Below are 110849 nucleotides of genomic sequence, written 5' to 3'. Positions count from 1 at the left end.
GGCCGCGCGCCGCCCGGGACGACGGGGAGGGCGCGGCGGCTCCGGCCGGGCCGCGCGGCTCCTCCGCGGCCCGTACCCGTAACGGCCTGGTCAAGCGGGCCCGGCGCAGCGCCATCCGGTCCGCGGTGGACGAGGCGGTGGCGCCGCGCTGGCAGCAGGAGGCCGCGCCGACGCCGGAGCGCTCGCCGGACGAGGTCTCCGGGATGCTCGCCGGGCTGCGCAGCGCCCATATGCGCGGCGCCATCAGCGTCGAGAAGGAGAAGGAGCGGCAGGCGCAGCGGGAGCGGAACGAGGAGCGGGCGCGCGAGCGGGCGGCCCGGGACGCGGAGTCCGCCGCACCCGGGACGGACGCGTCCCCCGGGTCGCAGCCCGGGTCGCGGTCCGAGTCGCAGCCGAAGGAGCCGGAGCCGACGGCCACCGTCGAGAAGGGTGACCACGCGTGAGCGTCGACCTGCACCACGATTCCCAGACGTTCAATTGGCTGCTGGCCAATTTCGTCCGCCGCACCGACGGGGTCCGCGATGCCGTCGCGGTCTCCTCGGACGGTCTGCTGATCGCCGTCTCCGACGGGCTGGGCCGCACCGACGCGGACCATCTCGCGGCGGTCGTCTCGGGCCTGTCCAGCCTGGCGCGGAGCGCCTCGCGCCGCTACGAGTTCGACGGCGTCAAGCTCATCATGATCGAGATGGGCCGCGGCTTCCTGCTGGTCTCCGCGATCCGCGACGGCAGCTGTCTGGGCGTGCTCGCCGACAGCAGTGGCGAACTCGGGCTGGTCGGCTACGAGATGGCGGTGCTCGCCGAGCGCGCCGGTGATCTGCTGACCCCGGCGCTCATCGCCGATCTGCGGCAGGTTCTGCCCCGATGAGCGAGGAGCTGGAGGACGCGCTGTTCGTCCGGCCGTTCATCATGACCGGCGGGCGCGTCGAGCCGACCCATGCCGATCTGCGGCTGGAGACGCTGGTCGTGGCGGTGCCCGAGGCGTCGCCGGGCTCGTTGGAGTTCGAGCGGCGCCGGATCGTGGCGCTCTGTGCGCAGCCGACGATGGTCGCCGAGGTGGCCGAGAAGATCGGTGTGCCGCTGGGGGTGGCCAAGGTGCTCATCTCCGATCTGGTCGTCGGTGGCCTGCTGGTCTGTCAACAACCCACGGAGCTGCCGCTCCATGTCCTGGAGAGGATCAGGGACCATGTCCGGGCGCTCTGACAAAGCCGCACCGCTCGCCGTGAAGATCGTGATCAGCGGGGGGCTGGGGGTGGGCAAGACGACGTTCATCGGCGCGGTCTCGGAGATCGAACCGCTGGACACCGAAGCCGCGATCACCCAGGTCTCGGTCGGGGTGGACTCGCTGGTCGGAGTGGAGAACAAGACCACCACGACCGTGGCGCTGGACTTCGGCCGGATCACCCTCGACCCGTCGATCGTGCTCTATCTCTTCGGCACGCCGGGCCAGGACCGGTTCTCGTTCCTCTGGGACGACCTGGTGGAGGGCGCGCTGGGCTCGATCGTGCTGGTGGACACCCGGCGGATCGAGGACTCCTTCCCCGCGCTCGACTACTTCGAGGAGCGCGGCACACCGTTCGTCCTGGCGGTCAACCGCTTCGACGGGGCGCAGCTCTTCGCGCTGGACGAGGTCCGCGAGGCGCTGGGCATCGGGCCGGAGGTGCCGGTCCTCACCTGCGACGCCCGTGACCGGTCCTCGGTCCGCGATGTGCTGGCCGCGCTGATGGACCGGGTCGTGCACCAGCACGTCACCGGCGGACCGGCGAAGGCGGGTGCGGCGGCGCGGTAGGCGGCGGCGCACCCGGTGCGGGGCGCGGGCGGTCCGGGAGGGCGGCCCGTGCCCCGCAGCCGTGTCAGCGGATCTCCGGGGGGCTGATCCGCGAGGTGGTGAGCGCCGAGTCGGCGGTGCCCCACTTCTTGAGGATCTTGTGGTAACTCCCGTTCTCGATCAGATGGTTGACGGCGGCCCGGAAGGCGGGGGCCAGCGGGCTGTGCTTCTTGAGGGCGAAGCCGACGTCCAGCCGTTTGTAGGCGTTGAGGAAGCGCAGCCCGGGCTGGCGGTCGACGGCGTAGCGCAGCCCGTTGACGGTGCTCATCACCACATCGGTGCGGCCCTGCTGGAGCGAGGCGTAGAGCGCGGAGATCTCGGCGTACGTCTTGACGTCGTACGGCTTCTTCCCGGCGGCGGCGCAGCGGGGGCGTTCCTGCTCCAGCGTCGCCTCGAAGGTGGTTCCGGCGCCGGTGGCGACGGTCAGTCCGCACAGCTGCGTCAGCGTGGTGACCTTCTTCAGCGTGCTGTCCTCGCGGACGGCGAAGCCCTGGCCGTCGTTGACGTAGGTGACGAAGTCGAGGGTTTTGCGGCGGGCGTCGGTGACGCCGAAGTTGCCGGTGCCGACGTCGTACCGGCCGCTGCCGAGGGCGGGGAGGATCGCCTCGAAGCTCGCCGGTTCCCGTTTCAGCCGCAGGCCCAGGGCCTTGCCGACGGCGTCCGCGAGGTCGATGTCCTCACCGGCGACGGTCCTGCCGTCCGGCAGATAGACCGCGCCGGGCAGCGAGCTGATGCTGGCGGCGAGGGCGAGCGTGCCGCGGGCGCGGACGTCGGCGGGCAGCAGCGCGGCGGCGGCCGGGTCCTCGGCGATACCGGAGACGACATCGGCGGTGGGGACGGCGGTGGCGCCGCCGCCCGGCGCGTCCGCACCGGTGGCCGCCGGTTCCGCGCACCCGGCGAGGGGCAGCGCGGCGGCGGCGAGGAGGGCGGCGGTGCGCACCGCGGCGGTGCGGGCGGTCCGTCTCGGGGAGCGGGGGCGGGTCATGGGCGGCGGGTCTCCAGGGGTTTCTCGAACGGCAGCGGGCCGATCGACTCCGGCGGTGCGGTCAGGTCGAAGAGCGGGCGGTAGCCCGCCGCGAGGTACAGGCCCCGGGCCTCCGGCTGCCGGGGTCCGGTCGTCAGGTAGAGACGGGTGTAGCCGTGGGCGGTGGCCTCCCGCTCCAGCGCCCGGAGCACCCGGCGGGCCAGTCCGCGGCGGCGGTGGGCGGAGTGCGTCCAGATGCGTTTCAGCTCGGCGGTGCGGGCGTCGCGGCGGCGGTAGGCGCCCCCGGCGACCGGTTCGCCGCCCTCCAGGAGCAGCAGGAACGCGCCGTGCGGCGGGGCGAACGCGGACGGCGGGTACTCCCGGTCGAGGTCGACGGGTGCGCCGTAGCGCGCGGTGTACTCGTGGGTGAGTTCGTCGAGGAGCGGGCGGGCGAGCGGGTCGGTGACGGTGGTGTGCAGCACGGTGGGGCCGTCGGCGCGGCGGACGGCGGTCACCGGACCGGCTCCGCGGCGGGCGCCGCGTCCGCGTCCGGCGCCGTCGGGTCCGGCCAGGTCAGCGGGTCGGGCAGGGCGTGGCGGAGCTGCGGCAGCACCTCGGCGGCGGTCAGGTGCAGCACCTCGGCGCGGTGGGCGTAGGGCAGTCCGGCGGTGTCGACGGAGAAGAACTGGAGGGCGTGGCCGTACGCCCGGTGCTGGGCGGCGATCTTGTCGGCGATCCGGGCGGGGGAGCCGATGAACGCCGGTCCCAGATCGGCGGCTTCGTCGACGGTACGGAACGGCGTGTTGTTGCCGGGCACGTTCCGGGCGGCGACGGCCGACTCGTAGTACGGCGCGAACCGCCGGCGGGCGGTGCGGTCGTCGGGCGCGGCGAAGAGGGTGCCGCCGGAGCCGACGAGGGCGGCGGCCGGATCGTGGCCGTACGCCGCCCAGCGGGTGCGGTAGCGGTCGACGAGGGCGGCGTAATCGGCCACCGGTTGGATGGCGTTGGCGGCGAAGAGGGGGTCGCCCCAGAGGGCGGCCAGCTCCACGGAGCGGGTGCTGGTGGCGCTGCCGTGCCAGACGGTGGGCGGCTGCCGGTATGGGCGCGGCAGGGTGGTCGCCCCGGTCAGCGGCGGGCGGTAGGAGCCGGACCAGGTGACCTTCTCCTCGCGCCACAGCCGCCGCAGCAGTTCGTAGTTCTCCTCCTGGAGGGCGTACTGCGCCCGGCTGTCGCGGCCGAAGAGCGCCCAGGGTTCGGGGGCGTTGCCCTTGCCGATGGTGAGTTCCAGACGGCCGCCGGAGAGCTGGTCGACGGTGGCGTAGTCCTCGGCGACGCGGACCGGGTCGAGGGTGGAGAGCACGGTGACGGTGGTGAAGAGCCGGATGCGGTGGGTGCGGGCGGCGATCGCGCCGAGCACCGCGGGCGGGGAGCTGGAGAGGAACGGCGGGCCGTGCCGTTCGCCCACCCCGAAGGCATCGAAGCCCAACTCTTCGGCCAGTACCGCGAGGTCGACGACTTCGCGGAACCGTTCGGTGGGGGAGACGAGGTGTCCGGAGCGGGCGTCCGGGACGTGGTCGATGAGTGTCATGACGCCGAAGCGCATATCGGCCCTTCTTCGCGCGTGCCGAAGGAACGGGAGGTCGGAGCGGGTGCACCGGGCGGGCCCGGGCACGCCGGAAGGCGGCGCGCACGGGCGGGCACGGGCGACGGGTGGAGCGGCGGAGCCGGGGCGGCGGGCGCCCGGGATCCGGGAGACGCGAGGGGGAGGTGTGCCGCCGGGCGGCACGGTGTGAAGGCGCGGTGGCAAGAAGGCGGAACCGCGGATCGGCCCGTCCGGCGAAGGCGGCGGGCCTCAGGGCAGGGCGTCAGCTCAACAGGACGCCGACCACACACGACCGAAGTCGATGTGGTCGCGGGTGACCAGCCGCTGCCATGCGTTCATGCGGCCCAGTGGAACAGGCATCCGGTGGCGCGTCAACCGCGTCCTGCCGCACCGCTCACAGTGTGGACAGCCTTGACAGCACGCCGTGTTGACCCCATAGCCTCGCTCCACGGCCGTGCTGAGGGGCGCGACCGTTCTGCCTGTGAAGGCGCATCTCCCGTGTTCGATCACCGCATCCACGGAGCCTTCGCATGCCCTCCGGCACCCTCCGCACCCCCGCCGTCCCCTCGTCCGCCCCACCGCCCGCCGACGGGCCTCCCACGGGTGCGGCGCCGCCCCGTGTCGTCGCCCGCCGCCCGCTCGGCCAGTGGGCGGCCGCCGCCGTCGTCCTCGTCCTGCTGGGGCTCGTCCTCCGCTCCGTCGCCGGGAACGACGCCTTCCGGTGGGACCTCGTCGCCGCCTACTTCCTCACCACCCCGGTCCTGAACGGGCTGCTGCTCACGCTCGGGCTGACCGCCGCCGTGCTGGTCCTCGGCTTCGCGCTGGGTACCCTGCTCGCCACCATGCGGCTCGCCGCCAACCCCGTGCTGCGCGGCGTCAGCGCGGGCTACATCTGGCTCTTCCGGTCGGTGCCGATCCTGGTCCAGCTGCTGTTCTGGTTCAACATCGGCGCGCTCTACCCGACGCTCCTCGGCGTCCGGACGGTCCATCTGCTGGCGCCGCCCGTCATCGCCGTCCTCGGTCTGACGCTCCACGAGGCCGCCTACGCCGCCGAGGTGGTGCGGGCCGGGATCCTCTCCGTGGACCGGGGGCAGACGGAGGCGGCCCAGTCGCTGGGGCTCGGCCGGTGGCGCCGACTGCGCCGGATCGTGCTGCCGCAGGCCATGCGGTCGATCGTGCCGCCCGCCGGGAACATGCTGATCGGCACCCTCAAGGGCACCTCCGTCGTCTCCATGATCGCCGTCAACGACCTGCTCTACTCGGTGCAGTTGATCTACCACCGCACCTACCAGGTCATCCCGATGCTGATGGTCGCCACCGTCTGGTACGTGATCATCACCTCGCTGCTCTCCGTCGGCCAGCACTACGTCGAGCGGCGCTACGCCCGCGGAACGGCCGGTGCCCGGTGAGCGCCGCGCGGCGCCGGACCGGGCGCCCCGCCGTGGTGATCGTCGGCGCCGGACCCCGCGCCACCGGCATCGTCGAACGGATCGCCGCCAACGCCCCCGAGCTGTACGGCGACGCCCCGCTCGACCTGCACCTCGTCGACCCGTACCCGCCGGGCGGCGGCCGGATCTGGCGCCGGGACCAGTCGCCGCTGCTCTGGATGAACTCGCTGCCCGACGACTCCACCCTCTTCACCGACGACACCGTGGAGATGGCCGGTCCGGTGCGCCCGGGGCCGTCGCTCGCCCGGTGGTGCGCCGCGGTCCGCTCCGGCGGCATCCGCGTCACCCCGGACGTCGCCGCCGCCGTCGCCGCCCTCGGCCCGCGCGACTTCCCCGGCCGCCGCCTCCAGAGCGCCTATCTGACCTGGGCGTACGAGCGTGCGGTGGCCGCGCTGCCGCCGCATGTCGCCGTCCATGAGCACCGCCGCCGCGCGGTCCGCCTCGCCGGGCCCGCCGACGGCCGCCAGCAGGTGTGGCTGGAGGGCTGCCCGGCGCCGCTCACCGCCGACGCCGTGGTGCTCGCCCTCGGGCACCTGGACGCCGAACCGGACGCGGAGCAGCGGGAGTTGACGGACTTCGCGGCGCGGCACGGGCTGACGTACCTGCCGCCGGGCTTCACCGCCGACGCCGCTCTCGACGGGCTGCGGCCCGGCGAGCCGGTACTGGTCCGCGGGTTCGGCCTCGCCTTCGTCGATCTGATGGTGCTGGTCACCGAGGGCCGCGGCGGCCGGTACACCGAGGGGTCCGACGGGCGGCTGACGTACCACCCGTCGGGCCGCGAACCGGTGCTGCACGTCGGCTCGCGCCGCGGCGTCCCCTACCGCTCCAAGATCGGCTACGAACCGGACGCGCCCCGCCCGCCGCTGCCGCGCTTCCTCGGCCCCGCCGAGGTCGACGCGGTGCTCGCCCGGCCCGGCGGCTTCTCCTTCGACGCCGACATCCGCCCGCTGATCGAGGCGGAGCTGGGCTTCGCCCACTACCACCGCCTCTTCACCGCCCACCCCGAACGCACCCGGCTGCCCTGGTCCGCCTTCGAGCGCCGGTACGCCGCCGGGGACGCCGCCGCCCGCCGCGCACTGGCCGAGGAGGCGGTGCCCGATCCGGCCGACCGCCTCGACCTCACCGCCCTCGACCACCCGCTGGCCGGGCTGCGCCTCCCGGACACCGACACCCTCCAGGACACCCTGCGCGCCCACATCGAGGCCGATCTGACCCGCCGCCACGACCCGGCGTACAGCCCCGACCAGGCCGTCTTCCTGGCGCTGCTCTCCGTCTACGGGCAGTTGGTGCGGATCGGCGACCGCGGCCCCTGGTGGCACGGGTTCTTCAGCTACCTCGCCTCCGGGCCGCCCGGCCCCCGGCTGCGGCAGCTGCTCGCCCTCTCCCGCGCCGGACTGGTCCGCTTCCTCGGCGCCGGTACCACCGTCACCGCCGACCCGGCCACCGGACGGTTCACCGCCCGGTCGGCGACCGTGCCCGGCGCCGCGACCGACGCCCGCGCGCTGGTCGAGGCGCGGCTGCCGGAGCCGACCGTGGTCCGCTCCGCCGACGCGCTGCTGCGCGCCCTGCACGCCGACGGCGCCGCCGCCACGCCCACCGGACTGCTCGCCGTGGACCCCGCCGACGGCCGCGTCCTGGACCGCGCGGGCCGCCCGCATCCCCGCCGCTTCGCCCTCGGCCCGCACACCGACGCCCGCTCCGGCGGCGCCTTCACCCGGCCCCGTACCAACGCGCCCGCCTTCCGGCAGAACGACGCGAGCGCGCGGGCGCTGCTCACCTTCCTGACGGAGCGCGCGGCGCCGCCCGCCGCGCGGCCCCGCACCGCCCGTACCGCCACCCGCGAGGACCGCCGTGCCGCTGACCGCTGAACCCCCCGCCGCCACCTCGGCACCGCCCGGCGCGGACGGCCCGGAGACGCTACGGGTGGTGCCCGTGCGCCACCCCTGGCGCTGGGCCGCCGTCGCGGTGACCGCCGTACTCCTCGCCCAGTTCGTCCACGGTCTGGCCACCAACCCGGCCTGGGAATGGGCGGTGTTCGCGCAGTACGTCACCGCGCCCGCGGTACTGCACGCCGTCGGCACCACCCTCCGGCTCACCGCCTACGGCACCGCGCTCGGCTTCGCCCTCGGCATCGTGCTGGCCTTCCTGCGGCTGTCCGCCAGCCCCTTCCTGCGCGCCGTCGCCCACGGCTACGTCTGGGTCTTCCGCTCCGTCCCGCTCATCGTCCAGCTGCTGTTCTGGTTCAACCTCGCCTACCTCTACCGCCGTATCGACCTCGGCGTCCCCTTCGGCCCCGGCTTCTTCTCCTTCCCCACGACGGACCTGGTCGGCGCCATGGGCGCGGCGGTCCTCGGCCTCGCCCTGCACCAGGCCGCGTACGCCGCCGAGATCGTCCGCGGCGGTGTCCTCGCCGTCGACGCCGGGCAGCGGGAGGCGGCCGCCGCCCTCGGCATCCCGCGCCTGCGCCAACTGCGCCGCATCGTGCTGCCGCAGGCCATGCGCGCCATCGCGCCGAACGCCGCCAACGAGGTCATCTCGCTCTTCAAGGGCACCTCGATCGTCTCCGTCATGGCGATCGGCGAACTCTTCTACCAGGTCCAGGTCATCTACGGCCGCACCGGCCGCGTCGTCCCGCTGCTGATGGTCGCCACCGTCTGGTACCTGCTGCTGACCGGCGCGCTCTCCGTCCTCCAGCACCACGTCGAACGTCACTTCGCCAAGGGAGCCACCCGATGAGTCCACAGCCCGCGATGGTCGAGGTCCGCGCCGTCCACAAGAGCTTCGGCCCGCTCGACGTCCTCAAGGGGGTGGATCTGCGGGTCGCCGCCGGTGAGGTCACCGTCGTCATCGGCCCGTCCGGCTCCGGCAAGTCCACGCTGCTGCGCACCCTCAACCACCTGGAGAAGGTCGACAGCGGCACGGTCGCCGTCGACGGCACGCTCATCGGCTACCGCCGCTCCGGCGACAGGCTGTACGAGCTGCGCGAACGGGAGATCCTGCGGCAGCGCACCCGGATCGGCTTCGTCTTCCAGGACTTCCACCTCTTCCCGCATCTGACGGTGGTGGAGAACCTCACCGAGGCGCCCGTGTCGGCGCTGGGCCGCTCCCGCAAGGCGGCCACCGCCACCGCGCTCGCACTGCTCGACCGCGTCGGGCTCGCCGACAAGGCGGACGCCTACCCGCGTCAGCTCTCCGGCGGCCAGCAACAGCGCGTCGCTATCGCCCGCGCCCTCGCCCTGGAGCCGAAACTCCTCCTCTTCGACGAGCCGACCTCCGCGCTCGACCCGGAGCTGGTGGGGGAGGTCCTCGACGTCATCAAGGACCTGGCCCGCCGGGGCACCACGATGATCGTCGTCACCCATGAGATCGGCTTCGCGCGGGAGGTCGCCGACACCGTCGTCTTCATGGCGGACGGCCGGATCGTCGAACAGGGCCCGCCCGGCCAGCTGCTCGACGCACCCCGCGAGGCCCGCACCCGCGCCTTCCTCGCCAAGGTCCTCTGACATGCCCGGACCCCGCGCGACCGCCCCGAGGAGCCCCGCCGTGAACCGCCGCCGCGCCCTGACCGCCGCCCTCGCCCTCGCCGCCGGACCGGCGCTGGCCGCCTGCGGCTCCGGCGCCGCCGTGGAGCCCGCCGTACCCGTCGGCGCGGCGGGCGGCCCGAAGATCGACATCGGGCCGGACCAGCACCGCGTCCGCGCCGCGAAGAACGCCCGCGCGGCGGCGCTGGTCCCGGCGCGCGTCCGCGCCACCGGCGAACTGCGGGTCGGCGTCGCCGCCGAGAGCTCCCCGCCGCTGACCTTCTACGCCACCGACGACCGCACCCTCATCGGTGTGGAGACCGACCTCGCCACCCTGGTCGCCGACGCCCTCGGGCTGCGGCTGCGCCTGGAACCGCTCTCCTGGGAGAACCTCTTCGTCGGTCTGGACAGCGGCAAGCTCGACGCCGTCTTCTCCAACGTCACGGTGACCGAGGAGCGCAAGGAGAAGTACGACTTCGCCACCTACCGCCGCGACGAACTGGCGGTGGAGGCGCGCAAGGGCACCCGCTGGCGGGTCCGTGGCCCCGCGGACGTCGCCGGGCGGACCCTCGCCGTCGGCACCGCCACCAACCAGGAGAAGATCCTCCTGGAGTGGAGCGAGCAGAACGTGCGGGCGGGCCGGAAACCCGTCGACATCCGCTACTACCCGAAGACCTCCGACACCTATCTGGCCCTCCAATCGGGCCGGATCGACGGCTACTTCGGCCCCAACCCGTCCGTCGCGTACCACGTGAACACGGCGGGGCAGACGGAGAGCGTCGGGCGGTTCTCCGGGGGCGGCGACGCCGTCCAGGGGAAGATCGCCGCCACCACGAAGAAGGGCGGCGGACTGGTCGGCGCGTACGCCGCCGCGCTGCGCGCCGTCATCGCCGACGGCAGCTACCGCACGGTCCTCGACCGCTGGGGACTGGGCGCCGAAGCCCTCACCACCTCGCAGATCAACCCGCCCGGCCTGCCCCGGACGCCCTGACCACCCCCTCCCGGAAGGCACCCCCCATGGCCTCACCCGCACCGCGCCCGATCCCGCTGGCCGTCGCCCTCGACGGGCCCCCGGCCGCCCCGCGGCGCTTCGACGCCGCCGGCCACCTCCGGCTGGTCCGCCTCGCCGAGCGCGGCACCCTCGACTTCGTCACCCTCGGCGACACCTTCGGCCGCCCGGGGCCCGACGCCCTCGCCGTGCTGTCCCGGGTCGCCCCGGCCACCACCCGTATCGGCCTGGTCCCCACCGTCACCACCACCCACACCGAGCCCTTCCACGTCGCCACCTCGATCGCCACCCTCGACTGGGTCAGCGGCGGCCGGGCGGGCTGGCAGCCGGACGTCTCGCTCACCGCCGCCGAGGCGGCGCTCTTCGGCCGCCGCCCGGCGCCCGCGCCCGAGGCGGCGTGGCGGGAGGCGGGCGAGGTCGCGGAGGTCGCCGCCCGGCTCTGGGACAGCTGGGAGGACGACGCCGAGATCCGCGACCGGGCGAGCGGCCGCTTCATCGACCGCGACAAGCTCCACTACGCCGACTACTCCGGGGAGTTCTTCGCGGTCCGCGGCCCCTCCACCGTGCCCCGGCCCCCGCAGGGCCGCCCGCCCGTCGTCCTCGACGCCACCGGCACCGGGCCCGGCGGCGCGACCGTACGGCAGGTGGCCGCCGCACACGCCGATGTCGCACTCGTCCGCGCCCAGGACCCGGCCACCGCCTCCGCCGCCCGCGACGACCTGCGCGCCCGCGCCCGCGCACTGGGCCGCGACCCGGACCGGTTGCTGGTCCTCGCCTCGGTGGCGATCGAGCTGTACGCCTCCGGGGACGCCGTCGCCCTCGCCGAGCTGATCGGCGACTGGTACACGGACGGCGCGGCCGACGGCTTCCATCTGCGGCCCGCCGACCCCGCCCGTGACCTGGGGCTGCTGGTCGACGGCACCGTCCCGGTCCTCCAGCACCGCTGCCTGCTCCGCCGCTTCTACCCGGGCGCCACGCTCCGCGAGCACCTGGGCCTGCCCCGCCCCGCCAACCGCCACGCCCGCGCCCGAGAGGTCCAGCGATGACCGCCGCCCCGCACCCGTCCGACCCGTCCACGCCCCGGCAGCTCCATCTGGCCGCGCACTTCCCGGGCGTCAACAACACCACCGTCTGGGACGGTGCCCCGCCCGCCACCGGCCGGGGCGCGGGCCGCCGTCCCTCGCTCGGCAGCCAGATCCGGTTCGACTCCTTCGTCCACCTCGCCCGGACCGCCGAACGCGGACTCTTCGACTTCTTCTTCCTCGCCGAAGGGCTGCGGCTGCGCGAGCACAAGGGCCGCATCCACGATCTCGACGTCGTCGGGCGCCCGGAGTCGCTGACCGTGCTGACCGCGCTCGCCGCCGTCACCGACCGGCTGGGCCTGGCCGCCACCGTCAACGCGACCTTCAACGAACCGTACGAACTGGCCCGCCGCCTCTCCTCGCTCGACCACCTCAGCGACGGCCGGGCCGCCTGGAACGTCGTCACCACCTCCGACGCCTTCACCGGCGAGAACTTCCGCCGCGGCGGCTACCTCGACCGCGCCGACCGCTACACCCGCGCCGCCGAATTCGTCGCCGCGGCCCGGCGGTTGTGGGACTCCTGGGACGGCCCGGCGCCCGATCCGGTCCGCCACCGCGGCCCCCACTTCGACCTCGCCGGGCCGTTCACCCTGCCGCGCTCCCCGCAGGGCCACCCGGTGATCATCCAGGCGGGGGACTCGCCCGAGGGCCGGGACTTCGCCGCCGCCACCGCCGATGTGATCTTCACCCGGCACAGCGGACTCGCGGCGGGCCAGGCGTTCTACGCCGACGTCAAGGGACGGCTCGCGGCCCACGGGCGGCGGCCCGACGACCTCAAGATCATGCCGGGGGTGACCTTCGTCCTCGGCGACACCGCCGCCGAGGCCCAGGAACACGCCGCCGAGATCCGCCGCCGCCAGATCTCCCCGCAGAACGCCCTGCTCGCCGCCGAACAGATCTGGGGCGTCGACCTCTCCTCCTACGACCCGGACGGCCCGCTGCCGGACATCGACCCGGACCCGCACGCGGAGCTGGCGCAGGGCCGGGTCAGGATCGCCGACCCGGCGGCGGTGGTCGCCGGGTGGCGGGAGGTGTCGCGGGCCAAGGGGTTGTCGCTGCGCGAGACGGTGATCGAGACCACCGGTCGGCAGTCGTTCGTCGGCACCCCGCAGGCGGTCGCCGCCGAGATGGCCGCGTTCGTCCGCGCCCGGGCGGCCGACGGTTTCATCCTCGTCCCGCATCTGACGCCCGACGGGCTCGACCCGTTCGTCGACCGGGTCGTCCCGCTGCTCCAGGAGCGCGGCGTCTTCCGCACCGAGTACACCGGCAGCACCCTCCGTTCCCACCTCGGTCTTCCGGAAGCAGTGACTCCGGTATGGCAGGGTGAGGCGTCATGAGCACCGGTACGGACGCCCGCGCGGCGTGGCGGGCCTGGCGTGAGCGCCGCACCGCCGACCTCTCCCGCCCCTACGGGCCACTGGCCCTGACCGGCACCTTCTGGCTCGCCGACCACGCCGACGGCCGGATCCCGGGGCTGGTGGGCCGCTGGACGGAGGACGGCGACGCGGTCGTGCTGCACGCCACCGCGGCCGACGGCCTCACCGCCGACGGCGCCCCGCTCGACGGGGAGATCCGCCTCGCGCCGGACGCCGGACCGGAGACCGCCCGGATCGCCCACGGCGCGCGACGGCTGCCGGTGCTGCGCCGCGAGGGCCTCTGGGTGGTCCGCGACTTCGACCCCGCCGCCCCCGCCCGCCGCGACTTCACCGGTATCGACGCCTACGACCACGACCCGCGCTGGACGGTGCCGGGCCGCTTCCGCCCGTACGGCGCGAGCCGCGCGGTGCGGGTGCCCAACGCCGACGGCGTCCACCGGGAGCTGGGGCTCGCCGGGGAGCTGGCGTTCACCGTGGCGGGCGCCGAGCGGACGCTCCAGGTCGCGGTCGAGGACGACGGTTCGCTCTGGGCGGTCCTCGCGGACGCCACCAGCGGCACCGAGAGCTACCGCTTCCGCTTCCTGCGGACCCCGGCGCCCGCCGCGGACGGCACCGTCACCGTCGACCTCAACCGGACGCTGCTGCCGCCGTGCGCCCTCGTCGACCACTTCATCTGTCCGTTCCCGCCGCCCGGCAACACCCTCCCGTTCGCCCTGCGGGCGGGGGAGCGGAACCGTTCCGGCACCTGATCCGTCCCACCCCCGACCGAGGGGGTCAACCGCCGTCCCGGCGCACCCGAGAGGGTCTGCTGGGGCGGCGAACTCCGCGCTGCCCGGAGGCGGTTGACCCCGGTCCGTCACCCACTGCCGCCGCGCGGCCCCCTTGCGCGACGGCTGGATCCGTCCGAGACTCCGGTCAGCGCTTGTCAGGGGCACGCAAAAACGATCGTGCGGAAGATGCGGATCTCCGTGTGCGGAATCCGCGGCGCGCCCCTCGACTGCGCCTCACGGGCCGCCACGGGCGGCCCACCGATCCCCTCGGAGGAATCACGTGAGGAACGAGCGCACCATTCCCCGCAGCGGCGTCGCGAGACGCACCCGACTGCTCGCCGTGGCCACCGGACTGCTGGCCGTGGGGGCCATCGCGGTCCCGACCGCCACCGCACAGAACTCCGCGGCCGCCCCGAAGTACAGCGCCGCCCAGCTCTCCGCGGCCAGTTCCGCCGTCCGCTCCGCCGATGTCGCGGGCACTGCCTGGGCGGTCGACCCGGCCACCAACGAGGTGGTCGTCACCGCCGACAGCACCGTCTCCCGCGCCGACCTCGCCAAGGTCGAGCGCGCGGCGGGCAGCAACGCCGGTGCGGTACGCGTCGAGCGGACGCCCGGCACCCTGCGCAAGCTGATCTCCGGCGGCGACGCCATCTACGCGCCGAGCTGGCGCTGCTCGCTCGGCTTCAACGTCCGCAGCGGCAGCACGTACTACTTCCTGACGGCCGGTCACTGCACCGACGGCAACCCGCCCTGGTACAGCAACTCCTCGGGCTCCACCAGCATCGGGCCGACCGCCGGGTCCAGCTTCCCCGGCAACGACTACGGCATCGTGAAGTACACCGGGTCGGTCAGTCACGAGGGCACCGTCGGCAGCCAGGACATCACCAGCGCCGGTACCCCGACGGTCGGCCAGACCGTCACCCGCCGCGGCTCCACCACCGGCGTCCACAGCGGCAAGGTCACCGGCCTGAACGCGACGGTGAACTACGGCAACGGCGAGATCGTCTCCGGTCTCATCCAGACCACCGTCTGCGCCGAGCCCGGCGACAGCGGTGGCCCGCTCTACTCCGGGACCACGGCCCTCGGCCTGACCTCCGGCGGCAGCGGCGACTGCACCTCGGGCGGTACGACGTTCTTCCAGCCCGTCACCGAGGCGCTCAGCGCCTACGGCGTGAGCGTCTACTGATCCCCTCGGGGCGGCCTTGCTCCCCGCCCCCGATCTTCCTGATCCGCTGATATCGGCGTACGGCCGGACGACGGTCCGGTCCGGGCCGGGCCCCCGCCTGCCGGCGGGCGGGGGCCCGGCCTCCCGTGTTCCCCGGCCCCTGGTGCCGGGCCCTGCCCACCGATCCGGGCATACCATGGTAAAGAACGCAAACCGGTCGGAGCGGCAGAGGCCAGTCAGGGGGCCGTGATGCTGGAAGAGCTGGTGACCGGCGGGGTCGCCCTCGCCTCGGCGGGCGTCGTCTATCTCCTCGCGGCGGCGCGCGTGGTCAAGCAGTACGAACGCGGCGTGGTCCTGCGGCTGGGTCGGCTGAAGTCCGCGGTCCGCGGCCCCGGCTTCACCATGATCGTCCCGGGTGTGGACCGGATGCGTAAGGTCAACATGCAGATCGTGACGATGCCGGTGCCCGCGCAGGAGGGCATCACCCGCGACAACGTCACGGTCCGCGTCGACGCCGTCGTCTACTTCAAGGTCGTGGACGCCGCCGACGCCGTCATCGCCGTCGAGGACTACCGCTTCGCGGTCTCCCAGGTCGCCCAGACCTCGCTCCGCTCGATCATCGGCAAGAGCGATCTCGACGATCTGCTCTCCAACCGCGAGAAGCTCAACCAGGGCCTCGCCGTGATGATCGACAGCCCCGCGCTGGGCTGGGGCGTCCAGATCGACCGGGTGGAGATCAAGGACGTGTCGCTGCCGGAGACCATGAAACGGTCGATGGCCCGCCAGGCGGAGGCCACCCGTGACCGCCGCGCCCGCGTCATCAACGCCGACGCGGAACTCCAGGCGTCGAAGAAGCTGGCCGAGGCCGCCCAGGCGATGTCCGACCAGCCCGCCGCCCTCCAACTGCGGCTGCTGCAGACCGTGGTGGCCGTCGCCGCCGAGAAGAACTCCACGCTGGTGCTGCCCTTCCCCGTGGAGCTGCTGCGCTTCCTGGAGCGCTCCGGCCTCCAGGCCCAGGCCGAAACGGCCCGCGCGGAGGCCGAGACCGGTACGTCCGGCCAGCCGCACCCGTCCGGCGCGAGCGCCGACGGCTCCCCGCCGGACCTCGGCCCGGACCCGGCGCACCGGCCCGGTCACTACCTGGACGCGGCGGGGGAGCCGGAGCCCGTCGCCCCCGTCGAGGACGTGGGCGGCATCGAGGACGTGGACGGTGTCATCGAGGACATCGGACGGCTCCACGACGACGAGGCCGACGGCGGCAGCCGGGGCGCCGGAGCCTGAGCGGTCCGACCGGAACACTCCGGCCACGGTGGCCGGAGCGGCGGAATACGCCCCCTCCCCGGCGCGCCCGGCGGCGGATCCGACCGGCCCCGCCGGACCACGGGACCGGCCCACCGGGAATACCGGACCGTCCCGCCGGTAACACCGAACCGGCCCACCGGACCGCCGTCGCGGGCCGGACCGTTCACCGCCCCCACGGATGACACCCCCTCACGCGGGCCCCGCGGCACATCCGCCGCGGGGCCCGCGCGGGTGTCGGTGCGCGGGCGGCTCCGGCGGTGTCGGGAGGGTGCGGGGCGAAGATTTTCGGCCAGGGGGCGGCGCGCTCCGGCCGGGGACGCGCCGGGGGCGTGGGGCGGGCGGCAGTGTCCGTACTCGGGACGGACGTGCGCGGATATCGGTGTGACCGACGGATGGGGAAGCGGTGAACTCCCGGCGGCGAGACCGGAACTCGGTCTTGTGCACGGGTGAGACAGGTGGGAATACTCGGCGGCGCACGTTGGCATGGACGCGACTTCCCGGGTGTGTTGCGGGGAGCCGTCCGTCCGTGACCTGTTCCCCCACACTCTCGGGTCCGTGTCCCCCCTCGCGGGCCCTTCCCCCCACGGGAGGTACCGAGTTGAAGCACCGTCGCATACCCCAGCGCCGCGCGGTCCTGGCCGGCGCGGGAGCCCTGGCTCTCGCCGCCACCGCCACGCTCACTCTGAACAGCGCCAACGCAGCATCCGTCCCGCAGCCGACGAAGCTCTCCCCGGCCGCGGCGACCACCCTCGCCTCGCAGGTCAACTCGGCGGGCACCGCCGGTTCGTACTACGACGCCCAGGCCAAGAAGCTCGTGGTCAACGTCGTGAACGACGCGGCGGCCAAGACCGTACGGGCCAAGGGTGCCGAGGCCAGAATGGTCAAGTACTCGATGGCCCAGCTGGACTCGGCCCGTCGGACGCTGAAGGCCGACGCCACCATCCCCGGTACCTCCTGGGGCGTGGACCCGCGGACCAACAAGGTCGTCGTGTCCGCCGACCGCACGGTCAAGGGTGACGCCCTCGCCAAGATCACCAAGGTCACCAAGGGCCTCGGCGACAAGGTGACGTTCCGTCGGACGCAGGGCGAGCTGAAGCCGCTGATCGCCGGTGGCGACGCGATCTGGGGCAGCAGCGCCCGCTGCTCGCTCGGCTTCAACGTCGTCAAGGGCGGCCAGCCGTACTTCCTGACCGCCGGTCACTGCGGCAACGCGGTCAAGAGCTGGTCCGACCAGCAGGGCGGCCAGGAGATCGCCACCACCGAGGACTCGACCTTCCCGGGCAACGACTTCGCGATCGTCAAGTACACGGGCGACACCGAGCACCCCAGCGAGGTGGACCTCTACAGCGGCAGCCCGCAGAAGATCACCAAGGCCGCGGACGCGACCGTCGGTGAGAAGGTCAAGCGCAGTGGCAGCACCACCCAGGTGCACGACGGCACGGTCAAGGCGCTCAACGCGACCGTCAACTACCAGGAGGGCTCGGTCGAGGGGCTGATCCAGACCGACGTCTGCGCCGAGCCCGGCGACAGCGGCGGCGCCCTCTTCGACGGTGAGTCCGCCCTCGGCCTCACCTCCGGCGGCAGCGGCGACTGCTCGCAGGGCGGTGAGACCTTCTTCCAGCCGGTCCCCGCGGCCCTGCAGAAGTTCGGCGCCGAGATCGGCTGACGCTCCACCGGACCGTACGCCCGCCGGATCCCCGGCGCGGTGGGACGGTGACCCCGGCCCCCGGACGTGTACGGCGTCCGGGGGCCGGGGCGTGTCCGGGCCCGGTCAGAAGGCGAAGACGGTGTTCGCCGCGGAGCGCAGCTCACAGGAGTTGGCGAAGGTGTGCGTGTACGCGATGCGCCTGCCCTGCCAGACCCCGTCCGCCGTGACCACGACCGGGTTCCACTCGCGGGTGCACACCTTGGTGTCGTCGGTGCGGGTCACCCGCTCGAACTCGCCGTCGACCGCGCGCAGCCGGGTGCAGGCCGTGCCGGGCAGCGGGTGGGTGCCGGACGCCGTCGGCGCACAGCTCAGGGTCACGGCGCGCTGCACCGCGGCGTCCGCGCGGTCCTCCCCCTGGCCGACCGTCAGCACGAGGGCGGTCGGTGCGTAGAGCCCGGCGGACCGGGCCTGGGCGTGGTCGGCGGCCGGGGCGACGACCGCGGCCGGGGCGGCGGTGGTGACCGGCGGGGTGGTGGCCTGCGCGGTGGTGGCGAGCGAGCCGGTGACCACAGCCGTGCCGAGCGCGACGACCCCAACGATGTACCGCATTGCGAACACTCCTTTGCCCGTAGGTTCAGATACCGGACGGGAGTCTGGCCCAGCCGCCGGGCGTCCGCATCTCCGTCGCTCACTTCGAGTCGATGGATGAAAGCCGTGGGTAGTGGCGCGAAGGATGTGGTGGAGATGTGGAGATCCGGCGGCGGAGCGGTGCCTTCGCTGCTGGCACGGGGTGCCCGCCCGGAGCCGGTCCGCCCCGGCCGTGCGGATCCGGCCGCGGCCCCCGGCGGCGGGCGCCGCCCGACGCTCCCCGAATGGCCCGAAGGCGGTGCGTACAGGGAGGTGAGGCGGCCCGGACGCGGTGCTTCCGGGGCCGTGCGGCCGCCGCGTCCGGTCAGGTACGCGGGGCCACCGGCGCCAGCGAGTTGTTCCGGCGGTCCCGGTCACGGAGTGCCGCGAGGACGACGCTGAGCAGCACCCCGCCCACGGCCCAGGCGCCGAGGATCCACAGCGCCGAGGTCATGCCGTTGCCGCCGAAGTACGCGATCGAGCGCGATGCCCAGGTGCCCGCGCCCGGCGGCAGCGCGGGACCGATCGCCCGCCAGAACGGCGGCAGCAGCGGATACGGATACGCACCGCCCGCGCTCGGGTTGCCGAACACCACGATCACCAGGATCGCCAGCCCGATGCCGATGACCCCCAGCAGCGTCTGGAACGCCAGCGTGGTCGCCCCCACCGCGAAGACGACCAGCGCGCCCAGCCCCCACAGCCCGAACAGGCTGCCGGGCAGCGCGTTCAGCACCGGTCCGATCACCACCGCCCCGGCCAGCCCGGCGACGATCGAGTAGACCGCGAGGGCGCCCAGCCGGATCACCGCACGATGGGTGTTGGCCGGGCGCGCGCCCGCACTGATCGCCAGGATTGCGGCACAGAGATACCCGCCCACACACCACCCGACGACCAGGTAGAACGACGACAGGCTGCGCGAGTCGCCGTCCGCCGCGGGCCGTACGTCCTCGGTCCGCACGGTGCGCCCCTCGGCCTTCAGCGCCGCCCCGACGACCGCCTCCGTCGCCTGCGACAGCGCCGCCCCGCCGCCGCTCGCGACCAGCAACCGGTCGGTGGTCGAGCGGGGGTCGACGACCAGCACCGCATCGATCTTCCGGTCCCGCAACTGCTGGAGCGCCGCCGCCCGGGACGGCACCGCACGCGGATCCAGGGGCGAGCCGGGCAGCCCGTCGAGTTTGGTCACCAGCTGACCGCGGGCCTGCTCGGGCGCGACCACACCGAGCGCGACATCGGTCGGCTTCGGCGAGTGGAAGGCACCGGCGTAGGAGGTGATGAACGCGACCATCAGCCCCAGTACGCCGATGACCAGCAGCGCGGCCCGGGCGCTCACCGCGCTCCGCACCTCCTGGAGGAAGGTCGTCCGGGTGGGGTCGTCGGTCGTGGCCATGGGCCGCTCCTCGCCGTGTCGCGCCGGTGCCCGTCCCCGGCGGTGCTCCCACATCCTCCGGTCGGAGCAGCGATCGCGCAGAGCGGACAGGGCCGAATGACGGAGCGACGGGCCCCGGGCGGGTCGGACGGCGACAGCCGGGCCCGGGCCCCGCCCCGCTCAGGACCGCGACCGGCGCACCGTCAGGAAGAGGAACGACGCCACCGCCAGGGCCAGCGGCAGGAGCAGCAGCGCACCGGAGAACGCCAGCACCCCCAGGGTGAGAACGGCGGAGCCGAGGACGCCCCACCACAGCCAGGTGCGCCGCTCCAGCAGCACCAGCGCCGCGCCGAGCCCGGCCAGCGTCACCGCCGCCAGACAGGTGGCGGTCGCCCGCATCAGCAGATCCAGATCGGCGCCGCCGAACCCGGCGGCCACGCCCAGCAGCACACAGGCGCCGCCCAGCACCGCCAGCGACCGGCGCGGCACCTCGCCCGGCCCGCAGCCCTTGGCCAGCGCCCGCGGCGCCGCCCCGTCCCGGCCGAGCGCCGCACCGAGCCGGGAGGCGCCCGCCAGATACGAGTTGACCGCCCCGAAGGTGAGGAAGAGCGCCGCCACCGCGGCGACCGGCCGCGCCGCGGTGCCCACGCTCCGCGTGAGCAGCACCGTCAGCGGGGTGTCGGTCTCCGCCGCCGCCGGGCCCAGCACGCCGAGGGTGACGACCGCGAGGCCCAGGTAGAGCACGGTGATGGTCAGCAGGGTGTTACGGGTGACCTTCGGCAGGTCGCGGGCCGGGTCGGCGAACTCCCCGGACAGATGGCTCGCCGCCTCCCACCCGGCGAACGCGAAGAACAGCACCGACGCCGCCGACCCCACCGACGACCAGCCGCCCGGCAGGAACGGGGTGAAGTGCGCGGCGCTCACCCGCGGCGCCGACACCAGCACCGTGCCCAGCAGCACCGCGGCGAGCCCCGCGCCGAGCAGCAGCTGCACCCGGCCCGACATCCGCAGCCCGACCGCGTTGGAGGCCAGCGCCCCGGCGACGACCAGCCCGCCGACGACGGCGGCGCCCGTCTGGCCCCAGCCCGCCGCGTCCGCCACGTACTTGCCGCCGATCCAGGCGGCCGAGACCACCCCGATCGGTACCGCGCCGTAGAACCACCAGCCCACCGTGGCCGCGGCGCGCGGCCCCATCGCGCGGTGCACATAGGTGGCGACCCCGCCGCCGTCCGGATGGCGCGCGCCGAGCGCCGCGAAGGACGCGGCCACCGGTACGCACAGGGCGAGCAGCAGGATCCAGGCGAGGAGCGAGGCGGGCCCGGCGGCCGCCGCGGCCAGCGACGGCAGGGTCAGCACCCCGGGCCCGAGCACGGCACCGGCGCACAGCGCGGTGCCGCCACCGACGCCCAGCCGCCGTACAGGCGACGGTCGGACGGCGGAAAGCGATGTCTGTTGTACGGTCACGGACGGGGAAGCTATCCGGCTGAATGATCCAAAGAAGGGCCGACCGAAGGAAATTCGGTACAGGGCCCATCATGGGGTGCCATGGACGACATTGATTCGGCGATTGTCCGGGAACTGCAGCGCGATGCGCGGCAGACCAACCGCGACCTCGCCCGCACCCTGCGCATCGCCCCCTCCACCTGCCTGGAGCGGGTCCGCGCGCTCCGCGCCCGCGGCGTGATCACCGGCTACCGCGCCACCGTCGACCTGCGCGCCCTGGGCCGCCCCGTCCAGGCGCTGCTGACGGTCCGTATCCGGCCGATGAACCGCGAGGTCATCGAGCGGTTCAAGGCGTTCCTGACCGGGCTGCCCGAGGTCTTGAGCGTCTATGTGGTCGCGGGCGGCGACGACTTCCTGGTGCATGTGGCGGTCCCGGACGTCGACCGGCTGCACGCCCTCCTGATGGACCAGGTCTTCAAGCGCCGCGAGGTCGTCGACTGCCGCAGCTCGGTGATCTACCAGCACGTCACCAACGGCGTCGTCGAGGCGCTGCCACCCGCCGCACCCTGACCCGTACGGGCCCGGGCAGGACGCCCGGGCCCCGCGCCTCACACGGTCAGGACGATCTTCCCCGCGGTGCGGCCGGTCTCGCCCAGCTCATGGGCCTTGGCGGCGTCCGCGAGCGGGAACGTCGCGGCGATCTCCGCGCGCAGCCGCCCGGCCGCCGCCAGCTCGGCGAGCGCCCGCATGCCCTGCTGATCGTGCTCGACGACCATGCCCGCCGCCCGGACACCCAGCCGATCGGCCTCGGCGCGCACCGTGTCGTCGGTGCCCAGGATGCTCACGTACACCCCGCCGGGGCGCAGCGTGCGCAGCGACCGCGGACCGTACTCCCCGGCGATCGTGTCCAGGACGACGTCCACGTCCCGCACCGCCTCGGCGAAGTCTTCCGTGCGGTAGTCGATCATCTCGTCGGCGCCCAGCCCGCGGACGAAGGCATGCTTCGGCGCGCTCGCGGTGCCGATCACATACGCCCCGCGCGCCTTGGCGAGCTGCACCGCCAGATGCCCGACACCGCCCGCCGCCGCATGGATCAGCACCCGCTGCCCCTCGCGGAGACCGGCGGTGTCCACCAGCGCCTGCCAGGCGGTGAGCGCCGCCAGCGGCAGCGCACCGGCCTGGACGTGGTCGATCTCCGTCGGCTTGGTCACCAGCGCCCGCGCGGGGGCGAGCACGTACTCGGCGAAGGCGCCGACGCCGTCCGGGTAGGGCAGCATCCCGAACACCTCGTCGCCCACCTCGTGCAGCGCCACGCCCCAGCCGACCTGCTCGACCACGCCGGACACGTCCCAGCCGAGCACCAGCGGCAGCGGCCGGGAGACGGTGGTCCGGCGTTGCCGGTTCTTCCAGTCGGTCGGGTTCACCCCGGCGGCGCGCACCCGCACCAGCACCTGGCCGACGCCCGGCACCGGCCGCTCCCGTTCGGTCTCCGTCAGCACCTCGGGGCCGCCGAAGGTGTCCTGGCTGATCACTCGCATCGTCTTCGTCATGGCTCCACGGTGCCCGCCGGGGCGGATCAGGAAAATGGCAGGATTGCCATCCTCCGCTAGGATCGTGCCATGTCCGTTTCCGAGCCCGCCCCGGTCGCCGCCCCGCACCGCGTCGTCGTCCTCGCGCTCGACGGCGTCTACCCCTTCGAACTCGGCATCCCCGCCCGGATCTTCGGCTCCCTCCCCGCCCGGTACACCGTCGTGACCTGTAGCGCGGACGGCCGCCCGGTCCGCACCCGCGCCGATTTCACGATCACCGCGGACCACGGACCCGAGGCCCTCGAATCCGCCGATACGGTGATCATTCCGCCGTCCGCGGTCACCGAGGCGCCGGACGCGCTGGCCCGGGTCCGCCCCGGCGCCCGCCTCGTCTCCATCTGCACCGGCGCCCACGTCCTGGCCGCCGCCGGACTGCTCGACGGCCGCCCGGCCACCACCCACTGGTTCGACGCGGCGGAGTTCGCCCGCCGCCACCCGCGCGTCCGCGTCGACCCGGACGTGCTCTTCGTCGACGACGGCGACGTGCTGACCTCGGCGGGCGCCGCCTCCGGGGTCGATCTCTGCCTGCACCTCGTCCGCCGGGACCACGGCAGCGAGATCGCCAACCGGGTGGCGCGCGCCTGCGTCGTCCCCGCCTGGCGTGACGGCGGGCAGGCGCAGTACATCGAGCGCCCGGTGCCCTCGCCCGCCGCGGAGAGCACCGCGGCGGCCCGCGCCTGGGCCCTCGACCACCTCCATCTGCCACTCACCCTGGCCGATCTGGCGGGCCGGGCACGGATGAGCGGACGGACCTTCGCCCGCCGCTTCCAGCAGGAGCTGGGGATGAGCCCCGGCCGCTGGCTGATCCGGCAGCGGGTGGAGCGCGCCCGCCATCTTCTGGAGGCCAGCGACCTCTCCGTCGACCGGATCGCGGGCGAGGTCGGCTTCGCCACCGCGGCGTCCCTGCGCCAGCACCTCCAGGCGGCGGTCGGCGTCTCCCCGCTCGCCTACCGCCGCACCTTCCGCGGCGGCGCGGCGGGCCCCTCCGCCGCGGGCGCCGACCGCCCCGCCGCCCGGACCTGAGCCGCCGGGCGCCCGCCGCGGCGGCCGGGCACACTGGCACCGTGGCCGCGAGACGCAGCGCCGGATTGCTGCTCTTCCGCCGCGGCGGCACCGGCGCCCGTGGCCTCGAAGTCCTGCTGGCGCACATGGGCGGCCCGCTGTGGGCGCGGCGCGAGGCGGGCGCCTGGACGGTGCCGAAGGGCGAGTACGTCCCGCCGGAGGAGCCCCGGGAGGCGGCCGCGCGGGAGTTCACCGAGGAACTGGGCCTGCCGCCGCCGGAAGGGCCGCACCTCCCGCTGGGCGAGGTCCGGCAGGCGGGCGGCAAGACCGTGACCGTCTGGGCGGTCGAGGCGGACCTCGACCCCGGTGCGGTCACGCCCGGAACCTTCACGATGGTCTGGCCGCCGCGCTCCGGCACCGTCCGCACCTTCCCGGAGATCGACCGGGTCGCCTGGTGCACCCCCGACGAGGCCCGCACCCGCCTGGTGACGGCCCAGCGCGCCTTTGTCGACCGGCTCGCGGAGCGGCTGACGGCGGGGGAGTGAACCGGGCGGGGAGCCACCCGGGAGCCGTTCGACGGCTCCCCGAGCGGCTCCCCGGAGCCCTCGCGGCGGTCCGGGCTCAGACCCGGCCGCGTACCGCCCTGTGGTGCTGGCGGGCGAAGAGGAAGGCGGCGCCGGTGGCCAGCAGCGCCATACCGCCGAGGGCCGGCGGCCCCGCCTCCCCCTTGCCGTCCGTCCCGTGCCCGGCATCCCGCCCGTGCGCCGCCTCGCGCGCGGCGCCGTGCGGGAGAGCGGCATCCCGTACGGCGGCGCGCGGCCCCGAGGCGTCCCGTGCGGCAGCGGGGCGCGGCTGCGGGGTGTGTGCGGCGGCGGGCGTGGTGCAGGCGAGGGTCCCGGCGAGCGCGGCCAGTGCGGCGAGCGCGAGCGGGACCGGCCGGACGGAGGTCACCGGCGTGCGGGAGGCCGTGCGGAGTACGGGCATGGGATCTCCTTGTCGCGCCGGTGGCGAGGCGGGTGCGGTGGGGGACCGGGTGGTGAACGGCAGTACCCTCCCCGGCATGCCGGTCGCCGACCCGCGCACCCGCCTCGTCACCGGAACGCTAGCCAACCCGCGCCCCCGATCGGACGCCGAAGCGGCCTCCGGAGTGATCCATAAGGCTCTCTTAAGGTCCAACTAAGCGCGGGCTCAGGTTCCGTGGGCGGTGCCGGACGGAGCGGCGGAGGGCTCCGGGGAAACCCGCTTCCAGGGCCCTGTCGAGAAGGGGCCCGCCACGAGATATCTTGATGTCGAGCAATGTTGCAGACGTGGAGCGGAGCACCGGTGACTGACTCGACCATCATCTACACCCACACCGACGAGGCGCCGGCACTGGCGACCTACTCGTTCCTGCCGGTCGTGGAGGCGTACGCCTCGACCGCGGGCGTCGCCGTGGAGACCCGTGACATCTCCCTCGCGGGCCGGATCATCGCGAGCTTCCCCGAGCGCCTGCGGGAGGACCAGCGCATCGACGACGCCCTCGCCGAGCTGGGCGAGCTGGCGAAGACGCCGGGCGCCAACATCATCAAGCTGCCGAACATCTCGGCGTCCATCCCGCAGCTCAAGGCCGCCATCGCCGAGCTGCAGGAGCAGGGCTACGCGCTGCCGGACTACCCGGACGACCCGAAGTCCGACGAGGACAAGGACGTCCGCGCCCGCTACGACAAGGTCAAGGGCAGCGCCGTCAACCCGGTCCTGCGCGAGGGCAACTCCGACCGCCGCGCCCCCGCGTCGGTCAAGAACTACGCCAAGGCCCACCCGCACCGCATGGGCAAGTGGACCGCCGACTCGAAGACCAACGTCGCCACCATGGGCGTGGACGACTTCCGGTCCACCGAGAAGTCCGCGGTCATCGCCGCGGACGGTGCCCTGCGCATCGAGCTGACCGGCGACGACGGCTCCACCACCGTGCTGCGTGAGTCGGTACCGGTGCTCAAGGGCGAGGTCGTCGACGCCTCCGTGATGCGCGTCGCCGCGCTGCGCGAGTTCTTCACCGCGCAGGTCGCCCGCGCCAAGGCCGAGGGCGTCCTCTTCTCGGTGCACCTCAAGGCCACGATGATGAAGGTCTCCGACCCGATCATCTTCGGTCACGCCGTGCGCGCCTTCTTCCCCAAGACCTTCGCCGAGTACGGCGACGTCCTGGCCGCCGCGGGCCTGACCCCGAACGACGGCCTCGGCGGCATCCTCAAGGGCGTCGAGGCGCTGCCCGAGGGCGCGGCCGTCAAGGCGTCCTTCGAGGCGGAGCTGGCCGAGGGCCCCGAGATGGCGATGGTCGACTCCGACCGCGGCATCACCAACCTGCACGTGCCGTCCGACGTCATCGTCGACGCGTCCATGCCGGCCATGATCCGCACCTCCGGCCACATGTGGGGCCCCGACGGCCAGGAGCACGACACCCTCGCCGTCCTCCCCGACAGCAGCTACGCCGGTGTCTACCAGGTCGTCATCGACGACTGCCGCGCCAACGGCGCCTTCGACCCGGCCACCATGGGCTCGGTGCCCAACGTCGGTCTGATGGCGCAGAAGGCCGAGGAGTACGGCAGCCACGACAAGACCTTCGAGATCCCCGCCACCGGCACGGTCCGCGTCCTCGACGGCAACGGTGACGCCGTCCTGGAGCAGGCCGTCGGCGCGGGCGACATCTTCCGCATGTGCCAGACCAAGGACCTGCCGATCCAGGACTGGGTCAAGCTCGCCGTCACCCGCGCCCGCGCCACCGGCGACCCGGCCGTCTTCTGGCTCGACGAGGGCCGCGCCCACGACGCGCAGCTGATCGCCAAGGTCAAGACGTACCTCGCCGACCACGACACCGACGGTCTGCAGATCGAGATCATGACCCCGGAGGCGGCGACCGCATTCTCGCTGGAGCGCATCCGCCGCGGCGAGGACACCATCTCCGTCACCGGCAACGTCCTGCGTGACTACCTGACGGACCTCTTCCCCATCCTGGAGCTGGGCACCAGCGCCAAGATGCTCTCCGTCGTCCCGCTGATGAGCGGCGGTGGCCTCTTCGAGACCGGCGCCGGCGGCTCCGCGCCGAAGCACGTCCAGCAGCTGGTCAAGGAGAACTACCTGCGCTGGGACAGCCTGGGCGAGTTCCTCGCGCTGGCCGTCAGCTTCGAGCACCTCGCGCAGACCACCGGCAACGCCCGCGCCCAGATCCTGGCCGACACCCTCGACCGTGCGACGGGCACCTTCCTCAACGAGGACAAGTCCCCGAGCCGCAAGCTCGGCGGCATCGACAACCGCGGCAGCCACTTCTACCTCGCCCTCTACTGGGCCCAGGAGCTGGCCAAGCAGACCGACGACGCCCAGCTCGCCGAGGCGTTCGCGGCGCTCGCCAAGACGCTGACCGAGCAGGAGCGGACGATCGTCGACGAGCTGATCGCGGTCCAGGGCTCCCCGGTCGACCTCGGCGGCTACTACCAGCCGGTCACCGCCAAGGCGTCCGCCGTGATGCGCCCGTCGGCCACGCTCAACCAGGCGCTCGCCCACCTCGGCTGATCCACGGCCCGGGGCGTGCCCGACGCCTCACCCTCCGCCCCGCCCGGCACCCGCCGGGCGGGGCGGTCGCGTTCCCGGACCCTCCGGCCCTCACCCCTGCTCCAGCTCCCGCACGCAGCGCCATTCGGAGCCGTACGGGCGGTACCCCAGGGCGCGGTTGACCGCGAGCATCGGGGCGTTGGCGGCGTCGTTGCCGGTGAACGCCTCGGTGCAGCCCGCCTCCCGGGCCCGCTGCAGGGACGCCGCCTTGGCGAGCCGCGCCAGACCGCGGCCACGGTGGGCGCGCCGCGTTCCGGTCATGGCGGAGGAGTAGCGGCCCAGCCCGTCGGTGGCCGCCAGGGTGAAGGCCGCGACCTCGCCGCCGACCGTCACCACCGTCGTGAGCCGCGGATCGTGGTCGGGGTGCCCCCAGATCTGCCGCAGCCAGTCCGGGTACGTCATCGCGTCGCACGGTACGTCGCCCGGCTCGTCCGCCGCCGTCTCGGCGTCCGCGGCGAACACCCCCGCCGGGTCCCCGGCGAGGTCGGCGCCGGTGTGCAGCGCCACGCCCGGCGGCAGCGGACCGGGCGGCGGCGCCGCGTCCGCCAGATCGAGCCGGAGGAAGTGGGCCGGGCGGGTGGGGCGGTAGCCGCGCCGCTCCGCGAAGGCGAGCGGGCCCGGTGCGTCGTCCACCCAGGCGAAGATCCGCTCCGCGCCGACCGCCGCGAGGTGCTCCTCGGCGGCGGTCAGCAGCGCGCCGCCCGCCCCGTACCACCGGTGGTCGGGGTGGACATGGGGCGTCGCCGAGCCCGTCCCCGGGACGCTGCTGTCGTGCACCAGATGGGCGGTGACGGCGCCGATCACCCGTCCCTCACGCTCCGCGACCAGACACCGCATCCGCTGTTCCGGGGCGGCGTCGGCGAGCTGCCGGACGAGGCCCCGCGGAGTGGCGAGGACCGCGGGCAGGGCGGCGCGCCGCAGGACGGCGACGGCCAGGGCGTCCGAGGGCCGGAAGTCACGCACAGTAGGACTCATGGCCGCGGACGGTACGCCAGAGGCGGCGGGGGCCGCCTCCGGTTTTCGCGCGTCGGCGACCGGTCCGGAGCGGTCCGGGCCCTTCCCGAACGCGCTCCGGGTGCGCCCGTTCCGCCTCCCCCCACCCGTCCCGGTGACGCCACCCCAGGGCGGGCGGCCGTGCCGCGCCCGCCGGGCGGTCGCCGCGGCGCCGTTGTCAGTGGCCGCCGTCACCATGGGGGCATGACCACCGACGCCGCACCGTCCGCCGACGACCGCTCCGCCGCGTACTGGCAGGCCGCCGCGGCCACCTTCGACGACGCCCCCGACCACGGCCTGCGGGACCCGGTGGTTCGCGCCGCCTGGGCCGCCCGGCTGCGCGGCTGGCTGCCCACGCCACCCGCCGCCCTTCTCGACCTCGGCTGCGGCACGGGCAGCCTGTCCCTGCTCGCGGCCGAGGCGGGCCACCGCGTCCTGGGCGTCGACCACGCGCCCGCCATGATCGAGCGCGCCCGCGCAAAGCTCGCCGGGCACGGCGCCCGCTTCCTGACCGGTGATGCGGCACGCCCGCCGGTGGGGGAGGAGCGGTTCGCCGCCGTCGTGGTGCGCCATGTCCTGTGGGCGCTGCCCGACCCGCGGGCCGCACTGCGGCGCTGGAGGGGGTTGCTGGCCCCTGGCGGCAGGCTGGTCCTGGTCGAGGGCCGCTGGGGCGAGTCCGACCCGACGGGGATCGCCGCCACTGAACTCCGGGCGCACCTGCGGGAGGTGGACTGCGGGCTCCGCGTCCGCGTGGAGGATCTTTCCGGCGATCCGCTGCTGTGGGGGAGGGAGGTGTCCGATGAGCGGTACGCCCTGATCGCCGGGCTGCCCGGGGACGCCTGACCGCGTCGGGGTGCGGCGCGGGGCCGCAGGCGAGACCGTCGGGAGGGACCGGTCCGGGCCGTGCGCGGGGCCTCCGGCGCACGCTTCCGACCAGGCGTTCTCCCGCTTCCCGCCCGCCCCGCACCGCTCGCCGGAGCCGCCCTGGCTCGTTCCGGACAGTCCGGAATCTGCATAGGTGGTAGCTACAGCTATCCCGGCGTACCGTGATCAACGGGGGTCGCTGCCGGGATGCGGCGGCCCGCCGCCGACGAAGGAGCCGAGATGTGTGGAATCACCGGATGGATCTCCTACGACCGTAACCTCACCACCGAGCGTCCCACCCTTGAGGCGATGACCGAGACCATGGCCTGCCGTGGTCCGGACGCCGCCGGGATCTGGCTCGACACCCACGCCGCGTTCGGCCACCGCCGCCTCGCCGTCATCGACCTCGACGGCGGCAAGCAGCCCATGGCCGTCGAGCGCGACGGCCGCACCCTGCTCGTCACCACCTACAGCGGCGAGGTCTACAACTACCGCGAGCTGAAGGCAGAGCTGGAGGGCCTGGGGCACACCTTCCGTACGCAGAGCGACACCGAGGTCGTACTCCACGCCTACCTGGAGTGGGGCGAGGCGTTCACCGAGCGCCTCAACGGGATGTACGCCTTCGCGCTCTGGGACCCGCGGACCGAGGAACTCCTGCTGGTCCGCGACCGGATGGGCATCAAGCCGCTCTACTACCAGCCCACCCCGAACGGTGTGCTCTTCGGCTCCGAGCCCAAGGCGATCAACGCCCACCCCGAGATACGGCCCGCCGTCGACGCCGAGGGCCTGGCCGAGCTGATCACCTTCACCAAGACCCCCGGTCACGGCGTCTTCAAGGGCATGCGCGAGGTCCGCCCCGGCCACACCGTCCGCGTCACCCGCGACGGGCTCACCACCCGCTGCTACTGGGCGCTCCAGGCGCGTGAGCACACCGACGACCTCGACACCACCGTCGGCCACATCCGCGGGCTGCTCGACGACATCGTCGCCCGCCAGCTCATCGCCGACGTCCCGCTGTGCACCCTGCTCTCCGGCGGCCTCGACTCGTCCGCGATCACCGCGCTCTCCGCCGGTGCGCTGGCCGCCCAGGGCAGCGGCCCGGTCCGCTCGTTCGCCGTCGACTTCACCGGCTACACCGAGAACTTCACCCCCGACGACCTGCGCGGCACCCCCGACGGCCCGTACGCCCACGCCCTCGCCGAGCACGTCGCCTCCGACCACCACGACATCGTGCTGGACACCGCCGCCCTGATGGACCCGGCGCACCGCGCCGCCGTCCTCGCCGCCCGCGACCTGCCCAACGGCTTCGGCGACGGCGACACCTCCCTCTACCTCCTCTTCAAGGCGGTACGCGAACAGTCGACGGTCGCGCTCTCCGGCGAATCGGCCGACGAGATCTTCGGCGGCTACCGCTGGTTCCACGACCCCGAGGCCGTGCACGCCGACACCTTCCCCTGGATAGCCGCCGGTGTCTCGGGCCGCTTCTCCGGCGGCAACGCCGTCCGCGAGGCGCTCCTCGACCGCGGGCTCCTCAAACGCCTCGACCTCAAGGGCTACGAGGACCGCCGCTACCGCGAGGCGCTGGCCGAGGTCCCCTACCTGGACAGCGACACCGGGCTCCAGCGCCGGATGCGCGAGGTCAGCTATCTGCACCTGACCCGCTTCGTGCAGATCCTCCTCGACCGCAAGGACCGCGCCTCGATGGCCGTCGGCCTGGAGGTCCGAGTCCCGTTCTGCGACCACCGCCTCGTCGAGTACGTCTTCAACACCCCCTGGTCGATGAAGACGTTCGACGGCCGCGAGAAGTCGCTGCTGCGCGCCGCCGTCCGCGACGTACTGCCCGCCTCCGTCGCCGACCGGGTCAAGAGCCCGTACCCCAGCACCCAGGACCCGGGGTACAACGAGGCGCTCCGCAGCGAGCTGCGCGGCGTCGCCGCCGACCGGAACGCCCCCGTCCAGCCGCTGCTGGACTCCGCCGTCGCCAAGGAGGTCACCGCCGACGGCGCCACCGGAGACATCCGCCCCGGCGCCGAACTCATCCTCGGCCTCGACGCCTGGCTCCGCACCACGGGCACCAGCCTGGAGCTGTGAACCGCGCCGCCCCGGGGAGCCGACCACCGCTCCCCGGGGCGCCCGCCCACCCACCTGACGCACAATGGGCGCGACCACCCGCTCCCGGCCCGCCCGCGGGCCGGTACCCGCCGCACCCCAGGAGCGCCCGCCGTGTCCTCGCCGCACCTCCGGATCACCCTCGACCCCCGGTCCGCCGACGCCCCGTTCGAGCAGGTCCGCGCCCGGATCGCCGACCAGGCCAGGTCCGGGGCGCTACCGGTGGGATTCCGGCTGCCCACCGTCCGCGGTCTCGCCGACGAACTGGGCGTCGCCGCCAACACCGTCGCCAAGGCGTACCGCGCCCTGGAGGCCGACGGGGTGATCGAGACCCGCGGCCGCAACGGCAGCTTCGTCGCCGCGGCGGGCGAGGCCGCCGACAAGGAGGCCGCCACCGCCGCCGCCGACTACGCCCGCCGCGCCCACCGCCTCGGTCTGGACCACGACGCCGCCCTCGCCGCCGTCCACGACGCGCTCCGCGCCACGTACGGCACCGGCTGACCGGCCGTCGGACCCGCCCGGCAGGACATGCCCATCCGCACGGCTGCCCGAATCGCGCGCCGCGCCCGGCCTATCGTGACGCCATGAGCAACCTCGACATCCGCCCGCTCGCCAAACCCTGCGGAGGCAACGGCCGCACCGGACCGGTCCGCGACGTCCAGCCCGGCAAGCAGGTGCCGCTGGGGGAGAGCACCCTCGTCCGCCGCCTGCTGCCCAACCTCGGCCGCCGGATGGTCGGCGCCTGGTGCTTCGTCGACCACTACGGTCCCGACGACATCGCCGACGAGCCCGGTATGCAGGTGCCGCCGCATCCGCACATGGGCCTGCAGACCGTCAGCTGGCTGCACGACGGCGAGGTGCTGCACCGCGACAGCCTCGGCAGCCTGCAGACCGTCCGCCCGCGCGAACTGGGCCTGATGACCTCGGGACGGGCCATCGCGCACTCCGAGGAGTCGCCGCGCGACCATGCCCGGCTGCTGCACGGCGCCCAGCTGTGGGTCGCGCTGCCCGGCGAACACCGCCACACCGAGCCGTCGTTCGAGCACCACGACGACCTGCCCGTCGTCACCGGCGCCGGTGGCCTGTCCGCCACCGTCATCCTCGGCGAACTGGCCGGAGCCACCTCACCCGGCACCACGTACTCCCCGCTCGTCGGCGCCGACCTCACGCTCACCGCCGGGACCGACACCCGGCTGCCGATCGACCCGGACTTCGAGTACGCGGCCCTGACCATCTCCGGCGAGAGCGAGATCGACGGCGTCCCCCTCACCCCCGGCTCCCTCCTCTACCTCGGCTGCGGCCGCACCGAACTCCCGCTCCGCGCCCCCACCGACTGCGCCCTGCTCCTCCTCGGCGGCGAACCCTTCGAGGAGCACCTCATCATGTGGTGGAACTTCATCGGGCGGTCGCACGAGGATATCGCACAGGCCCGCGCCGACTGGGTGAACGGCGACCGCTTCGGCACCGTCCACGGCTACGACAGCCCCCCGCTGCCCGCGCCGACACTGCCGGGCGTACCGCTGAAGCCGCGGGGGAGGGTGCGCTGAGCTGCGAATTCACCTCTCGGGGAGCAGACAGATGACAGAGGAACGACGCGAGCGTCACCCACCGTCGTGCCAGAGATGGGATGGCCCCCGAGGCGGCGCATCGATCCCTTGCGGCTCTCCAGAGTGTGCTCATGTGTAATTGTCTGTGCCAGTCCTGATGCTGACCCCACGCTGACTTTATTGACTCTGTGTCAGATTTCTGTGGGGCGAGCCGACCAAGCGGAGAAGGGGCGTGGCACGGCGGTCGGGAGGAGGTACTGAGGGTGCAGAGGTGAGGAGGTGATCTGCGTCCTCAGTAGCGCGGCCGTAGCGTGTGCCGTGGGACACGGCGGTACGCAGTTGACTGTGGGCTTTCCACAGTCGTCACGTTGTCGCTCAAGGAACACCTTTTGTGGCTGCCTTCAGCGGTGTTGCCGTTCTGTGGAGCGGCAACGTGGCACTACCAGCTCATCTTCCGGGGACTTCACTCTTCGTCTCCTCGTGCTAGTGGTGGTTATCCCCAGGTCGTCAGCGCCCCGATATTTCGTTTACCGCGCGCTCGGTTCGGGTTGCGGCTGAGTCTGTGGTGCTGATCGGTTTGACCGGCACGCGTGTCCTCGCCTCCTTCGGCAGCCGATCGGGCTGCTGAATGCTTCCGTGTCGCAGAGACTCCAGTGTGTCGAGCTAGTCCCGTACTCCGCAGGTCACTGATTCAGGTCTGTGGCATCCGCCGCTGTGCGATCAAGCGTTCGTTGCATCAGCAAGGTGTCGATCCAGCGGTCATGCTTGTAGCCGACGGTGGCCAGTCGGCCCACGTCGGTGAAGCCATAACGGCGGTGCAGCGCGACCGAGGCGTCGGTGTCGGCGTCGGCGATGACGGCGATCATCTATCGTACGTGAGTTCGGGCACAGGCGGCCAGCAGGGCTTCCAGCAGCGCTCCGCCCAGACCTCGGCCTGTCCGGCCGGGGGCGAGGTAGATCGAGTTCTCGACGGTGTGCCGATAGGCGGGCTTGGGACGCCAAGGGGCCGCGTACGCATAGCCCACGACTTCGCTGGACAACTCAGCGACCAGAAAGGGCAGCTTCCGGGCGGCAAGGTCGTCGAGGCGCTGGCGCCAGGCGGCTACCGGTGGAGGGGCCTCCTCGAAGGTGATCACGGTGTGGCAGACGTAGTGCGTGAAGATCTCGGCCACGGCGTTCAGGTCGGCCGGGACCGCCGGGCGGATCACTGACTCCATGGCTGTCACACCGGGGAGTGTAGGCCGTGCTGGACAGGTCACTGATTCAGGTCTGTGGCCAGCGGGTTTGGGTGATTTCGATGCCGAGGAGGTCGAGGAGGTGGAGTTGGACTCCTCGGGTGATCTGGGCGGTGGGCAGGGCGGTGACGTTGCCGATCCGCAGGGTGAGTTCGCTCAGGTGGTAGAGGATCATGCGGCCGGTGGGCCGGACCCGGCGGTTGTCCGGGTAGAGGCCGGCCATCGCCTGCTCGGGGCCCAGGGCTTGTCTGACCTGGCGCTCGATCAGGCAGAAGACCAGCAGGGCCAGGCAGATGACCTGGATCAGGGCGGCGACGCGGTGGTTGTGCTGGACGAACAGCGGGGTGACCGCCAAGGGGCCCTTGAAGTCTGCATAACGGCGCTCGACCGATCCCTGCCCCTTGTACTGGATCAGGACCTGGCCCGGGTCGGCCTGCTCGGGGGCAGTGCCGTCAGCAGCGCGTACCAGCCGTCGGCTGCCGCCTCCCGGTCCAGGACCTGCTGGTCGAAGTGCCAGGTCAGGGTGGGCCTACCGGTCTCGTCTTCGCCGATCTCGGTGCGCAGGCAGGAGGCGACCCGCCGGGTCCTGGTAATCACGCCGATACGGGCCGCGATCTTCTCGGCGGTGTTGTAGTACCTGCCGCCGGCTCCGCGCTGGACCTTGTCCAGGTCCTCGGCTGCGCGGGTGAGGCGTTTGGTGCGGGCGGCCTGCTGGCCCGCGGCGTTGCCGGTGGAGTGGACCAGGATGCGGCGAACGCTCAGGACCGGGTCGCGCTTGCGCGGACCGTTCAGGGTGTGGACGTCCTCCAGCACCCGGTAGACCTCGCGCTGGGCGGGGTCCTTGCCCGCGTCCCGGTCGGGCAGCCAGTCCACGACGGTTGCCGCCTCCAGGTCCAAGGCGGCATAGAAACCGTCCTTGACCTGGGCTGCCGGGACCGGGGCGATGAACACCGTCCGGGCTGCCAGCAGTGCGGCGACGTTCGCGTAGGACACCAGCTTGGAGTCGGCGACCAGCAGGAACTCCTGCTCGCCAGCCAGCTTCTGCAGGTCCTTCATCGTCCCGACGACCTGGGAGACCTCGCCGCACCGCCGCCGAAGACCCTGGCGTGGACCGGGATCCCGCCGTCGCCGGTGACTGCGAGCCCGGCCTGGACCTGCTTCAGGTCCAGGCCGGCGGTCCTTGGGATGCCCGTGCTTGATCACCGGGAACGCGTCGTCCTGGTCCTCCAGTGGGTAAGCCCCGTGGACGGACATGGACGTCATGTCCCAGTGCAACCGCGACACGTCGATGTCGAACTCGGTGATCGCCCGCGCGCCAACCGTGCCCGCGAGTTGCTCCAGCTTCGGGGCGATCGCGTCCAGCGCCCGCGCGAGACGGTCGTCGTTGAGCAGGCCCGCCTCGATGCCGAAGACTTCCTCCACCGCCCAGGTCCGGGCCCAGTCGCCGACCCGGAAGAGCGGCATCGGCGAGGTCAGCCGGTTCGCGACCAGCGCCTCGATCACCTGCCCGTGCGTCAAATGCGCACTCGGCGCGGACGGGCACAACCCGTCGATGATCCCCGCCACGTCCAGCCGGCGCAGAAACTCGGCAGCGACAGGCAGAGCGCCCAGGCGCTTCTCCACCACAGACGTCACCACGCACTCAAGGCGCTGACGCTGGGACCGAGGCCGCGGAGACCGGGAAGTCATCGACACACCCGGCTAACGCCCACAGCCCCACTTCGGACACCGCCAAGCCCTCTACGCCAACCGATTCAACGACCCGCGAAGTACAGGGCTAGTGCAGGCCGCCTGGCCTCCCGACGAGATCGACGATGGTGCGGTGCCCGGGGACGGGTAAGCAGCGTTGATCGTTGCCACCCACGCTGCTTATCGGATAAGCGGTGTGGGCTTGGGGGATTCCACCCTTCCGAGGGACTTCGGTGATCGACTCGTCTGCCTACCATTTGCATTGGCGCTCGCCATGCAATTTCATATGCGAAAGCTCTGTGAGCTGCAGGGCGCGCGGATGGTCTGACGCGGAGTGAGAGGAAGAAGAGTGGAACTTGGTAACGGGGTATCGGCCAGCAAGATCGCTGACGCTCGGTGGTTCAAGAGTGCGGCGAGCAAGACGGAGAACTGTGTGGAGGTGACGGGTCTGCCCAGTGGCGATGTGGCGTTCCGCAACTCCCGTTTCCCTTCGGGTCCGGCCCTTCTTTTCACGGCAGACGAGATGAAGGCGTTCATCAACGGAGTTAAGTGCGCAGAATTCGACCACTTGGTCGATTCTTCGATGTGATCATCTGGCTGAATCGAGAGGTGTAGCCTGACTGGCGGACACGCGGGTCTCTTTCTGGGATACTGCCCAGGTAACTGGTCGGTCCCCAACTGGAGCCTGCGTGTCCGCTGTTCGTAAACTGGAGCAAGAAGAGGCGGCGAGCATCATGCCCGCAGCTCGTGAATGCACGAACGCTGCGGCGGCCCGTCTGCTGGGTGAGAAGCTGCGGGCCTTGCGCGCGAGGCGTGGCCTTGGCTTGAAGGATGTTGCGCCGATCATCGGTGCTTCAGTTTCGAAGATCAGTCGGCTTGAATTGGCCAGGAGCCCGGCGAAATACCAAGACGTCATGGCTTTGGCCTCGCACTACGCTGCAACGTCGGCCGAGAAGGCCGAGCTTGAAGTGCTGTACCAGCAGTCACAGAACAGTGATTGGTACGAGCAGTACGCCGACGTGACAACCGACTATTTCCGTCGCCTGATCGCGCTGGAGGGGCAGGCGAACCGGATCATGACCTACGAGAACATGGTTGTGCCCGGCCTTCTCCAGATACGCCCCTATGCAAAGGCATTGCTGCGTGCAGGGCTTCCCACCCACAGTGCTGCCGACATCGATCGCCTTGCCGATCTGCGCGAGAAGCGCCAGGTAATTCTCCGGGACCCGGCCCCGGAGGTGGTGGCACTTATCGACGAGGGCGTGCTGCGGCGGCCGGTCGGCGGTGTTCGTGCGATGTACGACCAGCTGAACCACCTTCTGGAACTTGGGGACGATGAAGAGCTGAATATCAGCATCGGAATTGTTCCTTTCCTTGCCGGAGCCCTGGCGAGCCCCCCTTATCCAATCACTCATCTGCGCTTTGCAGACGGTGGGCCGGCGGAACTGGTTTACGTGGAGATTCTAAAGAGCGCTAATTACGTCACCAGGGCTTCAGAGATCAAGGAGCACATGTTGGTGCTGGAGAATTTGATGTCGACCCAGACCGGTTGGGCGGCGAGCCGCTCGCGAATTGAAGCGATGCGTGACGAGTACGCGAAGCACCTCTAGAGCTTCTTCATTCCCCATTCCTTGCGGTCAGAGGATTTCGGCGACGCCTCCCCACTCGACCCAGTCGGTGGGGCGAAGGTGCTGCGGTGGCGGTGCGGCGGTAGGTCGCCAGTCGACGACATCGCACAGGCCGGGCGGTAGGATTTTCAGTCCGTCGAAGTAGGCGCGCACTTCGCCTCGTTCCCGGACGCGGCCCCATTGGCCACCGGTCGCCTGCCGCATCAGTTCGGTCACGCCGTCACGAACCTCATCGTGGTCGCTGACGAGCTGGCAGATCACGATGATGCTGCCGGGGGCGAGGGCCTGGGTGATCTTGCGGATGAGGGCTGCCGGGGCGCGGTCGTCGTTGGTGTCGGGTAGGCAGTGCAGAACGGAAACGAAAAGGACCGCGACCTTCTTACCGAAGTTAAGGAAGTTGCCGTCGGCTGCCGCGGCGAGGATCTCCTCGGTGTCGCGCATGTCGGCCTGCAGTACCCGGGTGTTGCTGTTGCGCAGGAGCCGGGTACGAGCGTGAGCGAGAACGGCGGGGTCGTTGTCGACGTAGACGACCTTGGCGTCAGGGTTGATGCGCTGTGCGATCTGGTGGACGTTGTCCTGCGTCGGTAGACCGGACCCGTGGTCGAGGAACTGGTCTATCCCGAAGTCGTCGGCCAGGATGCGGATGACGCGCTGCAGGAAACTCCGGTTGTTGCGGGCGAGTAACTGGCTGCTGGGCGCGATGTCCAGCAGCCGATGGCAAGCCTCCTTGTCAACGTCATAGTTGTCGATGCCGCCTAGCAGCCAGTCGTACATCCTGGCTGCTGTTGGCATGTTCATGTTGATGGACGGTGTTCGGGGTTTCTCTCCCTCGAACATGTGCCCTCCTGCCCCAGGTGGAGGTACTACAACTCTGAAGAGGCCAGTGTAGAAGGGCAGTTGAGGGTGTGTTATCCCACGGTCGGGTGTAATTCAGGGGGTGGTGCAACGTATCGGCTAGAGGGAGAGAAACGGCGAGGTCCGCATCTTGGGTCGGCGTCGGCGGAGAGCGGCTTCGGCGGCACGGAGGCGGATGCGTACGGCGGAGGGGTCGGCGCCCATGAGGGTGGCCATCTGCCCTACGTTCAGGTTCACCCCGTGACGCAGGACGATCACATCGGCCTGCTCGTCGGGCAGGAGGTCATACGCGGTGGTGCACCAACGGCGTTCCTGCCGACACGGGTCGTGCACGGCGGCGGCCTCGGAAAGCAGTTCCCACGCCCGCGCGGGCAGGCACGGACTCTGCAGAGCGGTGCGCCAGCGGAGGGACAACTCGTCCAGGGCGCGTTCCACCGTCGAGCGGGCGCACCCCTCACTGCCGGAGCGGGCTTGTGCGTAGAGAAGGTAGGGACGCTGATGGAGTTGGCAGAACGCCTCGAACTCCAGCGGCGGACGACGTGGCGGGGTGATGGCCATGCGTGGCCGGGGACGCGTCACGAGCCGGCCCGGTCGTTGCGGAGGGCCTCGCCGTCGGCGAGGGCCCGTTGGAGGTCGTCCCAGTGCGGGCGAATCCAGCTGTGATGTACCGCCATGCCGACGGTCGCCGCGGCCAGTTGCTCCCAGTTCTCCGGCCGGCCGCCGTTCAGGAGGTGGTGGACCAGGGCGGTGGGTAGCGCGCACCGGCGGCTGATCTCGGTGTCGGAAGGGCCGCCGACGGTGAGACGTAGGCCCCTCAACGCATCATGAAGGCGCCTTTGGGCGGCGTCGACGGTCTCCGGTACCGACCGTGGATGACCGGTCACGGCCTCCCAGATGTACCGGACCGCACGGGCATCGTGCGGCTCGCTGAGGAGGATCTCGGTGAGCATGCGTGTGACCGCCCAGCTCGCGGTGCGTTCCCCCTTCAGAAGGGACTCGACGTCGTCGTCTGCCAGCTCGGCCTCGGCGGCGATGTCGGCCAGCGGAAGATCCTGGCGGATCTGCAGCGTCGTCAGGGCGTTGCCCAGCGCTTCGGGCGCCAGTTGGGGAGCCGGTGACGCCGCCGGGACCGGTCCGATCGCATACTCGGGGCCGGTGGCCTCGGGAGGTGGCGTGAGGGCCGGAGGCTTGCGCAGGGCGAGCAATTTTTCCAGCTTGAGGGCCGTCCAGCGGGTCCGTGCCGACGCCACGCTGGTGCCCGCGTCCGTGGCGATTGCCTCCCACGGGACCCCCTCGTTTCTTTCATCGCGTACCGCGGCAGCGACGAAGGTGGCAAGTTCCGTCTTCACAAGCTCCGCCTGTTCGAGCAGTAACCCCAGCGAGGCCTTGCGCTGCGCCGTCGCGGCGAGGATGCCGGCGGCGACATAGACGGATTCAGCAATCGGCGGGCTGAGACGCTGCTGCCCCGCCTCCGCGGACGTTGTCAGCTTCTGGCGGTCGCGGAGGCGTTGTGCTCGCCGCCGGCATGTCGGGTCGCAGTAATCCCTCGGCCGCCCGGAGCGGCCGGGCTCCGGCGGAATCTCGTTTCCGCAGCAGGCGCATCGATCGCGCGCGAGCTTGGACATCATGATCTATCCCCTTAATGAGTGCGTCCTGGTGGAAAGCCCGGGGGGCGGAGGCTCCGCCCCCCGGGCCACGGTCAACGGCGGCAGTGACGCCGGTAGCTGAACCAGGAACATCCGCACAGCACGGGCAGTGCAGCGGAGAGGAGATCAGCCGTGTGCGTTGGCACAGAGGTGCCGGTGATCACGCACACGGTGAGAATCAAGATCACGATCAGGGCTGAAACGCGGGAGCCGATGGTTTCTGCCTGCGGTGCAGTAGGCATACTGCACCTGTGGATTGCCGCGGTGCCGGTTCGATGTGTGCCGCGGTCCTTCCTCATGGCCATAGCTGCTTCCAATCTTGGTAGTGGCCGGTCCACGCGGCCCCGGGGCCCTACCCCCGGGGCCGCGCCATGACCCACACGCCGTGGCCTTCTGGGACGTGTGGCCCATGAGCCTACAGCCAGTTGGTACGCCTTTACGGTGCGTTCGCACCTACTTGCACGGGTGCCCCTGGTGCGAATGAGGCTGGCGTGCCCCTCACGCGTCCCGCCGCCCGCCCGATACTGGGCAATGAATGCATGACGTTTGAATTCCCCTCAGATTAAAGCGATTCTGAACAACTGGGCGCGAATGTGACTGTCGGGAATCGACTACCGAGCACATTCCACTACCAAGGCGGCCAATCGGAAAAGTGGGGCGATCGGGAGTGATCGCTCACGCTGTTCGCATAATCGTTCAGTGGACAACCCGCGCGAGTGATTTTGAGTGCGCGCACCATGCAAAATATGCAAATTAACTATAGCGAATAATGGGTGAGTTGGGTGTTGGAGGTGAACGTCCAGCGGGCGGTAGCCGAGGCGTCCTCCGCTTCATAGCGCCGTCTTTTCGGGGAACCCTTGAGTGCTGGCGAGGGCTTCTGGCCCTCTGGACGAGTCCTTCGCAGTGGTCAACCCCTCGCAGGAGCGCGACGTCGGTCTGGTCAACCCACCCGCACGATTGCCCCCCCGCCATGCGAGTGAACGGAGCGTCGTGGAGAACGGCAGTGATGATGGGGATTCTTGGCGGCGCTCACCGGGGCGATGTATCGAGGCGGTCACCACCGTGATGGTGCCGGTGGTGACCGCCGAGGCTGTCGACGCCGACGAAGCCGCACTCCGGGCGGCGCGCCTGCGGGCGTTGGAGAACACCTCGGCGGTGGCCTGCCCGCCGCCGGTACGTATCCGCACGTCCCACGAAGCCCGGTACTGCCCGGTGATGACGTTCGGGCCGGGACGGCCGCTGGCGTTGCGCTGGATGCGGACGCGCAGCAGCATCGCGTGATGCCGACGGTGGCTCGGGTGCGGGTGCGGGTGCGGGTGCGGGTGCGGGTGCGGGCGCGGACCGCCGGGCCCATCCGGGCCAGGGCGGCGGCCAGCGCGATCGGATCGCGGAACGCGGGGGCGTCCGGGTGGGCGTTGGGGTGCGGGTTCTGGCTCTCCGACGGCATCAGTCGATCACCTGCACCCGGACGATCCGCACCACCGTGAAGGTGCCCACCGTCTCGTCGGCGACCCGGAACCGGCGGCCGACCAAAGCCGCATCCCGGGGCCCGCCGGGGCGGACCGACCCGGCGACGCGGACCACGTCGTCACGGCGCAGCGGCGGCGCGGCGATGGGGAGGACGGCTTGGTGGTCGGTGGTCGGTGGCTGGGCGACGGTGGCTCCGGCGAGGGGCGGGGTGAGGGCGGGGCGGCCGAGCGGCATCACCGCGCCGAGCCCGGCCCACACCAGCACCTCGTCCCCCGCGGGCGGCACCAGCCGGCCGGTGCTCTCGTCCAGCACGTCGTCCGCCCGGCCCGCGCCGTCCCGCCACACCTCCAACTCGTCGTCCAGCAGGCGGCCGACGACCCGGCGAGCGCCTTCGACGTCAAAGGCCACGGGCCCACTCCCCGAGCTGGGCGAGCATCGCCCGCGTCACCGCGTGCGGCTCGGCGCCGAGGTCCGGACGGGCGAGCGCGGCCCGTTCCAGAAGTTCGGGGTCGATGGCGTCGAGGAACACCGCCGCCTCCGGCCCCGGACCGGCAGCCTCAGCCACCGCGACCCGGGCGACCCCCGACCACTGGGCATCCTGCTGCTCGGTGACGTGAAGGACGATATGCGCGGGTGAGCCCGCGACCTGGGTGACGGTGTACGCCTCGACGGCGCCCGGAGCGACCTGGGCGCCGTCGATCTCGATGTCGGCGTGCTCATGACGAGCACCGATCCTGACATGGTGCAATGCGCTGGTGGTATCCATCTGACCGACCATAGAGACGGCGTCGGGCACAAGCCCCGTCACCTCGTCCAGCACACTCCCGCGTAAGCAGAGGTAGCGTGTTCTGCCGAACTGTTCCGCGATCCGGGCGCGGCCTATCGGACATCGCCTGCAGGCAGGCTTCCGTACGGTCTTCGTTGTCGGACAACCGATGAACACGCGGCGGCTGTATCCGTTCCTGGCCAGATTCGCAGCGATTCGCGGAGTCAGGCTGGAGTGCTAGGGGCAGAGGACGTTGACACCGGTGACGAGGTTGTTGGGGTCCAGCGGGCGGCTGGTCCCGCGTTCAACACGGTCCCATCTGCCGTCCGCGTAGAGGACGTCGAAGGAGTAACCGTTGGCGTCGCCGTAGTCGTAATGGTCCTTGATCGGACCGTGGCCCCCACGGCCGTGGCCAGGGCCGTGGCCCATGCGGTGAGTCGGCGGTTGGTCTTCCGCATCTCAGATCCCCCATCTCTCCGAGGCCAGGTGTCCCGACCTCGTCCTGATCAACAGCCGTAGACGTCCCGCTCGCGAAATCACGGCAGTCTCATGTCACGCACCCGGTCAGCAAGCGGTCCGCAGAGAACAGCATCGCTCAGCAGAGCACATCGACACCCGTAACGCGCTTACGAGAGTCCAGTGCGCGTTGATCCCAGGCCTGCACGCGGTCCCACGTGCTGTCCGCGTAGAGGACGTCGAAAGCGTTGCCCTTGGCGGAGCCGATTTGGTAGTAGTCGTTGATCGTGTGGTAACCGCATCCGACCACGTTCCACGCATACCCGTTTGGTGACCGTGGCCCCCACGGCCGTGGCCAGGGCCGTGGCCCATGCGGTGAGTCGGCGGTTGGTCTTCCGCATCTCAGATCCCCCATCTCTCCGAGGCCAGGTATCTTCCAACCTCGGCCCGATAAACGCTCAACAGCGGTAGACGTCCCGCCCGCGAAACTCACGACGGTCCCACGCCATCGCGTCAAGCGTTTGCGCCCAGGATCTAAGCGCCCCGGAAGAAGAGCCGTCAAGGTTTCGAACAGTTCCGGAACACAATTGACTCAACCGGCCCCGGTCTCGGATCCAACCGGATTCCGTGCTCGTAGCTCTCACGCAGTGCGGAACACCTCCGCGTACGCGGAGCAAACCTTCGCGACCTGCGCATCTCTCGGCCTTCCTGATTCCCCACGCTTCCGCTTCCGTACCCCTCGCTGCGCGCCACCGCTGCGTCCTGGGGCATCTCGGTCTTCAGCAGCGGCTGTCAGGTCATTCGGTGCGCGGTCACCAGCAAGGTGTCCGCGGTGCGAGGGCCCGCAGTGGCCGACGGCAGGGTGGTAACGCTGATGTCGGTGAATCCCGCCTGGTCGAGCGCCTTCGTCCAGACCTGCTCTTGGAGAACCCACCGAGGCATGGTCGTCGCCTTCCCGGCCGCGGTCTTCGCCGGGATGTCGGCGGGCACGATGTCCGGTTCTGCGGGGGCACCGTTCAGGTAGTGGGCGAGGGTGGCGAACACGAGCCGGCCGCCGGGTCGCAGGGCGACTGCCGCAGCGGGTAGGAGTTCGCGGGGGTCGGTGAAGCAGGTCGCGCCGAAGACGCTGTAGAGCACGTCGTACTCCCTGCTGGACGCGTGCAGGTGCCGTACGACGTCGGCGTGAACGAGGCGGAGGCGAGGTGTGAGGTGGCCGAAGAGGGCGGTGGCCAGTGTGTGTGGCGCCGGTGAGGAGTCGATCGCGTCGACGCGGGCCGGGGCGTGGCGGGTTGCCAGGTGGGCGGCATCACGGGCGGCTCCGGCCCCGAGGTCCCCGATGGTCTGTCCGGCGAGGTCGCCGAGGGCCTCGGGGCCGGGGCCGGACTGCTGGTCCCAGGGTCAGTGAAAGGCCGGTGGGACGCTGCGGTCGTGGCCAGCGCGAGCGCGGCCGTAGTGGTGCCAGAGGTCTGCGGTGCTGGCCTCACCATCTTGGCGAGCCCGGCCCGGAGGCGGGTGAGTTCCGGCGAATCTCACCCGGACGCCTGGGCCCGGTCAGGAGCTGGCCGGACCCAGGCTACGGTTCAGCGCGAGCCGTTGCGGCGCAGCCCGTGGCCTGACGGGAATTCAGTAGACCACGTCAACCGACATCGCCAACGCGCCCAAGCACAGAGAGAGCTATTGGCTGGCGAATGGCACAGCACCGCCGTAGGCAATTCATGAAGAGAGGAGCCTACTGGTGAAACCCTTGTCGGTAAGGGAAATGTACGCGGCGTGCACGTCTTCCGGGACGTCCTGCTCAATAGCAAATCCGAGCGATGGATATTCGATTACCCGTTGCAGATCCCCAACAAGCATGTCAACCACGAGCTTTTCATCGCCGATGCTCTTAACGTATTTGTCGAACTCCAAGGGCTCTGAAGCGCAGATCACCTGCACCTCGGGCCATACCTTGCGCACGGTGGCATACGAGCGCCGCTCCATGTATGGCTTCGAGACGATCATTACCGATTTCGGTGCAATGTCAGCAGTAACCAGAACTTCACGGGAGAACAAGATGTTCTGACCAGTGTTGCCAGCGTTGGGCTCCAGCAGGATCGCACTATCCGGAACGCCGAGGTCAAGAGCGTGTTCGCGGTAGTGGACAGCTTCACCACGCGGGAAACGGGCCGCTGTCGTGGGACTATTTCCGCCTGTGAATACCAGGGTGGGGAAAAGGCCAGCGTGGTACAGCTCAGCAGAGAAGGCCGCCACTCCAAGATCGTGGCTGCCCAGCCCGATAGCAACGTCAGTCTCGCGCACTTCGTGGCGCATCTGGTGGAAATCCCAGATCAACTTCGCCTCACGCCACTGTTCCTCACTGATTTTTTGCTGGTTTTCCGTCACTCGCCTATCTCCCTGATCATGGTCACAGGGGGCCTGCTGCCCCTTGGCTCGTCTTCCGGATGTCCTCGATGCTGCGGAGCTGATGGCTCAGCCGGAACTCGGCAGCCAACTTCTGAGCCTTATCGAGGACGTGGAACCCATCATCCAGGGTCACAGGGTCGGATAGCAGGATGTGGCCATACGCGGTGTCCAGGCGCACTCGCTGCATCGGGGAGTCAACCACCCCGGTACTACGGGCGACATCGATCAACCGGAGGGCGGAGTCCAGGTCGCCCGCGCCCCGACGAGCGAGGGCGAGCTTCTGATGTGCCACCGACCAGTCATCCGGCTCGGAAAGATCTTCAAACTCGCGGATTGCTCCCTGCATGACTCGGGCGGCGTAGTCGTGGTTGCCGTCCTTACTCAAGGCGGTACCCACCCACAGACGCGCCCTTGCTCGATCGCGGCGGGCGAGCCGATCATCAACGGCCAGTTCCTCGTACCGGTGCGCGGCCGTGTCCAGCTCCCCGACCATCTCAGCCACCACGGCCAGGGAGAGGTCGAGTTGGGCGACCCGACGGGGAATCTCCAGTTGCGCGAAGACCGAACGGGCCCCGGCATAGGACCGGCTAGCGGACAGGGGGCCTAGGATCTCGCCTTGATCACGCCGCAGGTCGCCTAGCAGCGTGGTTGATCGCGCGAGGAGATAGAGCCCCCGGTCGTCCAGGTCAGCGGGTTGAAAGCGAGCAGTCCAGCGGCGCAGAAGGTCGTCTGCGAAGTGGAACTTCTGGCGGGAGAGGGAGACAACAGCTCGATCGAGGTCGTCGGCCCACTCCTCGTACTCCCACGCTCTCGGGCGAGGGATCGTGACGCGCCGCATCGCTGCTGCCGACCCTTGCCTCGTCTCCGAGAGGTAAGTCTCGAACCGCAGGTGAGCCGCCACGTCAGCCCGAGCGAGACAAGTGTCCAGAATGGCCTGGCTATCGGTGTTGGGTTTGGTCCCAGCCAGATGTTTCTCCCATTTCGAGACCGTGTTGACTGCCACGCCGAGGTGCTCGGCGAACCCTCTGACGCTCATACGGAGGGCATGCCGGAGAGCACGAGCCTCCAGGCCAGTCCATTCATGCACGGTCGCCATGCGTCGCTCCCTTCCGTGTGCCATGGAATCACGGTAGGTGCAGCTTGAAGGACAGGAGTGGAACACAAGTGGGACAGTCGTTGCTTCCCTGCTCTGCCTTTTCGCGGAAGTCTCGAACTACCAGTCTTCCGACGCATTGGACGGACCCGCACCCATGGAGCCTCTCACCGAACAGCGCGCAGTAACTGGTCCCGTCGTCTACGGTTTCCTGTGCCTGGTAGGAATGTCTTCAGCCCGGCAGCAGGCACTGACCAGAGCTGTCGCCGAATATTGCAGCACCCACGAGTTGACGCTCGGTGGGGTGTTCACTGAACGCTGTTCGTCATCATCATCCGCTTTCGCTGGGCTTCTGCAAGCTCTTAGAGTGCCCGGCGCATATGGGGTTGTTCTGCCCGCGCCGTCCCATCTGGGTCCCAAGGAGATAGCCCGAGACCGCGAACGGCGTCTCAACGTGTCAGGAGCCCGCGTGCTCTTGATGCGCGGCAGTCAGCGAAATCAGCCCGCCCACCCCTTCTCACCCGAGCCGCCTGCTTCCGCTGCCCCCTCGAAAGGGGCCGCATCATGAACTCGGTGTTCCCGCCCGGTGCGGCAGGAGAAGTGCCTTGTCCTGCTTATGCTGCCAGCAGGACAGATCGTTTCCTGCGGCTCATCAACAGGCTGCATGACGAGTACCTGGCCGAGTACGACGAAGACCTCAACCAGGTTCTCGGCGCGCCAGCTGGGCCGGAGGGCGTCGCTGGGATCCGCCGGGCGCCGGGGCTGATACGCCGTCGCCCCGGGCGTCTTCCCGTACGGGACCTGGTCGCCCCCTCCGAGCTGCCGCTCCTCGCGGAGCGGTTGGACCGTCTGCTGGGGCAGCTCGTGAACATGGCTCGCGCCGCGTCCGTCCGCTGCTCGTCGCCCGAGTTCGGCGTGGCGCTCGTCCGTGCCGACCGGCTGCGCACCGGTCCGGCCGCGGCCGGACGCGCGGATGCGGTGCAGGTGCGTCGGATGGCGATGGCGGCCCAGGAGCTGATCGACCGGCTCGATCCGGGCGACACCGGGCCGTTGCCGACGTTCGAACCGCAGCCCCCGGAGCAGCGGGAGTTGTGGTGTGCGTGACCCCGCCGTCCGCGTACTGGGCGCACCTGGACCGCACCGATAAGACGGGGCTGCCGGTCGGCCTCGACGTTGAAGGTCGGCCGGTGGCACAGAACTTCGTCGCGGCGAGCCCCGAGGTGGCGATGGAGTGGTTGCGGGACTCCGTCCGTGATTCCCTCCTCGACCTGGACACCGACGGGTTCGGGGTCGCGTGGGCGTGGCTGGGTGATCACCGTGCCGCCCACCGGGTCACAGCCAGCCTCCGGCAAGGGCGTCCCGTGATCTTCACCGTGACGACGCCGTCGGGTCGCTGGTCCTGGAGTGCCGCTCCCGTCAGGGCCCTCCTGCCCCTGACCTGCCGATGCCCCGCCCCCGCACCCCTACCGCGGCCGCACCTCGGCAGCACCGAGGCCGCGCCCTCTCTTCTCCTCTTCCACCCGTGACCAACTGCACTGCTCTGAAAGGGCTTTGACCATGTCCGAAAACCGCGACGAGATGTACCCGCCCTTCACCGCGAAAGCCCTGATGGCCGGGCTGCGGGCCGCGGGCATCGATCCGCAGGAGGTGTCCATCACCCCGTCCGGCGTCCTCACCGTGCGCCACCTCTCCGGAGGCCAGATCGAGGCGATCACGGAGCGGCTGCACCCCGACCTCCTCCCGCTCGTCACCGGACTGCGGGAGGCCCTGGCGGCCCACGGCATCCATGTGATGCCCACCGCCGAGCATGGCCGGATCCTCCTGGGCTCCTACTCCATCCCGCAGGTCGACGCGCTGACCGCCGCCCTGGGCGGCACGCCGCTGCCGGAGCTGTCCGGGACCGAAACGCCGGGCTGGGAGGGGAGCGACAAGGTCTGTCGCGCCCTCGAAGCCGCGAGCCGGTCCGCGATCGGGCACCGCCTCCACGGCGATCTCCACCCGTACTGCGTCGCCTGCGACCGGGATGCCCGGCTCCAGTTCCTCCCGGTGCCTCCCGACGTCGCCCACCAGCTGACCGACGTCCTGAACCGCCGTTCGCCGCAGTCCTGCACCCGCCCCTGACCACCTCGCCTACACGGAGTTGTCGATGTTGAAGGTCGAGCTGTCGGAGCCAGAGGTCCGAGCCATCCTGGGCACCGCACACGGCATGGCGGTCGAGGAGATCGCGACGATGACGCGGATGCGGGTCGAGTCGGTCCGGAGCCTGCTGACCTGCGCCAAGGGCAAACTCGGCAACCGAGACCTGACGGATCCCGCAGCCGTCCAGCGCACCTACGCCTCCGGTGTCCTAACCGCGCCGCCGCCGGAGCCGCTCTCGTGCCGGCCGAAGTGCAGCTGTCCGTCACACAGATCGCCCTCATACGGCTGCTGGCCCAGGGGGCGACCACCTGGGACCTCTCCCTCCGCAGCGCCAAGCCCGTGACCGCCATCGAGCGCGACATCCGCGCGGTGTGCGAGGCCACCGGCGCCACGACGGCCGCGCACCTGATCACCCGCGCCCGCCAGCTCGGCGTCCCCTACCTCCGCCGCGCTGCCCGCCCCGCCCCGCGTCCCGCCGCCCTCTCACTGACCCCGGAAAGGACCTGCCGCTATGTGCGCCCATACTCCGCCGTGCCCCGCGGCCGACGCCGCCGACCGCGACGCCGCGCACCCTGTCGCCGCCCGCCCCGAGCAGGGCTGGAGCCTGTTGTGCAACGGCGTCCTTCTCTTCGAGGACACCGGTGAACTGGCCCCGGACGGTGAGGTCATCGGGCCGCGCCGCCCGCCGGCCGGAATGACGGTCGCCGCATGACCACTACCACCAACCTCCTCCTCGCCCCCACGCCCGGGGAGCACAACGGGCCGCCGCTGTGCGTCCGCCGCGGCGGACCCGCGGGCCACTTCCGTCTCAGCTACACCGCCGAGCAGCCCGGCGACCGGGACCTGCGCGACGTCCTGTGGGACCGCACGGCCCCGGACGGCCAGCGCCAGCCCATGCTCTACCTGAACTGCGCGCTGTGCGAGGCGCCGGTCCGGCCCGTCCGCAGTACCAGCCGCCCCCGGCTGGGGGGCGGGATGTTGTTTCTCGTCCCCGCTGGTGTGGACGTGCGGGGGCAGGTGCGGACGGTGCTGCCGCCGGTGTGCCTGGCCCACGCCACCATCGCCGCACGGGAGTCCGCCGCCCTCCAGCACGGCCACACCGCGCTCCTCGTCACCCGCCACCGCCTCCACGGCGTCATCGGCACCCGCTACCGCTGGGCCGGACACCGCATCCAGCAGCTTCCCCCGAACGACGAGCCTGTGGCCTACGGCACCTACGAAGCCCGCTGGACCCTTGCCCGCCTCCTCGTCCGCGAACTGACCCAGTACAGCGTCGTCGACCTGGACGGCAACACCAGCCTCGCGGAGGCGTGGTGACCACGATCCCGGTGATCTACTGCTCACAGGCCGGGCCACCCGCCGAAGCCGTGGACGACGAGCTGTACCTCACCCACCCCGGCGTCACGACGGCCACGGCCTGGACCAATGGGTTCTGCCTCCTGGCCGCCGACCACCCGCCCGACACCGCCCACGCGTACTGCGTGACCGAACTACCTGACGCCGTCGACGGCCTCTGGCTGCGGTGGGTTGGCGACGGGCGCGAGCAGACCTGCTGGCTCGAACCCCACGACGACTGCCCCACCACCAGCAACGGTGACCACCCGTGCCTGCTGTTCCTCGACCACCCCGGCGGCCACGTAGAGGCCGCCGAGCACCCGACGAGCTTCTGATGATCCGCCGCATCCCTTCCTCGCCGCCCGCGCCTCCCGGACCGCAGCAGAAGATCATGTCGCCCGCCCCGCACCTGCTGCCGCCCGAGGTCCTGCTCCCGCCCCGCCGCCCGGTGGCCGACCTGTGCGCACGGTGCAAGAGCCTCGACCGCGAACGGGCCGCCGCCCACGCCAGCGGCGATGTCTCCCGAGGGTCCGACCTCACCGTCGCGATCAACCGCTGCTGCCCCGCCCGCTAACTCCCGCACTTCAGGAGAAGACTTCGTGCCCGCCCCCGCCCCTGCACCATCCCTCGGCGGCGCCCCGCCACCCGGCCGAATCGTCGCCACCGTCGCACTCCGCAACCACCGCCGCGCATACGGGACACAGAAGGACGCCGCCGCGACCGCGCCGTCCACCCTCCACGCCGCGAGCCCGACTCCACTGCGCCCCCGCAGCCAACCCCACGGGGCCCCGCCCCCAGGGCGGCGGCCGAGTGGTTCCTCGGTGTCCCGGCTGGAGCGTGCGCAGTACCCCCTGGAACCGCGCACCATCAAGCAGCTGCTGACCTCCTACGGCGTCGACCCGGACGAAGCCCGCGAGATCACCCACCTCGCCGGTGACGAGAACGGCGGCGAGTGGAGGAGCATGGTGGTCACCGACTTCGGCCCCAGGTGGCACCAGCGACTGGCCTGGTGTGAGCAGGCCGCCACCTGCATCCGTACCTATGCCTCCTGGCTCCTGCCCGCCGTCGCCCGGACCCCCGCCTACGCCGACCGGGTCTCGATCGGGCCGAGGACCGTCATCCGGGCGCCGCGCGGCCTTCCTCTCCGTCGCGCGGCCTCCCTCACCGCGCTGCTCGACCACCAGACCCTCACCCGCCCCGTCGGCGACGCTGCGGTCATGGCGGAGCAGATGCGCCACCTGCTGGCCCTCATCGACCACGGCGCCCAGGTGCGCGTCCTGCCGCACGGCGGCCCGCCCATCTGGGAATGGGGCGGCACCAGTGAACTCGTGATCTACGGACACAGGCTGTTCGTCGAGGAGACCTACGGCGCCGTCTACCACACCGGCGAGGCCGAGGGCAGCCCGTTCGCCGAGGTCTTGGGCGAGGCCGAGGCCGCAGCCCTCCCCGCGGAAGAGAGCCGCCAGCTCATCGCCGCGGCGGCGGACCGCTTCCGCGACGAGGCCGCCCGCGCCGGCACCGGGGAGGCGGGAGCATGACCCGCCGCCCACCGCCGCCGCCCTGGATTTCCCAGCGTCGACCGACGGCCGACGCGCGGCTGCGGACCGCCGTCGCCCGGGTCACCGGGCGCCACGGCCATCGGCCCGCCCGAAGGCTCGTGGACCACAGCATTCCCCGGATCGCTGACCTGGTCGGGAGGCCGGGCTGCCACACCGTCCCCGCCGACCTGGTGACCGCGGCCCAGGCCGTAGAGGGCGGTCCCGGCTCCGACCTTGCCGTCTGCGACACCTGGTGCCTGCGATGGCCCCACCACGACGGCGACCACTACTCCCTCCTGCACTACCTCGACGCCACCCGCAGCGTGTGGCTGCGGTGGAACGCCACCGGCCAGCACGGCCTCTTCGCCGCGCCTGACTGCCTCCATGGCGAATGCGGCCTTTTCGCCGGGCGCGACGGTGCATGCCGATGACCCCGCCCTCCGAGCCCCGATGCGCATGCGGCGAGCTGGCCATCGAGGACTACTACGTCGACTCCGCCTCCGGCCCGGTACGCGCGGTCTCGCGCTGCCGCCTGTGCCGCTACGCCCCCGACGACGGCCCCTCTCCGCGGCTGCGGGCCATCGCCCGCCGCGGCGCCTCCACCTTCCGTAACTGGATCATCCCTCGCTAACTCACCATCAGTCACTACGACTTACAGGAGAGATCATGCCGACGACCACGCCCGAGCTGCTGCGCGTGGGCACGTACAACATCCGCGACGGCGGCGCCCTCGACCCCCAGGACTTCGAGCGGCAGCTCGATCTCATCGCCGGCCTGGCCATCCTGGGCGTCCAGGAGGCGAAGCACTGGGACCGCGACCGCCAGCGCCGACTGCGCCGCGCGGCCCACATCCTGGGGATGGAGCCCCTGCTCACCCCTTCGGCCAACCACGGCTGCCACCTAGTCCTCTTCATCCGGACGCCGCGTGTCCAGGTCATCGAGCACACCCCGGACATCGCCGACGGCGCCCTCCACCACGCCGCCAGCCGCACCCTCGTGGAAATCGACGGCCACCGCATCACCGTCCTGCACACCCACCTCAACCCGTTCAGCCCCGAAATGCGGCTGGCCGAGACCGGGTGGCTGACGGAGTATGCAGAAGAAGGCCGCCGCACCCTGCTCCTGGGCGACCTCAACACCATCGGGGCGGACGACCCCGACGACGACTGGTCCACCATCCCCCGGCACCTGTACTCCCGGCACCGCGAGATCCGGCCCGATGGCATGTACGACGGTGCGGACCGCCGCGCGATCCGTGCCCTGTCGGTAGCGGGATATGCCGACCCCTCCACCCACCTCGGGGTACCCGCCGCGCCGACCACCGGACACTGGCCCGGCGCCGAGGAATGGATGCGCCGGAGCGACTACGTGCTCCTCTCCGAAGCCCTCACCCCGGCCCTGACCGACTGGACCGTCATCGACACCCCGGCCGCCCGTGCATTGAGCGACCACCTCCCCGGCATCGCGACCCTCGACCTGGGGGCCCTCGTCCCGTGACGGTCCCCGAGATCCCGTACACGGCGGCGTGGCCCCAGGAGACCGACGTCACGCCGCCCGTCACCGTCCGTGTGAGCCGGAGCGGCTACCCGGCCCTCGCCTTCCGGGGCGAGATGCCTCACGATCGCGACCACCACGACGTCCTGTGGCGCCGCCAGATCATCGCCCCGGGACGCGGGCGCCCTGTTGCGGGGCGCGTGCACTCTCACCGGCAGCGCACCGCGATGACCGACCTGCTGTGCCATGTGTCCGCCGACCCCGCCCTCGGCGGACATGCACTCCATGACACCCCGTCCTCCGGTGAACACTCTGAAAACAGGACACTGTTCCTCCTCACCGCCGAAGTGCGCGAAGGGCATGTGACAGCCACACCACCGTTGTGTCACCGCTGCGCGCCGCGCGTGGCGCGCGCCCGCGGCAGCCGCAAGCGCAGCTACACCGCCGTCCTCGTCGACGAGGTCCGCCCCTGGGGCGTCGCCGGTGTTCTCTACGACCCGACAACTCTCCGCCCCGCCGCGGACGGCGGCCTCACCGCCGTCCGCTACCGCAGCCCCCGGGCTCCGTGGGTCGTCGCCCACCAAGCCCTCATATCCCTCCACGGCATCACCTCCGTGCGCCTGAGACTCCGCAGCTCAGCCGCCTGATGGCCCCCGACGGCCCGATGTCCCCGTTCCTGGCTGCGCTGTGCCCGCACAACGACAGGAGAGTTCATGCTCACCGCACCGACGTACCGCAGTGTGGAGGGGGCCTACCTGGCCCTTCTCCGCCTGGCGTCCACCAACTTCGAGCAGCGCATCGATGCGCGGGGCAACGCGGCGCGGGAGGTGACCGGTGTCAGCTTCCGGTTGCTCGACCCGCGTCAGCGTCTCCCGTACCTGAAGGCGCGCAAGGCGAATCCGGTGTTCCAGTACGCCGAGGCGCTCTGGTACCTCGCGGGGCGCCGGGACCTGGAGATGATCGGCTACTACGCCCCGTCGATGCGCGCCGGTTCGGCCGACGGCGTCACCCTCGGCGGCTCCGCCTACGGCCACACGCTCTTCACCCCGGCCGACGGCGACACCGTCGCCCCGTTCGACCGTGCCCTGGATCTGCTGCGCACGGGGCTGGACAGCAAACGGGCGTACGTTCCCGTCTTCTCCGCCCGTGAACTGGAGGACCGCGACAACCTGGACGTGGCGTGCCTGGCCGGCCTCCACCTCATGGAACGCGGCGGGCGCCTGCACATGGTGTGCCACATGCGGGCGAACGACCTCGACTGCGGTCTGCTGTCCGACGTCTTCTCCTTCACGATGATCCAGGAGTACGCCTCCATCCAACTCGGCCTGGAGTTGGGCCCGTACACCCACACCATCGGCTCCGCGCACGTCAACGACCGCAACGCGGAGCGGGTCAAGACGGTGCTGCACGAGGCGGACGTCCGACCGAACCCGCTCAGCTTTCCCGTCACTTCGATGCCGGCGTCGACCGGCCCCGAAGTCCTCGAACGCGTCCTGGAGCACGAGGAAGCACTGCGCACGAACACGGAGTCGTACTCGGCGAAGGACATCGCCGACCTCGGCATCGAGCCGTACTGGCAGCAGGTGATCGTGTTGTTCGAGATCTACCGGCAGATCGTGCACGACCAGACCGACGCCGTCAGCCCCGACATCCTCGATGCCCTGGACCCGGGGCTGCGGTGGCTCGTCGAACACCGCTGGGTCGCCTGCGCACCGACCGGGGGAGTGGGGCGGTGAGGGGCAGCGTGGACTTCAGCCGCTGGGCGGTGGTCCTGTGCAAGCCCGACGCGGTCGAGCGTGGGCTCGTCGATGCCGTGCTGGCGCGGATCGAGGATGCGGGCGTCGTCGTGCGCGCCCGCACGGATCTGGTCGCCGAGGCATGGCAGGCCCACGTCGCCTTCCGCGACATGCTGGCCGACCCGGGGCGCTTCCCGCCGGACCTTCCCGCGCGCCTCGACGAGACGTATGCCGGACAGCCGGTCACCGTCGCCCTCGCGCACGGCGGCCCCGACATCCACGCCCGCCTGCGCCAGTTGATTGGGCACACCGATCCGGCCGAGGCCGCCGCCGGCACCATCCGCGGCGACCTGGGTGCCGACAGCCTCGCCGCGGCCAGCCGGGAGAAGCGCCTCGTGCGGAACCTCGTGCACACCTCCGACGATCCGCCCGCCGCGCGCCGCGACTTCGGCACCTGGTACGGGCCCGGCCGGGCTCTTCAGGTCTCCGACTTCTCGCGCTGCTCGGTCATCCTGTGCAAGCCCGACGCGACCGAGCGCGGAATGGTCGACGCCGTGCTGGAGCGGATCGCCGACGCGGGCGCCACGGTCACGAACCGGTGCGAGATCACCGTGCAGCCCTGGCAGATCCACGTCCACTACTGGGACCTGCTCGTCGACGCCGACCGGTTCCCCGACCGGGACATCCCCGCATGCCTGGAGCAGGAGTACGCGGGACGCCCGGTCACCGTCGCCCTCGCCCACGGCGAGCCGGGCATCCACGCCCGGCTGCGTGACCTGCTGGGTCACTTCGACCCCACCCACGCCGCGCCCGGAACGATCCGCGGCGACCTCGGCATCGACAGCCTCGACGCCGCGCTCGCCGAGCGACGCCTCGTCCGCAACCTTGTGCACACCTCCGACGACCCGGATGCGGCCCGCCGCGACATCGGCACCTGGTTCGGAACGGCCCGCCGCGAACTGCTGACACCGCCCGTCCCCGCACAGGCCGCCCGACCGATACCCGACCCGCTTCGCCAGCCCAGGAGGACCCCGTGAACGTCCCCGCCGACCGGCCCCGCCGTGCCCTGCCGATCCTGCCCGCCGACCAGATCGGCAGCCTCAAGCCCGCACTCGCCGACGTGATCGAATACCGCAAGTCCGGGTTATCGCTGAACTGGATCGTCGGCTGCCCGCTCGACTGCGGCTACTGCGTCCGGCACCTCTTCGACAACTTCGAGATGAAGGTGCCCCGCCGCCTCATGGACGACGAGGCCGCCGTCGAAGCCCTCGTCGGCCACCGTTACTTCCGCCCGCACCGCACGCCCATCCAGTTGCTGAACCGGGCGACCGACCCCATGCTCCCGGCCGTCAAACCGCACCTGTTCGCCGTGCTGCGGAACCTCGACCAGCGGGGGCTGACCAACCACGTGCTGGTCATCACCCGCTGGCGCGTCACCGAAGAGGACTGCGCCGTCCTCAACTCCTTCGACAACCTGCGCCTGACCGTCCTGGTGACGCACTCCGGCATCACCGACGAGCGGATCGAACCGGTCGACTCCGCCATCGCCGCCCGCAGCCTGCGCACCCTGTACGAGAACGCCGAGCGGTACCGCACCGTCCTGTACTGGCGACCGATCGTGCCCGGCCTCAACGACAGCGACGCCCACCTGGCCCGCGCCCGCGAACTGTCCGCCCACGCCCACGCCACGGTCTTCACCGGCCTGTTCTTCCGCAACGAGATCGCCGCCTACTACCAGGCCCACAGCCTGCCGGTGCCCTACGCGGACACGGCCCGCCGCAAGATCATGCCCGAGGCCGCCGAACAGCGAATTCTCGACCACTTCCGCACCCCGGACGATGCCTCGGCGCCCTGGGGTGCGCTGTTCCGCAAGACCAGCTGCGCCGTGGCCTACGCGCACGGCGAGGCCGACTACAACGGCCACTACGGCATCCGGGAGTTGTGCGACATCTGCCCCGCGGAGCAGATCGCGCGGTGCAAGTCCGCGTGGGTCGAGCCGGGCCTCGCCGAAGTGACGAGGGACGCCCGCGTGTTGGGCGCGACCGGCGCGGTGGAGATCGACGACCGGGCCATCATCGTCGAGGGACTGGACGAGCCGCCGCGCTACTTCCTCCAGCACGGATACGGCTACCAGTGCCACGACCGCGACAAGCCCCACCACTACCGCCGGCACGGCCGCGCCCCGATCGGCTGGACGGCGGAGAACGGAACGACCGCACCATGAACTTCTCCTCCTGGCCCCCACTGCTCGTCGTCGACGTCGAGGGCAACGGCACCACGCCGCCCGACCTCGTCGAGGTCGCCGCCCTTCCGGTACGCGATGGCCGCCCGGACACCACCACGGCGGGCGCGTGGCTGACCAGGCCCAAGCGGCCCGTCACGCCGTTCGCCGCGCGCGTCCACGGTCTGACGAACGAACGGCTGGCGACCGCGCCGGGCTGGGAGGAGATCTCCGGCCAGGTCCACGCGCTGCTGGACGGCGCGTGGATCTGCGCCCACCACGCCCACGTCGACTACCGCGTCCTGCGGGCGCACCTGCCGCAATGGCAGCCCGCCGGGGTCCTCGACACGCTCCGGCTCGCCAAGGCCGTCCACCCCGGCCTGCCCAAGTACTCCCTCGACGCCCTGCTCGACCACATCCGGCCGGACTTGACGCAGGCCCCCGCCGCCGGACGGCACCGGGCCACCTACGACGCCTACGCCACCGCGCAGCTCCTGCTCGTGCTGGCCGCGCACTTCGACACCTGGGACCAGCTCGTCGCTGCGGCCGTGCCGCCCGGCCTGCCCGGCGCCCCCGAACCAGAAACGGACCCCACCCTGTGGTGAACACCCCCTTCCGCATCGGCGTGCTCGGCGCGCCGTCCACCGGCGCGACCCAACTGCTGCGCCGCATCGAGATGGAGCTGCGCGGGCACGGCGTCGCCGTCGCCCGCACCGGCGGCATCGCCAAGCGGGCCGCTGCCGCCGGCCTGCCGAAGATGCAGCACCACACCGATACGTCCACCGAGTGGATCATCGGGCAGACCATCGCCGACGAAGCCCTCGCCGCCCGCACGGCGCAGGTCGTCCTCGCCGACCGCGCCGTGCTCGACGCCATCCCCTACTACACCGCGGCGCTCGAATACCGCGACGACGACCGGGTCGCCACCGAGACCTGCCTGATCGCCCGCCGCTACACCACCGTGAAGTACCACGTCCTGCTCGCCACAGTCCTCGACCCCGAGATACCCGTCGATGCTGCCCACCCCATCGACCCGCGCTACCGCGCCCTGGTCGACAGCCACCTCCACGACGAGCTGGGCACCTCCTTCCTCGCCCACTCCACGCGCCGCGTCACCAGCACCGCCGACAGCAAGGACGCCGCCGTCCAGCACGCCGTCGACGCAGCCCTGCGGGCGGTGGCCGCATGACCGCCACACCACCCGGCGGCACCCTCCACCTCGCCGGAAAAACCGTCTCCCGCCTGGGCCTTGGCACCATGCGCCTGACCGGCCCCGGCACCTGGGGATACCCCGACGACTGCGCCGGCGCCGTCCACCTGCTCCGGCACGCCGTCCACACCCACGGCATCACCCACCTCGACACCGCCGACGCCTACGGCCCGCACACCGTCGAACACCTCATCCGCGAAGCCCTCTTCCCCTACCCGGAGTCGGTGCTGATCGCCACGAAGGTCGGTATGCTCCGCACCGGCCCCAACCTCTGGACCCCACACGGCCACCCCGCCTACCTCTGCGCCTGCGTCGAAGCGAGCCTGCGCCGCCTCGGCGTCGACCAGCTCGACCTGTGCTACCTCCACCGCATCGACCCGAACATCCCGCTGGCGGACCAGGTAGGCGTGCTGCGCGCGCTCCAGGACGAGGGGAAGATCGCCCACATCGGCCTGTCGAAGGTCACCCCCGAACAGATCAAGAGCGTCGGCCGCGACATCGAGATCGCCGCCGTGCAGAACGCCCTGAACATCAACGAGCGCCACGATCCCGCCCTCGACCTGTGCCGCGACCTCAAGATCCCCTACGTGCCCTACCGGCCGCTCAACGCCGGAACCCTCGCCCCGAACGCGTACCTCGGCGCCGCCCTCCGCTGGCTGCTCGACCTCGGCCCGCACGTCGCCCCGATCCCCGGCACCAGCTCCCGCACCCACCTGACGGAACTGGTGAACTCCCTCGCCGAGGAGCCCTTGGCCCCCACCGAAGGGGCGCCGGAGTGAGCCCCGGCCCCCGTACCGCGCGTGCACCCCGGCGTCCTTACGAGAACTGGCGTCCCGCCATCGACTGGGCTGTGGTCGTGATCCCCGTGGAGAATCACCGCCTCGTCGTCATCGACACCAGCGGATACGGGCACCTCGGCCTGCCGGGCACCGTGGTGCCTTCCGGCACCGACCCGGCCGAGGCCGCACGGTCCACGCTGCTCGGCCGCGAGGCCGGCCTGCCGATCACCGACTGCGTCACCGTCGAGCGCACGCAGACGCGCCGACGCCAGGTCAACGCGCACCTCTTCCGCACCGCCACCCTCACCCACCACGAAGCCGCGGCGCTCCGCACACGCGACGGGACCCTCACCCGGATACTCGCCCAAAGGGACGCCCTGCCCCTTCTCTCCACCCGGGCCCGCGAACGCGCGCTGAAGATCCTCAACCCCTGAATCGCGCCCGTGGTGAGGCCGACCGAACCGGCCGGCCTCACCACGCACAGTGCACCGGAAGTCCCTGGCACGCCACCGACCCGCGAAGCGCGGCACACCTCACATAAGCTCCATATGCGCAAAAGGGCCCATTCGCTCATGATGTTCGTATGTCTGGGCGAATACGTGACCTGGAGGACTCAGTGGCGGCTGCCTGCCGCCGTCTCACCGAGTCCGGCACCAGCACCCCGTCCGAGCAGATACCCGACGGGCCCGACGTGGTTCGCGCCACCATCGCAGCGGTGCGCCGCCGTATCGGTGCCCCCGCCCTCTATGGCGGCGCCGCCTGCGGACCGTACGTCCGCTGGAGCATGGAGGGCCGCATCCTCCTCCTGTCGCGGAGCACCGCGGGCGCCTTGGATCTAGCGGTCTGGGAACCGTACGACCTGGCGGAGGTCGAGCGGGCACGCTTCGCCCTCAACCTTCGCGACATCGACTTCGCGCGCCTGCCGTACACGTGGCAGCTGCACGTCCGCCCGCCGTGGCCACCGCCCCCACAGCTGCCTGCCGCCCCGGACTGGCTGACGCTGGAGATCTCCCTCGCCGCACTCCTGCGCAGCAGCGCGGTCTACGCACCGCAGGTCCTCCCGCCCCGCGGGCACTTCGGCTTCAACATCGCCACCCGGAGTACCGGGAGCGGCGACCGTACGGGACGGACGGTGGGCGTCGCCCAGAGTGGCCCGGAGTTGACCATCCTGGTGGACGACCGGGCCGGGCCCGAGCCCACGCCTCACGACGAGATGCTGCGGCGGGGATGGGACCATCCGCTGGCCGGCTGGTGGGGGCACGACGTTCTCGACCCCGACGAAACAGCCCACGCGGCCGAACTCCTGATCAAGGAGGTGCGCCTCGAAGCACGCACCCCCGCCGACCTGCGCCTCACCGACCCGTCGGCAGAGCCCGGCCGCCTCGTCATGCCCGGCCTGGCAGTCACCTCCGCCTGACGGGCAGGTGCTATTTCGCCTCGTCGTCGGGCTCCGGGTGCCGCACTCGCCGCTTCAGCGCGGCCTCGACATCGATCCGCCGCTGCCCCGTGGCCGCCGCATGGGCGACCACCAGCTCATGAACCTTCTGAGCCGTCTCCACCGAAAGCGTGCCGGCGTGCATTTCCGACCACGCCTGCGTTTCCCACTCGATCAATTCGTCGGTCAGGTCGATTGCCACCCGGTGAGTGTAGAGCGCGCCCACCGGCTCCCGTCGCACGGCACGCCCACACCTTCGGAGCCCTCGAAGCGCAACCGCTCAGCGGTTCCCCATCCACACAACCCTGCCCGCGAACCCGCCACGCGCGGCTGCTTTGCTCTTGCGGATCGCCTCCAGTTCCTCCGGACCGACTCCGAGGTCTCCGGCGAGGGCATGTACGACTTCCATCACATCCGCCAGCTCATCCGGTGCCGACGACTCGTCGGCGCCCAGGACTTCGCGGACCTCCTCGGAGAGCTTGTGCCGTAGCCTCCTGCGGTACTCCTGCGGCCCTGCGACATGCCAGTGCGGGTCGGCCCCGCTCTCCTGGATGATCCGCGGGATCTCGTCCCGTACCAATTTGCCGTCCACAGGGCAGTTCACGGCTCTCCCTTCGCCACGGAGCGGTTATCGATCACCACTCACCTGCGGGCGCACAGTAAGGAAAAGCCCAGACACCGCGCCACCTCAACTCCCCTTTAACGGGCCTGGCCCGCCGAGGGGGTTCGGCTTCGCCGTCCGCAGACGGCTTCCCCTGGGCGGTGCACCCTCCATCAGGCATCACGCCGCCTGCAGGCTCGTCCCGCCGAGGCCGTCTTCGTCCTCCTCGATCGGCACCAGGATCACCAGCCGGCAGTTCGGAGACGCCGCCGAGAACAACGTCGTGCATTCGAGCAGAACGGACTCGTCGTCGTTAATGCCCGGACGTACCCGGTACCGGAGTGGTCCCCCGCCTTCGGTCACGTCCGCCGACCCGTTCCACAGTCCGACGAGGTACGGGTCGGCGCCGACCACATCGTCGATGATTGCGCGCACTCCGAGATCGCGGGGGTACTGGATCGAGGTGAACCGCAGCATCGCGAGATACGTTCTGGCCTGGTCCTCCCAATCGAGGAGGGCCTCCTGCCCCGCAGAGAGACCCCAGCGCATGAGATTCGCGCCGCGCTCCGTCGCCCAGGGCAACCACCTGGCCAGCACCGCATTGGACGCGAGGACATCCCACGTCGGACCGAGCAGCCACGCGGGGTGGGGCTGCTGATCGAGGACACGCTGCAACGAACGGAGCGTGGGGGTGTCCAGGTCCGGGCCTTCCGGCCGAACGGCACCGCCCATGTTGCAGAGCATGAGCGCGCGCACCTCGTCATGGGAGAGGAGGAAAAGACCAGCGATCCCGAGGCACTGCTCCCGGGTAAGCCGCCCGCCTCGCCCGGCTTCCAGGTCCTGATACCACCGCCCGGAGCGCCCGATCGCCTCGGCAACTTCCGTCTGCGTGATCACCCGGCTGCGCCGCCGGCTTGCCTCCGTACGCAAGGCGCGCAGCAGATTCCCGAGCGTCCACTGATACAGGGGCGGCATCGCTTGCTCCACATCCCGGGGAGTCATTCCTGCCTGTCCTTTCATGCGCTGTGCCGTGCCTGCCGCCTCCCCGAGTGGTAGGTGTCGTAGTGCCCCTACCGAAAGCGGCACTACGACTGTACGTAAAGGGGAATCGATCTTGCCGGACCGCGGGGAGCGAAGATGGGGTCGCATGAAGGTGATTCTGTAAATCGGCAACTCGCTGCCCCGGCGAACGTCTCACAGGGGTGCGATACGGACATTGGAACCGGAAATTTTTTTCGTATCTCCGAATGCGAAAAAAATTTCCGGTCATTGAATTTATTGCTGACTTCCCTTGGTCGTCGAGGTGGCGCCAGCGCTTATGGGTGCGTCCTGTTACCCCAACCCTGTAGGTGGGTTTCCAGGGTGATCTGACGTCAGTTGATCAAGGCTTTTTCGCTCTCGCTTCTACGCGCGTAGCCCGGCCGTTTTGGCGCGTTGACTGTCTGTGCTCGGTGCGCTTTAAATCGTCCTTACCGGTAAGTTCGCCGGAGTGATCGGTCCATGGTCGGTTGGGGAGTTGAAGCCGTGAATCGCGATTGGGTGCGTGGCCGTGCAGTAGTTCCTGAAATCAGGTTCGGGCTGAGACGGATCTCTCACCGCACAGCAGGAGTGTGTCCGGCTGATCTTTCAGGCTGGACTTGGAGGGGCGGTACTCGTATGTTCCTGGTCCCCGCGAAGACGGAAGCGTCATCCGGGCAGGCCAGGGAGGGGTGACGCATGCGCGGATCGTGAAGTCCGCCGGGGTGAAATGAGACCGGCGCCCGGGAGCTACCAACTCCCAGACGCCGGGCCGGTACTCCGAGGAGTACCGATTCACATCTCGCGGGCGACGGGGCTTTTGCACGAGAACCGTCGCGCCGCGTCCTACGAAAAACGGAGTATCGCATGTACACCGCCGACGGCGGAAGCCCGGCCTGCCCGGACGCAGCGCGACAGAATCGTCTCGCGGTTCAGCTCGCCGACATGATCCCCGGCGCGGCCACCATCCGCGTCAGTTTCCACGACCCGAGGCAGCCCTGGCCCCACCCGCACGCCATCGCGAAGGACGCGGCCGGGGAGACGATCGACCTGAACCGCACGACGGCCAAGGTGGCGGCCCGCTGGATTCTGCGGGCCTGGCCCGACCTGGATCGGAGCTGGGTCTACACCTTCGACCTCGCCACGGCAGCCCTCACTGCCGGTGATCTCGCTGCTGACGGGGGCCGCTGACGTGGCGCGGATACGAACCATCAAGCCGGAGGCGTTCACCTCCGAGTCTCTCGCCGAGGTGACCGTCGAGGCCGAGCGGACCTTCTTCGGCCTCCTCACCCAGGCCGATGACCACGGTCGTCACCGCGACAACGCCGCCATCATCGCGGGGCTCCTCTGGCCCCTTCGCGCCGAGCACACCAGCGTTCACGTCGAGGATGACCTCCAGCAGCTCGCCAACGCGGATCTCCTCTGCCGCTACACCGGCTGCGACGGCAGGCGGTACCTGCACATCGTCACCTGGTCCAAGCATCAGAAGATCGACAAGCCCAGCCAGTCCCGGCTGCCTGCTTGCCCGCAGCACCATGCGGCGGACCGGTGCGGCCCCTGCAAGGGGACCTGCACCGAGAGGACCGAGGCGTCGCCCACCCTTCCCCGAGGGTTCGTGGAGGACTCGCCGAACCCTCCACGAACCCTCGATCGGCGCGCACCGGCCTCGCCGACGAGCCCCGAGACCCGAAGCGCGGCTCCGACTGCCCAGCAGGGCGACCTCGTCGAAACCACCGCCTCCCCTGACAGGGGAGAGGTCGAAACCGCAGGTCAAGCGACCTTCGCCGAGGCTTCCCCGAAACCTCGGGGAGGTCTCGGAGAGGGCTCGGGTACTGGATCTAGGATCTTGGATCCTGGATCTTCTTTCCCTACGGGGCGCACGGCGCCCGCCACCCAGGTCTCGGCCAACCAGCTCGTCGGGGAATACGTCAGCGCGTGCGACAAGCGCCCGCCCAGCGACGTGATCGGGCACCTCGGGCGGATCGTCAAGAAGCTCTTGGCCGAGGGCATCGACCCGCAGCACATCCGGGACGGGCTGTCGAAATTCGCTGCCACCCCGAAGCATCCGAGCGTCCTGACCAGCATGGTCAACGAGGCCATGAACGCACGCTCCGGCGGTTTGGCCCGGCCGGGGTTCAGCTCTAACCTGTCCGCCCATCAGGCGTGGACCAACCCGGTCGACGCTGCCGCCGCCTACGCCGAGGAGCTGTGATGGGCACCCGTACCCGCGAACCGCAGACCCTCGGCGAGGGCGCCCTGGACCGGATGGCCCGAATCCTGGCGGCCCGCAGCATCGACCCGACCACCGTCGCCGCGCCGACCGACGAGCCCGAGCCCTTCTCCCGGCTCGATGCCCTGTCCGCCGGGCTGCCTCCGCGCTACCAGGACGCCGTTGCCGACCACCCCCAGGTGCTGGCCTGGACCCGGGACGTCGCCGAAGCAGCCGTCGCCCCGAGCCGGGGAGCCCGGCGACAGGCCACCACCGGCCCCAGCCTGCTGATGGCCGGAGTCGTCGGCGCGGGCAAGACCCACCAGGCGTACGGCGCGCTCCGGAGACTCGTGCAGAGCGGCGTCGGCGTGCGCTGGCGCGCCACCACCGCCGCCGACCTGTACGCCGGCCTCCGCCCGCGGGCCGGGGTGGATAGCGAGCGGGAGCTGGCGGCCGTCAGCCGCTGCCCCGTGCTGATCCTCGACGACCTCGGCGCCGCGAAGGCCACGGAGTGGACCGAGGAAGTGACGTACCGGCTGGTCAACCGCCGGTACAACCACATGCTCCCGACGCTGATCACCACCAACCTGCGCATCAGCGACCTCCGGGCCTACCTCGGCGATCGCGTCGCCTCCCGGCTCGCGCAGATGACCACCCGGGTCGAGTTCGAGCCGGTCGACCGCAGACGCCACCGCACCGCGGACTGACCGCCGCAGACCGCCACGCCGGGCCGTGTCCGCCGCGCGCCCGATGCACTCTCCCGACCCACCGCACCCCTCCGCCGACGCCCTGCGCGCGGAGAGCGATCGGAGCACCTCGCATGACCACCACGACGATCACCCCTGCCCGCCACCGGTCACTCGGCGACCACACCTGGCAGGACGAGGCCGTCTGCCAGCGCACCGAGTACAACCCGGTGAACCCGGACATCTTCTTCCCCGAGCCGGACGAGACCGACAAGATCGCCACCGCGAAGGCGCTGTGCGGGCAGTGCCCGGTCCGCCGCACCTGCTTGGACGTCGCCCTCGAAACCGGTGACACCCACGGCATCCGGGGCGGCATGACCGAGGAAGAGCGCGAGCCGCGGCACGAGAAGCTCGCCAGCCGCCTGGACTACAGCCGCGTCAACGCCACCGTCGCCGGACGTGATGTCCACCTCACCAAGGCCGAGCGCCGCGCCGTCGTCCACGCCGCCTACCGCCACGGCCTGCCCGTACAACGCCTCGCGTGGCTCCTGAAGATCACTGAGGAGCACGCCCAGAAGCTGTACCGCGAAACCCGCCGGGCCCTGCGCAACCGCACCCTGGAACAGACCACGAAGACCGACAGTGGGCTGGACCGCGACGACTTCGGGACGGCGGCGTGAGCACCATGAGCACGCCACGGCCGACACACATCAACACCCTGGACCGCACGGTCGTCGCGATCCTGGGCGGCGCAGGATGCGCCTTGTCCTACGACGCGCTCCAGCAGATGGCCACCGCCATCCACATCCGCGGCTTCTTGACGTACCTCTTCCCGCTGGTGATCGACGGGTTCATCGCCTACGGCGTCCGCGCCCTCCTCGTCCTGCGCGCCGCACCGCTGCGCTCCCGGGCGTACGTATGGACGCTCTTCAGCACGGCCACCGCCGCCAGCATCTGGGCCAACGCGCTTCACGCGGTGCGGCTCAACGAGGAAGCGGCGGCGGGCACCGGGCTCCGGCTCGGGGACACGGTGGTCGCTGTGCTGTCCACCATCGCCCCGTTGGCGCTGGCCGGAGCCGTCCACCTCTACATCCTCATCGCCCGAGGCCCGGTCAAGGACAGCGACCACGACAACCTCGGTCACCACGCCCGTGGCGACGACTCCGGGAACACCCGGACCGACCGAGTCGGCCAGCAACAGCCGGTGGCCGGTCAGGATAAGGCCGATCAACCGGTCACCACTCTGACCGACCGGTCACGGCTGTCCGTGGACAAACCAGTACCCGGCTCCCGGTCACTCCCCGGCGACAGCAAGCCGGTCACCGGTGGCCAGGGCCAGCCGGACAAGGCCGCTGACCTTCCCGGAGGGCCGGACACCACACGGCCGGTCACCGACCGTCCCGGCGGCACCGCCCCGGCGACCGGCGGCCAGGAAGGTCCGACGCAGACCCCCGCCTCACCGGTCACCGACCGGGCCTCCCGGACACCCGGTGACCGGCGGCCGGACCCGGACACCGAGGAACTGCTGAAGATCGCCCGGTCAGCGGCCAGGGCCGAGGACAAGCTGACCCGCAAGGTGGTCGCCCAGGCGATCCGGGGCCAGCAGATCCCGCTGTCCAACGACACGCTGACCGCCCTCATGGTTCAGCTGCGTGAACAGCACGGACAGCCGGTCACCCCTGCCCGGAACTGACCGACCAACACCGGAAGCGGGTGACCAGTCGGAGACCCCGGCCGGTCACCCGCCCCTCCCGGACACGTGTCCCACAACTTTCCGCAGCGAACCGGAGAACCTTGATGCGCACCCGCCCGGCCACCCCCACCGAGGTCGACTCCTGGCTGGCCGTCCTTCACCAGCACGGCCACCTCCACCACACCGAAGCCGGCCCCAACACCACGTGGATCGTGCAGCGAACCCGGGACAGCCGCCCGTGGACCCTGCACCACCCGGTCCTCGCGATGGACTGGATCGAGGAACTCGTCCGCGACCTCCGCCAGCAGAATCCGGAGACACGCCGGTGACCGCCAACGACCCGGCCCCCACCACGGACGGACAGCACCGTGGCCCCACGACGGCTCCTGGCGGAGCAAGTTGTCGCGTACGACGGTCCTACGGCCCGTCGTACGCACTTGCCCCCGCCCAGGGGGGCGAGGGAAACCCGGCCGGTCCCCGAGCGAGGGCGCACGGGGACCAACCAGGCAACCAGCACCAGGGGGCGCCGGCCGGAGGGGGAGAAGCCGACGACAACGACGACCGCGACCAGCCGAGCCCGAGCATGCCCACCTTCCCCGACCGCACCCCGCGCCGCCGCAGCCGCAACCCGAGCGAGCGCACCCGCAAGACGACCACCCGCCTCTCCGACGCCGAGAAAGCCGAGATCACCGCCGCCGCCAAGCAACGCGGCGTCACCGTTGCCCGCTTCCTCGCCGCCGCCAGCCTCAGCGCCGCCCGCGGCACCACCCCCGTACACACCAACGAACAGCTCGACACGGCCATCGACGAACTCGCCGCCCTGCGCACCGCCCTGGCCCGGATCGGCAACAACATCAACCAGATCGCCTACGTCCACAACACCGGCGGCCAGCCTCGCCCCGGCGACCTCGACCACACCCTGACGACCCTGCTCCGCCTCCTGGCCCGCGTCGACGACACGGCCGACACCCTGGTGAAGAAGCGGCTCTGATGGTCCCCAAGATCCGACGCGGCTCCCGTACCCACGGCCTCCTGGTCTACCTGTACGGCCCCGGCAAACGCGACGAACACATCGACCCGCACCTCGTCGGGAGCTGGGACGGCTTCGCCCCCGACCCCGGCCGCGACACCAGCCCCGATCCCGACCCCAGGGCCACCCTCGCCCGCCTTACCGCAGCCCTGGACCTCCGCGTCAAACAGGCCGGTGCAGAAGCCCCGGCCCAGCACGTCTGGCACTGCTCGGTCCGCACCGACCCCGGCGACCGGCACCTGTCCGACGCCGAGTGGAACACCGTCGCCCGACGCCTGGTCCGCGCCGTCAACCTCGCCCCCGAAGACGATCCGGACGGCTGCCGCTGGGTCGCCGTCCGCCACGCGGACGACCACATCCACATCGTCGCCACCATGGTCCGCGGCGACCTGCGCCGCCCCAGGACGAACTACGACTTCAAGAAGGCCCAGGCCGAGTGCCGCCGCATCGAAAGGGAGTGGGGCCTGCGCCGACTCAAACCCGGCGACGGCACCGCAGCCCAGAACCCGACCAGTGCCGAACGCTTCAAGGCCGAGCGCACCGGCCGACCCGAGCCCGCCCGCGAGACGCTCCGCGAAGCCGTCCGCCAAGCCCTCGCCGGAGCCGCCACCGAAGAAGAGTTCTTCACCCGGCTCCACGAGGCCGGCCTGCGCGTGAAGATCCGCAACGCCCCGTCCGGCGACGCCCTCGGTTACAACGTCGCGTTCCCCGGCGACCGCAACCGCGACCGCGAACCGATCTGGTACCCCGGCTCAAAGCTCGCCCCCGACCTCTCCCTGCCGAAAATCCGCCGCCGCCTCGCAGACGAACTTCCCGACCCGACAACGCCCTCCACCCCCAGCAGCCGTCACCACTGGTCGTCGCCCGCCCGCGCCCGCCGCAGCGCCACCGACGTCGCCGAGCACGCCACCCTCCTGCTCGACAACGACGAAGACGATGCCGCCGTGCAGCTCGTCGGGATCGGCGAACTCCTGGACGCGGTCGCCCAGACCTCCCCGGTCGCCACCCGCACCGAACTGGTCGCCGCCGCCCGCGCCTTCGAACGTGCCACCCGCAGCCACGTCCGAGCGGAACACGCCAGCACCCGGGCACTCCGCTCGGCGGCCCGGAACATCATCCAGGCCGGAAGCGCCCTCGGCCGCGGTGAAGACGGCGGCACCACCGCCATGCTCACCTCCACCTTGGTCCTCGTCTCCCTGGCCGCCGCCCGCTGGCACTCCGCCCGCGGCCACGCCCAGCAGGCCCACGCCTCCCGCCAGACCGCCGAGCACCTACGATCCGCCTACCGCCAAGCCGCCGCCACACCCCTACGGGCACTGCGTAAGCAAGGCCGTGCCCTGCCTGAAGCCGAACGCCGAACCCACGAGGCCACCATCCGTACCGCTTTGGGGGAGGACCGGCTACGAACGGGCGGCTCGACGAAGACGGACGCCCTAGTCGCCACTCTCGCCCAGGCTGAGCAAGCAGGCCACGACCCCAAGGCCCTCCTCCAGGAGGCCATCGACCTGCGCGAACTCGACACCGCCGAGGACGTGCACGACGTCCTCGTTTGGCGTCTGCGACGCCTCGCCCGCCTTCCCGCGCACCCGGGCGAAGCGCCCCGCCGCCCGAAGACCGGTACCAGCCAGCCCACGTCCTCGGCCAACCGCACCCTGACGGCACCCGCGGAAACAAACCGCCCCACTGTCTCCGACCCGCGCCGGCGCCCGCCGCGCCGCTGATCGGGGCGTGGCAGAGCGATGATCGCCCTGCCATGTCCCGAGAACCCCCTGGACAACCGATTCCACCGGCTGTTACGGATGGAACAGAAAGCCCCTACCGGGAGATGACGCTCGTGCCCAGAACCACCGCCCGCCCCGTGGCGCCGGGCCCCGCCCCGTCCGTCGTCCCGGAGACCATCGACCCCCTGCTGCAACTCGAACACGAGACGCGGCCCCCCAGCGGCCCTGATACGACGCGCTGCCTGAGCCACCCGCCCGAGCTGGCCCTCCGCGGAATCCCCGTGACGTGCTCGGCCTGCCGCGCCCGACGCGACTGGCTGCTCATCAACCACCGCCGCAACGTCTGGATCGTCTGCCGGTGCAGCAACCAGTGGCTCGAGCCCGAGATCACGCGCGCCGACTTCGACGCCCTGATCGCCATCCCGGACGCAACGACCTACCCCAGCACCGAACAGGCACTCACCGCACTCGGCTTCGACGGAGCTTTCGTCGGCACTTACCTCGACTGAGCGACCGACGACAAAGGCCGGGGTGGGTTGCTGACATGTCGGAAACCCACCCCGGCTCGCACGATCGTCAGCCGCGGGAGCCTTCTTCGGCAGTTCACCCCGGAAGTCGCAACCGGAGCACTCGTCTTCGCCCTGGATGTGACCCTCGTACCAGCCGTGGGCGGCCGCGTGCAGGATCGCCTCCTCCACCGAGGCTTCGCCGTCTCGGAATGAGGCGGTGGCGTTACCGACGATCACCCGGAGCGCAGTGTGGTCAGGCGAAGGGAACGGCGGCGAAGGCATCGGCGAATCGAATGCCATGACGTCAGCCTACGGCTGGGCGCGAGCGCCGGTCAGCCCGATGTCCCGCTACGAAGGTGAGTACAGGTCGCTCCTGGCCCTCGGCCGTCGGTGCTGTAGGGACATCCCTGGGTGGGCACGCAGAAGGCCGCCCCTGCTTGATCGGCAGGGGCGGCCTTCTGCGGCTCGGTCAGGTCTGGGTGAGGCGGTTCGAGAGGTCGAGGGCGGCGGTCGCGACCTTGAGGGCGGCGCACAGGCCGAGTACCTCGTGGAGGGTGGGCCGGACCAGGTGTGGCCAGTTGTCCGGGGCGGCATGCCAGGAGGCGAGATGGACCTCGGTGGTGGCCAGGCCGAGGTGAGCGGTGATGTTCCAGCCTGCGGTCGGGGCGGGCTCCCAGTGAAGGCGGATACGGCCATGAGGGAGTCTCGGTGCGTCGGCGGACAACCAGGTGATGTCGAACGGCCCGTCGGGGTGAGCGGAGACGCGCTGGACCAGCGCACCGCGCACGGTGTTCGGCACGGGGCGTACGGCGAGGACGTGCAGCGGGAGGGCGTGAGAAGGGTGGGGGTGCGACGAGATGGGAGAACTCCAGGGGCAGTGGGATGATCAGGCCCAGGCGAGGGCGTCGCTGACCTCCGCCGGGAGGTAGTCCTCCTGGCCGTCGTCAGCGATGAACGCCTTGCCGTCCCGGACGACGACCTTCGCCGCCAGGTAGTGGGTGAAAGGGAAATCGGGGTTGACGGCGAGGCGGACCGGCAGGTTGGGGTCGAGGGCCTGGAGCTGGCGGAGCAGATGACCGACGGTCAGGTAGTGGGGCACGAGGTCCTCCGGGAGCGGGTCGGCGTCGGGGTGCCGGTACACCGGCACGTGTTGAAGAGAGCGGGGCCGCGCAGCATGGCGGGACGGAGGCGCTGACGGGCTGGTGCCGAGCGAGGGGCCCGGTTCGAATCGCGGGATTCCGCCGGTTGTGGAGAAGCGGTTAACGGTGGGCGATGAGGGTGGCGATGAACCCTGCAACCGCCTCGGCGGGGGTGTCCAGGCCGAACTCCTGGGTCCACGGGGCACCTTCGTCGGGCTGTACCCGGACTTGCCAGACGATCTTGCGCCCCCACGCGGCAGGGTCTTCGGGGAGCCAGCCGATGTAGACGCGGCCGTCGGGGCTCGTCGTGTGGACATTGGCCTCGGGAGTGTCGACGCGGGCCCAGCCGAGGCTGTCGAGGAGACCGAGCACCGGCGTCGCGCTGTGATCGGAAGAGAGCCAGCCTCGGTTTTCCCCGGCAGGGCGGACGATGGCGGGGAGGAGGGTGCTGCAGGCGTTCACGGTTGGACTATCCCTTCGTTGACCTGCGGTTTTTGCGGGCCCCCGTACGTTGACATGCAGTGCGCCGACGTACGTAGTCCTTTCCCGGGAAGCGGCGTCTGCCGTGGGCGAACTGGAGCCGACGGCAGGTAGTTCACCGTCCGGGAATGGACCGGCGGACGTGGTTGTCGTACCCGGGTTGCGGCAACGGGCTGCACGAGGCCGGAGGAGGAGCAGGAGTGGACGAGCCGAGCAGACATTGGGACGGGGCCAGTCTGGAACGCAAGATCCGTGCTGCCGGGCGACCGTGGACGGTAGGCGACATCGCGATGGTCGCCGACGGTCAGTGGGCCGTGGGCGCGCAGTCCGACGAGTGGGGGGACGAGGACGCGGTGGTGGAGGGCCGGGCCGCAGACGGGCGCCGCGCCGAGCTGACGTTGGACGAGCTTGCCCGCGGGGTGGACCCCCACAGCGGGCAGGGCCACCGGGACGAGGACGACGCGGAACTCGACTGATCGCGCAGAGACGTGGCCTCGGGCCGGTCGCCGCCGGGCGGCAGCAGCCGGCGAAGCGGCCTGGCCGGGCACACCTGGCCGAGGCCCGTAGCACGGTCCTGGAACCAGGTCAGCGACTCCGGCGTGGGACGGACGGGTTGACCAGCGGCTTGGACCGGAGGGCAGGTGCGGGGCTGCCCGGCCGGTTCCGTGCTGAGGGTGCTGTACGGCTGCGGGCGGCCATGACCCGAAGGTCAGTGGCCGTCCGCGGGAAGCGTGCGCGTTCGACGGCCCGCGCGACTGCGGTACGGCGTACATCGAGCGGGGTCGGAGCCCGAGGCACAGGGGGAGCTACGGGAGTCAGCGTGACCAGGTCCTCCAACTCCCGGTTGATCTGGTGCCGTTCACGGATGGCCGGGGCCGCGCCGGCCATTTCGGCCGCCGTCGCGGCGATCAGGTGGGACGGGGTGCGGGCGGTGAAGACCGCCTCCGCGCGTGTGCCCCAGCCCGGCGGGCCGGCCCACAGCGTGACGGTTTCGTCGTCCCAGCCGGACAGGCGGTTGTCGATCAGAACGCCCGCTTGCTCGTCAGGGGCGATGATCTCGACGGTTCCGTGCTCGGCCGCGCCGCGGGTCCAGCCGACATCGGTGAGCGGCTGGACGGAGTCGGCCCAGTGCGGTGACGGGTTCGCCAGAAAGCGTCCGTTGCCGTCGTAGGGGTCGGCTTCGGCGTAGTCGCGGGCCAGGGCGGTGGTGAGACCGGCGACGATCTCGGCCGGGGTGACATGGTTGAAGGTTGCCGTCCAGCGGGGTGGGGACACGGCATCCTCGGACGCGGTGATCTTCCACAACTCGAAGTCGTCGCCGAACCAGCCGATCCGGATCCTCTGGTCGGGCGAGGTGACGAGGAGCTGGCAGGGGCCCTCGTCGAGGTAGTGGTGGGGCCACTGGGCGACGGGTGCGAATCCGGCGTCGCCGGTTCCGTTGGAGCCAGCCAGGTACATCGGACTGACCAGTACCTGCTGGTGGGGATCTTGGGCGTGGGAGTGCTGGCTACTCATGATCGAGGCTCCGATGGTGCAGGGGGAGCGCGCGCGGAGCGGGTGGTCTGGCTGACTGCACGCGGGCGCCGCAGAGAAGTTCGAGGGACGTGGTCAGTTCTCGGAGTCACCCGGTTCACCGGCCGCGAGCGGGCTTCGACAGGGCGGTGATCGCTGCCGGTACCCGCGGTTGTGGCTGCGGTGCGTGGCTGAACAGAGCACTCGGCGCGGCAGTGCATCGGCGCAGGGCCGCCGCGGTGCGGGGTCCGTCCGGCCTCTGCGGTACGGACGGCTGGGTCCGAGCAGCTGCCGCGATGGGTGCAGGGGCCGAGTACTTCTGTGCGGCGACGGGACTACTCCAGTGCTCGACGGCTGTGTAAACGGGGCCCAGCGCCCGTCCGGCGTCGGTCAGGGAGTACGGGGCGCCATAACGCGGTCCGGCACGGGTGACCAGGCCATCGGCCTGAAGTCGGTTGAGCCGCTGCTGGGTGGTGACGAGGTCGAGCCCGGTGGCTTCGGCGACGTGGCTCAGCCGCGCGGCGCCCGCATCGAGGGCCTGGACCACGGCGGTCGAGTGCCGCAGGTGCAGGCGTCGCACCGCGTCCTCGACTCGCTCGGCGCCAGCCGTATCGCCGAGCGACAGGTTGCTCTGGGACCAGTCCGAAAGGGCGGCGTGTACCTGGGACAGTGATCCGCCGAAGGCACTGAGCTGGTACGGAGCCCCATGGCGACCGTCGACCCGGGTGACGAGTCCATCCGCGTGCATCTGGGCCAGCCGCTTGCCGACGAGCTGCTCGCGGATGAAGGGGAGCTGGACGGCGACGTCACGTACACGCATGGGGCGGCCCTGCTCCGCCAGGGTCTGAACCGACCAGTTGGTCCACTTCGGCGCTATCAGAGACAGGGCATCCTCGACACGCTGGGCATCGACCGTGCCGATCGAGGCGGGGGAGGGCTGTGAGGGGGTGTACATGGCGACGTTCTTTCTGCGGGGTACAGCGGGAACGGGATTGCTGGTTGACCGTGCTGGTTGCGGGGCGACGGAGGAGCGACGGCGTCACCGGGAACCACCGTGAAGGTGGCGAACAGGCGGGAAGTGCCGCCTTGCGCCGTCGTGGAGCCGGCCGATATCGGGCTGCTGGTCAGCGGCACCGTAGGGGGCTCATTCGGCGGCTTCCATCCGGGCAAGCAGTGAACGGACCAGCGTAGGAAGGCTGTTGGGCTCGTCGCTGACCGCTACGTGGTCGGTGGCCTCACCGCGGATGTGTCCGGCATCTTCGAGGAGGCCGCTGGAGATCTCCCTGCAGGCGTCGGTGATGCGGGAGGCCGCGAGCAGCGAGGCGGAGAGGGCGAAGTCGAACTCGCTGTCCTGCTCCTCATCGACGGGTGGCGTCGAAATCGGGGCCGAGGCGTCCCCAGGGATGCCGAAGTGGGCGCAGATCTGGTCGACCGAGGCGGTCAGCTCGGCGAGGGACTCGGTGAGCCACCCCAGCGCGGAGGCGTACGAAGCCAAGGTGAAGAGGCCCGCCGGTGTGGCGGGGACCAGGTCTTCGGCCACGAAGCTTTCGAGCCGGTCGGTTAGCTCGCCGATGACCCGGGGGCCGGCGGAGAGCGCGCCCAGCACGGGGTGCAGGTAGGAGCGGCTGGCGGCTGGGGACTCGGCAGTGAGCATCCCGGAGACGCTGTGCGCGGCCTCGGTGAGGAGCCCCGCCAGCTCGGCTCGGGTCGGAACAGTGCGGTCGGTGGTCATCGCTGGAGAGCCTTTCGGGGGTCGGTAGTGGGTCGGACTGCTGTTGGCGACGTCGCCGGGATCGCCGTCGGCCGGTCGGCCGCGTGGGGAGAACGAGACCGAGCGGCCCGCAAACGCGCCTCGGTTGCCGGTCCCTTCTCGGCGGCCTGGCGGACGCCGGCGCGTAGCTGGGCCGAGTGGTAGACCTCGTAGTCCTTCCGGCTACCGGCGGCGACGAGGTAGATCTCGCGCTGATGATTCGAGGTGGGTGGGGCCGGCCGGAACTGGATGACCATCCGGTAGGAGACGGACGGGTCGACGTAGATCTTGTGGAACCCCGCCAGACGGCCCTTGAGCGGCAGGCAATCGTCGCTGCCGTGCACCAAGTTCTGCAGCTCCAATAGAGCCAAATCACGGATTCGATCGGGGAGTTGGCGAAGATCCTCGATAGCGTCGGGGTGTGCAGCGAAGGCGAAGCGGGCGCGACTCACATCGACCTCCCAGGGCCCGGTCGCCGCGCCGTTCCCGCCGACGGCGCGTTGCGGGCATCAAGGCCGGCCTGCGGTGTCGCGGAGGCACCAGCTGACCGGGTGAGGGCGGCGCGGGTCCGGAGAGCGACGGCGTCACCGCGGTATTCCGGCGGCTGCGGCAGCGGGCCGCTGCGGTCGTCCAGCCACTGCCCGGCCGCGTCCTCGTCGGCGAAGGCACCCTCGCGCAGCGTGTACGTGTGTGAGTCGAAGTCTCCTTCTTCGAGGAAGACGCGAATCGGCGCCTCAGCAGCGCTGGAGTCGCGGGTCACCGTCCACGTCTCGCACGGGTCGAAGTCCGAGGTGGAACTGTCGAGGACCTCGTACCGGTCGCCGGACGCGCGGATCCTTTCCTCCACCCGCGCCGTGAGGTCGTCGGCGGGCTTCATGAAGTCGCCACCGACCTGAGCCCGCTCGGGTGGGCAACCGCGCTCGATCAGCCAGTTCTGGGCGAAGGGCACGCTGGAGTGGTACGCGGACTCGACTGTGAACGTCTTCTCGTTCACATCCCGCGCGACCACGATCGCCTGAATCTGGGGCGCGCCGGGCGCACCCCAGGTGGCCGAGCCGTCGTGAGCGAGGACGAAGCTGTGGGCCCCCGTGGGGGTGGTGTGGTGCTCGGCCAGGATGGTGAGGTCACCGGCCCAGAACCGCTGCTCCGCGTACTCGGATTCCGCGTCGGCGGGCTCGAAGTCGTCGAGGTTGAAGTCGAGGTCGTTGCTCATGCGGCCAGCCCCAGCTGCTCGGGCGCGGGCGTGGTCAGCACGCGGTGGTTGGGGCGGGTCGGGCTGGTGGTACACGCGGCGAAGGGGCCGTCGGGGGCGCGGAGGTGGGCCAGGGTCTGGTCCAGGTGATCTCGGTGCCACGTCGAAGGGCCGGACAGGCCGGCCTCGATGTCGGTGAGTTGCTGCCAGGCGAGCCAGAGGCCATGGAGCCGGGCGACGGCCTCGGGGTGTTCGTGCCACTGCGCGCACCATGGGCGGTTCGTGCTGATCTCCCGGCCGTACACAGGGAGGAGTACGTAGTTCACCCAGTCGCTGAGAGAGGCGAGTTCGGCGGCGTACGCCTCACCGCCCAGCGCGAGGATGAACACCGAGGCGGGGTCGCCCTCGCCGGCCCCGGGCTCCGGGGCCGGCGAGCTGTCGGTCGGTTCGGTGGCGGTGGTGTCGGGCGCGGGCTCGGAGCCCAGGCGGTCGAGGATGACGCCGTGCTGCCGGACCTCGGCCATGGTCTTGGCGAGGGTGCTGGCGAGGTCGTCGAGATCGCCGTCAGGTACGCGGAACGGTTCTTCGGGGCCGGGCGTGGCCGTGCTGTTGTCGGGCATGGGCGTGCTCCCTCTGCGGTCGGTGGCAGGGAGAGGGTCCGGAAAAACCGCGATTTGGTCCGGCCGGGGAAATCCGGTAGTAGGCGCTGTGCAGCGGGAACATCGGGGGAAAGGTGGTGCGAGCAACTGCACTGCCCGGCTCGCCTGTTGAGGTACGACACCGTTGCCGAGGGCGGTGAGCTGAGCCGGTCGTCCGAGCCCCGGGGTGGCGGTGACCCAGCCGGGGTCCAGGCCCTGCATCCACTCCACGAACTCGGCGTGGAGCCGTCCGGCCGCGTCGGTGGGTGGCGGCACGGGACGGGTGAGCCTCTCCCATCGGGCGATGGCTCCTGCGTACGCTCCCCATCGCTGGGCTGCTCCCCGGTTTCCGGAGCTGATTCCGTCCAGAGCGATAGAACCGCTACGGGCGGAGGGGGCGCCTGCCCGGTCGGTGTTCCGGGGCTTCCGGCCCGCGGCGGGGGAAGGGGCGATGCCGCCGCGCTCGGCAAGGTCAAGTCCCCGTTGCCGTGCCGTTGGTTGGGTGAGCCCTTGGTTCCGTCCGTCGCCTTCGGCGTCGGACGGAACCATTCGATCTCGTCGGCCAGGTTCGGGCCGTGGCCCCCGCTCTTCCTCTTCGCGGGGTGCTGCGATCCGCCGTTCTTCGCGAGGTTGCTGGTCGGTGTCTTGAGGAGGGTGTTCGGAGGGCCAGGCGGCGAGGAAGATCCGCTCGCGGCGGTGCGGGGCTCCGACGTCGGAGGCGCGAAGCACGAGCCACCTTGTGTCGTACCGGAGGTCGGCCAGGGAGCCGAGTACGGCACCGAGTGCCCGCACAGGAGGCTGACCTGGGGTGTTTCCCAGACACCACGGGCAGGGTTCCACGTCGCCAGGGGAACCGGCGGGTGAGGTGAGGAGGCCGCGCACATTCTCGATCACCACCAGGCAGGGGCGGAGGGCTTCGACCGCACGGGCGACGTGCAGCCACAGCCCGGAACGGGTGTCGGGGGAAAGTCCGACCCGGCGGCCGGCGACCGAGACGTCTTTGACAGGGGAAGCCCGCCGTCAGGACGCACACCCGGGGAACGGAGGACCAGTCGACGGTCGTGATGTCGCCGAGGTTGGGGACGCCGGGCCAGTGGCGGGCCAGGATGCGCGAGGTGTTCGGATCGACCTCGGCGTGCCAGGCCACAGTGCCGCCGAGAGCGGCCTGCACCCCCAGGTCGAGGCCGCCGTACCCCGAGCAGAGCGATCCGATCAGCGCAGGACGCGCGAGGGCGGTGTTCATCGTCGGCTCCGAGCGGTTCGGGCTGCGGGATCTGCTGATACCGCGGGGGTGGGCGCGGGAGGTGAAGCGGACGCTGCGATGGTGGATCGGCGTCGGGCGGCCTGGAGACGCGCGGACGAAGGGGAAACCCCTTGTGCTGCGATGTGAAGAGAGGTGGCGGCATCGTGGAGAGCGCGGTCCGCTGTTTCGAGGGACTCGCCCATGACCTGCATGGCTGCTTCTCGCGCATCCCGGGCATCGGGCTGGTCGCGGAGGTGCTCGGTCAGGTCCAGCAAGGAGAGCTGGTGTGCCACCGATCCGAGAGCGGATGCCGCCTCGCCCGCAGGTAGCACGGCGCCGGCGAAGCCGTCGATGACCCGCGATGTGTGCGCCTCCCGGTTGCTTTCGGCGGCGCGAAAGAAGACGTCGTTACCCAAGTCGGTAATGAGCTTGCCGAGTTCAGAAATCTGCCTGGCGACGGAGACGCCATCAGGTGAGCGGTGAGGGTCTCCCTCGACCGGGAGCTTGCCGCGCTGGGCGTCGAAGGCAGAGGCCATGGTACGCAGCGCCAGAGCGTCGGTGACGCGGGTGTTGGTCATGGGGGTTCCTTATGGAGAGGACGAACGGTGGGGACGAAAGGGGGCAGCCTTGGCTGCGAGAGGGCGGTCGTACGGAGGCCGGGCCAGGTGTGAGGCCGAGCCGGGCCCGGGGCCGCGAGACGGGGTGCTGCGCGCGAGGGCGGCGTGCACCTGCGCGGGTGGGGGTGGCCGGTTCGAAGAAGTCGCCTCCGGCGCCGCTGGAGCTGACCGGTTGTTCGCGGATCGCCAGCGGGTACGGACATCGTCGAGCGGCGCGAGCGCGTGCAGGGCGTGATTGATCAGCCGCCCGGGTGCCAGGGCCTCGTTCTCCGCCAAGGCGCGGACGGCGCGTGCGGAGGTGGCTGCCGTGCGGGTGACCGAGGAGCGCATCACCTGTTCCCCGAGCCACTCCGCGCTTCCGGAACTCCCGCTGTCGCAGAGGGTGGTGAGCTGGTCGCCGGAGAGCGTGCCGTCGGCCAGCAGGCCGCGTCGTTGGGCTTCCCAGAGCAGCGTGATGCGGTCGATGGGTTCGCCGCGGTGGTGGAGCGCGCCGAGGCAGCGGTAGAGCTGGCCGTGGGTCGGGTCGGTGAAGTCGCCCGGTCGCAGCCAGTCGACGACCTCGTCCATGGCGTTCGGCTGCTCGACGAGGACAGCTAGAAGGAATCGCTCGTCCTCGGCGGCGCGGTCGGCCCGGACCGGCGGCGCGACCGGGGTGGTGGCCGACGGAGTAGCTGGCGCGACCGGGTGCGGTTCTGTTCCCCACCGCCGTGCGAGATCGCCGAGTACCCCGGTGAGAACGTCGGCGTGGTGCAGGGCTTCCTCGACGTCGCCCCGCAGGGCGTCGGCACGTGCTGCTTGGTGGAGGCGGACCGCGTTTTCGGTGATGGTGCGGTGGATCGCGCCCTCCAGCACCATGCGGCCGTACACCGGAGCGTGTGCGGGGCGCGGGCAGGACTGGATCAGGGTGTGGGCGTACGACGAGGCCAGCCCCCGAACGTGGCGGTCGGCCTCGGCGACCGCATCGGTCACCCACGACAGCGGCACGGGCTGCTCGTCCAGCGCGGGGTGGCCGTCGTCGCGGAGCGTGCGCAGCGCGGCGAACAGTGCGCGGTGGACGGGGCGGGAGAAGTGATCCGGTGCGAGCCAGTCCAGGTACGAGAGCTGGCCCGGATCGAGCAGAACGGCACCGAGTACCGCCTGCTCCGCGGTCACCAGCGGGTTCATCGCCGTCCCCTGGCACTGGGGGTGTCGGCCCCGCTCCGGCGGGCATGGAGGGCGGTGACCGCCCGGTCGGCCGCCGCCATCGCCTGGGAGAACCCGTTCAGCGTGCTGGTGAACGCGGGGTCGGTGACGGGAAACGCTCCGGGACCGCTGACCCACCACCACCGACCGTCGCGCAGGAGGACCGGCGCGTGAGCGAGCCGCTCGGGGCGCGGCGTGAGCGTGCTCATGCCGACAGCCCGAAGTCGTCGCGGCTGTGGGTCTTCACGATGGCTCGTTCGGTGATGGCCTTCGTCGCACGGGCCGAGGCCGGGCCGATCACCTTGGCGCAGGGTTCCTTGTACCAGGGGCGGAGGTTGAGCATGGCGATGCGGATGCCGGTGGCCAGGAGCAACGCCTTGCCCTTGGGCAGGGCCCGGATCGCGTCGGGAGGCAGGACCCGCTCGGTGCGCATGCTCACGGAGGTGGACTTGCCGCTGTCGCTGTCCGAGACGGAGACAGTCTGTACGTCGTGGTCGCCCACCTGCCTGCTGAGACGGTCGGCGAAGTCCGGGTCGTCGATCCCGGAGCCGACGATTTTGATGGTGGCGGCGGACCAGAGGGCGTCCATGCCGGCTTCGCCCCAGCACCGCTGGCCTTGCCGGTAGGACTGCAAGATCGTCATCGGGATGACGCCGCGCGAGCCGAGGTGGCTGTACAGGTCGGGGAGATCGCTGATCCGGCATACGTTGGCGGCCTCGTCGAGGACGCACAGGGCGGGCGGGTCGAGCCGCCCTCCGGAGCGTTCGGCGGCGACGACGGCCGCGCGCATCACCGCGTCGGCTGCCGCGGCGATGATCGCCGAGGCGCTGCCGCCGCCGTCCTTGCTGAGGAGGAACAAGGTGTCGCGGGACGTGGCGAAGGCGGAGGGCTTGAACTCGGGGAGATCCTTGCTCGGCGTGACCCACGCGGCGACATCCGGGTCGAGCAGGCAGCTCGCGTACTGCCGACTCGTCTCATAAATGCCGTCGCGGGTTTCGGTGGCGCCGGAGACGGTGCCCTGGAGCTGGGCGGCGACCGCATGGTGGCCGGCATCGGTGAGCAGGTCCACCGGGGTCCGGTCGGACGGAGTGGCGAGCCAGGCGAGGACGTCGGTGATCGGCCGCCGGTGGCTCGCGGCGGCCAGGAACAGTGCGCCGAGCGTGTTGCTCGCGGCGGTGGACCAGAAGTCCGAGCCGCTCGACTCGTCCACGCTGGCGGTGACGAAGTGCTTGGCCAAACGTTTCGCCCCGGCCAGGTCGCGGGCGTCGGCCAGGATGTCCCACCACATCTGGCGCGGATGGTGGGCGATCTGCTGCGGGTCGAGCGTCCAGACCGTGCCGACCTCGGCGCGGGCGTCGACCGTCGAGGTGAACGCGTCAGCCGCCGCCTTGTTCGAGGTGAGCAATGCCGGCCCGGGGGCGGAGAGGATCGCGGGGATCGCCAGAGCGGAGGTCTTGCCGCTGCGTGGCGCCATGATCGCGACGATCACGTCCTCCCAGGAGGCGCGGATCTCGGCACGGCCCGGCGAGAGCGTCCCGACGAGGACGCCGCGGTCGGCCGGCGCGACCTCTTTTCCACTCCCTGCCGCTCAGGCTCGGCCGCAGGCTCTGGGCCTTGGTGGCGATTTCCTTGCCCGTCAGCGGGGCGAGGTCCGCCTTGCGGGCGAGGCCGGTCTTCGCACCGCCACGCATCCGCATCCACAGAAGGAAGCCGACGACGGCGAGACCGATGGACATCAGAGCGGGAATGATCCGTGTGCCGATCAACAGGGCGGTGGAGCCCAGGTGCGGCCACAGGCCGTCGGGGTGCAGCAGGGCATCGACGACCCTGAAGTCCACCCAATCTCCGCTTCCGAAGAGGGAGTTGGTGATGTTCCCTGATGTCCAGGCCAGGGAGCCGAAGGTGAAGGCGGTGCCGAGGACACCGAAGAGGAGATAGAGGAGCGCGTCGACCCCGGTGGTGGCCGAGGGCGCGCTGGTACGCGGGGCGGGCATGCTGGGTCCTGGGTGAGCGCAGGCGGGTCGGGGGTGGGGCGCGGGGCGCTCTTCTGCTGGTCATCGAGGCGACTCCTGTTCGGGAAGGAAGCTGGTGGTCCGGTTCACCGTGTCCGCGGTCCGGGGGCCTGTGGCGGGTGTACGGCAGGGGCGGCGCCCCCGGCGCCGGGGGTCGGGGAGACCTTGGCCTTGGCCGCTGCCGGTGAGGAGGAGAGGGCGGCACTTCGGGAGTCAGGGGGCGGCGCAGAGCGCGCCCGAGTCTCGACCCGGGCCTGCTGCGCGGAATTGATACGGCCCAACGCGGCCTCGTATTCGACGAGTTCCGATTGTGCTGCGCTGACGAGTTCGGCGGCGACGCCGAATTGGTCGGCGACCCGGTACACGCTGTCGTCGAGATCGTTGATCTGCTCGCCTGCCGCTTCCAGTGCCTCCCGGGCGCGTTCCAGCGCGCCGTGTTCGGGATGCAGGAGGTGGTCGACCGCGTGTCGAAGGTCCTCACCGTTCTCGGCGGACCTGATCTGGTCGGTGATGCGAAGGAGTTCCGCCCCGGCGGTGTACGGCCCGAGCGGACGTGCAGGGGTGGCCATCCGTGTGGCGTCGAGTCGGTGGTCGAGGTCGACGTCGTAGCGGGCGGCGTGGAGCATTTCGGCTGCGTGGGTGGCGATGGCCACGCGTTCAGCGACGGGTGTGGTGGTGGGGAGACGGTGGCGTCGGCCGTACCAGTCCTCGATCTGCTGGAACCCGGCGTGCGTGAGGAGCGTGGCGGAGACGTCGTCATCGGCGCCCTTCGCCGTGACGCTGCCGCTGGGCTCGGCGGTGATGGTGATGGAGGGGCGGGGCACGTGGCTCTCCTGTGTGAGGTGTGCGGGGCGAGGGCTGGTGCCCGGCTGAGGTGGGCACCAGCAGGTCAGAAGTAGGGGTTTTCGGTCGGCCGGTCTGCCGTGGTGGCGGCGTGGAGCAGCTCGGTGAGGTCGTCGGGTTCGGAGAATCGCTGGTCGATCCACCACCCGGCACGGGTGAGGGTGCGGGCGGTCTCCTCGATCTCGGCCCACTCCGTCTCGTCGGTCTCCCCTTCGAGAACCAGGGCGGTGTAGGCGGCGGCCAGGACCTGGTGACGGCAGCGCACGCCCCAGGCGACGGCTCGCCCGGTCCCCTCCAGCGGGGGCATCCGGTACTGCTGCGACCAGGCTTCGGACGCGGCCTGCTCTTCGGCCCGCTTGGCCTTCAACCAGGCCGCCTTTTCCTGTTCGTCGTCTTCCTTGGAGGCCCGCCAGCAGTCGGTGCACTCCTGCTTGGCGAGCCATCCGGCGAAGCCCGCGCGGCGGTCGGCCGCCCGGTCGGACAAGTCGCGCTCGGCCGAGTGGCCGCAGGAGTGGGCGATCTGCCAGATGGTCTTCACGGCCATGGGAACTGCTCCTTACGGAAGAGGTCAGCGGGTGCGGGAGAAGGTGATGCGCGGGTCGACCGGCCCTCCGGCCGCAGCGGAGACGGCGGGGGCGGGAACCGGTGGCTTGCCCGGGAGGCCGGTGCGGGCCGGGCTGGCGGCGAGCGCGGCAGCGCCGAGAGGGGATGCGTGGGCAGTGGATTCCTGACCGCGCTCGTGGCGGGCCGCGGGCGCAGGTGAGCGGCGCGCTGATACGTCCCGGGCGAGAAGAGGCTGTACGGCTACCTGGAGGCCGGACCGGTGCATCGACACCGTGGCATCGGCGACCTTCTCCAGGGCCTCGCTGCGGCCGAGGGCAGCGGGCAGCGTGTAGATGTCCAGATCCGGGCTGTGCCGCCAGCCGTGCTCTTCCAGGACGCGTCGGCCGCCGAGCGCGGAGGAGTGGTCGCCGGTGGCCGCGACGACGCCGAGCTGCGGATGCTCGGCGAACGCGACGTCGGGCTCCGCCCGCGGGGCCCGGTCACGGACGAAGGCCGCGCCGGAGCCCAGGGCGGGCTCGAACGCCGCGTCCGCGTCGACCTGGTAGCCGGCCTTGCGCAGCAGCGCCACGGCCCGGGTGGCACGGGCCTGCCCGTCGTGCTGCTGGTCAGCCAGTGCGTACAGCGTCGGGCGGTCCGGGACGGGGTGGAAGTCGAGCCGTTCCAGCATCCAGGTGCCGGCGGCGAGTTGTTTCGGGTTCGTGGCGACGATGCCGAAGTCGGGGTGGTGGCCGACGGCGATGTCGGGCAGCGGCTCTTGAGCGGGGGTGGGCATGGCAGATCCATCCGGTGCAGGCTCGGGGAAGGGGTGCGGAGGCCGGGGTGGTTCTGCTGGTGCGGGGCATGTCGTGCTCCGAGGCGGGGATGCGGTCGACGACCGGGGCGGGTAGGGAGGTGGTGTTCCACGAGGATGCGGCGATCGGCGGATTTGGCCTCGCCGGAAGTCGGTGCTAGAGCGTCAGCGGGAGCGACGCGGGGAAGCCGGGTGCGCCGTGGGCGGCGCCGGAGGAATCGTGGGCGGCGCCGGGCGGGTGCCGGTCGTGGACCGTGCGCGGGCTGCCTGGGCACGGTCGGGTGACGCGGAGCGATCTTGATCGGCCCGGGTCACCAGATAGTCGGCCGCCTGAGCCAGCGCCGCGCCTTGGTACGACAGCTCGTCGGCGTAGTGCCACCCTTCGCCGTTGCGGACCTGCCGAGCTTCGTCGGCGTAGAGTTCTCGCGAGCCGGGCTGTGAGGCGTCCATGAGGGCCATGACCTGCTCCCACTCCTCGTGGAGCCGACCCGCCTGTTCCAGCGTGGTGTCGATGCCGTGCAGTCGGCGGAGGTCTTTACTGATCGGCCCCTCGGCGTAGTCGGCGTCCCGGGCGGTGGCGCGGACGCTGGCCAGCACCTCGGGGCCGTGGTCGAGGAAGACCTCGACGTGTTTCCACGCTTCGGCGTCGCGTGCGACCTTGCCGGCCTCGTAGCCCTTCTCGTCGATGGGCCAGCCGACGTCGTCGCAGAAGGAGTCCGAGACCGCGTCCCAGGCATCGGATGCTCGCCGGATGCCCGCAGCGGCGGCGGCCAGCGCAGGAACGTGCTGCCGCCACGCCAAGGGGTCTGAAGCCGTCTCCATCTGCTCCTCACGGAACCCGGACGACGACGAGGGGGAATTGATCATGGTTCTCGCTTTTCGGTGTTGCTGCTCACCAGGAACGGGCGGTGAGTGGTGACGGGGAGGGCCTGGACTAGGAGGCCATGCGGGCGTCGGTGTCGAACAGTTCGCGTTCGGCCGGGTGCAGGAGGTGCTGGGTGATGAAGGACCGGCCTGCGACCCTCCACAGGCCCCGGCCCTTGGTGAGGGCGGACACGGCCTGGGTCTCGACGCCGGTCAGGCCGAGCAGGGAAGCGGCGGCGGCGAGCTGGTCGGGTTCTTGGCGGTAGATGATCCGGGTGGAGCAGTCGGCCAGCAGTCCCTCGGCCAGTACCCGGCCGCGGGAGCCGGCATCGCCCGCGCTGAGCAGGTCGGAGAGGCGGTGGATGATCATCAGGTTCGCGATGCCGAGCCCTCGGCTGAGCTTCCACTGCGACTGCATGCGCTCCAGCAGGCCGACGTGCCGCATCACCCGCCAGGCTTCGTCGTAGATCACCCAGCGCCGTCCGCCGTCAGGGTCGGCGAGGGCGCTCTCCATCCACGCCGAGGCGCAGGTCATGGCCAGGACCAGGGCGGTGTCGTCACCGGCGCCGCCGAGGCGGGAGAGGTCGATGGACAGCATCGGGGCGGTCGGGTCGAACGACACCGTCGACGGGGCGTCGAACATCCCGCTCAGGTCGCCGTGCACGAGCCGGCGCAGGGCGTGCGCGAGGTCCTGCGCGGCGGACCCCATACGTCCGGCCTGGCCGCCGAGGGCGCGGTCGAGGCGTTCGGGCGAGCCGAGGGTGTGCGCGATGTTGCCGAGCAGCGGCACCGTGCCGCCGGCTTCGGCTTCGGTGACGACGAGGTCGAGGGCGAGATCCAGTGCGGTGTGCTCCATCGGCTGGAGATCGCGCTTGAGCACGGTGCGTGCCAGGCCGGCCAGGAGCAGCAGGCGCCGCTTGCGGACCTCGGCCGACCAGTCCTCCTCGCTCACCGAGGGGGGCCGGGCCGGAGCGTCCAGGGGGTTCAACCGGCCCGGCAGCCCCGGGCCCAGGGCGATGCTGTGGCCGCCGAGGGCCTGCGCGACGGCCGTCCACTCAGCTTTGGGGTCGGAGGGGACGTAGATCCGGTAGCCGTGGGCGATGGCCCGGGTGGCGATGGACTTGGCGAGCGCGGACTTGCCCATGCCGATGATCCCGGCCAGGACGGCGTTCGGATTGGTGAAGCCCTCGACCCGTCCGCTGCTGTACAGCGAGAACGGGTCGTAGCAGAACGCCGCCTCGGCGTGCACGTCCCGGCCGATGAAGATGCCGTCCGCGCCCAGGCCACCCTCGGCGAGGAACGGGTAGGCCCCGGACACGGTGGCGGTGGTCATCCGGTGGGCGGGCAGGCGCAGCTTGCCGCCGCGGGCGGAGGAAAGGCCAGGGCGCCCAGCCGGCGGGTACGTCGGACGAAGTTCCGGATCCCGGATTTGTCCGGCGCGGTGGCGGGGCGGGGCTCCGGCGAGACGGGCCTGGCGGCGGGCCTCGGCGAAACCGGTACGGGCGGCACGCTGCTGGGCACGGGAGGCCCTGCGGGGGACGAACAGGTGAGAGGCACTGGCGCGGGGGCGGGGCATGAGCGTTTCTCCGGAAAGGGGGGTGGTTCAGCGGCGGGTGAGGCCGGTGAACGGTGCGTGCAGGTCGGCCGGGGTGGTGCGGCGGCGCACCAGGTGCGCGGTGCGCTGGTGGCGCTGGCAGATGGTCAGCTCGGGCGCCCCCTCGGGCAGCCCGGCCCGGCACGCCTCGGGTTCTGGTACCTCGCCGGAGTCCGGCCGCGGCGCCGCGTGGTAGGTGGCGTGGACGTGGTCGGCGGCCTGCCAGATGCGGGTGCGGGCGGTCCGGAGCTGGTCGCCTTCGGCCGGGATGAGCTGTCCGGTACGCCTGGTATGGGCGTCGAGCACGGCGTGCAGCGCGACGAGGTGGGCGTGCAGGGCGTCCAGCTCGGCGCGGGTGGTGACGAGGGGCCCGGCAGGGATGTTGAGGGCGCGGTGGAAGTCGAGCGCGGCGGTCGCGAAGGGGACGAAGTCCTGCGCGGTTGGGCTGGTGGTGCGGGACATGAGGGTGCTCTCTCGGAGGTGTGGGGGCCGAGGTCAGGCGGCGAGGGCGAGCGGCAGGGCGGCGGCGGTGAACGCTTCGGCCTGCTGCCAGGTGAGCGGCCGCAGATCGATCTGGGCGCCGACGGCCGCGGTCTCCACGACCGCGCACGCGGAACGGAGTTCCTCCTCGGAGTCGGCCGAGACGGTCAGCAGACCGGTCAGGGCGACATCCGCGTGGCCCGAGATGAGCTGCCGTTCACGGGACTTGATGTCCTGGTACTCGACCGAGTCCGCCTCGGAATCGACCTGGCCGCGCCGGGCCCGCTCGGCGGCGTCGGCGATCACACTGGCCTTCTTGCGCTGCACATCGCGCAGGGCGGCGTCCAAGTCCTTCGGCTCGTACGACAGTGACAGGGTCCGCCGGACCCCGGCCGTGAACAGGACCTGGTGGAGGAAGCCCGCCGACGTCTCGGTCCGGGGCCAGTTCTCCACCCAGTACGTGGCGTGGACGGCCGAGTCGGTCGCGATGTGGTCCGCCTTCTCGACGACCACGACCGGCCCGGCAGCAGCAGGATCGGCCTCGGGGCGCCCGGTGGGGGACCAACGGTCCAGCGCAGAGAGGGCCTTGGGGTCGTACGCGGTGCGCACGACGGCGGCGATCTCGCGGGCGGTCAGCCATCCGGTGGGGTTGAGTCCGGCGGTCCGGGCGGCCTGGTCGAACGTCGACGTCAACTGCGCCAGCACGCTGAAGCTGCCGTTCAGGCCGCCGCCGGCCTGGTTGATCAGACGTCGCGCGGCCTTGGTGTCCAGCGAGATCGCGACGTACGCCTCGTGGGGAGCCGCCGCAGGCCCCGCGCTCTGGATCAGCTCACCGTAGAGCGCCCCGGCCACCGGGGCGTCGGGGTAGCCGTTCTCCTCCCAGTACCGGCGCAGCGCGTCGCCGGAGTCCGGGACGGTGCGTTCGATCACCTGGATCCGGGCGATCTGGCCGGTGCGGGCGAGCGCGGCCAGCGCGCGGCCCCAGCCGCTGACGTTGGCGTTCTGCGTCCCCGGATCGAGCAGTGCGTAGGCGCGGGAGGACACCTTGACGACGGCGGTCAGCGTACCGGTGTGCGGGTTGTGGACCGCGCCGTACCGGCCGGCGGGGGCGGTGATCACCCGCAGGCTGGCCGCGGTCCCGGGCAGATGAAGAAGTCCTTCGCGGACCGGACGGCGGGAGGGCCGGGTGAGCCAGAGGAGCTGCCCCCGCATCCGGCGAAGGGCATAACGGGCGACGATTGGCGCCCACTCGGCCAGAGCCCGGCCGCGGTAGCGGAAGAAGACGAACAGCGCCGTGGCCGCCCACAGCGGGATGAGCTGGAGAGCACCGGTCACCCCGCGCGTGAGGATCACGGCGAACAGGAGGAGACCAACGGCGCCCACGGTGATCAGCTGCGGGGCGGTCAGGCCGAGCAGGATGCCGCGCCTGCTGCGGTGGGGGAACTTCACGGTGGCCGTGACGGCTTCGGCCGAGGGCTTGTCAGACATGGCGATTCCAGAGGAGGGGAGCGGGTGGAGGTGGGGGAGTAGGGCGCTCTTCTGGAGGGCACAGCGGTCTCCGTTTCCGGTGGTCGGCTGAGGGAGGGGCGGGCTGCGGGGCACAGCCCGCCCCTGTTGTGGTGGTCAGGCGCCCGGAGGCGGCTGCTTGGGGAACACCCAGTTCGTCGGCGTCGGCGAACCGGCCGCCGACGGACCAGCGGAAGCCGGCGGCGGCCCGGCAGGTGACGCCGCACCCACCCGCGTCATGCTGCCGACCGGCGCCGAGGCACCGGCGGGAATACCCGAATCGTCGGCGGGGCCTACATCGGAGACTCCCGCGTCGGCTTCGCCGGGCCGGGTGATCAGTGCGGGGATGCCGGGGCGCTGGATGCGGGCCCGTCCCTTGTCGCCGGAGGCGTTCGGGTCTTCGCCGTAGCGGAAGCTGGTCCGGGCCTTGGGCGGACCGGCGTCGATCCCCTCCTTGCTGAGGCTCCCGCCCGCAGGGCTGATCCCGGAGGCGACCCCGTCGGCACCTGTGCCGGGGACCTGGTTCGGCCCCTGCGGAGCGGGCGTACCGGTCCCGGCCTGCACGGCCAGGGTGCCCGCGGTCTTCGCGGCCCCGGCGGCGACCGCCAGGCCGGCGACTCCGGTGCGGTGCAGATCGTCCTGGCCGCCGCCGTCGCTCGCCCAGTGGACGAACTTGTAGGTGGCGTACGGGCACAGCAGCACCAGGACCATCACGACGAGGCCCGCCATCGCGTCGGACAGGGCGCTCATGCCGTCGTGCGCGTCGGACGCGCCCATGGCGGAGACACCGATCAGGAAGACCACGGTCATCAGGAGTTTCGAGACCACCAAGGTGGCGGTGGCCTCGATCCAGCCGCGCCGCCAACGTTTGGCGACGTCCCAGCCACCGCCGGCCCCGGCGAAGACGGCGAGCGCCACCATGATCAGCACGCCGACCTTCCGGGCGACCATCACGCCCCAGTACAAGAAGGCGCCGATCGCGCAGCCGAAGGCGATCAGGGTGGGCACGCCCCACCCGAAGCCGAACATCGCCCCCAAGGCGTTGACCTTGATCACGCGGCGGATCGCGTCGTCGACAGAGGTGTTGGCGGCGTGGAACAAGCCGTCGGACAGCGCGTCGACCACGGTGATGGCGACGGAGGTGAAGGCGATGGCGCAGAAGGAGAACAGGACACCGGTCATCGTGCCGATTGCGGCCTGGGCGAGGGCGCGTTCGTCCCGTCGCCAGGCCGCGAGCATCAGCTGGATGCAGAACGTGCCGACGGTCAGGGCGAGCCCGATGGGCAGCAGCAGCGCGTAGTTGTCCCGGAACCACCCGGCACCGAGGTTGATGGCGGTGGTCTGGTTGACGGCCTTGCTGGCGAGATCTGAGGCGGTGGCCGCCAGCTCGCCCGCCGACTTCGCGATCCACGCTCCGATGCCGTCGGTGACGGTCCCGGCCGGGTTGGTGGCGAAGTCGACGGCGCCGCACACCGAGTCCATCAGCGGGAGGTCGCAGACTCCCATGGCAATACCTCCTTTCCGGAGGAGAGGTCAGGGCGCGACGGACGGCATGACGCCGGCCAGCGCGCAGGGATGGTTCGGTCGGCACTGGACCGCGAGGGTGGCCACGCGGCTCTCCGCGCCGGCGGCGGGCGAGCCCTTCCAGGCGATCGACTGCTTTCCGGAGACCGTGACGGCGTAGACGGACGTACGAGTGATCGCTCCGGGGTCTGTCTTCAGGGCCTTGGTGAACGCGTCGGGAAAGTGGCCCTCGTGCACCGTGGCCGTGGCGAACTGCCTGTTGGCCGCCATCTCCTTCCACAGCACCGGCGAAGGGATGATCGCGTCGACGGACGCCCGGTCGGCGTACTGGGACTCCGGCGTCAGCCACCCGCGCAGCGCGGACACCAGCTCGCGCCGGGAGTACGCCCGGGTGTCGTAGGACCACAGAGCCGCCGCGGCAGCCTTCCCGAACGCGACCGGGTCACGGGTGGTCGGTGGGGCCGGGAGGGACTTGGGGCGTGTCCCGGGTGAGGAGGCCGTGGACGGTGAGGTGGTCGGAGCGGCTGAACTCGCATGTGCTGCCGCATCCTTGGACGGGCTCCGGCCGTCGCGGGTGAGATACGCGGTCAGTCCGGCGAGGGCGACGAGCACCACCAGGACGACGGCGCCGAGCAGCGCCCGACGGCGCACGCGAGATGCGCCGCCGGGGGCCCCGCTGCGGGAGGCAGAGGCGTGGGAACGTTTCGTCATGCTCAGTGGACCTGTGTTCCCAGCGTGCTGAAGAACGCGACCGTCCCGTTCGCGGCGCCCAGCAACAGCGCACAGCCCGCGCTGACCAGGACGCCCTTCTTGCCGTTGGCCTCGGCCTGGTGACCACCGGAATGGTGGCCCCAGGCCCAGACGCCCGCGCTGACGACGAGCGCCCCGACCACCGCGATGATCGCGAAGAGGGAGACAGAGCCCATCACCTGCTTGAGGACCGGCAGGCCGGGCAACCCGCCGCTGTTCGGCTTGATTCCGGGGTCGTAGGCAAGCTGGATGAGTGTGTCGGCGAGAACCACGACAAGAACTCCAGTTCGAATAAGGGCACGCTGAAGCCCGTGAGGGCGAAGCGGCGGTGAAAGAGGAGAGAGGAAGGGGAGGAGCGCCGGTCAGAGGACTCGGCGGGCCGCGAGGATCTGCGGCTTCCAGGACGCGAGGGTCGCGATGCGGACCACGTCACCGGTGTGCGGGGCGTTGACGATCAGACCCCGGCCGATGAACATCCCGACGTGCTCGGGGACCGCGGCCGTCCCCTCGGTGAAGAGAAGATCACCGGGCTCAAGAGCATCGGCCGAGACCGACTTGCCCTCCTTGACCTGCGTATACGTCGTCCGCGTCAGGGGCACCCCGGCGGCCTTGTACGCCTGCTGCATCAACGAGGAACAGTCGCACCGGCCCATGGGGTCGCCGCCGTGGGAATCGGTGCAACGCCCGCCCCACTGATACGGCGTGCCGAGCTGACCGAGCGCCCAGCGGATCGCCGTCCGGGCCTTTCGCGGAGCATCCGCCGGAATCTTGTACCCGGCCGGCACCGCGCCGGGCGGGATCGTCCCGAATCCGGTCCCGTCCCCGCCGGCAGTACAGCCGCCCGCGGCACCGGGCGCAGCGCTGTTCGCACCGTCCGAGCCGGACGGCGAAGGACTCGGCGCCGCGTCGCCCTTCGACAGCAGGGGGCCGATCGCCTTCTGCAGAGCGGTGGCCAACGGCTCCCACTTCGCGTACGCGTCGGGGAACCCGGACCGCTGCACCGCCTGCGCGGCCTGCGCCACGGAGAGCGACTCCCAGCCCGGCACCTTCTTCAGCCCCTCGTAGAACTTCGTCGAGGCGTGCACCGGGTCGAGGATCTGGTTCGCCGTCCCCCAGCCCTGCGACGGGCGCTGCTGGAACAGGCCCAGGCTGTCGCGGTCGCCGTACGACAGGTTCCGCAGGCCGCTCTCCTGCAGCGCGGTCGCCAGGGCCACAACCTGCCCACGGGCCGGGATACCCATCGCGACCCCGGTGGCCTGGATGGTCTTCGCGTTCGGCACCTGCTCGGACGGACGGCTCAATCCAGGAACGGAGACCGCCCCCTTACCGCCGCCGTCCAGGATCGCCTTCACCTGAGCGGCAACAGCCGAATCATCAACTCCCGGTGAACTACCGGTCGGGCAGGCGGCGGAGGCACTCCCGGCGCCGATGGCGAGGATCGGGACAGCCAGCAACAGCGGTGCGGTGGCGAAGAGCCCGACCGTGGCGGCGACGGTCTTCTTCATCGCCGCCGCCGTTCACCAGGGCGACCGCTCCGGACGGAGAACGGCGCCGGGCCGGGGCGTGGGCGTATCAGGACATGCTGCATCGCAGCGGCTCCTCGGTACTCGTAGGAGGCGCGGTGCCGACTTCTCGTGCAAAGCCGTCGGCACCGCGCCGATGTGAATCCGCCTCTCAGGACGGGCCCAGGTCAGGGGAGTTGGTAGCTCCCGGGCACCGGTATTAGGTCATGCGCGGCAGCCAGCCGCGCTCGTAATCTCAGGCGATACACAAGGTGCTCCTCACGAAGTCGATAACGGGGAGACGGGCTGCCCGAGCTGCGTACGAGACGCGAAAGCCCTGGTCAGCGCAGGTCAGCAGGGGGGAGCGGGGCTCCTTCCCGGTGACGAGGCGAGACAGTAGAACGGAATTCCGGCCGCACCAAACGACCCCCACGGCCGGCCCTGGAGCAGGGCACGGGCCGTTGGGCGCGGCCGGAAAACGCGGCTAACCTCCGGCGCACCCCGCTCGAAGCGACCGTCGTCCGGAGAGCGGGTCTACTTCCGCCATGCTCTGAAAGAGGCCCGCATGAGTTACACGCTGCACCGAGGCGACGCCCTCACCGTGCTGAAGAACCTGCCCGATGAGAGCGTCAACGCCGTCATCACCGACCCGCCGTACAACTCGGGCGGGCGCACCAGCTCGGACCGCACCGGCCGCACCGCACGCGCCAAGTACGTCACCAGCAACAGCGCCCACGACCTGGAGAACTTCCCCGGAGAAAACCGCGACCAGCGCAGCTACCGAAGCTGGCTGACCGCCCTGCTCACCGAGGCATACCGGGCGTCCACCGAGCACGCCGTCGCCGTCATCTTCTCGGACTGGCGCCAGGAGCCGACCACCTCCGACGCCCTGCAGATGGCTGGCTGGACCTGGAGCGGCACCATCCCGTGGATCAAGCCCGCCAGCCGCCCCCGCAAGGGCGGCTTCAAGCAGTCGGCCGAGTTCATCACCTGGGGCGTCAAGGGCACCCTCGACCGGAACCGCGACCTCTACCTCCCCGGCGACTTCACCGCATCCCAGCCCCGCAAGGGCCGCGTCCACATCACCCAGAAGCCCGTCGAGGTCATGCAGCAACTCGTCCAGATCTGCCCCGAAGGCGGCACCGTCCTCGACCCCTTCACCGGAAGCGGCACCACAGGCATCGCCGCACTACGCGAAGGCCGCAACTTCATCGGCGTCGAACTGGCCCCGCACTACGCCGACGTCGCCGAACAGCGCCTCCGTACCGAGCTGACGAAGGACGACTTCACCCTCGCCGGACCGGAGAACTGATCATGAGAACGAAGAACCCGGAACAGACGGGCCGCAGACCAAGAAGGGCGGCTGGAACATCGAGAAACCGATGTTCCAGCCGCCCTTCTGGATGTGTCAGGCCGCCTCGAACGCCCGCCGGATCAACGGAGCCGCCTTCTCAAGGTCCGCCGCCGAGACGAGACGCACCTCCAGGTCTCCCGTCCCGAGATGCCCGATGCCACGCATGTCCCGGGTGAAGCCCTCCTCGAGCACGACCGAGTCCGGGTCGAGTCTGAGATAGACCAGGATCGCCTCGTGCTTCGGACGGAAGATCACCGACGCCACGTTCACCAGCCGGCGGTAGGCGATGTAATGCCGCAGCGGCGCCACCTCGACCTCGCCCCACGCTGTGAGCGCCTCGTCGACCTCCGCGTACAAGTCCCGCAAGCACTCCGGAACGAGACAGACACTCGTCGCCGAAGGATTTTCCGGGGCAGCCGACGCGCTGTCGGCCGCTGCTTCCCGTTCCCGATTCCGGCGAGACGAAGAAGCGCTCGGGGAGCCCGGGGAGGAGTCGACGAGCAGCAGGCTCAGCAGGCTGCCCTCGAAGACGCGGTAAAGCACCAGGTCTATCCGCTCAGGCACCCGCTGCACGGCCACCCGGTCGTGGTGGGAGAAGCCAGCCGCGATGCAGACCATCCGCGGGCGACGCCAGTCGATCGACTCTGCGGCCTCCGCGCCGAGCACCTTCCGCACGAGCGCCTCGAACTCGTGGTGCGCGGAGTCCAGCCAGGACAGGTAGGAGACAGCCTGCGACAGCACCCCGCTGTCGGCACCCCTCTTGTACTCGATCACCACCGGACTACTGTTCTCGTCCAGGCCCAAGGTGTCGATCCGCCCCCGGTGCCACGGCCCGGTCGGGTACTCCGACGCCAGGAACCGGATACCGAGCATCGACTCCATCCCTGCCTCGATCCGACGCTGCAGTTCCACCTCCAACGCCACCGTCGACCCCTGAAGCTCCACGTCGCGGCCATCGACGCCCTGTCGGAACAGCATCAGATCGGTCATGCACATCCCCTCCCGTGACCAGCATCATGGAGGGCAATCGAGATGATCACGGTGGTATTCCCGATCGGGGCATTCACCTGGCCAGGAGCCGCATTCTTCTTCGGGCCAGGTGTGGGTGGAGAACTCGCCGAAGCGGCGGATGCGCTCGGTCAGGCGCGGCGAGATGTGCGCCAGGTCCTCGGGTTCGATGCCGTGGTCCTCGTCCTGGAGCTGGCGCACGATCTCGGCGATGTCCAGGATGTTGTGGAAGGCCACCACGTTTGTGAGCAGAGCGTCGAACTTCGCGGTCTTCTCCTGCTCGACGGGGTCTCGTCGGTGATGACACCGCCACTGCCGAACCCGATCCACTGGAAGAAGCCGTTGAACGCCTCAACGGTGTTCGTGGCAGCGGTCACTCGCCGACGCAGCGGGGCGTCCGAGACGGCTCTTCGAGGCGGCCTCGCTCCGCATCACCGCCTCGGCGATCTTTCGGGCCTTCGCCTTGGCGTATGACAGGCGCGTCCGCTGGCGCGCGGCGGTCCGCCGGCGTTCGCCGTACGGTTCGCAGCCTTCGCCACCGTGCCATCCGGCAACTTCGGGAAAGTACCCCATGCGCTGGTACGACTTCAGCGTGAGAAGCTGCGCCAAGAGGTGCTTGTCACAGTCCGTACGGGCCGCCGCCCATTCGACCTCGTCACGGCTCGGCGAGAAGGGCAGATGTCTCATGCACGGTGAGCGGCCGCTTGAACCGCGGATACGCGGTTCTCTCGATCGAGGTCACAGCCCATCCCACTCTCTCCTTGGCCAAGGACGGCCTCGGCAACGGCACCGGCAAGGCCACCGCGGGTTGACTCGCGGTGGTCGCCGACCCCTCAGTCCGGGACGCCGCGGGTCGTGAACCCGGTGGCGAGAACGTCGAGTCGGGTGAGCAGCGCCTCGGCGAGCGGGAAGCCGCGGTCGCTCTGCAGCCAGCGACTCAGCGCCGTCACGTACCCGTCGAAGAGCAGGTCGGCGATGGTCTGGGCGTCGAGGTCGGCGCGGATCTCGCCGTTGTGTCGGCCCCGGTCGACGGCGGCGACGAAGGCGCGGGGTGTGGCGCCCAGGTCGATCGCGCCGTGCAGCACTCCGCTGTCGTGCAACTCCTTGGCCAGGGCGTAGTCGCGCTCGTTGAGGTCCGCCAGGGTGCGCAGTTCGTCGGCCAGTGTCTCGATGGCGGGCCCCGGCTCGGTCGCGTCCACCGCGTCCGCCGCGTCGCGCCGGTCCAGGAGTTCGTGGCGCCGACGGACCCAGGTGATCACGAAGTCCTCTTTGCGGCGGAAGTGATTGAACGCCGTTTGGCGTCCCACGTCGGCGCGTTCGGCGATGTGGTCGTAGGTCGTGGCCGCGTACCCCTTGGCGGCGAACAGCTCCAGGGCTGCGGTCAGCAGCCGCTCGCGCGTCGCATCGCGGCGGCGCGTGCGCCGGTCGGTCGGCTCGTCCGGTTCCTCTGATGTAGTCGCGCTCACACCCTGAGTGTACTTGGATCCTTCGGCATACTGGAGTACATATTGGTACTGGAATCCAATCACGGCTCACGCGGAGGTCCCACGATGACCACTCCCTTCACCCTCGGTCTGCACGAGATCGGCGCGGACACCTACGCCTACCTGCAGCCCAACGGCACCTGGGGCTACAGCAACGCCGGCCTGGTCGTCTCCGGCGACCAGGCGCTGCTGGTCGACACCCTGTTCGACGTGCCGATGACCCGCACCATGCTCGAGGTGATCGCCCAGGCCCTGCCCGGCGTCACCATCAACACCGTGGTCAACACCCACAGTGACGGCGACCACTGGTGGGGCAACGAGCTGGTCGCCGACGCCACGATCATCGCCTCGGAGGCCGCCGCGAAGGTGATGCGCGAGGAGAACCTCCTCGACCTGCTCAACACGCCCCCGGCCAGCTTCCAGGTGCCGCCGATCGTGAACCACATGAGCGAGACCTTCGACTTCAAGTCGATCACCCCGACCCCGCCGAACCGCAGCTTCAGCGGCGAGCTGGAGGTCGCGGTGGGCGAGCGCACCGTCCGGCTGATCGAGGTCGGCCCGGCCCACACCCCCGGCGACGTCCTGATCCACGTGCCGGACGCCGGCGTGGTCTACACCGGCGACATCCTGTTCATCGGCGGCCACCCGGTTATCCACACCGGCCCGATCGCCCGCTGGATCGACGCGTGCAACCTGATCCTCGACCTGAACGCCGACACGATCGTCCCCGGCCACGGCCCGGTCATCGGCAAGGCCGAGGTCCGCGCCTTCCGCGACTACCTGGAGCGCCTGCGCGACCACGCCGTCCGCTCGCACCGGGCGGGCCTGACCGCCATGCAGGCCGCGCAGACCTTGGACATGGCCGGCTTCGCCAACTGGGACGACCCCGACCGCATCGTCCTCAACATCGGCGCCGTCTACCGCGAGCTGGACAACGAGCCGCACGAAGCGCACAGCGAGATGGCCCTGATGGGCTGCATGCACACCTACACCGCCACCACCACCTACCCCGCCCCGACCGAGCCCCGCATAGCGCCGCGCTCCCGCGCCGAGATGGCCGCCCTGTCCACCCGCCTGGAAGGCATCCCGGCAAAGCTGCTCGCCGACGACGGCGACAGCCCGCTGGCCGGCCGCCCGGTGCTCAACGTCCTGGCCACCATCGGCAACAACCCCGACCTGATGGTCGCACTGGCCCCCCTGCTCGCCCAGCTCGCCATGGGCGAGATCCCGGGCCGGGAACGGGAACTGGCGATCCTGCGGGTCGCGCACCGCACCGGCTCCGCCTACGAGTGGGAGCACCACATCCGCATCGGCGCCGCCGCCGGGCTCACCGAGGCCGAGATCGCCCGCGTCCCGCTCGATGTGAACGAGGCGGACTGGAGCGACGCCGACCGTGCGCTGCTGCGGGCCGTCGACGAGTTGGTCGCCGACCAGATCGTGTCCGCGATCACCTGGCAGGGCCTGGCCGCCCACTACTCCACCGCGCAGCTGATCGAGCTGCTCGCGCTGGTCGGCACCTACACGACGATCGCCGGCATCCTCAAGACCTGCCGTGTCCAGCTCGACGACTGGGTCACCGAGCCCGCGACCGGCAACGCCGCTTGACACCGACAGCTTCCGCTCCGGCCCAGGTCCGGATGGCCGGTCGACTCACAACCAACCAGCGGAGAATCCCTGACCCAGGTCACCGGGGTGACTTGAACCCTTGCCGTGGCGGCCGCTCTTCGGGAAGTCCTTTCCTTGCAGCCTCCTTGTAGTGGTAGAGGGGAGCTGAAATTTCCCTTACCAGGAAATCGCGGCCGCGCCAAACCGTGCGCTCAACTGCATATTGGTACTGCCCAGGGGTTTCCTGGGTGGAAAATACCTCTGTCAGTGGGTTCTCATGGCTGTTCAATTCATGGATGTCAAGCAGACCGCCGAGTTTTTGAGTGTATCCGTTCAGTGGCTGTACCGGGAGGCTCCACGGACCGGTCTGGCATCTTACAAATTCGGAGTGGGGCGTAACGCGAAGATTCGCTTCAAGAGGTCGGAGGTTGAGGTGTGGGTCAGGCAACAAAGGATTTCTAAAACCTGATGCCTCTCGCCGTCGACTGGCACACATAAATGGGGCACCCCGCTTCTGAAGAGGAAGCGGGGTGCCCCATTTGCTGCTAGGCGGTCAGGGCTAGATCCAGAACCTTTGCCGCCCTGGCGATGGATCCCGGCATGAGGTGCCGGTAGATCCTGAAGGTGATGTCGAGGCTCCTGTGGCCCATCCACTCGGCGACATCGGTGATAGGAATCCGATTAGTCAGGCAGTTTGATGCGAAGAAGTGACGGAACCCGTAAGGAGTCATTCCTTCGGGGATTTCCGCCCCCGAGGACTTCACCTTGCGCCACTGGAACTCGAGGTGGTGGTAGAGGTAAGGCCGGGTCGGGTCCTTGGGGTGCCGGAGCAGGTAGCCGTTCACGGTGCCGTACTTGTCTGCGTACCAGAGGATCGTGTTCCGGACGCGTTGGGGGAGGGGAACGTCACGGTATTCATCAGGCTTGCGATGCTTGAGCTTTGCATACTGGCTGGTGGTGTGGTTGACCTGTTCGCAGACCCGGTATACGTCATCGGCGACGATGTTGTTGATGTTGACGGCCGCGGCTTCTCCGTTGCGGAGCCCGCATCCGCTCATCAGGTCGGCTATGAGGAGGAAGGCGTCGTTACCAGCACTCCGTATGCCGTGTAGTTGCTGGACGGACGGTATGACAGCCCGCTTGGGATCATACTGTGGGGGGACGGCACCGTCGAGAGGGCTGTCGGAGTAGATCCCGAGGCGGTTGGCGTCGAGCAGGATCGATTTTAGTTTGTCGAAGGTGTTGGCCTGTGTCGCCTTGCCGACGCCGTTGCGTTCCATGTCCTGGATGAATCGGTCGACGACCTTGTGGTCGAAGGTGTTCATCCGGCGGGAGGCGAACGCTGGGTACAAGTGGTTCGTGAGAAGCGAGTCGAGGTGGCGGACGGAGCTGGCGTCCAGGTGTCGTTGGCCAGCCTTCCATTCTTCGGTGTACTCCTTGAAGCGCATCTGCCCGTACTTCTGGATGCGCTCGGCCTTTGATGGAGGAGTCTTGCGCTTCTCTTTGTAGATTTCCGTCAAACGCTCGATGGCCTGGTCCTGAGTGGGGAACCCGCCCTCCTCTGCCTGTTTGCCTGCCACGTTCCGGTACCTGATCGTGTACGAGTGCGGGCACTTGGACCACCGGGACTCGGGGTGCGCGCAGTTCTTGAAGAAGGTGCCCATGCCGCGGGCCAGTGCTTTGGGTGCCATGGATTGCTGACTCCGGAGTCCGATGCTGACCGTTTGCTGACCGCCAGATGGTCCGGATAGCCCTGACCTGGGCTAAACCGTGATTCCCGTGGTATGTGGTGGAACTTCATCGGCCGCACCCAGGACGACATCGCACAGGCCCGCGCCGACTGGGTGATGGGCGACCGCTTCGGCACCGTCCACGGCTACGACGGCGCACCGCTGCCCGCACCCGAACTGCCGGGTACGCCTTTGAAGCCGCGGGGGCGGGCGCGTTGAGCTGGGGGTTCGCGGGTGCCCCGGAAGGGGGCGGGGCCGCGAGCGACCGGTGTGGCACCCCGTCAGGAGGGGCGGGGGCGGGTAGGACTGCGGGTCTGTGACGGTGGCGGCAGGGAGGATGACAGCCATGACGGTCGAACAGCCCCCGGGGTCGGAGGGGCCGGTCGCGGTCGAGGCGAGGGTCGACCGGTGCCGGGATCGGTACGCGCTGCCCGAGGGGCACATCCCGGAGGGCGCCTCGCCGTGGCTGCCGTTCGTACCGCAGGTGATGATCAAGCATCTGACGTTCGACATCCGCAGCAACTCCGCCGCGAACGTGCTGTGGGTGCAGGCCGGTGCCTCCCTGGGCCGCCACCGCCACCGTGGTCCCGTCTCCGGCTATGTGCTCGACGGGAGTTGGCGCTACCTGGAGTACGACTGGGTCGCCCGGCCCGGTGACTTCATCCGGGAGAGCCCGGGCCGTACCCACACCCTCTTCTCCGACGAGGGCATGAAGACCGTCTTCTGGCTGAACGGCCCGGTGGAGTTCCTCGACGAGCACGGCGGGGTGGCCGAGGTGATGGACGTCTTCCGGCTCATCGACCACTACGAACGCGGCTGCCGGGAGCAGGGCGTCCCGATCAACGAGGCGTTGTACCTGTAGGGGCCGCTGTGCCTGTAGCGGCGTCGTACCTGTAGGGGCGGGGCGCCGGTCGTCGGCGGTTCTCCGGGCCGTCCGCCCGGGGCGGGGTGCTCCGGGGCCCGGTGCGAGGATGGCGATATGGGATCTGAGGACGGATATCTGCTCGACAACCGGCGGCGCGAGGCGGGGCGTCGCTTCGACGCGTTCGCGGAGCTTTTCGACCCGTGGACGTTCACCCACCTCGACCGGTTGGGGCTCGGCGCGGGGTGGCGCTGCTGGGAGGTGGGCGCGGGTGGTGCCTCGGTGCCCGCCGGTCTCGCCGGGCGCGTCGGGCCGACCGGCCGGGTCTGGGCGACCGACCTCGACACCTCGTGGCTGACCGGCCCCGCCACCGCCACGACCGAGGTGCTGCGGCACGACGTGACCCGGGACGCACCGCCCGCCACCGGCCTCGATCTGGTCCACGCCCGGCTCCTGCTGGTCCATCTGCCCGACCGGGCGGCGGTCCTCGAACGGCTCGTCGCGGCGCTGCGGCCCGGCGGCTGGCTGGTGGTGGAGGACGCCGACCCGGCGCTCCAGCCGCTCGCCTGCCCGGCGGAGGAGGGCCCGGAGGGGGAGCGGGCCGAGCGGATCCGCCGCGGCTTCCGTGCCCTGCTCGCCGGGCGGGGCGCGGATCTCTCCTTCGGCCGTTCGCTGCCGAGGCTGCTGCGCGGCGCGGGGCTGGAGGACGTCCATGCCGAGGGGTACTTCCCGGTGACCTCGCCCGCCTGCCGGGAGTTGGAGGCGGCGACGGTCCGGCAGTTGCGCGGGGAGCTGACCGGGTCCGGAGCGGCGACCGACGCGGAGATCGACGCCCATCTGACGTGGCTGGCCGAGGAGGACGTCGCGGTCACCCCGGCGCCCCTGATCACCTGCTGGGGCCGTCGCGGCAATGATGATGACTGACGTGTCGTCAATTCTTCTCGCGGAACGATGAGTTCGGGTGGGGGGAGGGGTGGCCTGCGGTACGTGATCCCGGGGGTGGCCGGTCCCGTCGCCCTCTCGATGCGTCTGTGACCCACTTCACTCCCCGGCGGGTGGATCTTCGGGAAACGTGCGGCAACCGGGGTGCCCGCCGCACGTCTCACGCTATGGAGGCCCCTTTCGGGAGCCCGGTGTCCGTGCGGGAGTCGGTGCGGACAGCGGCCCTCCGTTCACCGTGAGAGAGCGAAGGTTCACATGTCCGCACGCCCTGCCCCGACGTCCGCACGCCCTGCCCCGACGTCCGCGCGCCGTCCCCGGCGGCTGCGCATCCTGCTCGGCGCGTCCGTCCTCGGCGCCGTCCTGGGCGGTGGCGCGGCCGTGACCGCCCACGCCGCCGACGGCGCCCGGGCCACGCGTCCCGCCCCCGCCCCGGCCGCCGTCCCGGCGCAGTCCGGTCCGGCCCCCGCCCGCGACGCCGAGGTGGCCCGGCCGGTCCCGGCGGAGCAGGCCCGCCCCGCGCACCGGGCCGCGCAGCCCGTACCGGCGCGGAAGGGCGAGGAGGCGCGCCCCGCCCCGGCCCGCGGCTCCGTCGCGCGCCCCGTTCCGGCGGAGGAGAGCCGTCCCGCGCACCGTGCGGCGCAGCCCGTACCGGCCGAGCGGAGCCGCCCGGCGCACCACGACGCCGGTGTCCCGGCCCCCGTCCCGGCCTCCGGCGGCGAGGCGGCCCGGCCCGTTCCGGCGCCCGCCGCGATCCCCGGCAGGAACGGCGACGGCGTCCCGGCGCCGGTGGCCCCCAGGCACTGACCGGCCCGTTCACGGGGTGCGCCGCCCGTCCTGCGCGGTGGGCGGCGCACCCCGGACCGCAGGGCCGCGGCCCGGCCCTGCCGCCTGATGACGGTGCACCACGACCCCTCCCGCGGCGCGCGCCCGCCCTCGTATCCGCCGCGCCGCGCCGTTCCGCCCGCACGCGGCGGGCCACCCCTCACGGAAGAAGGACCCATGCGCGACACCCACGCCCGTACCGGCGCACCCCACGCGGCGCGCGCCCCCGAACGCACCCCCGCGCCGCGGCGTCGGGCCCTGGTGCGCCGGGCGGCGGTGACCTCGGCCGTCGCCTGCGCGCTCACCGCGGCGTTCGCGCCGGGGGTGGTGGCCGCCCCGGCGCCGGACGGCGGCCCGGCCGAGGGCAAGGTGCTGACCCATGCGGCGGCGACCACCGCGCAGGACGAGAAGCAGGTGCGCGCGTACTGGACGCCCGCCCGCATCGCCGCGCTGAACACGCAGGTCAAGGACGTTCCGCCGCGCGCCGGGAAGGACGGTGCGCCGTGGGGGAAGGGCGGCGCCGTCGACACCACCGTGGGGCGGCTCTTCTTCACCGACCACGGGGAGGACTCCAGCTGCACCGCGACGGCGGTCCCGAGCGCGAACGGCTCCACCGTCGTGACCGCGGGCCACTGCCTCAACGGCACCGACCTCGCCGGTGAGCACAACCAGTGGCAGACCCACGTCCTGTACGTCCCCGGGTACCGCGACGGCAAGGCGCCCCTGGGGACGTTCGTCGTCCGCTGGTCGGTGGTCAACTCCGTCTGGCTGGAGAACGATCAGATCCACGCCCGGTTCGACGCCCATGACCAGGGCTTCGCCGTCGTCGGCCGCAACGAGCGCGGCCAGACCCTCCGGCAGGCCACCGGCGCGCCCCAGGGCATCTCCTACGACGCGCCCGGTGACCGTCCGGCCGTCCAGTTCGGCTACCCCCGGGCCGCCTCCGACCCGGCCCGCGAGGGGCTGCCCGAGTACACCGGCCGGGAGGCGGCCTACTGCCAGGGCGCGCCCCGGCAGTACCCGGGCACCCCGGACCACGCCGAGCCCGCCGGGATCTGGGGCGCGGCGTGCGTGATGGGCGGCGGCGCGAGCGGCGGCCCCCGGCTGGGCGGCTTCTCCGCCGCCACCGGGCGGGGTGAGGTCGTCGGCGTGAACACCCAGTCCGCCTTCATGGACGCCGCCGGGAAGGCGTGCGAGGAGTCGGCCGGGTCCGGATGCGTACGGCACCTGGTCGGGCCGCAGTTCACCACCGCGCTGACGAAGCCGCTCCACGACAGGGCCGAGCGGCTGAGCTGACCGTTCCGCCCGGGGTGGCGCCCGGCCCCCGCCGGACGCCACCCCTCCCGGCCCCGGCCACCCCGTAGAGCACAAGGAACAGGACCATGAAGAAAACCACCTTCCGCCGCGGTCTCCTTCTGGCGGCGCTGGGCTGCGCCCTGGGCACCGCCGCCGTCGCCGTGCCGGTGCACGCCAGCCCCGCGCTGTCCCTCGCGCCCGCCGCGAGCACCGTGCGCGAGGCCCGCTACAACCTCGGCGACCAGGCGTTCACACCCCCGGCCGCCCTCGGCTACAAGGGGCGCAGCGAACTCGCCGGGACCGTGTACTACCCGGCGCGGCTCGGCACCGGTCGGCACCCGGTGGTCCTGATGCAGCACGGCCACTGGGAGACCTGCGCCGACGCCGGGGCGCAGGACCGCCGTACCGCCGCGGAGCAGGCCCGCGACCGGGCCCTGGAGCGGGGCGACAAGGCCGAGGCCGCCCGGCAGGAAGCCCTCATGGAGAAGGCCGCCGCGGCGCTCTGGGCCTGGCCCTGCGCCCGGGGCACCGCGCCGATCCCCAGCAGTACGGGCTACGACTACCTGGGCCGGGCGCTGGCCGCCCGCGGTTTCGTGGTCGTCTCCGTCGGCGCCAACGGCATCAACGCGACCGACGGCGGCCAGGCCGACACCGTCTACCGGGCGCGGGCCGCCCTCATCGAGCGCCATCTGCGGCTCTGGCAGCAGCTGTCCGCCTCGGGCGGCGGTCCGCTGCGCTCGGCGCTCACCGATGCGCGTGACGGCTCCCCGGTGCGGGCCGACTTCCGCGACCGGCTCGACCTGGGACGGGTCGGGCTCCTCGGGCACTCCATGGGCGGGGGCGGGGTGATGCAGGAGATCGCCGACGCGCACCGGGCCGAGCTGCCCGCCGGGATCGACATCAAGGCCGCCTTCGCCCTCGCGCCCACCGCCACCTGGGACGGCGACCCGGTGACCCGTACACCGTTCGCCGTCATGTGGGGCACCTGCGACGCCGTCAACACCGGCGAGTTCTTCGAGCAGAACCGCGCCGCGACCGAGGTGCCGCTGTTCAAGTACACGCTGACCGGCGGCAACCACGACTTCTACAACCGTCAGTGGTCGCCCTCCAGCGGCCAGGTGGCGGCGCACGACGACGCCGAGCCCGGCAAGCGGCCCGGCACCTGCCGCACCCAGTACCTCGACCGGGACACCCCGCAGCGGGACGACGCCCGGCTGTCGGAGGCGCAGCAGCGGCGGATCGCCGGTGACCGGGTGACCGCCTTCTTCGAGCGGTACCTCCAGGGCCGCACGGACCGGATGCCCTACCTGACCGGCGAACGCCCCTTCCCGGGGGAGCCGGAGCACACCGTCACGACGTCCGTCGCCGGGAAGGGGAAGTAGGGGTCGGCCGCTCTCAGGGCTGCCGGGGCTGGGCGACCCGGTACTCCCGCAGCGGCCCGCCGGCCTCGTCCAGCGCCGTACGGGCGACCGCCGCGAGCGTGGCCGGGTCGCCCGCGGCGGCGGTGAGGGCGGCGGCCAGCTCCGGCCGGGCGGTGCGGAGTTCGCGCAGCAGCCATTTGCCGTTGCCCTGCCAGTGCCGGGCGGTCAGCAGCGCCAGCTGGGCCGTCTTCGTCAGCAGCCGGGCGGCGACGAAGACGGCCTCGCCCGCGTCGTGGGTGCCTGCCAGATCGTCGAGGAGTTCGGTGAGTTCATGGCGGAACGCATCGGTCTCGGCGGCGGTCGCCGGGGCCGGGCCGTCCGCCAGCCGCTGCCGCATCTCGGCCCGGAGCCGGGCGCCGAGCCCGTCCTCGTCCACCAGGAGCACGCCCCGGGCCAGCAGCCGGGGGATGCCCGGCCAGCGGCGGCGGAAGCCGTCGGCGCAGTGGGCGGCGAGCGTCTCCTCGTCGTGGACGAGCAGTTCGACCGGCCACCCCTCCCACCGCAGCGTGCGGTGGTGCGGCGCCGCCACCCGGGGGAACACCGCCACCATGTCGAGGTCGGAGAGCGGGGTGCGGTGGACGGTCAGCACACTGCCGCCGACGACCACCATCCGCGCCCGGGGCAGGAGTTGGCGCGCCACCGCGGCGGCCGCCGTGACCGGTTCCTCACGCGGGGATGTCATGGGGAGGGTCCTACCCCGGCATGGCCGGCAAGTCGCCCGTTCCGCCGCCGTGTTCCCGTCCAGCCTCTAATCTGAGGAAAGGCGGCGGAGGGGGCGGCGGTGTCCGCCCCGCGACCGCGTCCAGCGCCGAAAGAGGCGACAGCGGAAGCAAGTTGAGGTGGGGATCGGACATATGGCGAGATTCAGGATGAGCCGTCGCGGCCGGACCGTCGCGTACACGATGGCGGGCACCGTGCTCGCCCCCCTGCTGGCCGGTCTCGGGGCCGCGCCCGCCCAGGCCGCGTCCGGCTCCTGGTGCGGTGGCGCCCGGGGGCCGTACCAGAAGCAGGCGGAGAAGTTCCTGGGCCGCAAGATCGACGGCAAGCAGTCCCAGGGCGACTGCCGGGCGATCCGCGCGTTCCAGATCAGCCACGCCATCCACCCGCAGTACGGCTACGCGGGCCCGGTGACGTGGAAGATGATGAAGGTCGTCAAGCCGCAGCGGGACGCCCGCAACAACCCCAACCGCGCCGGTCGCTGCCCCACCAACCGGGGCCGCATCGCCTGCGTGGACCTGACCCGGCAGATCAGCTGGATCCAGGACGGCCGACACCTCGTCAAGCGCCCGGTGCCGGTCCGTACCGGCCGCAACGGCAACGAGACCCGTACCGGTCTGCACCGGATCTTCTGGAAGCACAAGAGCCACGTGTCGTCGCTGTACCACGTCGCGATGCCGTACTCGCAGTTCTTCGACGGCGGCGAGGCGTTCCACGCGATCAGCGGCAGCGTCTGGTCCGCCCCCGGCTCGCACGGCTGCGTCAACATGCGCACCGCCGACGCCAAGGCGTACTGGAAGCTCCTCTCCACCGGTGACGACGTCTTCGTCTACGGACGCAAGCCCGGCACCTGAGCCACCGCACGGCACACGACGGCGCCCGGGACCGCGAGGGTCCCGGGCGCCGCTGTGTGCGGTGTCAGCGCCCCGCGGGGGCGGCGGTGACCTCCGCGGAGTCCACCAGGACGTACCGGTGGTTGAACTGCACGGTGTAGTACCGCTTCGCGCCGTGCACGACCTTGCCGTTCGACGGCGAGTAGTCCGTCGCGACCTGCGGCTCCCCGCTGGTCACATACGCCTGACCGGCGCGGATGCCGTAGTTCTTGGCGGCCAGCGGCGTCTGCTTCGACGGCTTCACATCCGCCGGGTACTCCGACTCCTGCGGGTACGCGGTGCCGAAGACGTGCGCCGCGCCCGTACCGGCCGGCCGCACGATCCGCACGTCCTTGGCCGGAGTGGTGTTACGGCCGCCGGGGTTGTGGATCCAGCCCTTCTGGCCGTCGAACCAGATGGCGGTCCAGTCGCCCTGCCGGTCCGCCACCACGAACTGCTGCCCCGCCTGGACGGTGGTGCTCCAGTCCGCGACGCCGTCGGTACCGGCCTTGTCGTCCGCACCCGCGTGTACGACCGGGTCGAGCAGCAGCGGCGCGTCGTCGGCGGGCGCGCTGCGCACGAACAGGGCGCTGGACGGCCCGCTCTGCGGCCCGCACTCCTTCACCTTGCCGGACGGGTCGTCACCCGGGCAGACCGTGTACGTCTGCTGGTTCTCGTCGAAGCCCGGCGTGATGGTCACCGCCGAACCGACCGGACCGACACCCCGCTCACCGTCGTCGACGGGCGCGCCGAGCAGCCGCATGAAGCGCGTCCAGTCCCAGCTGTTGCCCGGGTCCCAGTGCATCCCGGCGAGGGTGTCGTCCGAGGGGCCGGGGACGTTGTCGTGCCCGAGGATGTGACGCCGGTCCAGCGGGACGTCGTACTTGGCCGCCAGCCACTTCACCAGCTCCGCGGTCTTCTCGTACGCGACCGGCGTGTACCACTCCGCACCGTGCGCCGAGAAACCCTCGTGCTCGATCTGGATGGCGTGGAGGTTGCTGTCGTAGTTGCCGTCGCCGAACGCGACGTCCTTGTTCGGCACCATCTGGGTGACCGCGCCGTCGGACGCCCGCATGACGTACTGCGCCGAGGCGCCGCCCGCCTTCTGGAACGTCTCGATGGCGTTGTCGTACGAGCCCTCCGTGGTGTGGAGGACGATCTGCGTGATCTTCACACCGTTGGCCGGGCGGTCGGAGACCTGCCCGTTGGCGGCCGCGGCCGGTACGAACGTGCAGGTCAGCGTCGCGGGGCACTCGGTCTGCGGCGCCGGGGTGTCGGTCAGCCGCAGCTTGGCGAACTGCCCGGCGACCGGCTTGGCGGACGGCACCGCCTGGAGCGAGACCGCACCGCCCTTCCCCGCCTGCCGCTGCGCACCGGAGTGGATCGCGGAGAACACGGAGGTGACGTAGGAGGTGGCCGCCTTCTTGTCCGTCAGACGGCTGTACCTGGCCACCGCCGCGGTCCACTGCGACGGGTCGTCGGACGTCCCGCCCGTCAACTTCTTCTGGTACGAGGCGAGCAGCGCGGCGCCACCGCGGATGTTGTCCGCGGAGCGGTGCCGCAGCCGGTCGGCCGGGATCCCGGTCAGCTTCGCGGCGGAGCTCAGCGTGTGCAGCTCGGGGTGGTCGGCGAACGACGTGAGGTCGGAGCGCCCGGCGGCACCGGCGGCGCCCCGGGAGACCATCTGCGGCGTCACGTCGGTGAGGTTCATCAGACCCCAGCCGCCGGTCTGGTTGTAGCCGGAGTGCTGCTGCCAGCCGGACTCCTGACGGGCGACGCCCAGCAGGACCGGCAGCGGAACATGGAACTCCTTGGCGGCCGCGGTGAATTCGGCCTGCAAGGTGGGGGTCGGGGCATCGTTCTGTGCCTGCGCCAGTGTGGGCAGGAACGCGAAGCCCCCTGCCGCCAGCGTCCCGCCGAGGATCGCGGCGGGGAGCCAGCGTTTCGTTTTGCGCTTGTGCACACCATTCCCTTCGGAGCAACGGCGCACCGGGCGGTACCGGGAGAAAGGCCGTGACATCGCGGACGGCGCACCGAGTGGGGGGCGGCGCGGAACCACGCGGGCACACCACAGGCGGGGAACTCGCCGTGGCGGAGGATGGTTTCGGCGCCGTACACCATGAGATCAGAAAATCGTTCCGGTTCCCAGGGCGGTAGCCGATCGTGACCTCACCTTCAGCGACTCGTTGCCGGGCGTTCGGCCGGGACGGGGGCGATGGCGGACGTGATGGTCACGGTCACGGTGGCGATGGCAACGGCCGTGGTGGCTGCGATGGTTACGGTCACGGCTGCGACGGCGGCGACGGCGGCGACGGCTGCGACGGCGGCCGGGTGGGGGCGGGAGCGGCGCTTCGCTGCTGGTCCGCGGCCGGGGCCCGCGGGCTCCTCGCCGGATTCCGGATCGGATTCCCGGCCTGATTCCCGACCTGATTCCCGGCCGGGATCACGTCCGGATTCCCGGCCCGTGCAACCAACCCGCGTCGCGCGGTGTTTCCCGAACGGAAGACGACACCGCCCCGCGTGAAGACTCAGGAGCCCGGCGGGCTCCACACCCGCACCCACCGACCGAGGACACCCCGAGATGACCGACCCCACCGCCGCCCCGGCACCGCTCCACGCCGCCCTCTTCGACCTCGACGGCACCCTGATCGCCACCGAACACCGCAGCCGCGCCGCCTGGACCCGCCTCTTCCGCGCCCACGGCCTGGAGGCCGACGACGCGCTGCTGGCGACCTTCGTCGGACGGCGCGGCCAGGAGGCGCTGGCCGACCACGCCCACCGGTTCCCCGGCAGCACCGTCGCCGACCTCTTCGACGAAGCCGTCGGCTACCTCGACGACCCGGACATCCCTCCGCCCCACCCCGTACCGGGCGCCGCCGAACTGGTGCGGCGGCTGCACGGGTCGGGCGTCCCGATGGCGGTCGTCACCTCCGGGCTGCGCGAGCACGCCGGGGCGATGCTGGAGCACATCGGCGGCGCCGGACTCTTCACCACGATGATCACCGCCGAGGACGTGACCCGCGGCAAGCCCCATCCCGAAGGGTTCCTCGCCGGATGCGAGGCCCTGGGGGTCGCCCCCGGCCGGGCGGTGGCGTTCGAGGACGCGCCCGCCGGTGTCGCCGCGGCCAAGGCCGCCGGTCTGTTCTGCGTGGCCCTGACCACCACCCACGACGCCGGGGCGCTGCACGCGGCCGACCTCGTCGTCCCCGACCTCGGCGGCATCGACTGGCCGCCGCTGCCCCTGAGCGCGCTCTGACCCCGGACGGAGGGATCCCACCATGCGGCCCCAGCCGCCCGACCCGGGGAGCGCCGCCCCGGAACACCCCACCACGGCCCGGACCGGGGCCGCGGGCGGGTCCCGGCGTCCGGCCGCCCACCGGTGGCGGCTGCTCGCCGTCCTCCTCGCCGCCCAGTTCATGGCCAACGTCGACACCGCCATCGCCAACATCGCCGCCCCCGCCGTCCGGAGCGACCTCGGCGCCTCGGGCGGGGAGGCGGGCCTGGTGGTCTCCGGGTATGTCGTGGCCTACGCCGTCCTGCTCGTCGCGGGCGCCCGGCTCGGCGGCAGCCGCGGCCACCGCCGGATCCTCCTCGCGGGCCTGGCGCTTTTCACCGCGGCGTCCCTCGCCTGCGCCCTCGCCTTCACCCCGGCCGTACTGATCGCCTCCCGAATCGCCCAGGGCGCGGGCGCGGCGCTGATGGTGCCGCAGGTCCTGAGCGGCATCCAGCTCCACTTCACCGGACGGCAGCGCATCAAGGCCCTCGGGTACTACGCCCTCGCCCTCTCCGGCGGCGCCGTGGCGGGCCAGGCCCTGGGCGGCGTACTGATCGCCGCCGACCTCCTCGGCACCGGCTGGCGCCCGATCTTCCTCGTCAACGTCCCGGCCGGACTGCTGCTCCTCTGGGCGGCGCTGCGGGTGATGCCACCCGACCCCGCGGGGGGAACGGCCCGTACCGGACCCGTCGGCGCGGGGAACTCCGCAGGCCGGGCCGGGGGGCTACCGGCTTCCGGCACCGGCCCGGGCCCCGGGGATGGCGCCGGTGCCGGGGCCTGTGCCGGTGCCGACACTGCCGTTCCTCCACCGGACGGGATCGACGTCCGCGGCATGGTGCTGCTGGCCGCCACGGTGCTACTGCTCGTCGTGCCGCTGCTGTTGGGCACCGACGCCGGATGGCCCTGGTGGATGTGGGCCTGCCTGGCGGCCGTGGTGCCGACGGGGGCGGTGTTCCGGCGCAGCCAACGGCGCCGCGCCGCGCGGGGCGGGCGGCCGCTGATCGCCGAGGAGGTGATCCGCGAACCGGCGATCCGCTGGTCCCTGGCCGCACACGGCGCCACCACCATGACCTACTTCGCCCTCCTCTTCGTCCTCGCCCTCTATCTCCAGGAGGGGCTGGGCCGGGGCCCCGCCTATGCGGGAGCGGCCATGATTTCCTGGGTCGCCGCCTTCGGTCTGGCCGGTCCGCTGCTGGCCCGGGTGCCGCCCCGGTACGCCGCCGCGATGCCCGCGGTGGGCTGCGTGGTCCTGGCCGGTGGGTACACCGCGGTGTGGCTCTACCTCGTGACGGGGCATCGCACCGGTCCGGCGCTCTTCCTGCTGCTGGGCATCGGCGGGCTCGGCCTGGGCATCAGCTCCAACGCCCTGATCGCCCGGATGACGTTCGCCCTGCCGGATCGCTACGCCGCCGATCTGTCCGGCGTCATCAGCACCAATGCGCAGCTGTGCGGTGCGCTCGGTGTGGCGACGCTGGGCGGCGGCTATCTCCATCTGACCGACGGCGGTTCGGCCTCCGCCACCACATCGGCCCATGCGCTCGAGGCGGTACTGGCCACCGCCGCAGCCCTGGCGGCCCTCTCCGCACCAGCCTCCCGCCGCGGCACCCGGCCCCAGCCCGCAGGATCCGGTCCCGCAACGCCCGATCCCGCAACGTCCGACCCCAGGGCAGCCGCCCCTGTGGCTCCCGCCGCCCCCGCGCTCCCCGGGGCCGCGTCCCCGGCGACCGCCACGACCAGCCCCGAGGCGGACGACCCATAGCAGCGCGCCGGAACGACGCCCCGTAACAGGGGCGCGGAGACGCGGAGGAGGAGGCGGCGGGGCGCTGTCTCTTATACACATCTCCGAGCCCA

119 protein-coding genes and 6 pseudogenes (1 of these 125 running past the window's edge) are annotated in these 110849 nt (G+C 71.3%); 68 read left to right on the top strand and 57 right to left on the bottom strand.

Going from position 1 to position 110849, the window contains the following annotated elements; genetic code table 11:
• The 4 genes in view from IF23_RS31415 to IF23_RS0118745 are tightly spaced (each overlapping or abutting the next) and all read left to right on the top strand, a layout consistent with a single transcriptional unit that may run on beyond the window.
• Positions 1 to 443 carry the 3' end of a sensor histidine kinase gene (locus tag IF23_RS31415; RefSeq protein ID WP_078654073.1) on the top strand. 2128 nt of this gene lie to the left of the window's left edge, so the window shows 443 of its 2571 coding nt (coding positions 2129-2571); its start codon lies beyond the left edge, outside the window; its stop codon occupies positions 441 to 443.
• Positions 440 to 865 (top strand): roadblock/LC7 domain-containing protein, encoded by a 426-nt coding sequence (locus IF23_RS0118755; protein ID WP_030285116.1) that lies wholly within the window; start codon positions 440 to 442, stop codon positions 863 to 865. Before IF23_RS31415 ends, IF23_RS0118755 begins: the two co-directional genes overlap by 4 nt.
• Entirely contained in the window at positions 862 to 1200 is a 339-nt protein-coding gene (locus IF23_RS0118750; RefSeq protein WP_030285114.1) for a DUF742 domain-containing protein, read from the top strand. The genes IF23_RS0118755 and IF23_RS0118750 overlap by 4 nt, the downstream gene beginning before the upstream one ends.
• Entirely contained in the window at positions 1184 to 1786 is a 603-nt protein-coding gene (locus tag IF23_RS0118745; protein ID WP_030285112.1) for a GTP-binding protein, read from the top strand. The genes IF23_RS0118750 and IF23_RS0118745 overlap by 17 nt, the downstream gene beginning before the upstream one ends.
• A 64-nt stretch (positions 1787 to 1850) precedes the next feature.
• Here the strand turns inward: IF23_RS0118745 and IF23_RS0118740 are convergent, their stop codons facing one another.
• Genes IF23_RS0118740 through IF23_RS0118730 form a run of 3 tightly spaced genes read right to left on the bottom strand, consistent with a single transcriptional unit; the run spans position 1851 to position 4392 of the window.
• On the bottom strand, positions 1851 to 2810 hold the full coding sequence (locus tag IF23_RS0118740) for an ABC transporter substrate-binding protein (RefSeq protein ID WP_030285110.1): 960 nt from the start codon (positions 2808 to 2810) through the stop codon (positions 1851 to 1853).
• Complete coding sequence (locus tag IF23_RS0118735; protein ID WP_030285108.1) at positions 2807 to 3304, bottom strand: GNAT family N-acetyltransferase; 498 nt, start codon at positions 3302 to 3304, stop codon at positions 2807 to 2809. The genes IF23_RS0118740 and IF23_RS0118735 overlap by 4 nt, the downstream gene beginning before the upstream one ends.
• The gene (locus tag IF23_RS0118730) at positions 3301 to 4392 is read right to left on the bottom strand and encodes an LLM class flavin-dependent oxidoreductase (RefSeq protein WP_051739693.1); all 1092 of its coding nucleotides are present in this window, start codon (positions 4390 to 4392) and stop codon (positions 3301 to 3303) included. The genes IF23_RS0118735 and IF23_RS0118730 overlap by 4 nt, the downstream gene beginning before the upstream one ends.
• 530 nt (positions 4393 to 4922) lie before the next feature.
• Here IF23_RS0118730 and IF23_RS0118725 point away from each other — a divergent pair.
• The 11 genes from IF23_RS0118725 (at position 4923) to IF23_RS0118675 (ending at position 17731) form a co-directional block, all read left to right on the top strand.
• Positions 4923 to 5801, top strand: coding sequence for an amino acid ABC transporter permease (locus IF23_RS0118725; RefSeq protein ID WP_030285103.1), 879 nt, complete (start codon positions 4923 to 4925; stop codon positions 5799 to 5801).
• The gene (locus IF23_RS0118720) at positions 5798 to 7708 is read left to right on the top strand and encodes an FAD/NAD(P)-binding protein (protein ID WP_078654072.1); all 1911 of its coding nucleotides are present in this window, start codon (positions 5798 to 5800) and stop codon (positions 7706 to 7708) included. Before IF23_RS0118725 ends, IF23_RS0118720 begins: the two co-directional genes overlap by 4 nt.
• Positions 7692 to 8576, top strand: coding sequence for an amino acid ABC transporter permease (locus IF23_RS0118715; RefSeq protein ID WP_030285100.1), 885 nt, complete (start codon positions 7692 to 7694; stop codon positions 8574 to 8576). The genes IF23_RS0118720 and IF23_RS0118715 overlap by 17 nt, the downstream gene beginning before the upstream one ends.
• A complete protein-coding gene (locus tag IF23_RS0118710) occupies positions 8573 to 9343 on the top strand; it encodes an amino acid ABC transporter ATP-binding protein (protein ID WP_030285098.1) in 771 nt (256 codons plus the stop codon). The genes IF23_RS0118715 and IF23_RS0118710 overlap by 4 nt, the downstream gene beginning before the upstream one ends.
• Position 9344: 1 nt before the next feature.
• The gene (locus IF23_RS0118705; protein ID WP_051739692.1) at positions 9345 to 10352 is read left to right on the top strand and encodes an ABC transporter substrate-binding protein; all 1008 of its coding nucleotides are present in this window, start codon (positions 9345 to 9347) and stop codon (positions 10350 to 10352) included.
• 26 nt (positions 10353 to 10378) lie between these two features.
• Positions 10379 to 11416: an LLM class flavin-dependent oxidoreductase gene (locus IF23_RS0118700; RefSeq protein WP_030285094.1), complete on the top strand. Its 1038-nt coding sequence runs from the start codon at positions 10379 to 10381 to the stop codon at positions 11414 to 11416.
• Positions 11413 to 12789 carry an NtaA/DmoA family FMN-dependent monooxygenase gene (locus IF23_RS0118695; RefSeq protein ID WP_030285092.1) on the top strand — a complete coding sequence of 459 codons (1377 nt, stop codon included), beginning with the start codon at positions 11413 to 11415 and terminating at the stop codon, positions 12787 to 12789. Before IF23_RS0118700 ends, IF23_RS0118695 begins: the two co-directional genes overlap by 4 nt.
• Positions 12786 to 13577 carry a DUF1684 domain-containing protein gene (locus IF23_RS0118690; RefSeq protein ID WP_030285090.1) on the top strand — a complete coding sequence of 264 codons (792 nt, stop codon included), beginning with the start codon at positions 12786 to 12788 and terminating at the stop codon, positions 13575 to 13577. The genes IF23_RS0118695 and IF23_RS0118690 overlap by 4 nt, the downstream gene beginning before the upstream one ends.
• A gap of 301 nt (positions 13578 to 13878) precedes the next feature.
• Complete coding sequence (locus IF23_RS0118685; RefSeq protein WP_030285088.1) at positions 13879 to 14784, top strand: S1 family peptidase; 906 nt, start codon at positions 13879 to 13881, stop codon at positions 14782 to 14784.
• 228 nt (positions 14785 to 15012) lie between these two features.
• The gene (locus IF23_RS31410; protein ID WP_051739691.1) at positions 15013 to 16044 is read left to right on the top strand and encodes a slipin family protein; all 1032 of its coding nucleotides are present in this window, start codon (positions 15013 to 15015) and stop codon (positions 16042 to 16044) included.
• Positions 16045 to 16663: 619 nt separating this feature from the next.
• On the top strand, positions 16664 to 17731 hold the full coding sequence (locus IF23_RS0118675; RefSeq protein WP_030285084.1) for a S1 family peptidase: 1068 nt from the start codon (positions 16664 to 16666) through the stop codon (positions 17729 to 17731).
• A 105-nt stretch (positions 17732 to 17836) separates the two neighbouring features.
• Here IF23_RS0118675 and IF23_RS0118670 read toward each other — a convergent pair whose 3' ends face one another.
• The 3 genes from IF23_RS0118670 to IF23_RS0118660 all read right to left on the bottom strand — a co-directional run bounded on the left by IF23_RS0118670 (position 17837) and on the right by IF23_RS0118660 (position 21170).
• Positions 17837 to 18322, bottom strand: a complete 486-nt coding sequence (locus IF23_RS0118670; protein WP_030285082.1) for a subtilase-type protease inhibitor — start codon at positions 18320 to 18322, stop codon at positions 17837 to 17839.
• Between the two features lie 343 nt (positions 18323 to 18665).
• A complete protein-coding gene (locus IF23_RS0118665; RefSeq protein WP_037678619.1) occupies positions 18666 to 19727 on the bottom strand; it encodes a YhgE/Pip domain-containing protein in 1062 nt (353 codons plus the stop codon).
• Positions 19728 to 19886: 159 nt separating this feature from the next.
• Positions 19887 to 21170: an APC family permease gene (locus tag IF23_RS0118660; RefSeq protein WP_030285079.1), complete on the bottom strand. Its 1284-nt coding sequence runs from the start codon at positions 21168 to 21170 to the stop codon at positions 19887 to 19889.
• Between the two features lie 81 nt (positions 21171 to 21251).
• Between IF23_RS0118660 and IF23_RS0118655 the strand changes: the two genes are divergently transcribed.
• Positions 21252 to 21719, top strand: a complete 468-nt coding sequence (locus IF23_RS0118655; RefSeq protein WP_030285077.1) for an Lrp/AsnC family transcriptional regulator — start codon at positions 21252 to 21254, stop codon at positions 21717 to 21719.
• 38 nt (positions 21720 to 21757) lie between these two features.
• On the opposite strand, the gene IF23_RS0118650 is transcribed toward IF23_RS0118655, so the two are convergent.
• A complete protein-coding gene (locus tag IF23_RS0118650) occupies positions 21758 to 22699 on the bottom strand; it encodes an NADP-dependent oxidoreductase (protein ID WP_030285075.1) in 942 nt (313 codons plus the stop codon).
• A gap of 69 nt (positions 22700 to 22768) precedes the next feature.
• Here IF23_RS0118650 and IF23_RS0118645 point away from each other — a divergent pair, with 69 nt between their 5' ends.
• Together IF23_RS0118645 and IF23_RS0118640 are read left to right on the top strand one after the other, a co-directional pair.
• Entirely contained in the window at positions 22769 to 23761 is a 993-nt protein-coding gene (locus IF23_RS0118645; RefSeq protein WP_030285073.1) for a GlxA family transcriptional regulator, read from the top strand.
• A gap of 41 nt (positions 23762 to 23802) precedes the next feature.
• On the top strand, positions 23803 to 24285 hold the full coding sequence (locus IF23_RS0118640; RefSeq protein WP_030285071.1) for an NUDIX hydrolase: 483 nt from the start codon (positions 23803 to 23805) through the stop codon (positions 24283 to 24285).
• Positions 24286 to 24361: 76 nt separating this feature from the next.
• Here IF23_RS0118640 and IF23_RS0118635 read toward each other — a convergent pair whose 3' ends face one another.
• Entirely contained in the window at positions 24362 to 24724 is a 363-nt protein-coding gene (locus IF23_RS0118635) for a hypothetical protein (RefSeq protein ID WP_030285069.1), read from the bottom strand.
• A 339-nt stretch (positions 24725 to 25063) separates the two neighbouring features.
• Between IF23_RS0118635 and IF23_RS0118630 the strand changes: the two genes are divergently transcribed.
• A complete protein-coding gene (locus tag IF23_RS0118630) occupies positions 25064 to 27283 on the top strand; it encodes an NADP-dependent isocitrate dehydrogenase (protein WP_030285067.1) in 2220 nt (739 codons plus the stop codon).
• Positions 27284 to 27373: 90 nt separating this feature from the next.
• On the opposite strand, the gene IF23_RS0118625 is transcribed toward IF23_RS0118630, so the two are convergent.
• Positions 27374 to 28297: a GNAT family N-acetyltransferase gene (locus IF23_RS0118625; protein ID WP_030285065.1), complete on the bottom strand. Its 924-nt coding sequence runs from the start codon at positions 28295 to 28297 to the stop codon at positions 27374 to 27376.
• 222 nt (positions 28298 to 28519) lie between these two features.
• On the opposite strand from IF23_RS0118625, the gene IF23_RS0118620 reads away from it, so the two are divergent.
• The 4 genes from IF23_RS0118620 to IF23_RS0118605 all read left to right on the top strand — a co-directional run bounded on the left by IF23_RS0118620 (position 28520) and on the right by IF23_RS0118605 (position 32835).
• Positions 28520 to 29158, top strand: coding sequence for a class I SAM-dependent methyltransferase (locus IF23_RS0118620; RefSeq protein ID WP_030285064.1), 639 nt, complete (start codon positions 28520 to 28522; stop codon positions 29156 to 29158).
• A gap of 261 nt (positions 29159 to 29419) precedes the next feature.
• A complete protein-coding gene (asnB, locus tag IF23_RS0118615; protein WP_030285062.1) occupies positions 29420 to 31270 on the top strand; it encodes an asparagine synthase (glutamine-hydrolyzing) in 1851 nt (616 codons plus the stop codon).
• Between the two features lie 132 nt (positions 31271 to 31402).
• Positions 31403 to 31789: a GntR family transcriptional regulator gene (locus IF23_RS0118610; protein ID WP_030285061.1), complete on the top strand. Its 387-nt coding sequence runs from the start codon at positions 31403 to 31405 to the stop codon at positions 31787 to 31789.
• An 83-nt stretch (positions 31790 to 31872) separates the two neighbouring features.
• Entirely contained in the window at positions 31873 to 32835 is a 963-nt protein-coding gene (locus IF23_RS0118605; protein WP_030285059.1) for a pirin family protein, read from the top strand.
• Positions 32836 to 33518: 683 nt separating this feature from the next.
• Here IF23_RS0118605 and IF23_RS31405 read toward each other — a convergent pair.
• The 3 genes and pseudogenes from IF23_RS31405 to IF23_RS35030 all read right to left on the bottom strand — a co-directional run bounded on the left by IF23_RS31405 (position 33519) and on the right by IF23_RS35030 (position 35759).
• Positions 33519 to 34061: pseudogene (locus tag IF23_RS31405) on the bottom strand (N-acetyltransferase family protein).
• Positions 34062 to 34098: 37 nt separating this feature from the next.
• Positions 34099 to 34425 (bottom strand): hypothetical protein, encoded by a 327-nt coding sequence (locus tag IF23_RS35035; RefSeq protein WP_245655021.1) that lies wholly within the window; start codon positions 34423 to 34425, stop codon positions 34099 to 34101.
• 56 nt (positions 34426 to 34481) lie between these two features.
• Entirely contained in the window at positions 34482 to 35759 is a 1278-nt protein-coding gene (locus tag IF23_RS35030) for a DUF4277 domain-containing protein (RefSeq protein WP_245655020.1), read from the bottom strand.
• 349 nt (positions 35760 to 36108) lie between these two features.
• On the opposite strand from IF23_RS35030, the gene IF23_RS32780 reads away from it, so the two are divergent.
• Positions 36109 to 36348: a DUF397 domain-containing protein gene (locus tag IF23_RS32780; RefSeq protein ID WP_078654071.1), complete on the top strand. Its 240-nt coding sequence runs from the start codon at positions 36109 to 36111 to the stop codon at positions 36346 to 36348.
• Positions 36349 to 36448: 100 nt separating this feature from the next.
• A complete protein-coding gene (locus IF23_RS31395; RefSeq protein WP_078654070.1) occupies positions 36449 to 37369 on the top strand; it encodes a helix-turn-helix domain-containing protein in 921 nt (306 codons plus the stop codon).
• Positions 37370 to 37396: 27 nt separating this feature from the next.
• Here the strand turns inward: IF23_RS31395 and IF23_RS0118580 are convergent, their stop codons facing one another.
• From IF23_RS0118580 to IF23_RS0118570, 3 genes are all read right to left on the bottom strand, one after another.
• The gene (locus IF23_RS0118580) at positions 37397 to 38224 is read right to left on the bottom strand and encodes an SAM-dependent methyltransferase (RefSeq protein ID WP_030285055.1); all 828 of its coding nucleotides are present in this window, start codon (positions 38222 to 38224) and stop codon (positions 37397 to 37399) included.
• A gap of 117 nt (positions 38225 to 38341) precedes the next feature.
• Positions 38342 to 38800 (bottom strand): hypothetical protein, encoded by a 459-nt coding sequence (locus IF23_RS32150; protein WP_051739689.1) that lies wholly within the window; start codon positions 38798 to 38800, stop codon positions 38342 to 38344.
• A 17-nt stretch (positions 38801 to 38817) separates the two neighbouring features.
• On the bottom strand, positions 38818 to 39870 hold the full coding sequence (locus tag IF23_RS0118570) for a hypothetical protein (RefSeq protein WP_030285052.1): 1053 nt from the start codon (positions 39868 to 39870) through the stop codon (positions 38818 to 38820).
• Positions 39871 to 40878: 1008 nt separating this feature from the next.
• On the opposite strand from IF23_RS0118570, the gene IF23_RS0118565 reads away from it, so the two are divergent.
• Entirely contained in the window at positions 40879 to 41169 is a 291-nt protein-coding gene (locus tag IF23_RS0118565; RefSeq protein WP_157848036.1) for a hypothetical protein, read from the top strand.
• Positions 41170 to 41334: 165 nt separating this feature from the next.
• On the opposite strand, the gene IF23_RS0118560 is transcribed toward IF23_RS0118565, so the two are convergent.
• The 6 genes and pseudogenes from IF23_RS0118560 to IF23_RS0118530 form a co-directional block, all read right to left on the bottom strand.
• Positions 41335 to 41766: a DUF6093 family protein gene (locus tag IF23_RS0118560; RefSeq protein ID WP_030285048.1), complete on the bottom strand. Its 432-nt coding sequence runs from the start codon at positions 41764 to 41766 to the stop codon at positions 41335 to 41337.
• A complete protein-coding gene (locus IF23_RS0118555) occupies positions 41756 to 42124 on the bottom strand; it encodes a hypothetical protein (protein WP_157848035.1) in 369 nt (122 codons plus the stop codon). Before IF23_RS0118555 ends, IF23_RS0118560 begins: the two co-directional genes overlap by 11 nt.
• A 237-nt stretch (positions 42125 to 42361) precedes the next feature.
• Positions 42362 to 42553 carry a hypothetical protein gene (locus IF23_RS31390; RefSeq protein WP_037678614.1) on the bottom strand — a complete coding sequence of 64 codons (192 nt, stop codon included), beginning with the start codon at positions 42551 to 42553 and terminating at the stop codon, positions 42362 to 42364.
• Between the two features lie 819 nt (positions 42554 to 43372).
• A pseudogene (locus IF23_RS31380) lies at positions 43373 to 44113 on the bottom strand (class I SAM-dependent methyltransferase).
• Between the two features lie 180 nt (positions 44114 to 44293).
• Positions 44294 to 44962: a YdcF family protein gene (locus tag IF23_RS0118535; RefSeq protein WP_030285043.1), complete on the bottom strand. Its 669-nt coding sequence runs from the start codon at positions 44960 to 44962 to the stop codon at positions 44294 to 44296.
• A gap of 22 nt (positions 44963 to 44984) precedes the next feature.
• Complete coding sequence (locus IF23_RS0118530) at positions 44985 to 46079, bottom strand: helix-turn-helix domain-containing protein (RefSeq protein ID WP_030285041.1); 1095 nt, start codon at positions 46077 to 46079, stop codon at positions 44985 to 44987.
• A 561-nt stretch (positions 46080 to 46640) separates the two neighbouring features.
• Here IF23_RS0118530 and IF23_RS0118525 point away from each other — a divergent pair.
• From IF23_RS0118525 to IF23_RS0118425, 20 genes are all read left to right on the top strand, one after another.
• Entirely contained in the window at positions 46641 to 47180 is a 540-nt protein-coding gene (locus IF23_RS0118525; protein WP_157848034.1) for a hypothetical protein, read from the top strand.
• A complete protein-coding gene (locus tag IF23_RS34640) occupies positions 47177 to 47602 on the top strand; it encodes a hypothetical protein (RefSeq protein ID WP_211266172.1) in 426 nt (141 codons plus the stop codon). Before IF23_RS0118525 ends, IF23_RS34640 begins: the two co-directional genes overlap by 4 nt.
• A gap of 31 nt (positions 47603 to 47633) precedes the next feature.
• Complete coding sequence (locus tag IF23_RS0118515) at positions 47634 to 48197, top strand: hypothetical protein (RefSeq protein ID WP_030285037.1); 564 nt, start codon at positions 47634 to 47636, stop codon at positions 48195 to 48197.
• A gap of 529 nt (positions 48198 to 48726) precedes the next feature.
• Positions 48727 to 48927: a DUF5999 family protein gene (locus IF23_RS0118505; protein WP_030285032.1), complete on the top strand. Its 201-nt coding sequence runs from the start codon at positions 48727 to 48729 to the stop codon at positions 48925 to 48927.
• Positions 48924 to 49532 (top strand): hypothetical protein, encoded by a 609-nt coding sequence (locus tag IF23_RS31370; protein WP_051739688.1) that lies wholly within the window; start codon positions 48924 to 48926, stop codon positions 49530 to 49532. The genes IF23_RS0118505 and IF23_RS31370 overlap by 4 nt, the downstream gene beginning before the upstream one ends.
• Positions 49529 to 49885 (top strand): hypothetical protein, encoded by a 357-nt coding sequence (locus tag IF23_RS0118495; protein WP_030285028.1) that lies wholly within the window; start codon positions 49529 to 49531, stop codon positions 49883 to 49885. Before IF23_RS31370 ends, IF23_RS0118495 begins: the two co-directional genes overlap by 4 nt.
• Positions 49885 to 50124, top strand: a complete 240-nt coding sequence (locus tag IF23_RS0118490; protein ID WP_030285026.1) for a hypothetical protein — start codon at positions 49885 to 49887, stop codon at positions 50122 to 50124. The genes IF23_RS0118495 and IF23_RS0118490 overlap by 1 nt, the downstream gene beginning before the upstream one ends.
• Before the next feature lie 247 nt (positions 50125 to 50371).
• Complete coding sequence (locus IF23_RS0118485) at positions 50372 to 51088, top strand: Scr1 family TA system antitoxin-like transcriptional regulator (protein ID WP_030285025.1); 717 nt, start codon at positions 50372 to 50374, stop codon at positions 51086 to 51088.
• Between the two features lie 119 nt (positions 51089 to 51207).
• On the top strand, positions 51208 to 51519 hold the full coding sequence (locus IF23_RS0118480; protein WP_030285023.1) for a hypothetical protein: 312 nt from the start codon (positions 51208 to 51210) through the stop codon (positions 51517 to 51519).
• Entirely contained in the window at positions 51516 to 51719 is a 204-nt protein-coding gene (locus IF23_RS0118475) for a hypothetical protein (protein ID WP_030285021.1), read from the top strand. The genes IF23_RS0118480 and IF23_RS0118475 overlap by 4 nt, the downstream gene beginning before the upstream one ends.
• A 35-nt stretch (positions 51720 to 51754) precedes the next feature.
• Positions 51755 to 52585: an endonuclease/exonuclease/phosphatase family protein gene (locus IF23_RS0118470; protein WP_030285020.1), complete on the top strand. Its 831-nt coding sequence runs from the start codon at positions 51755 to 51757 to the stop codon at positions 52583 to 52585.
• Positions 52582 to 53229: a hypothetical protein gene (locus IF23_RS32140; RefSeq protein ID WP_030285018.1), complete on the top strand. Its 648-nt coding sequence runs from the start codon at positions 52582 to 52584 to the stop codon at positions 53227 to 53229. Before IF23_RS0118470 ends, IF23_RS32140 begins: the two co-directional genes overlap by 4 nt.
• A 66-nt stretch (positions 53230 to 53295) precedes the next feature.
• Complete coding sequence (locus IF23_RS0118460; protein ID WP_037678608.1) at positions 53296 to 54318, top strand: thymidylate synthase; 1023 nt, start codon at positions 53296 to 53298, stop codon at positions 54316 to 54318.
• Positions 54315 to 55355 carry a nucleoside-diphosphate kinase gene (locus tag IF23_RS32135; RefSeq protein ID WP_245655019.1) on the top strand — a complete coding sequence of 347 codons (1041 nt, stop codon included), beginning with the start codon at positions 54315 to 54317 and terminating at the stop codon, positions 55353 to 55355. The genes IF23_RS0118460 and IF23_RS32135 overlap by 4 nt, the downstream gene beginning before the upstream one ends.
• Complete coding sequence (locus IF23_RS0118450) at positions 55352 to 56542, top strand: hypothetical protein (RefSeq protein WP_030285012.1); 1191 nt, start codon at positions 55352 to 55354, stop codon at positions 56540 to 56542. The genes IF23_RS32135 and IF23_RS0118450 overlap by 4 nt, the downstream gene beginning before the upstream one ends.
• The gene (locus IF23_RS0118445; protein WP_030285010.1) at positions 56539 to 57144 is read left to right on the top strand and encodes a 3'-5' exonuclease; all 606 of its coding nucleotides are present in this window, start codon (positions 56539 to 56541) and stop codon (positions 57142 to 57144) included. Before IF23_RS0118450 ends, IF23_RS0118445 begins: the two co-directional genes overlap by 4 nt.
• Complete coding sequence (locus IF23_RS0118440) at positions 57138 to 57728, top strand: AAA family ATPase (protein ID WP_051739687.1); 591 nt, start codon at positions 57138 to 57140, stop codon at positions 57726 to 57728. The genes IF23_RS0118445 and IF23_RS0118440 overlap by 7 nt, the downstream gene beginning before the upstream one ends.
• Positions 57725 to 58528 carry an aldo/keto reductase gene (locus tag IF23_RS0118435; RefSeq protein ID WP_030285001.1) on the top strand — a complete coding sequence of 268 codons (804 nt, stop codon included), beginning with the start codon at positions 57725 to 57727 and terminating at the stop codon, positions 58526 to 58528. The genes IF23_RS0118440 and IF23_RS0118435 overlap by 4 nt, the downstream gene beginning before the upstream one ends.
• A 77-nt stretch (positions 58529 to 58605) precedes the next feature.
• Positions 58606 to 58962, top strand: a complete 357-nt coding sequence (locus tag IF23_RS0118430; protein ID WP_157848033.1) for an NUDIX hydrolase — start codon at positions 58606 to 58608, stop codon at positions 58960 to 58962.
• 149 nt (positions 58963 to 59111) lie between these two features.
• Positions 59112 to 59945 carry a hypothetical protein gene (locus IF23_RS0118425; protein WP_157848032.1) on the top strand — a complete coding sequence of 278 codons (834 nt, stop codon included), beginning with the start codon at positions 59112 to 59114 and terminating at the stop codon, positions 59943 to 59945.
• Positions 59946 to 59955: 10 nt separating this feature from the next.
• Here IF23_RS0118425 and IF23_RS31355 read toward each other — a convergent pair whose 3' ends face one another.
• The 3 genes from IF23_RS31355 to IF23_RS32130 form a co-directional block, all read right to left on the bottom strand.
• A complete protein-coding gene (locus tag IF23_RS31355) occupies positions 59956 to 60165 on the bottom strand; it encodes a hypothetical protein (protein ID WP_037678645.1) in 210 nt (69 codons plus the stop codon).
• A 78-nt stretch (positions 60166 to 60243) separates the two neighbouring features.
• Complete coding sequence (locus IF23_RS0118415; protein WP_245655018.1) at positions 60244 to 60567, bottom strand: nucleoside triphosphate pyrophosphohydrolase; 324 nt, start codon at positions 60565 to 60567, stop codon at positions 60244 to 60246.
• Positions 60568 to 60744: 177 nt separating this feature from the next.
• Positions 60745 to 61566, bottom strand: a complete 822-nt coding sequence (locus IF23_RS32130) for a helix-turn-helix transcriptional regulator (protein ID WP_051739685.1) — start codon at positions 61564 to 61566, stop codon at positions 60745 to 60747.
• 882 nt (positions 61567 to 62448) lie between these two features.
• Between IF23_RS32130 and IF23_RS0118405 the strand changes: the two genes are divergently transcribed.
• The 9 genes from IF23_RS0118405 to IF23_RS0118365 all read left to right on the top strand — a co-directional run bounded on the left by IF23_RS0118405 (position 62449) and on the right by IF23_RS0118365 (position 69429).
• Positions 62449 to 62772, top strand: a complete 324-nt coding sequence (locus tag IF23_RS0118405; RefSeq protein ID WP_030284991.1) for a hypothetical protein — start codon at positions 62449 to 62451, stop codon at positions 62770 to 62772.
• Between the two features lies 1 nt (position 62773).
• Positions 62774 to 63793 (top strand): hypothetical protein, encoded by a 1020-nt coding sequence (locus IF23_RS0118400; RefSeq protein ID WP_030284990.1) that lies wholly within the window; start codon positions 62774 to 62776, stop codon positions 63791 to 63793.
• Entirely contained in the window at positions 63793 to 64497 is a 705-nt protein-coding gene (locus IF23_RS0118395; protein ID WP_030284988.1) for an ATP-binding protein, read from the top strand. The genes IF23_RS0118400 and IF23_RS0118395 overlap by 1 nt, the downstream gene beginning before the upstream one ends.
• Positions 64498 to 64610: 113 nt before the next feature.
• On the top strand, positions 64611 to 65156 hold the full coding sequence (locus IF23_RS0118390) for a WhiB family transcriptional regulator (protein ID WP_030284986.1): 546 nt from the start codon (positions 64611 to 64613) through the stop codon (positions 65154 to 65156).
• Entirely contained in the window at positions 65153 to 66169 is a 1017-nt protein-coding gene (locus IF23_RS0118385) for a DUF2637 domain-containing protein (protein ID WP_051739684.1), read from the top strand. The genes IF23_RS0118390 and IF23_RS0118385 overlap by 4 nt, the downstream gene beginning before the upstream one ends.
• Before the next feature lie 104 nt (positions 66170 to 66273).
• Positions 66274 to 66498: a hypothetical protein gene (locus IF23_RS0118380; protein WP_030284982.1), complete on the top strand. Its 225-nt coding sequence runs from the start codon at positions 66274 to 66276 to the stop codon at positions 66496 to 66498.
• A 254-nt stretch (positions 66499 to 66752) separates the two neighbouring features.
• Positions 66753 to 67160 carry a plasmid mobilization protein gene (locus IF23_RS35025; RefSeq protein WP_245655017.1) on the top strand — a complete coding sequence of 136 codons (408 nt, stop codon included), beginning with the start codon at positions 66753 to 66755 and terminating at the stop codon, positions 67158 to 67160.
• On the top strand, positions 67160 to 68920 hold the full coding sequence (locus IF23_RS0118370; protein WP_030284978.1) for a relaxase/mobilization nuclease domain-containing protein: 1761 nt from the start codon (positions 67160 to 67162) through the stop codon (positions 68918 to 68920). The genes IF23_RS35025 and IF23_RS0118370 overlap by 1 nt, the downstream gene beginning before the upstream one ends.
• A gap of 104 nt (positions 68921 to 69024) precedes the next feature.
• A complete protein-coding gene (locus tag IF23_RS0118365) occupies positions 69025 to 69429 on the top strand; it encodes a hypothetical protein (protein WP_030284976.1) in 405 nt (134 codons plus the stop codon).
• A 469-nt stretch (positions 69430 to 69898) separates the two neighbouring features.
• Here IF23_RS0118365 and IF23_RS0118360 read toward each other — a convergent pair whose 3' ends face one another.
• From IF23_RS0118360 to IF23_RS0118350, 3 genes are all read right to left on the bottom strand, one after another.
• Complete coding sequence (locus tag IF23_RS0118360; RefSeq protein ID WP_030284975.1) at positions 69899 to 70228, bottom strand: hypothetical protein; 330 nt, start codon at positions 70226 to 70228, stop codon at positions 69899 to 69901.
• Positions 70229 to 70315: 87 nt separating this feature from the next.
• The gene (locus IF23_RS0118355) at positions 70316 to 70576 is read right to left on the bottom strand and encodes a hypothetical protein (RefSeq protein ID WP_425423851.1); all 261 of its coding nucleotides are present in this window, start codon (positions 70574 to 70576) and stop codon (positions 70316 to 70318) included.
• 112 nt (positions 70577 to 70688) lie between these two features.
• Complete coding sequence (locus IF23_RS0118350) at positions 70689 to 71030, bottom strand: SPDY domain-containing protein (RefSeq protein ID WP_030284971.1); 342 nt, start codon at positions 71028 to 71030, stop codon at positions 70689 to 70691.
• Positions 71031 to 71338: 308 nt separating this feature from the next.
• On the opposite strand from IF23_RS0118350, the gene IF23_RS0118345 reads away from it, so the two are divergent.
• Positions 71339 to 71524, top strand: a complete 186-nt coding sequence (locus IF23_RS0118345) for a hypothetical protein (RefSeq protein WP_245655016.1) — start codon at positions 71339 to 71341, stop codon at positions 71522 to 71524.
• Between the two features lie 109 nt (positions 71525 to 71633).
• Here IF23_RS0118345 and IF23_RS0118340 read toward each other — a convergent pair whose 3' ends face one another.
• The 23 genes and pseudogenes from IF23_RS0118340 to IF23_RS0118230 all read right to left on the bottom strand — a co-directional run bounded on the left by IF23_RS0118340 (position 71634) and on the right by IF23_RS0118230 (position 91614).
• Positions 71634 to 72563, bottom strand: a complete 930-nt coding sequence (locus IF23_RS0118340; RefSeq protein WP_030284968.1) for an SPDY domain-containing protein — start codon at positions 72561 to 72563, stop codon at positions 71634 to 71636.
• A gap of 115 nt (positions 72564 to 72678) precedes the next feature.
• Positions 72679 to 73515 carry a winged helix-turn-helix transcriptional regulator gene (locus IF23_RS0118335; RefSeq protein WP_030284966.1) on the bottom strand — a complete coding sequence of 279 codons (837 nt, stop codon included), beginning with the start codon at positions 73513 to 73515 and terminating at the stop codon, positions 72679 to 72681.
• A 189-nt stretch (positions 73516 to 73704) separates the two neighbouring features.
• Positions 73705 to 74292, bottom strand: a complete 588-nt coding sequence (locus tag IF23_RS0118330; protein WP_030284964.1) for a hypothetical protein — start codon at positions 74290 to 74292, stop codon at positions 73705 to 73707.
• Complete coding sequence (locus IF23_RS0118325) at positions 74289 to 74762, bottom strand: hypothetical protein (protein ID WP_030284963.1); 474 nt, start codon at positions 74760 to 74762, stop codon at positions 74289 to 74291. The genes IF23_RS0118330 and IF23_RS0118325 overlap by 4 nt, the downstream gene beginning before the upstream one ends.
• Positions 74759 to 75523 (bottom strand): hypothetical protein, encoded by a 765-nt coding sequence (locus IF23_RS0118320; protein ID WP_030284961.1) that lies wholly within the window; start codon positions 75521 to 75523, stop codon positions 74759 to 74761. Before IF23_RS0118320 ends, IF23_RS0118325 begins: the two co-directional genes overlap by 4 nt.
• Complete coding sequence (locus IF23_RS0118315) at positions 75520 to 76122, bottom strand: DUF4913 domain-containing protein (RefSeq protein ID WP_030284960.1); 603 nt, start codon at positions 76120 to 76122, stop codon at positions 75520 to 75522. The genes IF23_RS0118320 and IF23_RS0118315 overlap by 4 nt, the downstream gene beginning before the upstream one ends.
• A 723-nt stretch (positions 76123 to 76845) precedes the next feature.
• Positions 76846 to 77088, bottom strand: a pseudogene (locus IF23_RS35635) (DNA cytosine methyltransferase); the annotation flags it as partial.
• 121 nt (positions 77089 to 77209) lie between these two features.
• A pseudogene (locus IF23_RS35630) lies at positions 77210 to 77383 on the bottom strand (hypothetical protein); the annotation flags it as partial.
• On the bottom strand, positions 77380 to 77961 hold the full coding sequence (locus IF23_RS32760) for a hypothetical protein (protein WP_078654067.1): 582 nt from the start codon (positions 77959 to 77961) through the stop codon (positions 77380 to 77382). The pseudogene IF23_RS35630 and the gene IF23_RS32760, both read right to left, overlap by 4 nt.
• A 9-nt stretch (positions 77962 to 77970) precedes the next feature.
• A complete protein-coding gene (locus tag IF23_RS0118305) occupies positions 77971 to 79164 on the bottom strand; it encodes a DnaB-like helicase N-terminal domain-containing protein (protein WP_051739683.1) in 1194 nt (397 codons plus the stop codon).
• Positions 79161 to 79391, bottom strand: coding sequence for a hypothetical protein (locus IF23_RS0118300; RefSeq protein WP_030284956.1), 231 nt, complete (start codon positions 79389 to 79391; stop codon positions 79161 to 79163). The genes IF23_RS0118305 and IF23_RS0118300 overlap by 4 nt, the downstream gene beginning before the upstream one ends.
• Positions 79388 to 81176: pseudogene (locus IF23_RS0118295) on the bottom strand (type IV secretory system conjugative DNA transfer family protein). Before IF23_RS0118295 ends, IF23_RS0118300 begins: the two are co-directional and overlap by 4 nt.
• Before the next feature lie 104 nt (positions 81177 to 81280).
• Positions 81281 to 82018, bottom strand: coding sequence for a hypothetical protein (locus IF23_RS0118285; protein ID WP_030284951.1), 738 nt, complete (start codon positions 82016 to 82018; stop codon positions 81281 to 81283).
• 65 nt (positions 82019 to 82083) lie between these two features.
• Positions 82084 to 82581: a hypothetical protein gene (locus IF23_RS0118280; protein WP_030284950.1), complete on the bottom strand. Its 498-nt coding sequence runs from the start codon at positions 82579 to 82581 to the stop codon at positions 82084 to 82086.
• A 24-nt stretch (positions 82582 to 82605) separates the two neighbouring features.
• Positions 82606 to 83373, bottom strand: coding sequence for a hypothetical protein (locus IF23_RS0118275; protein WP_030284948.1), 768 nt, complete (start codon positions 83371 to 83373; stop codon positions 82606 to 82608).
• Positions 83374 to 83556: 183 nt separating this feature from the next.
• Positions 83557 to 84213: a hypothetical protein gene (locus IF23_RS0118265; RefSeq protein WP_211266173.1), complete on the bottom strand. Its 657-nt coding sequence runs from the start codon at positions 84211 to 84213 to the stop codon at positions 83557 to 83559.
• Positions 84214 to 84325: 112 nt separating this feature from the next.
• Entirely contained in the window at positions 84326 to 85831 is a 1506-nt protein-coding gene (locus IF23_RS0118260) for an ATP-binding protein (RefSeq protein ID WP_030284944.1), read from the bottom strand.
• Positions 85832 to 85858: 27 nt separating this feature from the next.
• Positions 85859 to 86311 (bottom strand): DUF6238 family protein, encoded by a 453-nt coding sequence (locus IF23_RS0118255; RefSeq protein ID WP_030284942.1) that lies wholly within the window; start codon positions 86309 to 86311, stop codon positions 85859 to 85861.
• A gap of 33 nt (positions 86312 to 86344) precedes the next feature.
• Positions 86345 to 87817, bottom strand: a complete 1473-nt coding sequence (locus tag IF23_RS0118250) for an SCO6880 family protein (protein WP_030284940.1) — start codon at positions 87815 to 87817, stop codon at positions 86345 to 86347.
• Positions 87818 to 87952: 135 nt separating this feature from the next.
• Complete coding sequence (locus tag IF23_RS0118245) at positions 87953 to 89341, bottom strand: SCO6881 family protein (RefSeq protein ID WP_030284939.1); 1389 nt, start codon at positions 89339 to 89341, stop codon at positions 87953 to 87955.
• Positions 89342 to 89368: 27 nt separating this feature from the next.
• Positions 89369 to 90070 (bottom strand): hypothetical protein, encoded by a 702-nt coding sequence (locus IF23_RS0118240; protein ID WP_030284937.1) that lies wholly within the window; start codon positions 90068 to 90070, stop codon positions 89369 to 89371.
• A gap of 2 nt (positions 90071 to 90072) precedes the next feature.
• Complete coding sequence (locus tag IF23_RS0118235; RefSeq protein WP_030284936.1) at positions 90073 to 90381, bottom strand: DUF6112 family protein; 309 nt, start codon at positions 90379 to 90381, stop codon at positions 90073 to 90075.
• A 90-nt stretch (positions 90382 to 90471) separates the two neighbouring features.
• Positions 90472 to 91614: a C40 family peptidase gene (locus IF23_RS0118230; protein ID WP_030284934.1), complete on the bottom strand. Its 1143-nt coding sequence runs from the start codon at positions 91612 to 91614 to the stop codon at positions 90472 to 90474.
• A 562-nt stretch (positions 91615 to 92176) separates the two neighbouring features.
• On the opposite strand from IF23_RS0118230, the gene IF23_RS0118225 reads away from it, so the two are divergent.
• Positions 92177 to 92923 (top strand): DNA-methyltransferase, encoded by a 747-nt coding sequence (locus IF23_RS0118225; protein WP_030284933.1) that lies wholly within the window; start codon positions 92177 to 92179, stop codon positions 92921 to 92923.
• 96 nt (positions 92924 to 93019) lie between these two features.
• Here the strand turns inward: IF23_RS0118225 and IF23_RS0118220 are convergent, their stop codons facing one another.
• From IF23_RS0118220 to IF23_RS35015, 4 genes are all read right to left on the bottom strand, one after another.
• On the bottom strand, positions 93020 to 93955 hold the full coding sequence (locus IF23_RS0118220; protein ID WP_030284931.1) for a DUF5655 domain-containing protein: 936 nt from the start codon (positions 93953 to 93955) through the stop codon (positions 93020 to 93022).
• Positions 93956 to 93979: 24 nt separating this feature from the next.
• Entirely contained in the window at positions 93980 to 94210 is a 231-nt protein-coding gene (locus IF23_RS35625; RefSeq protein WP_425423853.1) for a Tn3 family transposase, read from the bottom strand.
• A gap of 114 nt (positions 94211 to 94324) precedes the next feature.
• On the bottom strand, positions 94325 to 94660 hold the full coding sequence (locus IF23_RS35620; RefSeq protein ID WP_157848029.1) for a DUF4158 domain-containing protein: 336 nt from the start codon (positions 94658 to 94660) through the stop codon (positions 94325 to 94327).
• A gap of 146 nt (positions 94661 to 94806) precedes the next feature.
• Complete coding sequence (locus IF23_RS35015; RefSeq protein WP_051739681.1) at positions 94807 to 95439, bottom strand: TetR/AcrR family transcriptional regulator; 633 nt, start codon at positions 95437 to 95439, stop codon at positions 94807 to 94809.
• Positions 95440 to 95523: 84 nt separating this feature from the next.
• Between IF23_RS35015 and IF23_RS32120 the strand changes: the two genes are divergently transcribed.
• Together IF23_RS32120 and IF23_RS35615 are read left to right on the top strand one after the other, a co-directional pair.
• Complete coding sequence (locus IF23_RS32120; RefSeq protein ID WP_051739680.1) at positions 95524 to 97062, top strand: MBL fold metallo-hydrolase; 1539 nt, start codon at positions 95524 to 95526, stop codon at positions 97060 to 97062.
• Between the two features lie 277 nt (positions 97063 to 97339).
• Complete coding sequence (locus tag IF23_RS35615) at positions 97340 to 97531, top strand: helix-turn-helix domain-containing protein (RefSeq protein ID WP_078654065.1); 192 nt, start codon at positions 97340 to 97342, stop codon at positions 97529 to 97531.
• A 76-nt stretch (positions 97532 to 97607) separates the two neighbouring features.
• Here IF23_RS35615 and IF23_RS0118195 read toward each other — a convergent pair whose 3' ends face one another.
• The gene (locus tag IF23_RS0118195; protein ID WP_037678637.1) at positions 97608 to 98726 is read right to left on the bottom strand and encodes a site-specific integrase; all 1119 of its coding nucleotides are present in this window, start codon (positions 98724 to 98726) and stop codon (positions 97608 to 97610) included.
• 120 nt (positions 98727 to 98846) lie between these two features.
• Here IF23_RS0118195 and IF23_RS32745 point away from each other — a divergent pair.
• The 6 genes and pseudogenes from IF23_RS32745 to IF23_RS0118165 all read left to right on the top strand — a co-directional run.
• A pseudogene (locus IF23_RS32745) lies at positions 98847 to 99011 on the top strand (pirin family protein); the annotation flags it as partial.
• A 127-nt stretch (positions 99012 to 99138) separates the two neighbouring features.
• Complete coding sequence (locus tag IF23_RS0118185) at positions 99139 to 99654, top strand: 2,4'-dihydroxyacetophenone dioxygenase family protein (RefSeq protein WP_030284921.1); 516 nt, start codon at positions 99139 to 99141, stop codon at positions 99652 to 99654.
• Between the two features lie 117 nt (positions 99655 to 99771).
• A complete protein-coding gene (locus IF23_RS0118180; RefSeq protein WP_030284920.1) occupies positions 99772 to 100578 on the top strand; it encodes a class I SAM-dependent methyltransferase in 807 nt (268 codons plus the stop codon).
• Between the two features lie 273 nt (positions 100579 to 100851).
• The gene (locus IF23_RS31345; protein ID WP_037678597.1) at positions 100852 to 101400 is read left to right on the top strand and encodes a hypothetical protein; all 549 of its coding nucleotides are present in this window, start codon (positions 100852 to 100854) and stop codon (positions 101398 to 101400) included.
• Positions 101401 to 101595: 195 nt separating this feature from the next.
• Complete coding sequence (locus IF23_RS0118170) at positions 101596 to 102714, top strand: trypsin-like serine peptidase (RefSeq protein ID WP_078654063.1); 1119 nt, start codon at positions 101596 to 101598, stop codon at positions 102712 to 102714.
• Between the two features lie 86 nt (positions 102715 to 102800).
• Complete coding sequence (locus IF23_RS0118165; protein WP_030284916.1) at positions 102801 to 104096, top strand: alpha/beta hydrolase; 1296 nt, start codon at positions 102801 to 102803, stop codon at positions 104094 to 104096.
• 13 nt (positions 104097 to 104109) lie between these two features.
• Here the strand turns inward: IF23_RS0118165 and IF23_RS0118160 are convergent, their stop codons facing one another.
• Positions 104110 to 104817: a nucleotidyltransferase domain-containing protein gene (locus IF23_RS0118160; RefSeq protein ID WP_030284914.1), complete on the bottom strand. Its 708-nt coding sequence runs from the start codon at positions 104815 to 104817 to the stop codon at positions 104110 to 104112.
• A gap of 172 nt (positions 104818 to 104989) precedes the next feature.
• Here IF23_RS0118160 and IF23_RS0118155 point away from each other — a divergent pair, with 172 nt between their 5' ends.
• On the top strand, positions 104990 to 105706 hold the full coding sequence (locus IF23_RS0118155) for a L,D-transpeptidase family protein (protein ID WP_030284912.1): 717 nt from the start codon (positions 104990 to 104992) through the stop codon (positions 105704 to 105706).
• Between the two features lie 64 nt (positions 105707 to 105770).
• Here the strand turns inward: IF23_RS0118155 and IF23_RS0118150 are convergent, their stop codons facing one another.
• Complete coding sequence (locus IF23_RS0118150; protein ID WP_030284910.1) at positions 105771 to 107687, bottom strand: N-acetylmuramoyl-L-alanine amidase; 1917 nt, start codon at positions 107685 to 107687, stop codon at positions 105771 to 105773.
• 618 nt (positions 107688 to 108305) lie between these two features.
• On the opposite strand from IF23_RS0118150, the gene IF23_RS0118140 reads away from it, so the two are divergent.
• The gene (locus IF23_RS0118140; protein ID WP_037678592.1) at positions 108306 to 108980 is read left to right on the top strand and encodes an HAD family hydrolase; all 675 of its coding nucleotides are present in this window, start codon (positions 108306 to 108308) and stop codon (positions 108978 to 108980) included.
• 22 nt (positions 108981 to 109002) lie between these two features.
• Positions 109003 to 110757 (top strand): MFS transporter, encoded by a 1755-nt coding sequence (locus tag IF23_RS35430; RefSeq protein ID WP_211266169.1) that lies wholly within the window; start codon positions 109003 to 109005, stop codon positions 110755 to 110757.
• Positions 110758 to 110849: the final 92 nt, after the last annotated feature.

Source organism: Streptomyces catenulae, assembly GCF_000718015.1.
In the GTDB taxonomy this organism is placed as follows: domain Bacteria; phylum Actinomycetota; class Actinomycetes; order Streptomycetales; family Streptomycetaceae; genus Streptomyces; species Streptomyces catenulae.
Note: the sequence above shows the minus strand (reverse complement) of the source record. Positions and strands in the feature narration are given on the sequence as shown.

Bases quoted from the DNA above. Each gene is read 5' to 3' on its own strand.
- IF23_RS0118750 (WP_030285114.1), top strand. From the start codon at position 862: ATGAGCGAGGAGCTGGAGGACGCGCTGTTCGTCCGGCCGTTCATCATG.
- IF23_RS0118745 (WP_030285112.1), top strand. From the start codon at position 1,184: ATGTCCGGGCGCTCTGACAAAGCCGCACCGCTCGCCGTGAAGATCGTG.
- IF23_RS0118740 (WP_030285110.1), bottom strand. From the start codon at position 2,810: ATGACCCGCCCCCGCTCCCCGAGACGGACCGCCCGCACCGCCGCGGTG.
- IF23_RS0118730 (WP_051739693.1), bottom strand. From the start codon at position 4,392: ATGCGCTTCGGCGTCATGACACTCATCGACCACGTCCCGGACGCCCGC.
- IF23_RS0118725 (WP_030285103.1), top strand. From the start codon at position 4,923: ATGCCCTCCGGCACCCTCCGCACCCCCGCCGTCCCCTCGTCCGCCCCA.
- IF23_RS0118710 (WP_030285098.1), top strand. From the start codon at position 8,573: ATGAGTCCACAGCCCGCGATGGTCGAGGTCCGCGCCGTCCACAAGAGC.
- IF23_RS0118705 (WP_051739692.1), top strand. From the start codon at position 9,345: ATGCCCGGACCCCGCGCGACCGCCCCGAGGAGCCCCGCCGTGAACCGC.
- IF23_RS0118700 (WP_030285094.1), top strand. From the start codon at position 10,379: ATGGCCTCACCCGCACCGCGCCCGATCCCGCTGGCCGTCGCCCTCGAC.
- IF23_RS0118695 (WP_030285092.1), top strand. From the start codon at position 11,413: ATGACCGCCGCCCCGCACCCGTCCGACCCGTCCACGCCCCGGCAGCTC.
- IF23_RS0118690 (WP_030285090.1), top strand. From the start codon at position 12,786: ATGAGCACCGGTACGGACGCCCGCGCGGCGTGGCGGGCCTGGCGTGAG.
- IF23_RS31410 (WP_051739691.1), top strand. From the start codon at position 15,013: ATGCTGGAAGAGCTGGTGACCGGCGGGGTCGCCCTCGCCTCGGCGGGC.
- IF23_RS0118670 (WP_030285082.1), bottom strand. From the start codon at position 18,322: ATGCGGTACATCGTTGGGGTCGTCGCGCTCGGCACGGCTGTGGTCACC.
- IF23_RS0118665 (WP_037678619.1), bottom strand. From the start codon at position 19,727: ATGGCCACGACCGACGACCCCACCCGGACGACCTTCCTCCAGGAGGTG.
- IF23_RS0118655 (WP_030285077.1), top strand. From the start codon at position 21,252: ATGGACGACATTGATTCGGCGATTGTCCGGGAACTGCAGCGCGATGCG.
- IF23_RS0118650 (WP_030285075.1), bottom strand. From the start codon at position 22,699: ATGACGAAGACGATGCGAGTGATCAGCCAGGACACCTTCGGCGGCCCC.
- IF23_RS0118645 (WP_030285073.1), top strand. From the start codon at position 22,769: ATGTCCGTTTCCGAGCCCGCCCCGGTCGCCGCCCCGCACCGCGTCGTC.
- IF23_RS0118635 (WP_030285069.1), bottom strand. From the start codon at position 24,724: ATGCCCGTACTCCGCACGGCCTCCCGCACGCCGGTGACCTCCGTCCGG.
- IF23_RS0118625 (WP_030285065.1), bottom strand. From the start codon at position 28,297: ATGAGTCCTACTGTGCGTGACTTCCGGCCCTCGGACGCCCTGGCCGTC.
- IF23_RS0118620 (WP_030285064.1), top strand. From the start codon at position 28,520: ATGACCACCGACGCCGCACCGTCCGCCGACGACCGCTCCGCCGCGTAC.
- asnB (WP_030285062.1), top strand. From the start codon at position 29,420: ATGTGTGGAATCACCGGATGGATCTCCTACGACCGTAACCTCACCACC.
- IF23_RS0118605 (WP_030285059.1), top strand. From the start codon at position 31,873: ATGAGCAACCTCGACATCCGCCCGCTCGCCAAACCCTGCGGAGGCAAC.
- IF23_RS35030 (WP_245655020.1), bottom strand. From the start codon at position 35,759: ATGACTTCCCGGTCTCCGCGGCCTCGGTCCCAGCGTCAGCGCCTTGAG.
- IF23_RS0118580 (WP_030285055.1), bottom strand. From the start codon at position 38,224: ATGTTCGAGGGAGAGAAACCCCGAACACCGTCCATCAACATGAACATG.
- IF23_RS32150 (WP_051739689.1), bottom strand. From the start codon at position 38,800: ATGGCCATCACCCCGCCACGTCGTCCGCCGCTGGAGTTCGAGGCGTTC.
- IF23_RS0118570 (WP_030285052.1), bottom strand. From the start codon at position 39,870: ATGATGTCCAAGCTCGCGCGCGATCGATGCGCCTGCTGCGGAAACGAG.
- IF23_RS0118555 (WP_157848035.1), bottom strand. From the start codon at position 42,124: ATGGATACCACCAGCGCATTGCACCATGTCAGGATCGGTGCTCGTCAT.
- IF23_RS31390 (WP_037678614.1), bottom strand. From the start codon at position 42,553: ATGGGCCACGGCCCTGGCCACGGCCGTGGGGGCCACGGTCCGATCAAG.
- IF23_RS0118530 (WP_030285041.1), bottom strand. From the start codon at position 46,079: ATGGCGACCGTGCATGAATGGACTGGCCTGGAGGCTCGTGCTCTCCGG.
- IF23_RS0118525 (WP_157848034.1), top strand. From the start codon at position 46,641: ATGAACTCGGTGTTCCCGCCCGGTGCGGCAGGAGAAGTGCCTTGTCCT.
- IF23_RS0118515 (WP_030285037.1), top strand. From the start codon at position 47,634: ATGTCCGAAAACCGCGACGAGATGTACCCGCCCTTCACCGCGAAAGCC.
- IF23_RS0118505 (WP_030285032.1), top strand. From the start codon at position 48,727: ATGTGCGCCCATACTCCGCCGTGCCCCGCGGCCGACGCCGCCGACCGC.
- IF23_RS31370 (WP_051739688.1), top strand. From the start codon at position 48,924: ATGACCACTACCACCAACCTCCTCCTCGCCCCCACGCCCGGGGAGCAC.
- IF23_RS0118490 (WP_030285026.1), top strand. From the start codon at position 49,885: ATGATCCGCCGCATCCCTTCCTCGCCGCCCGCGCCTCCCGGACCGCAG.
- IF23_RS0118475 (WP_030285021.1), top strand. From the start codon at position 51,516: ATGACCCCGCCCTCCGAGCCCCGATGCGCATGCGGCGAGCTGGCCATC.
- IF23_RS0118470 (WP_030285020.1), top strand. From the start codon at position 51,755: ATGCCGACGACCACGCCCGAGCTGCTGCGCGTGGGCACGTACAACATC.
- IF23_RS0118460 (WP_037678608.1), top strand. From the start codon at position 53,296: ATGCTCACCGCACCGACGTACCGCAGTGTGGAGGGGGCCTACCTGGCC.
- IF23_RS0118445 (WP_030285010.1), top strand. From the start codon at position 56,539: ATGAACTTCTCCTCCTGGCCCCCACTGCTCGTCGTCGACGTCGAGGGC.
- IF23_RS0118435 (WP_030285001.1), top strand. From the start codon at position 57,725: ATGACCGCCACACCACCCGGCGGCACCCTCCACCTCGCCGGAAAAACC.
- IF23_RS0118425 (WP_157848032.1), top strand. From the start codon at position 59,112: ATGTCTGGGCGAATACGTGACCTGGAGGACTCAGTGGCGGCTGCCTGC.
- IF23_RS32130 (WP_051739685.1), bottom strand. From the start codon at position 61,566: ATGACTCCCCGGGATGTGGAGCAAGCGATGCCGCCCCTGTATCAGTGG.
- IF23_RS0118405 (WP_030284991.1), top strand. From the start codon at position 62,449: ATGTACACCGCCGACGGCGGAAGCCCGGCCTGCCCGGACGCAGCGCGA.
- IF23_RS0118395 (WP_030284988.1), top strand. From the start codon at position 63,793: ATGGGCACCCGTACCCGCGAACCGCAGACCCTCGGCGAGGGCGCCCTG.
- IF23_RS0118390 (WP_030284986.1), top strand. From the start codon at position 64,611: ATGACCACCACGACGATCACCCCTGCCCGCCACCGGTCACTCGGCGAC.
- IF23_RS0118380 (WP_030284982.1), top strand. From the start codon at position 66,274: ATGCGCACCCGCCCGGCCACCCCCACCGAGGTCGACTCCTGGCTGGCC.
- IF23_RS35025 (WP_245655017.1), top strand. From the start codon at position 66,753: ATGCCCACCTTCCCCGACCGCACCCCGCGCCGCCGCAGCCGCAACCCG.
- IF23_RS0118370 (WP_030284978.1), top strand. From the start codon at position 67,160: ATGGTCCCCAAGATCCGACGCGGCTCCCGTACCCACGGCCTCCTGGTC.
- IF23_RS0118365 (WP_030284976.1), top strand. From the start codon at position 69,025: ATGACGCTCGTGCCCAGAACCACCGCCCGCCCCGTGGCGCCGGGCCCC.
- IF23_RS0118345 (WP_245655016.1), top strand. From the start codon at position 71,339: ATGGTCGCCGACGGTCAGTGGGCCGTGGGCGCGCAGTCCGACGAGTGG.
- IF23_RS0118340 (WP_030284968.1), bottom strand. From the start codon at position 72,563: ATGAGTAGCCAGCACTCCCACGCCCAAGATCCCCACCAGCAGGTACTG.
- IF23_RS0118335 (WP_030284966.1), bottom strand. From the start codon at position 73,515: ATGTACACCCCCTCACAGCCCTCCCCCGCCTCGATCGGCACGGTCGAT.
- IF23_RS0118330 (WP_030284964.1), bottom strand. From the start codon at position 74,292: ATGACCACCGACCGCACTGTTCCGACCCGAGCCGAGCTGGCGGGGCTC.
- IF23_RS0118320 (WP_030284961.1), bottom strand. From the start codon at position 75,523: ATGAGCAACGACCTCGACTTCAACCTCGACGACTTCGAGCCCGCCGAC.
- IF23_RS0118315 (WP_030284960.1), bottom strand. From the start codon at position 76,122: ATGCCCGACAACAGCACGGCCACGCCCGGCCCCGAAGAACCGTTCCGC.
- IF23_RS32760 (WP_078654067.1), bottom strand. From the start codon at position 77,961: ATGACCAACACCCGCGTCACCGACGCTCTGGCGCTGCGTACCATGGCC.
- IF23_RS0118305 (WP_051739683.1), bottom strand. From the start codon at position 79,164: ATGAACCCGCTGGTGACCGCGGAGCAGGCGGTACTCGGTGCCGTTCTG.
- IF23_RS0118300 (WP_030284956.1), bottom strand. From the start codon at position 79,391: ATGAGCACGCTCACGCCGCGCCCCGAGCGGCTCGCTCACGCGCCGGTC.
- IF23_RS0118280 (WP_030284950.1), bottom strand. From the start codon at position 82,581: ATGGCCGTGAAGACCATCTGGCAGATCGCCCACTCCTGCGGCCACTCG.
- IF23_RS0118275 (WP_030284948.1), bottom strand. From the start codon at position 83,373: ATGCCCACCCCCGCTCAAGAGCCGCTGCCCGACATCGCCGTCGGCCAC.
- IF23_RS0118265 (WP_211266173.1), bottom strand. From the start codon at position 84,213: ATGGAGACGGCTTCAGACCCCTTGGCGTGGCGGCAGCACGTTCCTGCG.
- IF23_RS0118260 (WP_030284944.1), bottom strand. From the start codon at position 85,831: ATGCCCCGCCCCCGCGCCAGTGCCTCTCACCTGTTCGTCCCCCGCAGG.
- IF23_RS0118255 (WP_030284942.1), bottom strand. From the start codon at position 86,311: ATGTCCCGCACCACCAGCCCAACCGCGCAGGACTTCGTCCCCTTCGCG.
- IF23_RS0118250 (WP_030284940.1), bottom strand. From the start codon at position 87,817: ATGTCTGACAAGCCCTCGGCCGAAGCCGTCACGGCCACCGTGAAGTTC.
- IF23_RS0118245 (WP_030284939.1), bottom strand. From the start codon at position 89,341: ATGGGAGTCTGCGACCTCCCGCTGATGGACTCGGTGTGCGGCGCCGTC.
- IF23_RS0118240 (WP_030284937.1), bottom strand. From the start codon at position 90,070: ATGACGAAACGTTCCCACGCCTCTGCCTCCCGCAGCGGGGCCCCCGGC.
- IF23_RS0118230 (WP_030284934.1), bottom strand. From the start codon at position 91,614: ATGAAGAAGACCGTCGCCGCCACGGTCGGGCTCTTCGCCACCGCACCG.
- IF23_RS0118225 (WP_030284933.1), top strand. From the start codon at position 92,177: ATGAGTTACACGCTGCACCGAGGCGACGCCCTCACCGTGCTGAAGAAC.
- IF23_RS0118220 (WP_030284931.1), bottom strand. From the start codon at position 93,955: ATGACCGATCTGATGCTGTTCCGACAGGGCGTCGATGGCCGCGACGTG.
- IF23_RS35620 (WP_157848029.1), bottom strand. From the start codon at position 94,660: ATGAGACATCTGCCCTTCTCGCCGAGCCGTGACGAGGTCGAATGGGCG.
- IF23_RS32120 (WP_051739680.1), top strand. From the start codon at position 95,524: ATGACCACTCCCTTCACCCTCGGTCTGCACGAGATCGGCGCGGACACC.
- IF23_RS35615 (WP_078654065.1), top strand. From the start codon at position 97,340: ATGGCTGTTCAATTCATGGATGTCAAGCAGACCGCCGAGTTTTTGAGT.
- IF23_RS0118195 (WP_037678637.1), bottom strand. From the start codon at position 98,726: ATGGGCACCTTCTTCAAGAACTGCGCGCACCCCGAGTCCCGGTGGTCC.
- IF23_RS0118185 (WP_030284921.1), top strand. From the start codon at position 99,139: ATGACGGTCGAACAGCCCCCGGGGTCGGAGGGGCCGGTCGCGGTCGAG.
- IF23_RS0118180 (WP_030284920.1), top strand. From the start codon at position 99,772: ATGGGATCTGAGGACGGATATCTGCTCGACAACCGGCGGCGCGAGGCG.
- IF23_RS31345 (WP_037678597.1), top strand. From the start codon at position 100,852: ATGTCCGCACGCCCTGCCCCGACGTCCGCACGCCCTGCCCCGACGTCC.
- IF23_RS0118170 (WP_078654063.1), top strand. From the start codon at position 101,596: ATGCGCGACACCCACGCCCGTACCGGCGCACCCCACGCGGCGCGCGCC.
- IF23_RS0118165 (WP_030284916.1), top strand. From the start codon at position 102,801: ATGAAGAAAACCACCTTCCGCCGCGGTCTCCTTCTGGCGGCGCTGGGC.
- IF23_RS0118160 (WP_030284914.1), bottom strand. From the start codon at position 104,817: ATGACATCCCCGCGTGAGGAACCGGTCACGGCGGCCGCCGCGGTGGCG.
- IF23_RS0118155 (WP_030284912.1), top strand. From the start codon at position 104,990: ATGGCGAGATTCAGGATGAGCCGTCGCGGCCGGACCGTCGCGTACACG.
- IF23_RS0118140 (WP_037678592.1), top strand. From the start codon at position 108,306: ATGACCGACCCCACCGCCGCCCCGGCACCGCTCCACGCCGCCCTCTTC.
- IF23_RS35430 (WP_211266169.1), top strand. From the start codon at position 109,003: ATGCGGCCCCAGCCGCCCGACCCGGGGAGCGCCGCCCCGGAACACCCC.